Annotated in this window: 102 protein-coding genes (1 of these 102 only partly in view); 73 read left to right on the forward strand and 29 right to left on the reverse strand. The window is 52.2% G+C overall.

The annotated features are described in order from the left end of the window. From murD to ACO0LM_RS04920, 9 genes are all read left to right on the forward strand, one after another. Positions 1-91, forward strand: the 3' end of a protein-coding gene (murD, locus tag ACO0LM_RS04880; protein WP_423034844.1) for a UDP-N-acetylmuramoyl-L-alanine--D-glutamate ligase. Its footprint begins 1,424 nt before the window's first position; 91 of the gene's 1,515 nt are visible here — the last part of the coding sequence; its start codon lies off the left edge, out of view; it ends in the stop codon at positions 89-91. 95 nt (positions 92-186) lie between these two features. Further along, positions 187-1,320 carry a putative lipid II flippase FtsW gene (ftsW, locus tag ACO0LM_RS04885; RefSeq protein WP_423035248.1) on the forward strand — a complete coding sequence of 378 codons (1,134 nt, stop codon included), beginning with the start codon at positions 187-189 and terminating at the stop codon, positions 1,318-1,320. After that, entirely contained in the window at positions 1,317-2,408 is a 1,092-nt protein-coding gene (murG, locus tag ACO0LM_RS04890; protein WP_423034846.1) for an undecaprenyldiphospho-muramoylpentapeptide beta-N-acetylglucosaminyltransferase, read from the forward strand. Before ftsW ends, murG begins: the two co-directional genes overlap by 4 nt. After that, the gene (gene murC / locus ACO0LM_RS04895) at positions 2,405-3,790 is read left to right on the forward strand and encodes a UDP-N-acetylmuramate--L-alanine ligase (protein WP_422982888.1); all 1,386 of its coding nucleotides are present in this window, start codon (positions 2,405-2,407) and stop codon (positions 3,788-3,790) included. The genes murG and murC overlap by 4 nt, the downstream gene beginning before the upstream one ends. Positions 3,791-3,809: 19 nt before the next feature. Then, on the forward strand, positions 3,810-4,775 hold the full coding sequence (locus ACO0LM_RS04900; protein ID WP_423035250.1) for a D-alanine--D-alanine ligase: 966 nt from the start codon (positions 3,810-3,812) through the stop codon (positions 4,773-4,775). 18 nt (positions 4,776-4,793) lie between these two features. After that, the gene (locus tag ACO0LM_RS04905) at positions 4,794-5,621 is read left to right on the forward strand and encodes a cell division protein FtsQ/DivIB (protein WP_423034848.1); all 828 of its coding nucleotides are present in this window, start codon (positions 4,794-4,796) and stop codon (positions 5,619-5,621) included. Then, positions 5,618-6,850 (forward strand): cell division protein FtsA, encoded by a 1,233-nt coding sequence (gene ftsA, locus ACO0LM_RS04910; protein ID WP_423034850.1) that lies wholly within the window; start codon positions 5,618-5,620, stop codon positions 6,848-6,850. Before ACO0LM_RS04905 ends, ftsA begins: the two co-directional genes overlap by 4 nt. Before the next feature lie 123 nt (positions 6,851-6,973). Further along, entirely contained in the window at positions 6,974-8,167 is a 1,194-nt protein-coding gene (ftsZ, locus tag ACO0LM_RS04915; protein WP_423035252.1) for a cell division protein FtsZ, read from the forward strand. Between the two features lie 408 nt (positions 8,168-8,575). After that, on the forward strand, positions 8,576-9,082 hold the full coding sequence (locus ACO0LM_RS04920; RefSeq protein ID WP_422982896.1) for a peroxiredoxin: 507 nt from the start codon (positions 8,576-8,578) through the stop codon (positions 9,080-9,082). Positions 9,083-9,158: 76 nt separating this feature from the next. On the opposite strand, the gene ACO0LM_RS04925 is transcribed toward ACO0LM_RS04920, so the two are convergent. Then, entirely contained in the window at positions 9,159-9,653 is a 495-nt protein-coding gene (locus ACO0LM_RS04925; RefSeq protein WP_423034852.1) for a GNAT family N-acetyltransferase, read from the reverse strand. Between the two features lie 168 nt (positions 9,654-9,821). Between ACO0LM_RS04925 and lpxC the strand changes: the two genes are divergently transcribed. Next, the gene (gene lpxC / locus ACO0LM_RS04930; protein WP_423034854.1) at positions 9,822-10,757 is read left to right on the forward strand and encodes a UDP-3-O-acyl-N-acetylglucosamine deacetylase; all 936 of its coding nucleotides are present in this window, start codon (positions 9,822-9,824) and stop codon (positions 10,755-10,757) included. A gap of 135 nt (positions 10,758-10,892) precedes the next feature. Here the strand turns inward: lpxC and ACO0LM_RS04935 are convergent, their stop codons facing one another. Further along, positions 10,893-11,402, reverse strand: coding sequence for a DciA family protein (locus ACO0LM_RS04935; RefSeq protein ID WP_422982902.1), 510 nt, complete (start codon positions 11,400-11,402; stop codon positions 10,893-10,895). 130 nt (positions 11,403-11,532) lie between these two features. On the opposite strand from ACO0LM_RS04935, the gene ACO0LM_RS04940 reads away from it, so the two are divergent. After that, the gene (locus ACO0LM_RS04940; protein WP_423034856.1) at positions 11,533-12,480 is read left to right on the forward strand and encodes a M23 family metallopeptidase; all 948 of its coding nucleotides are present in this window, start codon (positions 11,533-11,535) and stop codon (positions 12,478-12,480) included. Between the two features lie 193 nt (positions 12,481-12,673). Next, the gene (gene secA / locus ACO0LM_RS04945; protein WP_423034858.1) at positions 12,674-15,433 is read left to right on the forward strand and encodes a preprotein translocase subunit SecA; all 2,760 of its coding nucleotides are present in this window, start codon (positions 12,674-12,676) and stop codon (positions 15,431-15,433) included. 273 nt (positions 15,434-15,706) lie between these two features. Here secA and ACO0LM_RS04950 read toward each other — a convergent pair whose 3' ends face one another. Then, a complete protein-coding gene (locus ACO0LM_RS04950; RefSeq protein ID WP_423034860.1) occupies positions 15,707-16,492 on the reverse strand; it encodes an IclR family transcriptional regulator in 786 nt (261 codons plus the stop codon). A 227-nt stretch (positions 16,493-16,719) separates the two neighbouring features. Here ACO0LM_RS04950 and ACO0LM_RS04955 point away from each other — a divergent pair, with 227 nt between their 5' ends. The 4 genes from ACO0LM_RS04955 (at position 16,720) to ACO0LM_RS04970 (ending at position 20,557) form a co-directional block, all read left to right on the forward strand. Then, complete coding sequence (locus ACO0LM_RS04955) at positions 16,720-17,901, forward strand: acyl-CoA dehydrogenase family protein (protein WP_423034862.1); 1,182 nt, start codon at positions 16,720-16,722, stop codon at positions 17,899-17,901. A gap of 104 nt (positions 17,902-18,005) precedes the next feature. Next, positions 18,006-19,244: a bifunctional glutamate N-acetyltransferase/amino-acid acetyltransferase ArgJ gene (gene argJ, locus ACO0LM_RS04960; RefSeq protein WP_423034864.1), complete on the forward strand. Its 1,239-nt coding sequence runs from the start codon at positions 18,006-18,008 to the stop codon at positions 19,242-19,244. Between the two features lie 22 nt (positions 19,245-19,266). Then, positions 19,267-20,136, forward strand: coding sequence for an ATP-binding protein (locus tag ACO0LM_RS04965; protein WP_423034866.1), 870 nt, complete (start codon positions 19,267-19,269; stop codon positions 20,134-20,136). 1 nt (position 20,137) lies between these two features. Then, entirely contained in the window at positions 20,138-20,557 is a 420-nt protein-coding gene (locus ACO0LM_RS04970) for an NUDIX domain-containing protein (RefSeq protein ID WP_423034868.1), read from the forward strand. A gap of 21 nt (positions 20,558-20,578) precedes the next feature. Here the strand turns inward: ACO0LM_RS04970 and ACO0LM_RS04975 are convergent, their stop codons facing one another. The 4 genes from ACO0LM_RS04975 to ACO0LM_RS04990 are packed head-to-tail and all read right to left on the reverse strand — an operon-like array spanning position 20,579 to position 25,131. After that, positions 20,579-21,205 (reverse strand): hypothetical protein, encoded by a 627-nt coding sequence (locus ACO0LM_RS04975; protein ID WP_423034870.1) that lies wholly within the window; start codon positions 21,203-21,205, stop codon positions 20,579-20,581. Then, the gene (locus ACO0LM_RS04980) at positions 21,205-22,788 is read right to left on the reverse strand and encodes a substrate-binding domain-containing protein (protein WP_423034872.1); all 1,584 of its coding nucleotides are present in this window, start codon (positions 22,786-22,788) and stop codon (positions 21,205-21,207) included. The genes ACO0LM_RS04975 and ACO0LM_RS04980 overlap by 1 nt, the downstream gene beginning before the upstream one ends. Before the next feature lie 9 nt (positions 22,789-22,797). Continuing rightward, entirely contained in the window at positions 22,798-23,997 is a 1,200-nt protein-coding gene (locus tag ACO0LM_RS04985; RefSeq protein WP_423034874.1) for a toxic anion resistance protein, read from the reverse strand. Positions 23,998-24,024: 27 nt separating this feature from the next. Next, on the reverse strand, positions 24,025-25,131 hold the full coding sequence (locus ACO0LM_RS04990) for a hypothetical protein (RefSeq protein ID WP_423034876.1): 1,107 nt from the start codon (positions 25,129-25,131) through the stop codon (positions 24,025-24,027). A gap of 418 nt (positions 25,132-25,549) precedes the next feature. Between ACO0LM_RS04990 and alr the strand changes: the two genes are divergently transcribed. The 4 genes from alr (at position 25,550) to ACO0LM_RS05010 (ending at position 30,213) form a co-directional block, all read left to right on the forward strand. Beyond that, entirely contained in the window at positions 25,550-26,653 is a 1,104-nt protein-coding gene (alr, locus tag ACO0LM_RS04995) for an alanine racemase (protein WP_423034878.1), read from the forward strand. Between the two features lie 81 nt (positions 26,654-26,734). Further along, the gene (locus tag ACO0LM_RS05000; RefSeq protein WP_423034880.1) at positions 26,735-28,027 is read left to right on the forward strand and encodes a D-amino acid dehydrogenase; all 1,293 of its coding nucleotides are present in this window, start codon (positions 26,735-26,737) and stop codon (positions 28,025-28,027) included. Continuing rightward, a complete protein-coding gene (locus tag ACO0LM_RS05005) occupies positions 28,024-28,626 on the forward strand; it encodes a hypothetical protein (RefSeq protein ID WP_423034882.1) in 603 nt (200 codons plus the stop codon). Before ACO0LM_RS05000 ends, ACO0LM_RS05005 begins: the two co-directional genes overlap by 4 nt. 27 nt (positions 28,627-28,653) lie before the next feature. Next, complete coding sequence (locus ACO0LM_RS05010; RefSeq protein ID WP_423034884.1) at positions 28,654-30,213, forward strand: sigma-54-dependent transcriptional regulator; 1,560 nt, start codon at positions 28,654-28,656, stop codon at positions 30,211-30,213. A gap of 47 nt (positions 30,214-30,260) precedes the next feature. Here the strand turns inward: ACO0LM_RS05010 and ACO0LM_RS05015 are convergent, their stop codons facing one another. The 7 genes from ACO0LM_RS05015 to ispB form a co-directional block, all read right to left on the reverse strand. Then, positions 30,261-30,437, reverse strand: coding sequence for a DNA gyrase inhibitor YacG (locus tag ACO0LM_RS05015; protein ID WP_422982926.1), 177 nt, complete (start codon positions 30,435-30,437; stop codon positions 30,261-30,263). 2 nt (positions 30,438-30,439) lie between these two features. Further along, complete coding sequence (zapD, locus tag ACO0LM_RS05020; RefSeq protein WP_423034886.1) at positions 30,440-31,195, reverse strand: cell division protein ZapD; 756 nt, start codon at positions 31,193-31,195, stop codon at positions 30,440-30,442. 138 nt (positions 31,196-31,333) lie between these two features. Next, a complete protein-coding gene (gene coaE, locus ACO0LM_RS05025) occupies positions 31,334-31,948 on the reverse strand; it encodes a dephospho-CoA kinase (RefSeq protein WP_423034888.1) in 615 nt (204 codons plus the stop codon). Next, on the reverse strand, positions 31,948-32,811 hold the full coding sequence (locus ACO0LM_RS05030) for a prepilin peptidase (protein WP_423034890.1): 864 nt from the start codon (positions 32,809-32,811) through the stop codon (positions 31,948-31,950). Before ACO0LM_RS05030 ends, coaE begins: the two co-directional genes overlap by 1 nt. After that, positions 32,811-34,043, reverse strand: coding sequence for a type II secretion system F family protein (locus ACO0LM_RS05035; protein WP_423034891.1), 1,233 nt, complete (start codon positions 34,041-34,043; stop codon positions 32,811-32,813). The genes ACO0LM_RS05030 and ACO0LM_RS05035 overlap by 1 nt, the downstream gene beginning before the upstream one ends. 15 nt (positions 34,044-34,058) lie before the next feature. Continuing rightward, positions 34,059-35,786, reverse strand: a complete 1,728-nt coding sequence (pilB, locus tag ACO0LM_RS05040; RefSeq protein WP_423034893.1) for a type IV-A pilus assembly ATPase PilB — start codon at positions 35,784-35,786, stop codon at positions 34,059-34,061. Positions 35,787-36,110: 324 nt separating this feature from the next. Continuing rightward, entirely contained in the window at positions 36,111-37,139 is a 1,029-nt protein-coding gene (ispB, locus tag ACO0LM_RS05045) for an octaprenyl diphosphate synthase (protein WP_423035254.1), read from the reverse strand. 228 nt (positions 37,140-37,367) lie between these two features. On the opposite strand from ispB, the gene rplU reads away from it, so the two are divergent. From rplU to proB, 4 genes are all read left to right on the forward strand, one after another. Then, positions 37,368-37,679 (forward strand): 50S ribosomal protein L21, encoded by a 312-nt coding sequence (gene rplU, locus ACO0LM_RS05050; RefSeq protein WP_186946995.1) that lies wholly within the window; start codon positions 37,368-37,370, stop codon positions 37,677-37,679. A gap of 43 nt (positions 37,680-37,722) precedes the next feature. Continuing rightward, entirely contained in the window at positions 37,723-37,980 is a 258-nt protein-coding gene (rpmA, locus tag ACO0LM_RS05055) for a 50S ribosomal protein L27 (protein ID WP_186946996.1), read from the forward strand. A 149-nt stretch (positions 37,981-38,129) separates the two neighbouring features. After that, a complete protein-coding gene (gene obgE, locus ACO0LM_RS05060; protein ID WP_422982940.1) occupies positions 38,130-39,242 on the forward strand; it encodes a GTPase ObgE in 1,113 nt (370 codons plus the stop codon). Positions 39,243-39,510: 268 nt separating this feature from the next. Beyond that, positions 39,511-40,629 carry a glutamate 5-kinase gene (proB, locus tag ACO0LM_RS05065; protein WP_423034895.1) on the forward strand — a complete coding sequence of 373 codons (1,119 nt, stop codon included), beginning with the start codon at positions 39,511-39,513 and terminating at the stop codon, positions 40,627-40,629. A 48-nt stretch (positions 40,630-40,677) separates the two neighbouring features. Here proB and ACO0LM_RS05070 read toward each other — a convergent pair whose 3' ends face one another. Both ACO0LM_RS05070 and ACO0LM_RS05075 read right to left on the reverse strand, forming a co-directional pair. Beyond that, on the reverse strand, positions 40,678-41,190 hold the full coding sequence (locus tag ACO0LM_RS05070; protein WP_423034897.1) for a CNP1-like family protein: 513 nt from the start codon (positions 41,188-41,190) through the stop codon (positions 40,678-40,680). Positions 41,191-41,193: 3 nt separating this feature from the next. Beyond that, a complete protein-coding gene (locus ACO0LM_RS05075; RefSeq protein WP_422982946.1) occupies positions 41,194-41,766 on the reverse strand; it encodes an RNA pyrophosphohydrolase in 573 nt (190 codons plus the stop codon). Between the two features lie 224 nt (positions 41,767-41,990). Between ACO0LM_RS05075 and ACO0LM_RS05080 the strand changes: the two genes are divergently transcribed. From ACO0LM_RS05080 to ACO0LM_RS05095, 4 genes are all read left to right on the forward strand, one after another. Continuing rightward, positions 41,991-43,727: a proline--tRNA ligase gene (locus ACO0LM_RS05080; RefSeq protein WP_423034899.1), complete on the forward strand. Its 1,737-nt coding sequence runs from the start codon at positions 41,991-41,993 to the stop codon at positions 43,725-43,727. 101 nt (positions 43,728-43,828) lie between these two features. Further along, complete coding sequence (locus ACO0LM_RS05085; protein ID WP_423034901.1) at positions 43,829-44,455, forward strand: lytic transglycosylase domain-containing protein; 627 nt, start codon at positions 43,829-43,831, stop codon at positions 44,453-44,455. A gap of 193 nt (positions 44,456-44,648) precedes the next feature. Beyond that, a complete protein-coding gene (locus tag ACO0LM_RS05090; RefSeq protein WP_423034903.1) occupies positions 44,649-45,341 on the forward strand; it encodes a hypothetical protein in 693 nt (230 codons plus the stop codon). Positions 45,342-45,579: 238 nt separating this feature from the next. Continuing rightward, a complete protein-coding gene (locus ACO0LM_RS05095) occupies positions 45,580-46,230 on the forward strand; it encodes a hypothetical protein (protein ID WP_423034905.1) in 651 nt (216 codons plus the stop codon). Between the two features lie 155 nt (positions 46,231-46,385). Here ACO0LM_RS05095 and ACO0LM_RS05100 read toward each other — a convergent pair whose 3' ends face one another. Both ACO0LM_RS05100 and ffh read right to left on the reverse strand, forming a co-directional pair. Then, positions 46,386-46,790 carry an SWIB/MDM2 domain-containing protein gene (locus tag ACO0LM_RS05100; protein WP_423034906.1) on the reverse strand — a complete coding sequence of 135 codons (405 nt, stop codon included), beginning with the start codon at positions 46,788-46,790 and terminating at the stop codon, positions 46,386-46,388. 260 nt (positions 46,791-47,050) lie between these two features. After that, the gene (gene ffh, locus ACO0LM_RS05105; protein ID WP_423034908.1) at positions 47,051-48,418 is read right to left on the reverse strand and encodes a signal recognition particle protein; all 1,368 of its coding nucleotides are present in this window, start codon (positions 48,416-48,418) and stop codon (positions 47,051-47,053) included. A gap of 440 nt (positions 48,419-48,858) precedes the next feature. Here ffh and ACO0LM_RS05110 point away from each other — a divergent pair, with 440 nt between their 5' ends. From ACO0LM_RS05110 to ACO0LM_RS05165, 12 genes are all read left to right on the forward strand, one after another. Then, positions 48,859-50,019: an ABC transporter substrate-binding protein gene (locus ACO0LM_RS05110; RefSeq protein ID WP_423034910.1), complete on the forward strand. Its 1,161-nt coding sequence runs from the start codon at positions 48,859-48,861 to the stop codon at positions 50,017-50,019. 232 nt (positions 50,020-50,251) lie between these two features. Further along, positions 50,252-51,223, forward strand: coding sequence for an ABC transporter substrate-binding protein (locus ACO0LM_RS05115; protein WP_423034912.1), 972 nt, complete (start codon positions 50,252-50,254; stop codon positions 51,221-51,223). A 75-nt stretch (positions 51,224-51,298) separates the two neighbouring features. After that, complete coding sequence (locus ACO0LM_RS05120; protein ID WP_423034914.1) at positions 51,299-52,117, forward strand: ABC transporter permease; 819 nt, start codon at positions 51,299-51,301, stop codon at positions 52,115-52,117. Between the two features lies 1 nt (position 52,118). After that, entirely contained in the window at positions 52,119-52,916 is a 798-nt protein-coding gene (locus ACO0LM_RS05125) for an ABC transporter ATP-binding protein (RefSeq protein WP_423034916.1), read from the forward strand. Positions 52,917-53,071: 155 nt separating this feature from the next. Continuing rightward, positions 53,072-54,904, forward strand: coding sequence for an ATP-binding protein (locus tag ACO0LM_RS05130; RefSeq protein ID WP_423034918.1), 1,833 nt, complete (start codon positions 53,072-53,074; stop codon positions 54,902-54,904). A gap of 85 nt (positions 54,905-54,989) precedes the next feature. Then, a complete protein-coding gene (locus ACO0LM_RS05135; RefSeq protein WP_423034920.1) occupies positions 54,990-56,342 on the forward strand; it encodes a sigma-54-dependent transcriptional regulator in 1,353 nt (450 codons plus the stop codon). A 104-nt stretch (positions 56,343-56,446) separates the two neighbouring features. Then, entirely contained in the window at positions 56,447-57,256 is an 810-nt protein-coding gene (locus ACO0LM_RS05140; protein ID WP_422982972.1) for a cytochrome C assembly family protein, read from the forward strand. Beyond that, positions 57,253-57,510, forward strand: coding sequence for a PP0621 family protein (locus ACO0LM_RS05145; RefSeq protein ID WP_423034922.1), 258 nt, complete (start codon positions 57,253-57,255; stop codon positions 57,508-57,510). The genes ACO0LM_RS05140 and ACO0LM_RS05145 overlap by 4 nt, the downstream gene beginning before the upstream one ends. A 20-nt stretch (positions 57,511-57,530) precedes the next feature. Further along, a complete protein-coding gene (locus ACO0LM_RS05150; RefSeq protein ID WP_423034924.1) occupies positions 57,531-59,288 on the forward strand; it encodes a sensor histidine kinase in 1,758 nt (585 codons plus the stop codon). Continuing rightward, complete coding sequence (locus ACO0LM_RS05155) at positions 59,285-60,730, forward strand: sigma-54-dependent transcriptional regulator (protein ID WP_423034926.1); 1,446 nt, start codon at positions 59,285-59,287, stop codon at positions 60,728-60,730. The genes ACO0LM_RS05150 and ACO0LM_RS05155 overlap by 4 nt, the downstream gene beginning before the upstream one ends. A 513-nt stretch (positions 60,731-61,243) precedes the next feature. Next, positions 61,244-64,159 carry a ribonucleoside-diphosphate reductase subunit alpha gene (locus ACO0LM_RS05160; RefSeq protein WP_423034928.1) on the forward strand — a complete coding sequence of 972 codons (2,916 nt, stop codon included), beginning with the start codon at positions 61,244-61,246 and terminating at the stop codon, positions 64,157-64,159. 136 nt (positions 64,160-64,295) lie between these two features. After that, positions 64,296-65,474 (forward strand): ribonucleotide-diphosphate reductase subunit beta, encoded by a 1,179-nt coding sequence (locus ACO0LM_RS05165; RefSeq protein WP_423034930.1) that lies wholly within the window; start codon positions 64,296-64,298, stop codon positions 65,472-65,474. Positions 65,475-66,099: 625 nt separating this feature from the next. On the opposite strand, the gene ACO0LM_RS05170 is transcribed toward ACO0LM_RS05165, so the two are convergent. After that, positions 66,100-66,801, reverse strand: a complete 702-nt coding sequence (locus ACO0LM_RS05170) for a hypothetical protein (RefSeq protein WP_423034932.1) — start codon at positions 66,799-66,801, stop codon at positions 66,100-66,102. Between the two features lie 253 nt (positions 66,802-67,054). Here ACO0LM_RS05170 and ACO0LM_RS05175 point away from each other — a divergent pair, with 253 nt between their 5' ends. Continuing rightward, positions 67,055-67,606 carry a YggT family protein gene (locus ACO0LM_RS05175; RefSeq protein ID WP_423034934.1) on the forward strand — a complete coding sequence of 184 codons (552 nt, stop codon included), beginning with the start codon at positions 67,055-67,057 and terminating at the stop codon, positions 67,604-67,606. Between the two features lie 43 nt (positions 67,607-67,649). Here ACO0LM_RS05175 and ACO0LM_RS05180 read toward each other — a convergent pair whose 3' ends face one another. Continuing rightward, complete coding sequence (locus tag ACO0LM_RS05180) at positions 67,650-68,654, reverse strand: LacI family DNA-binding transcriptional regulator (protein ID WP_423034936.1); 1,005 nt, start codon at positions 68,652-68,654, stop codon at positions 67,650-67,652. 103 nt (positions 68,655-68,757) lie between these two features. On the opposite strand from ACO0LM_RS05180, the gene ACO0LM_RS05185 reads away from it, so the two are divergent. After that, positions 68,758-70,035, forward strand: a complete 1,278-nt coding sequence (locus ACO0LM_RS05185) for an amidohydrolase family protein (protein ID WP_423034938.1) — start codon at positions 68,758-68,760, stop codon at positions 70,033-70,035. 100 nt (positions 70,036-70,135) lie between these two features. Here the strand turns inward: ACO0LM_RS05185 and hemL are convergent, their stop codons facing one another. Together hemL and thiD are read right to left on the reverse strand one after the other, a co-directional pair. Then, positions 70,136-71,416 carry a glutamate-1-semialdehyde 2,1-aminomutase gene (gene hemL, locus ACO0LM_RS05190; protein WP_423034940.1) on the reverse strand — a complete coding sequence of 427 codons (1,281 nt, stop codon included), beginning with the start codon at positions 71,414-71,416 and terminating at the stop codon, positions 70,136-70,138. A gap of 67 nt (positions 71,417-71,483) precedes the next feature. Further along, the gene (gene thiD, locus ACO0LM_RS05195) at positions 71,484-72,299 is read right to left on the reverse strand and encodes a bifunctional hydroxymethylpyrimidine kinase/phosphomethylpyrimidine kinase (protein ID WP_423034942.1); all 816 of its coding nucleotides are present in this window, start codon (positions 72,297-72,299) and stop codon (positions 71,484-71,486) included. Positions 72,300-72,468: 169 nt separating this feature from the next. Between thiD and ACO0LM_RS05200 the strand changes: the two genes are divergently transcribed. The 6 genes from ACO0LM_RS05200 to ACO0LM_RS05225 all read left to right on the forward strand — a co-directional run bounded on the left by ACO0LM_RS05200 (position 72,469) and on the right by ACO0LM_RS05225 (position 83,178). Further along, positions 72,469-72,621 carry a rubredoxin gene (locus ACO0LM_RS05200; protein ID WP_423035256.1) on the forward strand — a complete coding sequence of 51 codons (153 nt, stop codon included), beginning with the start codon at positions 72,469-72,471 and terminating at the stop codon, positions 72,619-72,621. 127 nt (positions 72,622-72,748) lie between these two features. Then, complete coding sequence (locus ACO0LM_RS05205) at positions 72,749-73,141, forward strand: response regulator (RefSeq protein ID WP_422982996.1); 393 nt, start codon at positions 72,749-72,751, stop codon at positions 73,139-73,141. Between the two features lie 37 nt (positions 73,142-73,178). Continuing rightward, positions 73,179-73,544, forward strand: a complete 366-nt coding sequence (locus ACO0LM_RS05210) for a response regulator transcription factor (protein ID WP_186947024.1) — start codon at positions 73,179-73,181, stop codon at positions 73,542-73,544. Between the two features lie 58 nt (positions 73,545-73,602). Next, positions 73,603-74,187, forward strand: a complete 585-nt coding sequence (locus ACO0LM_RS05215; RefSeq protein ID WP_422982999.1) for a chemotaxis protein CheW — start codon at positions 73,603-73,605, stop codon at positions 74,185-74,187. Positions 74,188-74,247: 60 nt separating this feature from the next. Next, a complete protein-coding gene (locus ACO0LM_RS05220) occupies positions 74,248-76,575 on the forward strand; it encodes a methyl-accepting chemotaxis protein (RefSeq protein ID WP_423034944.1) in 2,328 nt (775 codons plus the stop codon). Positions 76,576-76,665: 90 nt separating this feature from the next. Continuing rightward, entirely contained in the window at positions 76,666-83,178 is a 6,513-nt protein-coding gene (locus tag ACO0LM_RS05225) for an Hpt domain-containing protein (RefSeq protein WP_423034946.1), read from the forward strand. Between the two features lie 717 nt (positions 83,179-83,895). Here ACO0LM_RS05225 and ACO0LM_RS05230 read toward each other — a convergent pair. Beyond that, a complete protein-coding gene (locus tag ACO0LM_RS05230) occupies positions 83,896-85,386 on the reverse strand; it encodes a cryptochrome/photolyase family protein (RefSeq protein WP_423034948.1) in 1,491 nt (496 codons plus the stop codon). A gap of 109 nt (positions 85,387-85,495) precedes the next feature. Between ACO0LM_RS05230 and ACO0LM_RS05235 the strand changes: the two genes are divergently transcribed. From ACO0LM_RS05235 to ACO0LM_RS05260, 6 genes are all read left to right on the forward strand, one after another. Next, positions 85,496-86,176: a YqgE/AlgH family protein gene (locus ACO0LM_RS05235; RefSeq protein ID WP_423034950.1), complete on the forward strand. Its 681-nt coding sequence runs from the start codon at positions 85,496-85,498 to the stop codon at positions 86,174-86,176. After that, a complete protein-coding gene (gene ruvX, locus ACO0LM_RS05240; RefSeq protein WP_422983011.1) occupies positions 86,176-86,571 on the forward strand; it encodes a Holliday junction resolvase RuvX in 396 nt (131 codons plus the stop codon). The genes ACO0LM_RS05235 and ruvX overlap by 1 nt, the downstream gene beginning before the upstream one ends. Further along, positions 86,568-87,080, forward strand: coding sequence for a bifunctional pyr operon transcriptional regulator/uracil phosphoribosyltransferase PyrR (pyrR, locus tag ACO0LM_RS05245; protein ID WP_423034952.1), 513 nt, complete (start codon positions 86,568-86,570; stop codon positions 87,078-87,080). Before ruvX ends, pyrR begins: the two co-directional genes overlap by 4 nt. Then, complete coding sequence (locus tag ACO0LM_RS05250) at positions 87,073-88,044, forward strand: aspartate carbamoyltransferase catalytic subunit (protein WP_422983177.1); 972 nt, start codon at positions 87,073-87,075, stop codon at positions 88,042-88,044. The genes pyrR and ACO0LM_RS05250 overlap by 8 nt, the downstream gene beginning before the upstream one ends. Positions 88,045-88,051: 7 nt before the next feature. Then, positions 88,052-89,338, forward strand: coding sequence for a dihydroorotase (locus ACO0LM_RS05255; RefSeq protein ID WP_423034954.1), 1,287 nt, complete (start codon positions 88,052-88,054; stop codon positions 89,336-89,338). A gap of 173 nt (positions 89,339-89,511) precedes the next feature. Then, entirely contained in the window at positions 89,512-90,249 is a 738-nt protein-coding gene (locus ACO0LM_RS05260; protein WP_423034956.1) for a lysophospholipid acyltransferase family protein, read from the forward strand. On the opposite strand, the gene ACO0LM_RS05265 is transcribed toward ACO0LM_RS05260, so the two are convergent. From ACO0LM_RS05265 to ACO0LM_RS05280, 4 genes are all read right to left on the reverse strand, one after another. Beyond that, positions 90,246-91,070, reverse strand: coding sequence for a symmetrical bis(5'-nucleosyl)-tetraphosphatase (locus ACO0LM_RS05265; protein ID WP_423034958.1), 825 nt, complete (start codon positions 91,068-91,070; stop codon positions 90,246-90,248). The two genes, ACO0LM_RS05260 and ACO0LM_RS05265, sit on opposite strands and share 4 nt — an antisense overlap. Positions 91,071-91,077: 7 nt before the next feature. Then, positions 91,078-92,184 carry a ferrochelatase gene (gene hemH, locus ACO0LM_RS05270; protein ID WP_423034960.1) on the reverse strand — a complete coding sequence of 369 codons (1,107 nt, stop codon included), beginning with the start codon at positions 92,182-92,184 and terminating at the stop codon, positions 91,078-91,080. Positions 92,185-92,198: 14 nt separating this feature from the next. Beyond that, entirely contained in the window at positions 92,199-93,845 is a 1,647-nt protein-coding gene (gene recN / locus ACO0LM_RS05275; protein ID WP_423034962.1) for a DNA repair protein RecN, read from the reverse strand. A gap of 142 nt (positions 93,846-93,987) precedes the next feature. Beyond that, positions 93,988-94,881, reverse strand: a complete 894-nt coding sequence (locus ACO0LM_RS05280) for an NAD kinase (protein WP_423035258.1) — start codon at positions 94,879-94,881, stop codon at positions 93,988-93,990. Positions 94,882-94,956: 75 nt separating this feature from the next. Between ACO0LM_RS05280 and ACO0LM_RS05285 the strand changes: the two genes are divergently transcribed. The 3 genes from ACO0LM_RS05285 (at position 94,957) to ACO0LM_RS05295 (ending at position 97,324) form a co-directional block, all read left to right on the forward strand. Next, positions 94,957-95,643, forward strand: a complete 687-nt coding sequence (locus tag ACO0LM_RS05285; RefSeq protein WP_423034964.1) for an HAD family hydrolase — start codon at positions 94,957-94,959, stop codon at positions 95,641-95,643. 153 nt (positions 95,644-95,796) lie between these two features. Further along, positions 95,797-96,816 (forward strand): heat-inducible transcriptional repressor HrcA, encoded by a 1,020-nt coding sequence (gene hrcA, locus ACO0LM_RS05290; RefSeq protein ID WP_422983029.1) that lies wholly within the window; start codon positions 95,797-95,799, stop codon positions 96,814-96,816. Between the two features lie 124 nt (positions 96,817-96,940). Next, positions 96,941-97,324 (forward strand): response regulator, encoded by a 384-nt coding sequence (locus ACO0LM_RS05295; protein ID WP_423034966.1) that lies wholly within the window; start codon positions 96,941-96,943, stop codon positions 97,322-97,324. A 118-nt stretch (positions 97,325-97,442) separates the two neighbouring features. On the opposite strand, the gene fur is transcribed toward ACO0LM_RS05295, so the two are convergent. Further along, complete coding sequence (gene fur, locus ACO0LM_RS05300; RefSeq protein WP_423034968.1) at positions 97,443-97,871, reverse strand: ferric iron uptake transcriptional regulator; 429 nt, start codon at positions 97,869-97,871, stop codon at positions 97,443-97,445. 75 nt (positions 97,872-97,946) lie between these two features. On the opposite strand from fur, the gene ACO0LM_RS05305 reads away from it, so the two are divergent. The 16 genes from ACO0LM_RS05305 to ACO0LM_RS05380 all read left to right on the forward strand — a co-directional run bounded on the left by ACO0LM_RS05305 (position 97,947) and on the right by ACO0LM_RS05380 (position 114,925). Next, the gene (locus ACO0LM_RS05305) at positions 97,947-98,516 is read left to right on the forward strand and encodes an outer membrane protein assembly factor BamE (RefSeq protein ID WP_423034970.1); all 570 of its coding nucleotides are present in this window, start codon (positions 97,947-97,949) and stop codon (positions 98,514-98,516) included. 6 nt (positions 98,517-98,522) lie between these two features. Continuing rightward, on the forward strand, positions 98,523-99,329 hold the full coding sequence (gene dapB / locus ACO0LM_RS05310) for a 4-hydroxy-tetrahydrodipicolinate reductase (protein ID WP_423034972.1): 807 nt from the start codon (positions 98,523-98,525) through the stop codon (positions 99,327-99,329). Between the two features lie 21 nt (positions 99,330-99,350). Then, entirely contained in the window at positions 99,351-99,998 is a 648-nt protein-coding gene (locus tag ACO0LM_RS05315; protein WP_423034974.1) for a MotA/TolQ/ExbB proton channel family protein, read from the forward strand. Between the two features lie 9 nt (positions 99,999-100,007). Continuing rightward, complete coding sequence (locus ACO0LM_RS05320; protein WP_423034976.1) at positions 100,008-100,445, forward strand: ExbD/TolR family protein; 438 nt, start codon at positions 100,008-100,010, stop codon at positions 100,443-100,445. Positions 100,446-100,594: 149 nt separating this feature from the next. Continuing rightward, positions 100,595-103,222 carry a leucine--tRNA ligase gene (gene leuS, locus ACO0LM_RS05325; protein ID WP_423034978.1) on the forward strand — a complete coding sequence of 876 codons (2,628 nt, stop codon included), beginning with the start codon at positions 100,595-100,597 and terminating at the stop codon, positions 103,220-103,222. A gap of 92 nt (positions 103,223-103,314) precedes the next feature. Next, entirely contained in the window at positions 103,315-103,824 is a 510-nt protein-coding gene (lptE, locus tag ACO0LM_RS05330; RefSeq protein WP_422983045.1) for an LPS assembly lipoprotein LptE, read from the forward strand. A gap of 1 nt (position 103,825) precedes the next feature. Beyond that, positions 103,826-104,845 carry a DNA polymerase III subunit delta gene (holA, locus tag ACO0LM_RS05335; protein ID WP_422983047.1) on the forward strand — a complete coding sequence of 340 codons (1,020 nt, stop codon included), beginning with the start codon at positions 103,826-103,828 and terminating at the stop codon, positions 104,843-104,845. Between the two features lie 126 nt (positions 104,846-104,971). After that, positions 104,972-106,237: a glutamate-5-semialdehyde dehydrogenase gene (locus ACO0LM_RS05340; protein WP_423035260.1), complete on the forward strand. Its 1,266-nt coding sequence runs from the start codon at positions 104,972-104,974 to the stop codon at positions 106,235-106,237. A gap of 40 nt (positions 106,238-106,277) precedes the next feature. Further along, positions 106,278-106,700 carry a CopD family protein gene (locus ACO0LM_RS05345; protein ID WP_423034980.1) on the forward strand — a complete coding sequence of 141 codons (423 nt, stop codon included), beginning with the start codon at positions 106,278-106,280 and terminating at the stop codon, positions 106,698-106,700. A 215-nt stretch (positions 106,701-106,915) separates the two neighbouring features. Continuing rightward, positions 106,916-108,130 (forward strand): THUMP domain-containing class I SAM-dependent RNA methyltransferase, encoded by a 1,215-nt coding sequence (locus ACO0LM_RS05350; RefSeq protein WP_423034982.1) that lies wholly within the window; start codon positions 106,916-106,918, stop codon positions 108,128-108,130. 103 nt (positions 108,131-108,233) lie between these two features. Continuing rightward, the gene (locus ACO0LM_RS05355) at positions 108,234-109,715 is read left to right on the forward strand and encodes an NAD-dependent succinate-semialdehyde dehydrogenase (RefSeq protein ID WP_423034984.1); all 1,482 of its coding nucleotides are present in this window, start codon (positions 108,234-108,236) and stop codon (positions 109,713-109,715) included. 72 nt (positions 109,716-109,787) lie between these two features. Next, positions 109,788-111,023 (forward strand): multidrug effflux MFS transporter, encoded by a 1,236-nt coding sequence (locus tag ACO0LM_RS05360; protein ID WP_423034986.1) that lies wholly within the window; start codon positions 109,788-109,790, stop codon positions 111,021-111,023. Positions 111,024-111,403: 380 nt separating this feature from the next. Further along, a complete protein-coding gene (locus ACO0LM_RS05365) occupies positions 111,404-112,480 on the forward strand; it encodes a porin (RefSeq protein WP_423034988.1) in 1,077 nt (358 codons plus the stop codon). A gap of 206 nt (positions 112,481-112,686) precedes the next feature. Continuing rightward, positions 112,687-113,130, forward strand: coding sequence for a hypothetical protein (locus tag ACO0LM_RS05370; RefSeq protein ID WP_423034990.1), 444 nt, complete (start codon positions 112,687-112,689; stop codon positions 113,128-113,130). A gap of 29 nt (positions 113,131-113,159) precedes the next feature. Continuing rightward, entirely contained in the window at positions 113,160-114,122 is a 963-nt protein-coding gene (locus ACO0LM_RS05375; protein WP_423034992.1) for a homoserine kinase, read from the forward strand. Further along, positions 114,119-114,925, forward strand: a complete 807-nt coding sequence (locus tag ACO0LM_RS05380) for a BPSS1780 family membrane protein (RefSeq protein WP_423034994.1) — start codon at positions 114,119-114,121, stop codon at positions 114,923-114,925. The genes ACO0LM_RS05375 and ACO0LM_RS05380 overlap by 4 nt, the downstream gene beginning before the upstream one ends. Positions 114,926-115,022: 97 nt before the next feature. Here ACO0LM_RS05380 and ACO0LM_RS05385 read toward each other — a convergent pair whose 3' ends face one another. After that, positions 115,023-115,271 (reverse strand): hypothetical protein, encoded by a 249-nt coding sequence (locus tag ACO0LM_RS05385; RefSeq protein ID WP_423034996.1) that lies wholly within the window; start codon positions 115,269-115,271, stop codon positions 115,023-115,025. Positions 115,272-115,343 lie beyond the last annotated feature (72 nt).

The raw sequence follows: 115,343 nt of genomic DNA on the forward strand, positions 1-115,343 counted from the left end.
CCTCGACATGTTCCGCAATTATGCGCACCGCGCCCAGGTATTTGTGGATGCAGTACGTGAAATTGCACTGGCACGGGGAGAGGTGTGCTGATGAAACAGCTACTATTGCCCCTGCAAAAATGGTCGTCAAAGTGGTCACCCTTCGGTAGTCCCCCTGTGACTACCAATCTGGCCAGCCGCTCCAAGATGATGGACTATGACCAGCCCCTGGTCTGGGTCACCGTCACCCTCATGCTGTTTGGCATGGTGATGGTGTATTCGGCTTCGATTGCATTGCCAGATTCACCCAAGTATGCAAATTATAAAAACGCGCACTTCCTGCTTCGCCAGGCGCTTTTTGTAGTCATCGCCTTGATTGCCAGCGCATTGGTTTTCCGCATTCCCATGGCGATCTGGCAAAAATATGCGCCTTACCTGTTTGTCGGTACGCTGGTGTTGCTGGTTGCGGTGCTGATACCTGGACTGGGCAAGGGCGTGAATGGTGCCAAGCGCTGGCTGTCATTCAAAGTATTGAATCTGCAGCCATCCGAATTGATGAAGCTGTTCATGGTCTTGTATGCCGCCGACTATACCGTGCGCAAGCAGGAATACATGCACAAACTGACCAAGGGTTTTGTTCCCATGCTGGCGGCGGTGGCTGTGGTGGGCTTGCTCCTGCTGCTGGAGCCTGACCTGGGTGCTTTCGGCGTCATCGTTTGTATTGCCATGGGCATCTTGTTTTTGGGCGGTATCAATGGCGTCTGGTTTGGTGGTATTGCAGCAACCCTGGTCGGTATTTTCACTTCGGTGATTTTGCTGTCACCCTGGCGGCGTGAACGTATTTTTGCCTACCTTAGTCCGTTTGAAGAAGATCATGCACTGGGCAAGGCGTATCAGCTCACGCATTCTTTGATTGCATTTGGCCGCGGTGAATTATTTGGCGTCGGCTTGGGAGCCAGTGTGCAAAAACTGCATTATCTGCCGGAAGCACATACTGATTTTCTGCTGGCTGTCATCGGAGAAGAGCTGGGCTTCGTTGGTGTCATGGCAGTGGTGCTCTTGTTTTACTGGCTGCTCAAGCACGCATTTGAAATCGGCCGTCAGGCCATTGCCCTGGACCAGACTTTTGCCGGGCTGACCGCCAAGGGTATAGGTATATGGATAGGTGTGCAGGCTTTTATCAATATGGGTGTCAACCTGGGTTTGTTGCCGACCAAGGGCTTGACCTTGCCCTTGATGAGTTATGGTGGATCAGGTGTCATGATTAATTGTGTAGGACTGGCGATACTGTTGCGCGTGGATTATGAAAACCGCGTCCTGATGCGAGGGGGCCGCGCATGAGTCAACTTATCCAAAAAATGCCAAAGAAATTGCTGATCATGGCAGCTGGCACCGGTGGACATATTTTCCCTGGTCTGGCGATTGCCGACATCATGCGTGAACGTGGCTGGCAAGTCAGTTGGCTGGGTACGCAAATCGGCATGGAAGGCCAGATTGTGCCCAAACACAATATCGCCATGGACAATATTGACTTTTCCGGCCTGCGTGGCAAGGGCTGGCAACATACTGTCAACGGTGCTTTCAAACTGGTCAAGAGTTTCTTTAGCTGCTTCAGCATCATAGGTCGCCGCCAGCCAGACGTGGTATTGGGTATGGGCGGCTATGTCACAGTACCTGGCGGCATGATGGCAGCCTTGCGCGGCAAACCTGTGGTCTTGATGAATGCCGATGCTGCCTTGTTGTTGTCCAACAAGGCTTTGCGACCTTTCGCCAGCAAGCTATTGTTTGGTCTGCCATCAGCAACCGTGCATGCCGACCAGAAAACCGAAGTGATCGGCAACCCCATACGCAAAGAGATTTGCGAATTGCCGGCACCGACCCGGCGCTATGCAGAACGCAGCGGTTCCTTGCGCATACTGGTGGTTGGTGGCAGCCTGGGTGCCAAAGTATTGAATGATGCCGTACCTTTGGCAGTGGCCTTGTTGCCAGAAGCGCAGCGTCCGCACATTACGCACCAGTCGGGCAAACAGCATATAGACGCACTGCGCCAGAGTTATGCGCAGGCGGGTGTGCAGGCTGAAGTGCTGGATTTTATCGATGATATGCCACGCCGTTATGCTGAAGCAGATCTGGTGATATGCCGTGCCGGTGCGATTACCGTATCTGAATTAACTGCGGCCGGTGTGGCCAGCATACTCGTGCCTTTCATGGCCTCGAGTACCTCACACCAAAAAGAAAACGCTATGTGGATGGCAGGGCAGCAGGCCGCTATCCATCTGCCACAAAGCGAATTAAACCCGGCCTTGCTGGCAGAAAAATTAAAAGCACTGGACAGAGCGCAATGCCTGACGATGGCTGAAACAGCCTATGCCCTGGGGCAGCGCGAAGCCAGTGCAAACATCGCCCACATTCTGGAAACATTAGCATGAAACACAAAGTCAAACACATCCATTTTGTCGGCATAGGCGGCTCAGGCATGAGCGGTATCGCTGAAGTCTTGCTGAATCTTGGCTATACCATTTCCGGTTCTGACCTGGGCAGCAATGCTGCATCAAAACGCCTGGCGCAATTGGGCGCAAAAGTGATGCTGGGTCACACCGCAGAAAATATAGACGGCGCAGATGCCGTGGTTACCTCGACCGCGGTCAAGGGCGACAACCCTGAAGTCATCGCCGCCCGTGCCAAACATATCCCCATCGTGCCACGCGCGATGATGCTGGCCGAGCTCATGCGTTTGAAAAGTGGTATCGCCATCGCCGGTACCCATGGCAAGACCACCACCACCAGCCTGGTTGCCAGCGTATTGGCGCAGGGCGGTCTTGATCCCACCTTCGTGATTGGCGGCTTGCTTAATAGTGCCGGTGCCAATGCCAAACTGGGCAGTGGTGATTTCATCGTTGCAGAAGCAGATGAATCGGATGCCTCTTTCCTGAACCTGCTGCCGGTGATTGAAGTCATCACCAATATCGATGCCGACCATATGGAAACCTATGGCCATGACTTTGCTCGTCTGAAGCAGGCTTTCATCGAATTTACCCAACGCCTGCCATTTTATGGCGTGGCTGTTTTGTGCCTGGATGATGCAAATGTGCGTGAAATCATGCCTTTTGTGTCGAAACCTATCGTCACCTACGGTTTTCATGAAGATGCGGATGTGCGTGCCGTAGATGCCACCGCATCGGGTGGCAAGATGCATTTCACCGTGGTGCAAGATGGCTATGAGAATATGCAGGTCAGCCTGAACCAGCCTGGCATGCACAATGTACAGAATGCCTGCGCCGCGATAGCGATTGCGCGTGAAGTTGGTGTCAGCGATGAAGCCACACAAAAAGCCTTGAGCGACTTCAACGGTGTTGGCCGCCGCTTCACCCGTTATGGCGAAATCGCATTGGCAAATGGCGGCACGTTTGCCCTGGTCGATGATTACGGTCACCATCCGGTGGAAATGGCCGCAACGCTGGCAGCAGCGCGTGGTGCGTATCCGGGCCGCAGATTGGTGCTGGCTTTCCAGCCGCATCGCTATACCCGTACCCGCGACCTGTTTGAAGATTTTGTGCGTGTGATTTCCAGCGCCGATGCAGTGGTGTTGGCAGAAGTGTATGCAGCAGGTGAAGCGCCAATACTGGCGGCAGATGGCCGTTCCCTGTCCCGTGCCCTGCGTGTCATGGGCAAGGTAGAGCCAGTATTTGTCGAAGATATGCAAGAAATGCCTGACAGTATTTTGCGGGTATTGAAAGACGGCGATGTGGTCATCGTCATGGGTGCGGGTTCCATAAACGCTGTGCCAGCAAAACTGGCACAGCCGGTATGAAAAACTAAATGATCAAAATATCATGAGCGAATTGAATTTGAAATCACTGGGAAAAGTAGGCGTGCTGTTTGGTGGCCGTTCGGCTGAGCGCGAAATTTCCATCATGTCCGGCACAGGTGTATTGCAGGCGCTGCGCAGTAAAGGTATCGATGCGCATCCGTTTGATACGGCTGAACGTAGCATTGCTGAACTGGCGGCAGAGAAATTTGATCGCGTATTCATCGCCCTGCATGGCCGTTATGGCGAAGATGGCAGCCTGCAAGGCGTGCTGGAACAATTGAACATCCCCTATACCGGCAGTGGCGTGATGGCATCGGCTATCGCCATGGACAAGATATTTACCAAGCGTATCTGGCAAACCCATGGTCTGGCCACTCCGGCTTATGCGGTACTGACACCAGAAACAGAATTGCGCCGCGTTCCTGATGAACTGGGCCTGCCATTATTCATCAAGCCGCCACATGAAGGCTCTACCCTTGGTATTACCAAGGTCAAAGGCTATTCCGACATGCAGGAAGCCTATACCCTGGCAGCGCAGTTTGATGAAGTGGTGCTGGCAGAAGAATTTGTCGAAGGTCGCGAATTAACCGTGGCGATATTGGGCAAGGGCAAGCAGGCCTATGCGCTGCCGATTACTGAAATCGTGGCACCAGAAGGCAATTACGATTATCAGAACAAGTATTTTACCGATGACACCAAGTACTTCTGCCCGGCACCACTGGACCAGGCATTGACGGACGAGATACGCAAGATGGCGGTGGATGCCTATCTGTCACTGGACTGTGAAGGCTGGGCGCGGGTCGACGTGTTATTGCGCAAGTCGGATAACAAGCCTTTCCTGCTGGAGATCAATACTTCGCCAGGTATGACCGGTCATTCGCTGGTGCCGATGGCAGCAAAGGCAATAGGGATGAGTTACGAAGATTTATGTGTAGAGATTTTGAAAACGGCAAGCCTGAAGATCAGATCTGAAGTAAAAAAATAAAGCGTTTGAAACTGAAAAATGTGGCATGACACCAAATTGATGAATAACACGGCAAACGCATTGTTTGTCCTGGTGTTGCTCGTTCTGGTGATATCCAGTGTGTGGTGGGTGATACAAAGGCCGTTTTTTACCCTGCGCGTGATCAGGGTGGAAGCTGCAAATGTTACTAGTGTTACGAATGATGCGAATGATGCGAAGACAGCCAGTGATGGTGCCTTGCGACATGTGAATGCATTGACGATCAGGAACACAGCCCTGCCTAAAATCAGGGGCAATTTTTTTACAGCCAATCTGGATTCAGTACGTACCGCTTTCGAAGCCGTGCCCTGGGTGCGCAAGGCCAGTGTGCAAAGGGAATGGCCAAACAAGCTGGTGGTAACACTGGAAGAACATATTGCCATGGGCACCTGGGGTGAAGCTGGCCAGTTGATTTCGGTGAAAGGCGATGTATTCACCGCCAATTTGGCAGAAGCAGAAGAAGACGCCGACCTGATCGCCCTGAGCGGGCCGGATGGTAGCGAGAAAGAAGTATTGGCGCAGTATCTGGATTTTAAGAGTTGGTTTGCCAAAGCCAACCTGGAACCAGAGTCAGTGAATTATTCCAGCCGCTATGCCTGGAGCCTGAAGTTGAACAATGGCATGCAGGTACAGTTAGGCCGGGTGCAGGATGGGACGACGCTCAAAAGCAGGGTAGAAAAATTGATGACGATCTATCCGCAATTGATCGCCAGTTTGCAGGACAGTATTGAAAGTGTGGACATGCGTTATCCGAATGGCCTGGCGCTCAAATCGAGTCATAGCAATATCGGATCAAAAAAGCAAACAAAAGCAAGTGGAAAGACATGACAAAAGACGCTAAAAATCTGATCGTTGGTCTCGATATCGGCACCTCAAAAATTGTGGCGGTGGTGGCAGAAGTCATGCCGGATGGTCGCCATGAAATCATAGGTCTTGGGCAACATGAATCCAAGGGCTTGAAAAAAGGGGTGGTCGTCAATATCGAAGCGACGGTGGAATCCATACAGCGGGCGCTGGAAGAAGCTGAACTGATGGCTGACTGCAAGATCCGTCATGTCTATACCGGCATTGCCGGCAGCCATATCCGCAGTTTTAATTCCAGTGGCATGGTGGCCATCAAGGACAAGGAAGTGACCGCAGCCGATGTGTCACGCGTGATCGAAACTGCCAAGGCAGTCAACATCCCGACTGACCAGCAGTTGCTGCATACGCTGCCACAAGAATTTATTGTGGATAGCCAGGACGATGTACGCGAACCGATAGGCATGAGCGGCATCCGACTGGAAGTCAAGGTGCATATCGTCACTGGTGCCGTATCGGCCGTGCAGAACATTGTCAAGTGCGTGCGCCGTTGTGGCCTCGAAGTATCTGACCTGATCCTGCAACCGATGGCATCTGCCGAAGCGGTGCTGACCAAGGATGAAAAAGAACTCGGTGTGGTGCTGATTGATGTCGGCGGTGGTACCACTGATGTCGCGGTATTCAGTGAAGGTGCCATCCGTCATACCGCCGTCATACCGATTGCCGGTGACCAGATCACCAATGATATTGCGATGGCCCTGCGTACACCGACATCCGAAGCAGAAGAAATCAAGGTGCGTTTTGGGGTCGCCAAGCAGGTGTTGGCAGACCCGTCGGACACACTGGAAGTACCTGGTCTGGGGGATCGCGGTCCACGTTCGCTGTCACGTCAGGCATTAGCTGCCGTGATTGAACCGCGCGTCGAAGAATTGTTTGCGCTGGTGCATCAGGTCGTACGTGAATCCGGTTATGAAGATGTGCTGTCTTCAGGCATCGTTTTGACCGGTGGTTCTGCTGCCATGCCGGGCATGGTTGAAATGGCGGAAGATATTTTTTTGAAGCCGACCAGATTAGGTATGCCAGCGTACAGTGGGCAGTTGGCAGATGTGGTACGTAGCCCGCGCTACGCCACAGTTTTGGGGTTGTTGTTGGAAGCAAAGAAGCAGTATTTGCGTGGTCATCTGGTCACCCGGCAGGAAGGTTCTGCCAAAGCGGTCTGGCAACGCATGAAAGAGTGGTTTTTAGGGAATTTTTAACTTGTATTTTGTATCTAAATTGGTGTAGTCATTTTATAATAGTTCGATCTACAGTTATTAGTCGCTAGTCGTCACAATCGGTGATGCCTAGCGACTGATAACTGCCTACCTGGAGGAGTCATGATGGAGTTCGATATGGTTGATAACGCCACACAAGGCACCGTAATTAAGGTTGTCGGCGTGGGCGGTGCAGGCGGCAATGCAGTTCAGCATATGATTAACAAAGGCGTTTGCGGTGTTGAGTTCATCGCTGCCAATACAGATGCACAGGCGCTGTTGCTGTCGAAAGCGCATAACGTCATACAGATCGGCGAAACCGGTTTGGGTGCCGGCATGAAACCTGAAGTCGGTCGCAAGCTGGCGGAAGATTCCCGTGCGCGCATTGAAGACGCATTGCGTGGTGCGCACATGGTCTTCATCGCGGCCGGTATGGGTGGTGGTACAGGTACTGGTGCCGCACCTATCGTTGCTCAGGTTGCCAAGGAATTGGGTGCCTTGACAGTGGCGGTGGTATCCAAGCCTTTTTCTTATGAAGGCAAAAAATGCATGGACATCGCGGACGAAGGTCTGGAAGCGCTGTCCCAGCACGTGGATTCACTAATCATCATTCTCAACGAAAAACTCGAAGAGATTTATGAAGACGACAGCATGATTGAATGGCTGCAGCATGCCGATGATGTACTCAACAATGCCGTTGCCGGTATTGCAGAAATCATCAATGTGCCTGGCCATATCAACGTCGATTTCAATGACGTGAAAACCATCATGGGCGAGCAGGGCAAGGCCATGATGGGTACGGCAACCGCTTCCGGCGTTGACCGTGCACGTATTGCAGCCGAACAGGCAGTTGCTTCACCGCTGCTGGATGGTATCGATCTGTCTGGTGCACGCGGTGTGTTGGTGAATGTGACGGCCAGCCGTGGTCTCAAAGGTAAAGAGATCAAGGAAGTCATGGCAGCAGTACGCGCCTTCGCCGCACCGGATGCATCCATTGCGCAAGGTATTGCGTATGACGACACCATGGGTGACGACATTCGCGTAACGGTCGTGGCAACGGGTCTGGGTCGTGGCAAGAAAAATATCCAGCTGGTACAAACACCGGTATTGCGTACAGGTACCCATAATGAACCAGTGATGTCCAGCCCTGTCATGACATCCGGCACTATTTCCGCCGGCAATGTTGGAACAGGATTTGATGGCCTGAGCAAACCGGCAGTATGGCGTCGTGAATCTGCATCAGAAACAGTGCGTGCGCTGGAAAAAAATGGCATGGAAACATATGACATTCCAGCCTTCTTGCGCAAGCAGGCGGACTGATGTTTTCAGTCTCCAGAACAACGCCAGTTCGAAAGAAACTGGCGTTTTTTGTTGGTAGACCAAAAAACTAGACCAAAAAGCTCACCACAGAGACACAGAGAAAAACAAGAGAAAAAAGAGAAACGAAAGAGAAATGAAAGAGAAAATCTTACCGATATAAAACTCTTCTATCTTTAGCGTCCAAGAAATTCAAATTCATTTTTTTCTCTTGTTTTTCTCTGTGCCTCTGTGTCTCTGTGGTGAGAGGTCTTAAGCATTATCCTTTTAACTTCTGCAAGAAAATCCTAGCTCAGGCATACTGGCGTCCTTCAGTGTCGGTGTTGATGTAGCGCAAATTTCTCTGTTTTACAGAGAAGGCCGCATTCAGCAAGGCATTGAATATCCGAATACTTATCTAGGGAGCATAAAATGACAATCAAGATTGGCGATACCCTGCCTGAAGGCAGTCTGGCAGAATTTATTGAAGTGGAATCCGAAGGATGTTCACTGGGACCGAATACTTTTAATGTGTCAGACCTGACCAAGGGCAAGACTATCGCGATTTTTGGTTTGCCTGGTGCTTACACACCAACTTGTTCCGCCAAGCATGTGCCTGGCTATATCGCCAATGCAGCAGCCTTGCAAGCCAAGGGCGTGGATGAAATCTGGTGTATCTCCGTGAATGACGCATTCGTCATGGGCGCATGGGGCCGCGATCAAAAAGCCACTGGCATCGTACGCATGATGGCTGACGGCAATGCCGCTTTCAGCAAGGTGCTGGGCCTGGATGCTGATTTCACTAAATTCGGCATGGGCACACGTTCACAGCGTTATTCCCTGCTGGCAGTAAATGGCGTGGTCAAGCAGCTCAATATTGAAGAAGGCGGCAAGTTCGAAGTATCGAACGCAGAAACACTGCTGGCACAACTGGGCTAATTTTTATCCAGTCATCTTCAGTATGAAAAAACGGCGCTGCACCTGAGCGCCGTTTTTTTTGGGCCGTACCTATTGCTTAATCCAGTGCTTTGGACATGATATGTGACTGTACGCCATAGCCTTGCGCCCTGTAAAACGACATGGCGTTTTGATTGAAGTCGAATACTTCCAGCCGCACTTCTACTGCCTGATGCGCGCGTCCCCAGGCGGTAGCAGCATCCATCAGCATGCGCCCCACGCCTTTTTGTTGATGCTGGTCCGACACCACGATGGTGCCGATGCGGCAGATGCGTCGGCAATACAGAAAAGGGATAGTCATGTTTTCATGCCAGCTGACGGTAATGAAACCGATCACTTTCTCATCCTGGCAAGCCAGCAGGGCGCAGGTGTGGGCAGCCTGAAAAGATGCCTGCCAGAACAGGCGATCAAGTTCACGCTGGTTGTGCTTCACAAAAATATGCGGCGCATGCGCATGGTGTTGCGCATTGATCTGATCACTCAGCACACACATGGCCTCGACGTCTTCAGACGTGGCTTTGCGGATGGTAACTGTTGTTATTTGTGCATGCATTGATTTTGCTTTTATCCAGTTTTAGAACCTGTTTGCGATCTTAAGCGCGGGCGCAACCGGAGTCCACGCGGGGCTCATGCGCGGATCTTTACCCCACTGACGCTCGCTCGCTACAGATCATAAACACGTTCTTACGTGGGAAATCATACTAACCGATATAATAGCGTGATGTTAAAACAACGAACAATCAAACATCAGGTCAAGACCATAGGTGTCGGTTTGCATTCTGGCACCAAGGTGGAACTGGTCATGCGCCCGGCACCGGTGGATACTGGCATCATCTTTACACGTACTGACCTGGTGCCACCGGTTGTGTTGCCGGCACAGGCGCTGATGGTGGGCGATACCCGCATGGCATCGACGTTGTCGAATGAAAACGGCAAGGTGTCTACGGTAGAGCATTTGTTGTCTGCCTGCGCCGGACTGGGTATCGATAATTTATATATCGATGTCAGTGCCGAAGAAATCCCTATCATGGATGGTTCGGCTTCCTCCTTTGTGTATCTGTTGCAGCAGGCCGGCATGCAGGAACAGGCCGCAGCCAAGAAATTCATACGAGTGCTGAAAACGGTGGAAATCCGTGAAGGTAGTGGCAAATCGGAAAAATGGGCCAGGCTGGAAGCTTTTGATGGTTTCAAGCTGCATTTTTTCATCGAATTCAATCACCCGGCTGTCGATGGAACCGTGCAGACAGCGGAAGTGGATTTTGCCCGCGCCTCCTTCGTACAGGATGTGGCACGCGCACGTACTTTTGGCTTCATGCAGGATGTGGAAATGCTGCGTGGCATCGGTCTGGCGCGTGGTGGCTCGATGGAAAACGCCATCGTCATGGATGAATACCGCATCCTGAATTCAGATGGCCTGCGCTTTGACGATGAATTTGTGCGCCACAAGATACTCGATGCAATCGGCGATCTGTACCTGATCGGTCATCCCTTCCTGGCTAGTTATACCGCACACAAATCCGGTCACGGCCTGAACAACCAGTTGCTGCGCGCCCTGTTGGCGGACCCTGCAGCGTATGAAATTGTCAGCTTTGATGATGCCGGTATGGCACCACCAACCTATGCGACACAAGTGGAACGTGAATGGGCTGTGGTCTGACCAAAATGCGATTGGTCTGTCTTGGTTTGTCAAAAAAAGCCTTTGATCCAGCGTTTACCAGCTTATTGTGCCAACTTATTTTGTAACATTAATTAATAAAATTATTGCTTTTTTGACTTTTCAAATTTAACAGGTTTAACCCTGTCCACCAGTCCGGTGGCGTTGCAGTAAACGCCCCAGCGCCGCTCGTAAATCAGCGTTTTGCGAGGTCTTTTCCAATGTCTGTTCCAACTGACCAAATGCCTGCAAAGCCTTGCCGGAAAAAGCTATTTGCTTTACGGCAACGGGTTTTTCAACGACCCGCTTTACTTGTACTTTGATACGGATTGCGTTAATCTGCCATCCCCGTTCTTGCAAATTTACTTGCAATTTCGGACATTGTTGTTTCAATTTAGTCGCCAGTGCGGCATTGGGAGCAGATAGAGTCAGTTGTCCTTCAGACACCTGCATGACCTCACAAGTCTCGAAGATCGGTGGCAATATTGCCCCGCAATCTTTTTGCAGCGCCAGATTGCGCTGCACCGTGGGTAGTAGCGAGGCAATTCTATCGTTACTGCGCAAAAAGTCGGCGGCACCGCTGGCACCTGGCACTTTGCGGCCACGTTTGATGTTAATTGGGTAAGAGGGACGTGATGATGTTGACATGCGCTATACCTTACCACAAAGACGTCATGCTAATTGTCGCAAAAGCTGTTGCAAAGGCGGTCGCAAAGTCAGTTCCAAAGGCGGCCGCCAGGCGGGTCGCCAATAAAACAGTTTTAAGAGGAGCATATTGATGCAAATCATTTTGATGCACTCCCGTTTTACCCAGGCCAAATCCGTGACACTGTCGTCACGCCATGTCATTTTCGGCCTGTTCAGCTTCCTTCTGATTACAACCTTGTGCGCAGCCGTGATGGCGGCATTGACCCTGCGGCTGGCCAGTGCAGATTTGCCGGTATTGCGTGACCTGGTACCGGTCGCCACCACACAAGTGAGTGACAAAGACAAGTATATGAAAGAAAACCTGGCTGCCATGGCTACCAAACTGGGCGAGATGCAGGCCCAGTTGATACGCCTGGACGCCCTGGGTGAAAGGGTGCAGGGCCTGGCTGGCGTCAAGCCGGAAGAATTCAACTTCAAGGAACTGCCCGGACGCGGTGGTCCTGAAGTGACTTCACAGCCAGCCAAAGAATTGAACATGGAAGAGTTCCAGGCGGCGCTGGATGCCATGTCGCGTGATGTCGAACACCGGTCCGACTACATGAACGTGGTCGAGACAAAATTGATGGGTTTCAAAGTGCAATCCAAGCTCTTGCCCACCATTCAGCCTGTCAACGTTGCGTATAATGCATCCGGTTTCGGCTGGCGGCTTGATCCGTTTTCTGGTCGCAGTGCGTTCCATGAAGGCATCGATTTTTCCAGTCCGACCGGTACACCTATCGTGGCTGCCGCAGGTGGTGTGGTGGTAGCGGCAGAATACCATCCGCAATTTGGAAATATGGTGGAAATTGATCACGGTGGCGAGATCATGACGCGTTATGCCCATTCATCCAAGGTGTACGTCAAACTGGGTGATATCGTGAAGCGTGGTCAGCATATTGCCGATATCGGCTCCACTGGCCGGTCTACCGGTGCACACTTGCATTTTGAGGTGCATGTCAAAGGCGTACCACAAAATCCCCATAAGTTCCTGTCTGCAGGGGCAAATCAGGCGAATCTGGCGGCCTTGAATCAAAAATAAGCTTGAGTTTGCGGGATTTGTCTCCAACTCCAGACTTATGTCTGGCATTCATATATGCTGCCTTGTCAGTTTATCAGGCGGTGTTTGTAGCTATTTGGATGCCGCATGGTAAAATCACAGGTTAGCCTATTGTTGCTGTCGAATTAATCATTTTGCGGCCGCTTTTTTCAGAATTTAACTTTCCGTCCATAGCATGTCATTACTGACCAAGATATTCGGCAGCCGCAATCAGCGGCTTTTGAAGCAATACCAAAAGACTGTGCGTGAGATCAACGCACTGGAACCCCAGTTCGAAGCCTTGTCAGACGAGGCTTTGAAGGCCAAGACCGGCGAGTTCAAGACGCGTGTTGCCAACGGGGAGACGCTGGACAATATCCTGGTTGAAGCCTTTGCCGTCTGCCGCGAGGCCAGCAAACGCGTGTTGAAAATGCGCCACTTTGATGTGCAGATGATAGGTGGCATGGTGCTGCATTACGGCAAAATTGCCGAAATGGGCACTGGAGAGGGTAAAACCCTGATGGCGACTTTGCCTATCTACCTGAATGCACTGTCCGGCAAGGGTGTGCATGTGGTTACCGTCAATGATTACCTGGCGCAGCGCGATGCCGAATGGATGGGCATACTGTACAACTGGCTGGGCCTGAGCACAGGTATCAATCTGTCGCAGCTCGATCATGACGCCAAGCAGCTCGCCTATGCGTCTGATATTACCTACGGCACGAATAATGAATACGGTTTTGATTATCTGCGCGACAACATGGTGTATGAAGCCAAGGATCGTGTACAGCGCAGCCTGAATTTCGCCGTCGTCGATGAAGTCGATTCCATCCTCATTGATGAAGCGCGTACACCGCTGATCATCTCGGGTCAGGCAGAAAACCATACTGAGCTGTATTACAAAATCAATGAAGTACCGAAACTGCTGACCTTGCAGATCGGTGAAGAAACACCGGATGGCAAGGGCAAGATAGAAGTCCCCGGTGACTACACCAAGGATGAAAAAGCCCACCAGGTATTGCTGACCGAAGCGGGTCATGACAAGGCCGAACGCATCCTGACGCAAATGGGCCTGCTGCCGGAAGGCGCTTCCCTGTACGATGCCGCAAACATCACCCTGATCCACCATCTGTACGCTGCTTTGCGCGCACATGCCCTGTATTTCAAAGACCAGCACTACGTGGTGCAGAATGACGAAATCGTCATCGTCGATGAATTTACTGGCCGCATGATGACGGGCCGTCGCTGGTCTGATGGCTTGCATCAGGCGGTCGAAGCCAAGGAAGGCGTGCGCATCCAGAATGAAAACCAGACACTGGCTTCCATCACTTTCCAGAATTATTTCCGCATGTACGCCAAACTGTCAGGCATGACAGGTACGGCAGATACTGAAGCCTATGAATTCCAGGAAATCTATGGCCTGGAAACCGTCGTCATCCCGCCAAATCGCCCATCCCAGCGTAAGGACAGGCAAGATCAGGTGTACAAGTCGGCGCAAGAAAAATACGGTGCCATGCTGATCGACATCAAGGATTGCTATGAACGCGGTCAGCCGGTGTTGGTTGGTACTACCTCGATTGAAAATTCGGAACTGTTGTCCGGCATCCTGACCCAGGCAGATTTGCCACACAATGTGTTGAACGCCAAGCAGCATGCACGTGAAGCGGAAATCATTGCCCAGGCCGGTCGTCCCAAAGCCATCACTATCGCTACCAACATGGCCGGTCGTGGTACCGATATCGTGCTGGGTGGTAATGTTGCCAAGCAGGTGCAACTGATCGAAGCCAATCCCGATTTGTCGGATGCAGACAAGTTTGCGCAATCGCAAAAACTGCGCGATGAATGGCAATCCCTGCATGAACACGTGGTGAATGCTGGCGGCTTGCATATTGTTGGTACCGAACGTCATGAATCCCGTCGCGTCGACAATCAGTTGCGTGGACGTTCTGGTCGTCAGGGTGATCCGGGTTCTTCCCGTTTCTATCTGTCCCTTGATGACACACTCTTGCGCATTTTTGCTGGTGACCGCGTACGTGCCATCATGGACAGGCTGAAAATGCCGGAAGGCGAACCGATAGAGGCAGGTATCGTGTCGCGTTCTATCGAATCAGCACAGCGCAAGGTGGAAGCCCGCAACTTCGATATCCGCAAGCAATTGCTGGAATATGATGACGTCGCCAATGACCAGCGTAAAGTGATTTACCAGCAGCGCAATGAATTGCTGGAAGCGCAAGACATGTCGGAACTGATTTCTTCACTGCGTCACGGCATGTTCCATGACATCGTGCGCGAATATGTACCGGCAGAATCGGTGGAAGAACAGTGGGATATTCCTTCGCTGGAAGCAGTATTGCGCAATGAATGGGCGCTTGATATCCCACTGGCGACAATGCTGGCGGAAGAAGCCAATCTGAATGATGACGACATCATGGAACGCGTACAAAAAGCGGCCAATGATGTGTACCAGGCCAAGCTGGACATCGTCGGTAAAGATTCCTTCGCAGGGTTCGAGCGCAGTGTCATGCTGCAAAGCATAGATTCACACTGGCGTGAACATCTGGCGGCACTGGATCATCTGCGTCAGGGCATACATCTGCGTGGTTACGCCCAGAAAAATCCGAAACAGGAATACAAGCGTGAAGCTTTTGAACTGTTTGGACAGATGCTGGACCAGATCAAGAATGAAGTAGTCAGGACCGTGGTGACCGTGCGCATACAGTCTCGTGAAGAGATAGAAGCAGCGGAAGAACAGTTGGCGCAATCACAGATTGAAAACGTGCATTACCAGCACGCCGATTTTGATGCCGATGCCTCGGCGGAAGAAATAATGGCACCAGGTGTCGTTCCCGATGATGGTCAGGCAGAAGTTGGTTATGCCTTGAAAATTGGCCGCAACGATCCTTGCCCATGCGGTAGCGGCAGGAAATTCAAGCAGTGCCACGGCCGACTTGCCTGATTGTTTGAGTAGTTTGATGGCCTGATCAACCGCATGGAAAGACCAAAGGGACGAAGCGATTCGTCCCTTTTTTGCGGCTGTCGCATTCACAAATTTTGTTGGTAGACAGCTAAGAACATGTTTACGATCTGTAGCGAGCAAGTGTACGTGCATCAGCGGGATGAAGAGCAGCGCAAAAAGCGGAATGTACTTATAGTACATGAGCATTTTGAGCAGCGCATGAGCCCCGCGTGGACTCCGATTGCGCTCGCGCAGTAAGATCGTACACAGGTTCTAAAGCAGATTGCCCTGTAAATCACGCACAAGTTGCAGTAACTTCGGGCGTACTTCATGCAATAGAAATTCCTTGCTCAACAGGAAAGCCGGGCCGCCACAGTTAATCGCCACCGGAGCTTGCCCGGCACCAGGTGAGAAACCGATGGCGATAGCGTTCACATCCGTTTGCCAGTCGCCGAAAGAACTGCAGCAACCAAATTCCGTCACCTCCCGCAGGCTGCGCTGTATGCCAGCTTCCAGCTCTGGCCACAGGTCTGCCTGTGTACTGCGGATTTCTATCAATACAGATTCACGTTCAGGCACCGGCAGGCTGGCCAGCAGCGCACGTCCCATGGCGGTGGTCGCAACCGGGATGCGCGAGCCTACGTCCAGGCTCAGGGTCAGTGCATTCTGGCTGCGGCAGTTTTCTATATAAATCATGCTGAGCCTGTCACGCATACCCAGTGACACCATGCCCCTGGAAAAGTCTGCCAGTTCCTGCATCAATGGGCGTGCCAGTTGGCGCACATCGAGTCGCGCAATCATGGCGCTGCCCAGCGCCAGGGTGGCGGATCCCAGACGATATTGTCCCTGGCTGGCGACGTAATGCAGGTAGCCCAGCTTGGTCAGGGTATAGGTCAAGCGCGATACCGTGGACTTCGGTAACTGGCAACGCTGGGCAATTTCCTGATTACCCAATGCCCTGTCACCGGGGCGAAAGCAGGCCAGTACATCGAGACCACGTGCCAATGCGGTAACGAAGTGGCGGTCTTCCTTCACGGGGCTGGCTGGGGTGTCATCCATGTTTGCTGGTCTTCGCTAAAAATTAATAAGCCATCCATAAGCCAAGCTGTTTATGCAGTCGCCAAAAGGCTTGACCTTGACAAGGCCCGGGCCTACAGTGGAAATGGATGTAATATTTTGGAATATAATTCTGCAGTGCAGAATAGCGTATTTTAAACCCGTTGCTTATGGACGTGCTTAGATTTGCAATTGTCTATCCTGGTATAGCCAGGATAATCAGGATAATCATGGACTTGAATTTCACCTCAGCCGAACTGGAATTTCGCCGCGAAATCCAGGATTTTTTGCAGCAGGCGCTGCCTGCAGATATCCGCCAAAAAGTCAGGCATGGCATGCCGCTGGAAAGGCAAGATTACCAAAGCTGGCAACAAATCCTGCACGCACGTGGGTGGGGCGGCAGTTCCTGGCCGGCTGAATTTGGTGGAACGGGCTGGTCAGCAGTGCAACGCTATATTTTTGAAGAAGAATGCGCGGCGGCCGGTGCACCGCGTCTGCCGCCTTTCGGTATCAAGATGGTGGCACCGGTCTTGATGGAGTTTGGCTCGCCAGCACAGCAGCAGCGCTTCTTGCCCAAAATTCTGGCGGCAGAAGAATGGTGGTGCCAGGGTTATTCAGAGCCGGGCTCAGGCTCTGACCTGGCATCCGTCAACACCACGGCAGAGCGCATGCGCGACGCAGAAGGTGAATATTACCGGGTCAATGGCCAAAAGACCTGGACCACGCTAGCCCAGTATGCAGACTGGATATTTTGCCTGGTGCGCACCGACCGTGAGGTCAAGCCACAACGTGGCATTTCATTCCTGCTGATCGACATGAAGTCACCGGGGGTGACGGTCAGGCCCATCATCACCATGGATGGTGCGCATGAAGTCAATGAAGTCTGGTTTGATGATGTCAGGGTACCGCTGGATAATCTGGTCGGCAAGGAAAATCAGGGCTGGACCTATGCCAAATTCCTGCTGGGACATGAACGCACCAATATCGCTGGCATAGGCATGGCAAAAAGAGAATTGACCCGCCTCAAGCGTGTTGCTGCCCAGGAATGGAAGAGTGGCCGGCCCTTGATAGAAGACGCCCAGTTCGCTGCGCGTCTTGCACAAGTGGAAATTGATTTGATGGCGCTGGAAATAACCAATCTGCGCGTACTCTCGGCTGAAGAACAGCAACGTGCACCGGGACCAGAGGCTTCCATCCTCAAGATCAAGGGTACCGAAATCCAGCAAGCCATTACCGACATGCTGATGCAGGCAGTAGGTGAGCAGGCACTCGCACTCAGGGATAGATCGGATATGTCAGAAGTGGCGAGCTCACTCGCCATCAATTACCTGAATATGCGCAAGTTATCGATTTATGGTGGTTCGAATGAAATACAAAAAAATATTATTGCCCAAATGATCATGGGCCTGTGAACCCGGAATAGATAAGGAACGCGAATTCACATGGCGCAAACATGCTTCGCAGCGCAGCAAAATGCCCTACAATGTCGGCTTGATTTCAACGCAAGGAAACTATCATGGCCGTCAATTCCCCCATTCCTGTTGCTGCTGACCTGAAGCCGGTGGCAGGTATTCGCCTGGGCTATGCCGAAGCAGGCATACGCAAAGCCAACCGCAAAGATGTGCTGGTGATGGAATTGGCTGCGACGGCCACGGTGTCAGGTGTGTTCACCACCAATCGTTTTTGCGCGGCGCCGGTGCAGGTATGCAAGGCCCATCTGGAAGGCTTGCTCATGAGCTCTGCCCCCATTCGTGCGCTGGTCATCAACACAGGCAATGCGAATGCGGGTACGGGTGATGCTGGCCTTGCTGCGGCCAATGCGACCTGTGCGGCCCTGGCAGAATTGCTGAATTGCGAAGCGGCGCAGATTTTGCCATTTTCCACAGGCGTGATCCTGGAACAATTACCCGTCGACAGACTGGTTGCAGGTTTGCCGAAAGCCATAGAAAACCTCAAGCCAGATAACTGGTTCAATGCAGCAGAAGCCATCATGACCACCGACACCCAGCCCAAAGCTGCATCGGCAACCGCCAGCATAGGTGGTAAAACTGTCAGCATGACCGGTATCAGCAAAGGGGCCGGCATGATCAAGCCGAACATGGCGACCATGCTGGGTTACCTGGCACTGGATGCCAAAGTGGCGCAAAACGTGCTGGATCACCTGGTCAAGCAGGCGGCTGACAAATCCTTTAATTGCATCACCATCGACGGCGATACCTCGACCAATGATTCCTTCATGCTGATCGCTACAGGTGCCGGTGAAGTGGAAGTAAATGATATTGATACGCCGGAATATGCCCTGCTGGCAGAAGCCGTGACGGCACTGTCGCAAAAACTCGCCCACATGATCATTCGTGATGGTGAAGGTGCGACCAAGTTCATCACCATTGCCGTGGAAGACGGACGTGATGTCGAAGAATGTCGCAAGATTGCCTATTCCATTGCCCATTCCCCGCTGGTAAAAACGGCATTCTTTGCTTCTGACCCAAATCTCGGACGCATCCTGGCAGCGATAGGCTATGCCGGTGTTGGCGACCTGGATGTCGGCAAACTGAATTTGTACCTGGACGATGTCTGGGTTGCCAAGAATGGCGGTCGCAATCCCGATTACCGTGAAGAAGATGGTCAGCGCATCATGAAGCAAAGTGAAATCGCCATACGCGTCAAACTGGCACGCGGTGACGCACAGGCAACGATATGGACTTGCGACCTGTCGCATGATTATGTGTCGATCAATGCCGATTACCGTTCCTGAACTCTTTCCCGAGTAAGCAGCCATGACCCAGCTGGATCAATTTTTATCCCGTGCAGAGCATTTGCTGACCCGGCTGGAAAGCTTGCTGCCGGTCGCTTCGCCCGTACCTGACTGGCAATTGGGCCATGCGTTTCGCTGGCGCAAGCGCGGCGGGCAAGGCTATCTGCAAGTGGTGCGTCATGTGTCAGATATTGCGCTGGACGACCTGTGTCACGTCGCGATTCAAAAAGCCCAGATAGAACAAAATACGCTCCAGTTTGTACATGGCAAACCGGCCAACAATGTCTTGCTGACAGGTGCACGCGGTACTGGCAAATCTTCTCTGATCAAGGCTTGCCTGAACCAGTTTGCCGACCAGGGCTTGCGTCTGATCGAAGTCGACAAAACTGACCTGGTGGATTTGCATGACATCGTTGACCTGATCGCCGAGCGGCCAGAACGCTTCATCGTATTTTGCGACGATTTGTCGTTTGAAGAAGGCGAGGCCGGTTACAAGGCCCTGAAAGTCGCACTCGATGGCAGTATCGCCGCGCAATCGGACAATGTACTGATTTATGCCACGTCCAACCGCCGCCATCTGCTGCCGGAAAAAATGTCCGACAATGCCAGTTATAAATATAGTGATGACGGTGACTTGCATCCAGGGGAAACGGTAGAAGAAAAAATTTCCCTGTCCGAACGTTTTGGCCTGTGGGTATCGTTTTACCCTTTCAAGCAAGATGATTACCTGGATATCGTCGCCCACTGGTTGAGTACCATGGGTTGCAATGCAGAACAAATCACCGAAGCGCGTGGCGATGCCCTGCGCTGGGCTTTGCAACGTGGTTCACGTTCTGGTCGTGTTGCCTGGCAGTTTGCCCGCGACTATGCCGGTCGCATGGCGGAATCCTGATATGACGGCAAAACCTGTGGATGTCGCCGTCGGCATATTGATGAAAGCCAATGGTGACGTCTTGCTCGGACAACGGCCAGCAGGCAAACCTTATGAAGGTTACTGGGAATTCCCGGGTGGCAAGGTAGAGGCGGACGAATCCATACTGGCCGCGCTGAAACGTGAATTTGTAGAAGAACTGGGCATACAGATTGTATCTGCCGAACCCTGGTGTGGTGTGGAACATATTTATCCGCATGCCCACGTCCGGCTGCATTTTTATATCAGCCGCGAATGGCAGGGCGAGCCACAAAGCCTGGAAGGCCAGGCCTTTGCCTGGCAGGGCAGCGTTGCTGTCTCACCTTTACTGCCCGCCACCATTCCCTTGCTGGAATGGCTGGATCTTTTGCGTCACGATTCACTACAACTGACTGTTATCTAAGTTTGCCCAAACTGCCTGACTTCATTGCACGAAGGTTACGGTATGGAATTTTTCTTTTAAAAACTCACCATTGACGAGCAGTGAATCGGCATTGTTCTTGTAAATGTCGGTGGCGATTTTTGACAGTTGAGTTTCAAGTAAATCCAATTGTTCGAGTAGCAGCTGCTTGCAGGTTTTTCCATTTTCTATGACATGCATGGTGGCAAAGGCGGTGGGCAAGAGCACATAGTTTTTGATTGTTTGCGGAAGATCACGATTGACTGCATTGATGAGCAGGCTGACATAGTTCATGGCGACTTCGCCAGAAAATATCTTGGGCGCCAGTTCCTGCAAGGTGGTTTGTATCCTGTGCAAGCGTTCCACTGCTTCATGCGGCAAACGTGACTTCGATTCCCGTATCAATGCATCGACACTGTCAGTCAGGCTACTTTGTGAATTCTCATTCTTGATTTGCAGTTCCAGTTCTTTATCCGCAGGAATGGCCAGCCAGGCGACGGCGTATAAGCCGACGACGATGGGTAACCACCAGTCTAAAATCACACCTGTGAAATACATGCCCAACCCCAGAATGGCCAGACAACTGCCCAGCAGGTTCTGGGTGCTATACAAAAATAGCAGCGCGCGCATTTTAAAAGTCAGGGCCTGCATTATTGGTATCCGCGAATTTCTTTAAATATGGTTTGCAAGCTTGCCTTGCGGCTGTCAAACATTCTGCCACCAGAAAGGTCTGCCAGGTTTTTCAATTCATCTGGTTCGGCTTCACCAAACAGGACTGTGAAAATCTTGATGTCTTTTTCATTGTCTGGCAGGGCTTTATACCACTGAGCAAACTGCTTGTAATCCATACCGTCATTGTTGATACCGTCGGTCATTACGATGATGGAATAAAAGCGCGCCGGGTCATTGCGTTTGCGCTCCACGGCTTCGGTATAGGCCAGTTGGGTTGCCGAAAAGATAGCCGTTCCACCGTCAGCGCGCAATTGTTGTATGCGTGCCGCGACGGCAGCCAGCGTTGCCTGATTGGCTTTATCCTCGCTACCCATATCAAAACGCTGTGAGCTTTCCACGCTGTTATTGAATGGCAGGATGATGATACGTTCCCGGTTGCGGAATCTTGAAAAACGGCCACTGATGGATGTGTCAGCACCCGACAATCCCTGCATGGCAGCTTTCAGGTCTCTGATCCTGTCACCCTTCATCGATCCACTGGTGTCAAGCACGAATGTGCTGTCGGTAGGCAAACGCAAATGATTGTCGAAGGCAGTCAGTATGGCGTCGACGACCGCCAGCTTGGCAGGGAAAGATAACTCGGCCAAGGCTTGTTTTGGTGCATCGGTAACGGCGACATCGGGATTGACAGGGTGTCGCAAGGTTGAGCTGTACATTGCCTGCTGGAACTCGGTGCCACGCAAATAACTCACCACTTTGTCATACGCTTCCCGTTTGGCCGGGTTGATCAGCATGATGGGATAGTCGGCAGTCACTATCCCATCCTGTGGATAAACCAGCACCAGTTTTTCTTTCAACGCGGTATTGCGGTTCAAGGTTTGCAAAGTGGATGCATAGTTGATGATACCATCGACCTTGTCCTGTTCACGTAAATACGCTTCCGCCAGCCAGCCTGAACTGCCGGCTGTCAGTCTTTGCGCCTGAAAAAAAGCACTCAGGCGTTTTGCATTGATATCTTTTTCTTCCAGCGCATCGCCCTGGCCAGACAAGGCGGCGGCAAGCCCAAGCAAACCTGAGAAGCCGGTGTTGGAAGATGAAGGACTGGTCATGCCGAAGGTGAATTTCCCTTGTTTTGCTGCCTCGGCGATATCTTTCCAGGTGACCTGGGAATTGTCCTTCCAGCCCAGTGCTTTAGCCTTGCTCTCTTTTAAACCCAATACCACGGGCGTCAGCATGGTTCTTTCTGATGCCAGTATTCTGGCCCTGGCTGCGGGCACCAGCATTGCATATTTATTGCTGGCCAGCCAGGCCAGATCGATTTGTTCGCCAGACTGTAATTTTTCTACTGCCTCCAGCGTACCTGTGTACTGTAACTGCAATTGAATGCCGGTTGCCTTGCTGATAGATGGCAGTAAAGGTTCGATGTCTTTGAGTTCGGAGCCAGCCATGACAGTCAGGGTAGTAGCGGCTAGTGCTGCGTCTGGCTGATTATGTTTGGCATCCTTGCAGGCGGCCAGGGAGAATATCAACAGTAAAGTGAGCCATTTCGCCAAGAGTCTCATGCCTGTTCCTTAGAGTTTGACCGGACCTTCGGGTGCGGTTGATACCATGGCCGTGCGGGCTTGTTCTGCTCTGGTCTTGTCCAGATATTGCTCGGTGCGGGCAATTTGTTCTTTCAGCATGGCGTTGTTTTTGCCCATGTTGTCGACGGCAAGGGAACGGAAATTATCCATCGCATCCATGGCTTTGAATGTGTTATCAAACATTTCCTGTATTTTTTGTATGCCTATCAAAGGATTGGCGGCAAATTCGCCGGTTTTTTCCACATGCCGCCCCAATTGTCTTGATGTTTCCGTCACCAGGTCACCTATGGTTTCACTGACGCCACTCAGCATTTCCATTACCTGTATCTGATTGCCGGTGGCGCGAGCGACTGTTTGCGCGGTTGCCATTGCTGACATGCCGGTAGTGGCAACGCGATTACAGCCATTGACCATTTCACGCGCGGTTTTTTTTAGCAGGTCCATGGACAGATAGCCATTGACGTTGACCGCCATCTGCGTCTGCATGTCTTGCAGGTTTTGGCGTGCGTAAAACAAGACTTCCTGTTCCAGTGCTTTGGCCCGCAAGGGATCGCTGTCTTTGATCGCTTCAACATGATCGGCGATATGTTTGTCTAGCTGCTCGGCGAAATAGATGGCACCCTTGAGTTTTTGCATTGCTTCCCAGAGCTTGGTCTTCACCAATTCAATTTCTGTGGCATCCCGCTGCATATCGTCACGTGCCGCATAGATTTGTGTCATCAGGGTTTGCAACTGCGAACTGGCAGTCTGGAACTTACGAAAATAGGCTTGCAATTTGTTGCCAAACGGAATGAGTCCCAGGATTTTGTTCTGACTTAACAAATCGCCCTGCTTGCCAGGATTTAACTCATCGAGCATGCCACGCATGTCTTGTATGGATTTGAATGCCGCCGAATTTTCTATGCCGACAAAATTGCGCTCCATGAAGCGTCCTGTCATCAGAGAGGCCGCGTTGGAAATTTCCTCTTTGCCGAGTCGAAATGCCGAATCCAGTTTGGTCTGAAAGTCTGCACTTTGGACATCGTCTTTTAATATGCTGTTTATGTACGCAGTCACCTGCGCATCAATCTTTTCCTGAACTTCGGCTTTCAACGGCACCATATCAGGTGCTTTTTTTTCTGCAACGGGAGTCAATACTTCTGGTGGTGTCAACGTCATGCTGCTTTCTTGGGCTTGTATGTCAGTCATTTCTTGTCCTCGGTCGGGAAAGGCAGATTACTGGAATTTCTTTTCTATGGTCTGGATCATGCGTTCCAGGATTTCAAAACTGGGTGGGTCGATGACATCCACCAATGACGTGGGCGCCTGCAATTTTTTGTTCTGCAAAAACTCGCTAAATTGATCTGCGTTGGCGGTGCGATATCCATATTCGGTCGCCAGTTTTTGTAGCGCAGGATCCGTTGCCAGTGCCTCGCCAACGCGGCGGCCATTTTCATTGAAAGGCACGACGATATGTTTGGTGTAGATAGTCGGTTGTGGATACAACAAGACCATGTCAGCGTTCGGTTTGGGGCGTTTGGACTGATATTCGAGGAACTGGCTTTCATAGATCATGACCAGTGGTGCTTTGCCCATACCCATGGTCGTGTAGTCTTCAAAGGGCCCGGAGCTGCTGGATTCTTGCAGGCCCTGACGCAAGAACAGGGAAGAGACAAATGGCAATACTTTGTTGGCTTGCTCGTTATCGTCTACGACATTGTTATCGTTGGCGACATAGCTGGCCAGTGACAGGTACATCGCTGCCGAATTGGATTTCCTGACATCGGTAGAGCTGATCAGTATGCTTTTGCCGGTGTTGTAAGCCGTATTGTCTTTCAGCTCGCGCCAGCGGGTACCTTTCTCGCTTAAATTCAACAATTTCTTCATGTCGACGATGTAGTAAGCATCGTTGATTTTTTTGACCAGACCTTCTTTTTCCAGCACGGGCACCAATTGCACCCACGAGGCAATCGCCATGGGGGTAAAAAAAGTGGGGTAGACCTGTTTTGCCCGTGCTTTGTTTTGCAAGGCCAGTGCAGCCGGTGCACCAGCGGGAAATGCGAAGTCATAGGTGCTGAAGTCGCGCGAGATAATTTCGCGTGAACCCACTTTTTCGACTTTGACGCGCAATCCCTTGCTGGCCAGAATTTCTATCACCCTGGGATCCGAGAAGTAGGATTCCTTTTCGGAGCCGACCATGCCCTTCACTTCGACCACGGCGGCCGAGACTAATTTTGCTGCTTCAATTGCATGATTTCTTTGATAAGAAGTATATGTTGCAGCACCTATACCGATAAGTAATACCACGGCAAGGAGTGGTCCGAGTACACGTTTAATTTCCATTAGGCAATAATCCCGGCATATTAATTCATTACATCCAGAATTATGCGCATACATTTATGACAGCTTCAAAACATGGAAGCTAATTTCCAGAGTAATCAACTGTTTTCTATTGCGTAGTTTCCACAATTGCCCATGGAAGTAGAGACGTGAATCATGCGTTTCTATTTCGTAAATGAGTTGGTGTATTTGTTTTGATACAGTGTATTTAAATGAATACATTGTGTCATTTTGTGTACATTATCTGGGCTCGAATCTAAACTTAAGGTATCTGAAAATTTATTACTGTCTTGATTTCGATACAGTTTTAAATCTTTTTTCTAATCGCACACAGTAAGTTATTGAATTTATTCAATATTTTTTCTGGGCACAGGGTTTGCTTCAACGAATCACGGTAGATAACGTGATGGAGTGGTGAAATATGATGCAAGTAGCTGGAAAAGCAGGTGCAGTACTTCGTATTGATCTTGCGGCAATACAGGATAACTATCGCTTTTTATGTGGCAAATTGGGCTCAGTACCATGCGGTGCAGCGGTCAAGGCTGATGCATATGGTCTGGGTGTATTGCCTGTTGCGCAGGCATTGCTGGCAGCATCGTGCCGGCATTTCTTTGTGGCACATCTTGAAGAGGCTATTTTCCTGCGCCCACATTTACCGGCAGACGCCCAGCTTTATGTCATGCATGGTTCACCACCGGGATATGAAACTGAATTCCTTGAAAATCAGTGCATACCGGTACTAAATAGTGTGGACCAAATAAGATCCTGGCGGCAACTCGTTGTGAAGTTGCAACGCTCATTGCCGGCTATCGTGCAATTTGACACGGGAATGGCACGTATGGGCTTATCGCCTTCCGAATGCGACCAGGTATTTGCTGACAAGCAATCATTGGACGGTATCGATGTGCAATACATCATGAGCCACTTGGCCAGTGCGGAAGACCAGTCCAATCCCATGAATCAGCGCCAGCTGGCCAGTTTTAATTCCTTACGCGCACGCTTACCCGGTTGCAAGGCCAGTCTGGCCAATTCGTCCGGCATTTTCCTGGGTAAAGATTTCCATTTCGATTTGGCGCGCCCAGGTGCGGCTTTGTATGGGGTTGCACCGATAGCAGGCCAGCCCAACCCATTAAAGCCGGTTGCGCATTTGCAGGGCCGCATCATACAAACCCGTGAAATTCCGGCTGACACTGGCGTTGGCTATGGATCAAGCTGGCGCAGCAGCCAGACCACTCGCATTGCGACCGTCGCTGTCGGTTACGCCGATGGCTGGATGCGCAGCCTCAGTAATCGTGGCATTGCCCATATTGCCGGCCAGGCAGTACCTATGGTCGGCAATGTCTCGATGGATACCATTACCCTGGATGTGACCACGGTGGCCGCCGAACACCTGCTGCCAGGTACGCTGGTCGACCTGATATCCGCCGACAATACGGTGGATCAGGTGGCCGCCAGGGCCGGCACCATAGGCTACGAGATATTGACCAGTCTGGGGGCTCGCTATGAACGCACTTACAGCAATTAAGCCTGCGGCAGCGCCGGCAACAAAAACCGAGAGCAGAATAAATAAGAGAATACACAACAGAATCAGAATGGGAGAGGCAGCATGAAGGTAGTCATATTGGGTGCAGGTGTCATAGGAACGGCATCAGCCTATTACCTGGCCAGGGCCGGGCATGAAGTGACCGTGATAGAACGCCAGCCGGCAGCAGGCTTGGAAACCAGTTATGCGAATGCTGGCGAGGTGTCGCCCGGCTATTCTGCTCCCTGGGCTGGTCCGGGTGTCCCCCTGAAGGCCATCAAATGGCTGTTGATGCAGCACAGTCCGTTGGCGATACGCCCCAGCTTTGATCCCAACATGTGGCGCTGGGTAACGCAAATGTTGATGAACTGCACGACCAGGCGCTACGAGATCAATAAGGGCCGCATGCTGCGCATGGCCGAATACAGCCGCGATGTCTTGCAGCAATTGCGCAGCGATACCGGCATCAGCTATGACGAACGCACCCAGGGTACCTTGCAGTTGTTCCGCAACCAGCAGCAACTCGACGGCTCCGAGGCAGATATCGCCATCCTCAAACGCTATGACGTTCCGTATGAAAAACTCGACAAGGCCGGTTGCCTGAAAGTTGAACCGGCGCTGGCGAACGTACAGGAAAAATTTGTGGGTGCCTTGCGCTTGCCGGGTGATGAAACCGGGGACTGCTTCAAGTTCACCCAAAATCTATCGAAACTGGCGCAAGAACTTGGTGCGCAATTCAAATATGGCGTCAGCATACAAAGATTGGTCAAGAACGGCGATACCATCAGCTCTGTCATTACCTCGGAAGGTGAAATCAAGGCTGATTGTTTCGTACTGGCCCTGGGCAGTTATTCACCGATACTGTTGAAAGAACTGGACATCAGGATTCCGGTTTACCCCATCAAGGGTTATTCGATCACTGTGCCGATCACCGACGCGCATAAAGCGCCGGAATCCACCGTCATGGATGAAACCTACAAAGTGGCGATCACCCGCCTGGGTGACCGCATACGGGTGGGCGGCACCGCAGAAATCACAGGCTATAACCTCGATCTGCGTGCCGAGCGTCGCGCCACGCTGGAACATTCCGTGACTGACCTGTTCCCCGGTGGCGGTGATGTTGCCAAGGCGGAATTCTGGACCGGCCTGCGCCCCATGACACCGGACGGTACGCCGGTGATAGGGCCGACACCGTATCGCAATCTGTATCTGAACACCGGGCATGGCACCCTGGGCTGGACCATGGCCTGCGGTTCCGGTCAGTTTATTGCAGACATCGTTTCCGGCAAACGACCTGCCATTTCGACCGAAGGCTTGTTCATGGATCGTTATGGCAGCGCGAATCGCCCTATTTTTGTTACCAAGGAGTTGGCATGAATCAATTTGAAGAATTACTTTCATCGACCCAGGTTTTTTCTGATGCCAACCTGAACGCGCGCTTTTATACGGCGATAGAATTGCTGGCGCAAATCATGATGGTGATGCCGCGCACCGCGAATATCACCACACTGGCTCAGGCTACGGGTAAAACCCCGCGCCTGATACGTTCCATCCTGGCGACATTGAGCAAGGATGATCTGGTCAGCCGCGATGCCAAGGAAAAAGATGCCTGGCATTGTCGGGATTGCAATGGCATTATTACCCTGGCCGATGTGTATCGCTGTTTTGTCATGGCAGAAGAAAAGGCGGCTGCCAAGGCAATAGAAAAACAGGCGCAGGACCAGAATCAGGAGCAGGAACGGGGGCGGGCACAACAGTTCCAGGATGCGGAAATGCAGCAGGAAAGACGCGCTACCCGTACTTCCAGCCAGCAAAGTGTGGATCTGCTGATGATGCAAGTTAAAATGACACTCAACCGTGCAGTCTTGCAGCAACTGGAACAATTTGACCTGGGACGCTTGCGCGGCCTGGCCTCAAACAGCGCATTCCGTCGCCAGCATGCGCGTCCACGTGGATATATTCCAGAACCCTTTTAAACCGATACCGAGCCCCATTCATCCAGCATGCGCATCAATATCCAGTTCAAGGACCGTGTCGGTATCGCCCATGAAATCCTGGCGGTGCTGGCGCGCCGTGGCCTGAATGTGGTGGCGGTGGAAGTGGACCCGCCGCATATTTATATCGACAGTCCGGAATTGCTGGATTTCATGCTGCCATCCCTGCAGGCAGACTGCCAGCAGGTACGTGGTGTCGGTGACATCAAGGTACTGGACGTCTTGCCCGGCATACGGCGTCGCCTGAATCTCGATACCATGATGGCTGTCATGGAAGACCCAGTGCTGGCCATCGATGCCGGTGGCCATATCGTGATTGCGAATGGTGCCGCTGCCACGGCAGTCTGCATGACAGAAACCGAGCTGTGCCAGCGCAAGCTGGATCAGGTGCTGGACGAGGCAGGTATCCTGGAAGAACTGCTGACCAGCGGTTTTCGCCTGCCCAGCCGTGAAGTCATACTCAACGGCGAACCGTATTTCATGGATGTCACGCCGGTATCCGAACCCCAGGGCTTGGATATTGCCCAGCATGGCCGCTCAGTCGGTGCCGTGCTGACCTTTCATGCACCGACCCGCATCGGTGGTCGTCTGCATGCCCTGCAACATTCTGAAGGCAGCGGCTTTCATTTCATTATCGGTGAATCCGAGCAGATACGTGCCTTGAAGACCCGTGCCGCCAGGGTTGCGGTAGTCGATGCTCCCTTGCTGATCACTGGCGAGACCGGCACCGGCAAGGAATTGCTGGCGCAGGCCTGCCACGGTATCAGTGGCCGTAGTAATGCCCCTTTCCTGGAACTGAATTGTGCTGCCTTGCCAGAAAGCCTGGCAGAAAGTGAATTGTTTGGGTATACCTCGGGCGCCTTTACCGGTGCCCAGCGTGGTGGTAAACCCGGCCTGTTTGAAATGGCAGATGGCGGCACCGTGTTCCTGGATGAAATTGGCGAAATGTCGCTATATTTGCAAGCCAAATTGCTGCGTTTCCTCAATGATGGCAAATTCCGTCGCATAGGCAGTGACAAGGAAGTCCGCGTGAATGTGCGCATCATCAGCGCGACCCACCGTAACCTGCGCAAGATGGTACAGGAAGCTAGTTTCCGCGAAGACCTGTTTTACCGGCTGAATGTATTGCATCTGGAAATGCCAGCCCTGCGCGAGCGTCCTGACGATATTTTGCCCCTGGCCAGGCATTTTATCGAACGTGCCTGTACCCAGGCACAAAAGCCCGTTTGCCGGCTCAACTCGGCAGCCTGTGCCGCCCTGGTGTCTAACCACTGGCCAGGTAATGTCAGGCAATTGCAGAATGTCGTGTTCAGGGCGATTACCATGTCGGATCAGCGTGTGCTGGATGCCGCCGACCTGGATTGGGCAGAAGGCAGCATTACTGCCGATGTGGTGAAAGCCGATGTGACCGAGAGCTGGGAAGATTCGGTGAATGCATTTGAGCGCAGTTTGCTGGAATCGATGTATCCGCACTACCCATCCAGTCGTAAGCTGGCTATGCGCCTGGCAACCTCGCATTCCATGATCGCCACCAAGTTACGCAAATACGGCATCCCGCAAAAGCGCTAGTGCAACACTGCACTAGCCATATCTTGCACTATCGGGCACAGACGGCCTTATTCTGCCAGTTCAGGGTCTTCGGGCAGATTGACGGCAGGTATCGTATATTTCTCTTCAGCCCAGGCACCCAGATCGATTTGTTTGCAGCGTTCAGAACAAAATGGACGCCAGCGGTTCGCTTCTATCCATTCCACCTTGTTTTTGCAGGTGGGACAGTCAACAAAAGTGGCCATAGTTAAAAATTACAGAGAGTCAGGTCAAATGGGATATCGTTTTCAAAAGCCTTGGGTTTCATGTCGCCATCTTGCGACATATAACGTATCCACAACATATATTTATTGGCAGAAATTTCAGGGATAGCCCCCAGTTCCTGGGCGACACTGACGCGCAACAGCTGGTACACCTTGCCCTGTAACATTTGCTGGTAACTGCCGGCCTGGGCAATCACTTTTGCAGTGGAACCAGATTCGCGCAACAGGCGCAGGACCACATTGATGGCACCAAACAAGGGCGCAATCGGGGCAAACCAGGCACTGATGTCGGAATAGCGTTTTTCGGCGGAATTTTTTTGCCATGCATGGTAGCTGGGCAAATCGAACTCGCAGGCACCACCCGGGATAATAGTGCGCCCACGTATACTCATCAGCCATTCATTGTCGCGCACATTCTGGCCCGTCTTGCCAGTGCTGCCCGCCAGGGCGGTGCTGGCACGGTCGACGTCATCCAGTATCTGGTCGAGCATGTCGGCCTGTACATTCGGATTGGATCTGAAACTGATGAGTGTGTGTTTTTGTCTGTCGAGTTCTTGCAAGAGATCGGATTTCAGGTCGGCACGACCGGCAACTTCCAGCATTTCGAAAATGGTGGCAAGGGCAACGTGATGCTGCATGGGATCAGACTGATGTAGGAAAAATGTAAATTTTTCGTATAAGTCTTCCAGCCGCAATAACGTGCGAATACGCTCGTTAAAAGGGTATTCGTAAACAATCAAAATAGTTTCCCTGTCAAAATTAGTGCTAATTCAAGCTGCACATGATTTTGAACCATACTGTGTGAAATTACAAACATCGTGTGCAGATTCCTTCAAAAAAATTTTATGCATCAACGTGTATTACTTCACACAGTACACCTATTTTTTCATCTCTGCATACGCCAGGTATTGTTGATGCAGTTGTACTACCTGCGTACGGATAATTTCCAGCGGCCCCTGGTTCGCGATGACGTCGTCTGCCGCCGCCAGTCTTTGCTGCCGGCTGGCCTGATTATGCATGATGGCGAGCACCTGTTCCCGGTTCAGGCTGTTGCGTGACATGACGCGCCGGATTTGTGTTTCTTCGTCACAATCAACCACCAGGACGCGATCTACCCGGCTTTTCCAGTTACCCGATTCCACCAGCAGGGGCACGACAAAAATCAGGTAACTGCCGGTGGCAGTACTGGCAGCTTTCTCGGTTTCCTGGCGGATGAGTGGATGCAGTATGTTTTCCAGCTTGTGTTTCTGCGCCGGGTCAGAAAATACCAATTCGCGCATGGCCGACCTGTCCATGGCACCGTCCGCAGTCAGCAAGTTATCGCCAAATTGCGTCAGAATGGACGGTATGGCCAGCCCGCCAGATACGGTGAGCTGATGGGCTATGACATCGGTATCAATCAGGGCCGCACCCAGTTCACCGAGGATATTGGCAATGGTGGTTTTTCCACTGCCTATGCCACCGGTCAGACCAAGCGCAAAGCGGGCAGGCATTACATGATGCCCAGGTAATAGTCGATGATCTGATGTCCCCAGACCAGGGCAATCAAGCCTGCTCCCGCCAGGTAAGGGCCAAACGGGATTTGTGATTCCCAACCCAGTTTGCTCAGTATCATCTGGGTAATACCGATAAAGGCACCTACAAATGAAGAAAATAATATGATGACCGGCAACATGCTCCAACCCATCCAGGCCCCAAAGGCTGCCAGCAGTTTGAAGTCACCGCCGCCAAAGCCATCACGCTTTCTCAGCAGTTTATAGATTTCATTGACTATCCACAGGGCCAGATAGCCGGCAGCAGCGCCAATCACGGCATCTTTGAGTGTAGCGAAATAGCCATTGATATTCAGTAGCAAACCTATCCACATCAAGCCCAGGGTCAGGTCGTCTGGCAGCAACTGGGTGTCAATATCGATGAAGGTCAGGGTGATCAGTATCCAGACGAAAACCACCGCCGCCATGCCATTCACACCGCTGCCAAAATGCCAGACCATCCCTGCCGACAACAGGGCGGTGAATAGTTCTATCAGCGGGTAGCGTGGTGAAATGCGGGCCTTGCACCCCTTGCATTTGCCACCCAGCACCAGATAGCTGACCACCGGGATGTTTTCCAGGGCGCTGATCTTGTGTCCGCAGTGTGGGCAGGCCGAACGTGGCACGACCAGATTGTAACTATCGGTATGGGGTTTGGGCTGATCGCGGGTTTCGGCGAAATAATTGTCTTCAAACCTTTGCATCATCTTCGGCAAGCGATGGATGACGACGTTCAGGAAACTCCCGATCAGCAGGCCGAGCAGGCCAAAAAACAGCGTGCTCAGCCAAAACCCAGGGGCCGCAAACAAAAGCAATTCCAGCATCAGACCACCGAACCCAGTTTGAAAATAGGCAAGTACATCGCGACCACCAGGCCGCCAATGACCACACCCAGAATGGCCATGATCATCGGTTCCATCAGACTGGACAGGGAAGCAACGGCTTCATCCACTTCATCTTCGTAAAAATCGGCAACCTTGCTCAGCATGGAATCCAGCGCACCCGATTCTTCACCAATCGCCACCATCTGCGTGACCATATTCGGGAAAACGTTCGAGTTTTGCATGGCGACGGTCAGGCTGACACCGGTACTGACTTCAGTCTGGATTTTGATGGTGGCATCCAGGTAAACGGCATTACCGGCGGCACCGCCAACAGAATCCAGCGATTCAACCAGCGGCACACCGGCGGCAAACATGGTGGCCAGCGTACGTGTCCAGCGCGCAATTGTGGCTTTACGAATCACATCACCAAAGATGGGGGCCTGCAACAGCAATCTGTCCATGGTCTGCTGCATTTTCAAAGAGCGCTTCCAGGACTGCATAAAGAAGTACACGCTGCCGAATAAGCCACCAAAGATCAGGTACCAGTATTTGACAAAGAAATCGGAAATCGCCATGACAAACAGGGTAGGTGCCGGCAAATCCGCACCAAAGCTTTTGAATACCTCTTTAAATGCCGGTACCACCCAGATCATGATGACGGCGGTCACAATGAAGGCAATCCCCAGAATGGCGATAGGGTAAGTCAGGGCAGATTTGATCTTGGCCTTGATGGCCAGGGTTTTTTCCTTGTAGATGGCAAGGCGATTCAGCAACTCTTCCAGAATACCGGCCTGTTCACCAGCACCGACCAGATTACAGAACAGCGGGTCAAAATACAGGGGGAACTTACGAAAAGCCTGGTTCAGGCTGGTACCGGTCTCGACGTCGCCACGGATATCCTGCAACAACTTGGAGACGGAGGGATTGGAGTGGCCTTTGGATACGATATCAAAAGACTGCAGCAAAGGCACACCGGCTTTCATCATGGTTGCCAACTGTCGTGTGAACAGGGAGATGTCTTTCTCAGTAATTTTTTTGCCGGTACTATAGCTTTTCTTTTTCAGCTTGGTAACCAGGATACCCTGGCGGCGCAAGGTGGCGTTGACGATGGCTTCGCCGCCGGCGCGTAATTCACCCCGTACGGATTTACCAAACTTGTCTTTTCCTTCCCACGCATACAAATGTTCTTTGACTTGTGATGATCTGACGGACTTTGCCGGATTAGTTGCCATATGACTGTTCTCTTATTATTCGTTGGTACATCCGAGCACTTCTTCTAGACTGGTCAGACCCTGCCTTACTTTCAACAGTCCTGACTGACGCAAATTCCTGATGCCTTCGCGTTGGGCTTGTTCTTCAATTTCCATTGCACTGCCACTGGCCAAAATGATGCGTTCTATCGATTCGGAGATAGGCATCAACTGGTAAATACCGACGCGACCCTTGTAACCACCACCACTGCAGCGGTCACAGCCAACCGGGCCATAGGGTTTCCAGGTACCGTCCAGATCGTCATCCTTGAAACCGGCCTGCAGCAAGACTTCATCCAGTACATCGACTGGTTTTTTGCAGGTGCAGAGGCGGCGCGCCAGCCTTTGGGCGGTGATCAGGATGACCGAAGACGCGATATTGAACGGGGCCACGCCCATATTCATCAGACGTGTCAGGGTAGCTGGCGCATCATTGGTATGCAGGGTGGAAAATACCATGTGACCGGTTTGCGCAGCCTTGATGGCAATATCGGCAGTTTCCAGATCACGAATCTCACCCACCATGATGACGTCAGGATCTTGACGCAGGAAAGACTTCAGGGCAACCGCAAAGGTAAGACCGGCTCTGTCATTGACGTTGACCTGGTTAACCCCGGGCAAGTTGATCTCGGCCGGATCTTCAGCGGTCGAGATGTTGATGCCGGGTTTATTGATGACATTAAGGCAGGTATACAACGACACCGTTTTACCAGAACCGGTTGGGCCAGTTACCAGCACCATGCCATAGGGACGCTGAATCGCATCCATCAGGATGGCTTTGTGATCCGGATCGTAGCCCAAGGCATCAATACCCATCTGCGCCTGGGAACCGTCCAGAATACGCATAACGATCTTTTCGCCAAACAGGGTGGGCAGTGTGCTCACACGAAAGTCGATGGACTTGATGGCGGACAGCTGCAGTTTCATGCGGCCATCTTGCGGGATCCGTTTTTCAGAAATATCCAGCTTGGAGATAACCTTGATACGTGAAGCCAGTTTTTCCTTGATGGCCAGCGGCGGCTGGGCAATTTCCTTCAGTTCGCCATCAACGCGGAAGCGGATGCGATAGAATTTTTCAAAGGGTTCAAAATGCAGATCGGAAGCGCCCATGTTGATCGCATCAATCAGCATCTTTTGCAGGAATTTAACGACCGGGGCATCATCAATTTCTATTGCCTGGTTGTCAGCGGCAGCCTGAGTAAGGTCGTCTTCCTTGAATTCGAGTTCAAAGTCATCGCCGGCGATGTCAATCAGGGTCTGCTCTGAGGTTTTACCCAGTCTTTCCAGCAGTTTGACCAAGGCATCATGCTGCACGATGATGATGTCAACGCCCAGGCCGGTCTGAAACTTGACCTGATCCAGTGCCGAGTTATTGGTCGGGTCAGAAAGCGCGAGCGATACCTTGTTGCCTTTTTTTGCGATCGCAATCATGCGCTGTGCCTGCATGAGCTTGGGGTCTACCAGCTTTTCCGGTATCAGTGACTCATTGACCAGCGATAAATCCAGCAATGGATAACCAAACACATCCGAGCAAAATGTCGCCAGGTTGCGTGCATTGATAAACCCGCTTTGCAGCAAGCCATCAATGAAGGTAGTTTTGTCGAGCTGGGCCTTTTTGCTGACGACGTCAACCTGGGCCGCAGTCAATAAATTGGCCTGCGTCAGTGCGCGCGCCAAACCAGAGGTCGGGGTGAGAGAAGCTGAATTTGGTTGGACTGCGGACATAGGGTCTTTTGAGTAAAATTTACCAATACAATCAGTTGCCTTAGGATAATGCAACTAAGCCCGTTATTTGTAAAGGCGTTCAGGGGAAAACCCGGTATCTAAGCAGCAAATACGCGGCAAAACGATCTAGATTGTAACTTTCGTAGCATGTTGCCTGCTGTTCGTTACACTCGTGTTACAAATTCTGCTCAGTTGTCAGCGGCGTTAGCAGTTGCATTATCAGATCAGTCCTTAGTTCTGCTGCCCACCTCAAATTTGTTCCGGGTCATCCCTGAATTGACGGCATTTTGCAGGATTGCGTAGGACGACGGTGCCTGCAAAAAATTAATGGTTGCGACCTACCGCAAAAGCGCATAACTGCACCATGGCCTGTTTGTACTTGCTTTCTGGCAGGGTGGCGATGGCGGTGGCAGCGCGATCGGCTGCTTTTACCGCTTCATTCTGTGTATAGGCCAAGGCACCGGAACTGGTAATGGCACTCAAAATGGCATCAAATTTAGATTCGTCGCCATGTTCTATGCAGGCTCGCACCAGTTCTTGTTCGGCAGCATTGCCGTTCTTCATCAGGTAAATCAGGGGCAGGGTAGGTTTGCCTTCGCGCAAATCATCGCCTACATTCTTGCCTATATCCTCGGCATTGCCGGAATAATCCAGTACGTCATCTATCAATTGAAATGCAGTACCCAGTGAACGTCCGTATTCGCCGGCGGCTTCAATTTCCTGCTCACCGGCACCGGCAATCAGGGCACCGATCTGGGCGGCGGCTTCGAACAGCTTGGCTGTTTTGGAGCGTATTACCTGCAAGTAGCGTTCTTCCGTCACGTCTGGGTCATGCATATTCAACAACTGCAAGACTTCGCCTTCGGCAATCACATTGGTGGCGTCTGCCAATATTTGCATGATTTGCATGTTATTGATGGATACCATCATCTGGAAGGCGCGTGAGTACAGAAAGTCACCGACCAGCACCGATGCGGCATTGCCAAACAAGGCATTCGCTGTCTTGCGCCCGCGCCGCAGTGAGGATTCATCCACCACGTCATCATGCAGCAGGGTGGCGGTGTGGATAAATTCGACTATCGCCGCCAGCTCGTGATGATGCTTGCCCTGATACTGGTAGGCATTTGCCACCAGCAAGACCAGTACCGGTCGTATCCTTTTTCCGCCTGCGCTGATGATGTATTCGGCAATCTGATTCACCAGCGGTACTTCAGAATGCAGTTTGTTGCGTATGACCTGGTTGACTTCCGACATGTCGGAAGCAATAAGTTCGGTGATGGGATTGGGGTTGTTTGTGGCAGACAAGGGGGAACCTGCAAAAAATCCAGAATGGCCAAGATTATACGACGCCATGCCATTGTTTTGCTTGAATTGCACCAGGGCTTCCGGCTTTATTATACTTTCTGGTCATTAACGCCCCGGCTTTTTGCCGCGGCGAGGCCTGCGCTGCTGAAAAAATATGCAAATAGTCTTTGACGCTTATTCGGGAATTATGTACAATTTGTGGTTTTCCCGATTTCCCAGATGGTTTTTTCAGTCCGGCGGGAGAAAATTCCTAATTTTTATTCGATGAGGTTTCACATGTACGCGGTCATAAAAACCGGAGGCAAGCAATACAAAGTTGTCGCTGGTGAAAAACTTAAAGTAGAACAGATACCTGCAGACATTGGCTCCGAAATCACCATAGATCAAGTGCTCGCATTGGGCGCTGGCGAGACCATTAAATTTGGTGCTCCACTGGTCACAGGTGCTACGGTGCTGGCTAAGGTTATAGATCACGGTCGTCACGACAAAGTGCGCATTTTCAAAATGCGTCGTCGTAAGCATTATCAGAAACGTCAAGGCCATCGCCAAAACTACACTGAATTGCAAATCGTATCTATCAACGGCTAATCCGTAGATAAGTTAATTTACCTGAACTTAAGGAGCTAATTAAATGGCACACAAAAAAGGCGGCGGCACCACGCGCAACGGCCGTGACTCAGAATCGAAACGCCTGGGCGTTAAAGTTTACGGCGGCCAAGCTATCAATGCTGGCGGTATCATCATTCGTCAACGCGGTACACGTGTACACGCTGGTGAAAATGTTGGTATGGGCAAAGATCACACTTTGTTCGCTCTGGTTAATGGCAAAGTACAATTCGCGATCAAAGGTGCAGCACGTCACCAGTTCGCAATTGTCGTTCCAGCGTAATGCATTGAAGTAATTCAAAGCAGGGCGCAAGCCGGTATGTAGAAAAGGCTCTGCCATTGGTGGAGCCTTTTTAGTTTCAAGAAATCCTGTATAAATCGGTTGCTACAAGTGGTAGCAAAGATTTATACAAGCTTTTTTAGGTGGTAAAAATGAAATTTATTGATGAAGCCAGGATAGAAGTGATCGCCGGCGATGGTGGCAATGGCGTTGCATCCTTCTGTCGTGAAAAATTCCGTCCTTTTGGTGGACCGGATGGTGGTGATGGCGGTCGTGGTGGCAGTATCTGGGCAGTAGCAGATCGTAATATCAACACCCTGGTTGATTATCGTTATTCCAAATTGCATAAAGCCAAAGACGGTGAAAATGGTCGTGGTGCAGACTGCTATGGCAAAGGTGCGGATGACATCTTCCTGCGCATGCCGGTTGGTACCCAGATTTGCGACAGGAATACCGATGAAGTCATTGCAGATCTGACTGAACATGGCCAGCAAGTTGAACTGGTTAAAGGTGGCGAGGGCGGCTGGGGTAATATCCACTTCAAGACTTCCACCAACCGTGCGCCACGTCAGCGCTCTGATGGTAAAGAAGGTGAGCGTCGCGAATTACGCCTGGAATTGAAAGTCCTGGCCGACGTAGGTCTGTTGGGTTTGCCAAATGCCGGTAAATCCACTTTCATTACTGCGGTATCAAATGCACGCCCCAAAATCGCTGATTATCCTTTCACGACCCTGCACCCGAACTTGGGTATGGTGCGTGTCAGTCATGAAAAAAGCTTCGTCATCGCCGACATTCCTGGTCTGATCGAAGGTGCTGCTGATGGTGCCGGTCTTGGCATACAATTCTTGAAGCATTTGCAACGCACAGGCTTGCTCTTGCATATTGTTGATCTGGCACCGTTTGATGAAGCTGTTGACCCAGTCAAGGAAGCCAAGGCCCTGATCAAGGAATTGCGCAAATACGACGAAAGCCTGTATGAAAAGCCGCGCTGGCTGGTGCTCAACAAGCTTGATGTCCTGACTGCAGATGAACGCAAGAAAAAGGTCAAAGATTTCGTCAAGCGTTTTGCCTGGAAAGGCCCGGTCTTTGAAATTTCCGCCTTGAATCGCGAAGGCTGCGAAGAACTGGTGACTGAGATTTACAAGTACCTGGAAGAAAAGCGTACGCATGAGCAGCGTTCGCAAGAAACCACGATGAAAGAAGAAGCGCAGGGTATCTTGTCCATTGATCCGGATGATCCGCGTTTTAAAGTACTGGAAGACTAATAAAAAACCTGGTGAAAGCCAGGTTTTTTTACGTCTGCCATCAACTGCTCATCAAATGCCTCGTACCCGCTAAGGATTGAATATCAATGACTACTTTGATATTGGAATAATTTCTTTTTAATAATGGAAATCCCATAAAAAATAGAATATGTCGTTTAAATCTGAATTAAATTTAGATTGCAACGATACTATCCATATAAAGTATAATTTTGATTTACTGCGAGCTGGTAGCGCAGTGACATTACCAAATTCACATTCGTATTCATTTATGCAATCTGTCATTCAGCAAGCAAAACGTCTGATTATCAAAGTAGGTTCATCACTGGTGACCAATGATGGCAAGGGTCTGGACAAGCAGGCCATTGCCAGGTGGGCTGCCCAAATTGCCGGTCTGCGCGCCATGGGCAAGGAAGTGGTGCTGGTTAGTTCTGGCGCGATAGCCGAAGGGCGGCAACGCCTGGGTTTTGAAAAACGGCCGACTGCCATTCATGAACTGCAGGCTTGTGCTGCCGTCGGCCAAATGGGTCTGGCACAGATTTATGAAAGCAGCTTTCGTGAACACCAGATAGGGACGGCGCAGATTTTATTGACGCATGCTGACCTGGCTGACCGCGAGCGCTACCTGAATGCACGTTCTACCCTGTTTACTTTGCTGCGCTTTGGCATTGTCCCCATCATTAATGAAAATGATACGGTGGTCACCGATGAAATCAAATTTGGTGATAACGACACCCTGGGTGCACTGGTGGCAAACCTGATCGAAGGCGATGCGCTGATCATCCTGACTGATCAAAAAGGCTTGTACACAGCCGACCCGCGCAAGGACCCGAATGCCACTTTTGTGCATGAAGCCAGGGCGGGTGACCCTGCACTGGAAGCCATGGCGGGTGGTGCCGGCTCCAGCCTGGGTAGCGGCGGTATGCTGACCAAGATACTGGCAGCCAAACGCGGTGCCAGCTCGGGTACCCATACCGTCATTGCCTGGGGCCGCGAAGACAATGTCTTGCTGCGCCTGGCGCAGGGTGAGAACATAGGCACGCAACTGATTTCGCAAATGGCACCTCTGGCAGCACGCAAGCAATGGATGCTGGACCATTTGCAAACCCTGGGTCAAATTGTGCTGGATGCCGGGGCAGTGCAAAAATTGACGCGTGAAGGTAAGTCCCTGCTGCCTATCGGTGTGTTGGATGTGCGCGGCGAATTCAGCCGCGGTGCGGTGGTGACTTGTTGTGATGAGGCGGGCAAATCAATTGCCAGAGGGCTTAGCAATTATTCAAGCGCCGACGCCCGCCGCATCAAGCGCCATGCCTCGGCAGAAATTGCATCCATACTTGGTTTTGTGGAAGAGCCGGAGTTGATACACCGCGACAATCTTGTTTTGTTATGAAAAATGGGCGCTGAATTCAGCGCCCATGTTCATCCCGGCTATATCATTTTAATAATATGACATTTTCTTACCGCGCAATTTATCCAGCAAGACATTGACCTTGCCCGCTATTGTCCGGCCTTCGCAAAAATATTCCGAAAACAGGGTGCTATGCTGCTTGTTGGCACCGGTGCTGGAGATGGTGTCCCATTGGTTGCGGCGCGAGCGTGACCAAGTGCCGTCCGGGCGTCCAAAGGCATACAGTTTGACTTCATATGACTGGCAACGCAGACCTTCGTAGCTGACGTTTTTGGCACCGCCGGTGCTGGTGGCTACCAGGGTATAGCGGATGGTGCCATCGCTTGCCACCAGCAGGGACTTGGTATCAATCGCAAAAGACTGGCTGCCGCTTTTGTAAAAATTCAGCAGGTTTTCAGCTTTTGGTGCTTCTGGCAATTGCAGGGCAACTTCGCGCCATTCCTTGTCATCTTCATCAGGTTCTTGCGCGTGGGCCAGAGAGGATGACAACAGCACAGTGCAAAACAGGCTGCTTGCCAGGTGGCGTAATGATAGTGTTGGCATAAATTATTTAGATTCTTCCGGCTCGGTTTTCTTGGTGTCGCGATTCGGTTGCGCTTGTTGCTGATTACGCAAATACCTGTTGCGGTTGGAATTCGGGTGCTCGGCCCGGTGTACGTAGCGTGATAATTCTTGCAAGGCCAGTTGATACACGCCTCGCTTGAATTCGATCACCACGTCCAGCGGTACCCAGTAGTCATGCCAGCGCCAGGCATCAAATTCCGGGTGCGTGCTGGCGCGCAGATTGACATCGCAATCACGGCCTATCATACGCAACAGGAACCAGATCTGCTTTTGTCCACGGTAATGCCCGCGGATTTCACGCTTGATAAAATGGTCTGGCACCTCATAGCGCAGCCAGTCGCGGGTGCGACCGATGACTTTGACGTGCTCTGGAAGCAGTCCGGTTTCCTCTTCCAGTTCCCGGTACATGGCCTGTTCCGGCGATTCACCATATTTGATACCACCTTGGGGGAATTGCCAGGAATGCTCGCGCACCCGCTTTCCCCACCAGACTTCATTGTTGGCGTTAAGCAAAATTATGCCAACGTTTGGGCGGAAGCCTTCACGATCCAGCATGTTCAACCTCAAAACTTTCTGTGGCTAAACGGCTTGCTCCTGCAATAGACAGCGTAGAGAGCGTTTGTTTCGTCGAAAAACACCGCATTTTTCAGCGGGCAACGTCAAGCGAGGCGAACAAATCGCAGTTTCCTTCATCAAATGTGCAAAGAGTGGGCGCATTAGCCAGCTAATCCTTTAAAATTGAGTTGATTATAACCCTCCATTTAAAAAGAATCACTGTCATGCGTGCTACACGATTTTTTATTTCCACACTGAAAGAAGCGCCTGCCGATGCCGAGATCGTCAGCCATAAACTGATGATGCGTGCAGGCATGATCAAACGCCTGGGTTCTGGCATTTATAACTACATGCCCATGGGCCTGCGTATTATTCGTAAAGTTGAAAACATTGTTCGTGAGGAAATGAATCGCGCTGGTGCGGTTGAAATGCTGATGCCGGTGATACAGCCTGCTGAATACTGGCAGGAAACCGGTCGCTGGGACAAATTCGGCCCGTTGATGATGCGCGTGAAAGATCGCCATGGCCGTGACTATGTGATACAGCCTACATCGGAAGAAGTCATGACCGATGTCGCACGTACCGAAATTCGCTCCTACCGTCAGTTGCCGGTGAATTTTTATCATATCCAAACCAAGTTCCGTGATGAACGTCGTCCGCGCTTTGGTCTGATGCGCAGTCGTGAATTCACCATGAAGGATGCGTATTCCTTTGATCGTGATCCGGCGGGCATGCAGCAGTCCTATCAATTGATGTATGACGCCTACACCCGCATTTTTCAGCGTCTGGGCCTGCAGTTCCGTGCCGTGGCGGCGGACAATGGCGATATCGGTGGTTCTGGCTCGCATGAATTCCACGTGATTGCCGAAACCGGCGAAGATGCGCTGGTGTATTGCCCAAGCTCTGATTACGCCGCCAATATGGAAGCCGCCGAAGGCGTGCCACTGACAAATGAACGTGCAGCAGCCAAGGCTGAACTGAGCAAAACCGCCACACCCGGCAAGGCCAAATGCGAAGATGTGGCCGCCTTGCTCAATATCCCTTTACAGCACACCGTGAAATCCATCGTCCTGACCGTTGAAGATGAAGAAAAAGGCGAGGCCGGCAAACAACTGTGGCTGCTGCTGCTGCGTGGCGATCATGAATTGAATGAAGTCAAAACCGGCAAGATACCTGGCCTGGCGAATTATCGCTTCGCCAGTGAATCGGAAATCCTTGAATGGTTTGGTACGCCACCAGGTTATCTGGGCCCGATCAACACCAAAAAACCGGTCAGGATCGTGGCGGATCGTACGGTTGCCAACATGGCCGACTTTGTCTGCGGCGCGAATGAGGCTGACTTCCACTTTACCGGTGCCAACTGGGGCCGTGACATTCCTGAGCCGCTGGTTGCCGACATCCGCAATGTGGTGGCTGGCGATCCTTCACCCGATGGCAAGGGTGTGCTGGCGATACAGCGCGGCATTGAAGTTGGCCATGTATTCCAGCTTGGCACTAGTTATTCGCAAGCGATGAAGGCGACGTTCCTGGATGAAAACGGCAAACCGCAATTGCTGCAAATGGGTTGCTATGGCATAGGCGTCACCCGCATCCTGGGGGCGGCAATAGAACAGAATTTCGACGACAAGGGCATAGTCTGGCCTGCTTCGATTGCACCATTTGAAGTGGTCATCTGTCCTATGGGAATGGACCGCAGCGAAGCCGTCAAAACTGAAACAGAAACCCTGTACCAGGCTTTGCTGGCGGCAGGTGTGGATGTCATTCTGGATGACCGTGGTGAACGTCCAGGTGCCATGTTTGCAGACTGGGAACTGATAGGCGTGCCGCATCGCGTGGTTATCGGTGATCGTGGCCTGAAAGAAGGCAAGCTCGAATATCTGGGACGTCGTGATACCGAAGCCAGCAATGTAGCGGTAACTGAAATGCTGAGCTTCATCCAGTCAAAATTGGCGGGAAATTAAGTCACAGGATGAAGTATTTTTTCTTGCGCTTTTGCGTGTGGCGCGAAGGAAGTCCTGGCGATAGCCATCAGCCTGAACTGCAAGGCCAGCGGGGACGATGGATGCAATCCATCGTCTGCCTGGCGATCTGCCTGTTCGCCTTTTCTGGATTGCCGGCCCAAGCCGGTAATCAAAAAGAAGAAGCGATGGCAGATGCCGTGCGGCTGGCGCTGGCCAAAGCCATTTCTGATTCGACGCCACCCAAACCCACCTTCAGTAATATCGAAGAACGTATCAAATACATCAACTGGCTGGGCGAAATGTCTTCGCGTCTGAAGCGGCGTATTCCCGACATGCAGACCCGCCGTGAGTTACTCGAAGCGATCTGGTATGAATCCAAACGCGCTGGTCTTGACACTGCCATGGTCATGGGCCTGATACAGGTGGAGTCTGCTTTCCGCAAATATGCCACCTCGGTGGTCGGCGCGCGAGGCTATATGCAGGTCATGCCTTTCTGGTCGCGTGTGATTGGCGATGGCGATGCAAAAAAGCTGTTTCAGATGCAAGCCAACCTGCGTTATGGCTGCTCCATCCTGCGCATGTATATAGACATGGAAAAGGGCGACCTGTACCTGGCCCTGGGTCGCTACAATGGCAGCCGAGGTCGTCCTGAATATCCTAAAGCCGTGTTGGCCAACTGGAAAAACTGGGAATTCAGCGGTGACAGCGCATCGCAACTTCGCAAGTAGCGTGCTGCGCGACGTCGGGGCCAGTTAAACAATCCCTTGAAAAATTGGCGGGCCAAGCATGGCCTGTCATTTCAAAATACTGAGTCAGCGCGAATCGCCTCCAGATTTGCCCTGTCGCCGGCGGCTCCGGTTACCGGCATTTGCTGGTGCCTGCGCAGTGCAGGCTGTTTATTCAGATGAACCAGGGACCCGCATGCAGGCACTTTACTACCGCAAAGAAATTGGCAGTGCAGACTGGCTGAAAATCCTGCAATCACGCTGGCAAATGCTGGCAGTGGTAACGCTAGCCCATCTCTTGTTATTCGTGTTGTGGCCCACGACCCGCCTGCATAAAAGCGATAGTTTCCTATCCCGGGCTTTGTGGGTGAGAATGCTGGAAATACCGGCACCGCCCAAGCCCGGACAGGCTGTGCCGCTTGTCAAACAATCGCTGCCGGTCAGGCCGCCGACGGTGGTGAAGACCCCTGCTACTACCGCTACTACCACCACTAACGCTGCGGTTGCAGGCAGCACAGAAGTCAGTCCGACTACCTCTCAAACTACGGAGCCGGTCAGTCAAACCACCGCACCTGACATGGCTATAGAGAATCCCGTCACCCTGCAACGCGATATCCGCAGCATCATCAAAGGAGTGGAGCGTGAAATGCCGAACCGCATACTGACCGCTATCCGGCCAGAAAAATCTTCCATGGTCGCATTTGCCATCAATGTCGAAGCTGCAGCCCGCCCGCGTGGCACAAGCTATAAAAACATAGTCATGTCAGACGGCACAGCGATGACCAAGGTCACGACATCTGCCGGTTCATATTGCGTAATAGGAGCCAAACCAGGAGCCGATATCACCAGGGCACCAGGTATACGAACAGTCAGTTGCGGCAGTTATTGAATATTATTCAGGACTTACGAAAAATTGGCCGAGCAAGGCGTGGCGACGAAGGCAGTACTTTAGTACACGGCTCCTAGGAGAGGAGCCGCAACGCAGCTGGGGCGGTTTTGCGTAAGTCCTATTATTGAATATTTCAGGATCGGGGGGCGGATGTGCAAATGCCCGGCCTGGCAAAGGCCAGTGTTTGTCCTGTCGCTGCAATCTGGATAGACGGTTCACTGTAAATCGGAGAATAAGAATGCTGGTACTCGACTACCGCAGCAAGGCAAAGCGCACTGACTGGCAGATATTGGCGGCAGTGCTCTTGTTTCATGCCGGCCTGTATGGCTTGTGGCCAGTATTGAAGGCAGGTATGAATGAAGAGAAAATCAGGGCGGGAAACCTGATTTTTCTGGATTTGCCGGCACCGGCCAAACCATCAATGCAACAGCCGGAAAAAAAAGAAGCAGTAAAGTTGGCCACAACCCAGTCTTCATCCTCACCACTGCCGGTCAATGAGCGCCCCGGGTCTGCTACAGCAAGCACGCCAGAGCCTGTAACACCAGACATCCGTATAGAGATGGAAGCCCAATCCAGTCCTCAGCCCAGTGCGGGCATCAATCGTGATGTAGGGGAAATTTTTAAAGGACTGAAAAAGGATTTTCAGGAGCGTGAGCGCTTCGCCAGCAAAGCAGTCGTCGATCCCATTACAAAGATGGGAGAGCGCATAGGCTTGTCAGGCACGGTCAATCGCGTGGGCGTCAAGCATGAGGTGCATATACTGGGCGATGGTCGCCCGGTATCAAAAGTCATTACCCCCTTCGGCACCTATTGCATACTGCACCGCAAGCCGGGTGAGATCATCGGCAACGAACTGGCGACTGTGCCAGTCACCTGTGGGAATTTGTGATTACCACAAAGAAGACTGGGAGCCGATCCAGGGAAAGTAACAAGAAACAAGCAAGAAACAAAAATGCCCGCGCGATGCGGGCATTTTCGTTTGGGACAGGACTGGATGCTTCCCTTTAAGTCTCCCAAAGCAACTTCGGAATCTGCTACTAAAAATCAGGACAGATGACCGGAAATGAGTTTAGTCATTTCAAACATGGACACTTGTTTCTTGCCACCGAAGACGGCTTTCAACTTGTCATCCGCGTTGATGTTGCGTTTGTTTGCTTCATCTTGCAGTTTGTGTTTCTTGATGTATTCCCATACTTTTTTAGTGACTTCAGTACGAGGAATTGCTGCTGCACCGATGACTGCTGCCAGAACTGGAGAGATCGTCATTGGTTTCATGAACGCTGCATTTGGCTTGCGTGCTGCTGCTGGCTTGGCTGCTGCGGCCTTTTTAGGAGCGGCTGCTTTTGCTGCTGGTTTAGCAGCTGCTTTTGGAGCGGCTGCTTTCGCTGCCGGTTTAGCCGCTGGTTTGGCTGCCGGTTTTGCTGCTGTTTTCTTTGGTGCTGTTGCCATAAATAGCCTCCTTCACAAATTTCGTGGACGGAGCTTTGATCGTTTTGAAAAGCTCCTGCATTGCGTCACTTCACGCATCGCTAATAGTGGTGCGGTTTTTACAGGGATGCAAGTGTTTTTTGCTGGTTTTTGTCGAAAAAGTGCAGGAATTTGCCTGTCGTTGGATTTACGCCTAAAAAAAAGCCGGATAAGCGGCCATTCTGGCTGCTATCCGGCTTCTTTCCTCAGAGGGAAACGCAGAGGGAAATTTGCGCTTTCCTTCAGCGCTTTCCTGGCATCATTCCCTTCATGCCGCGCAACATTTTCATCATGCCGCCGCCGCGCAATTTCTTCATCATGGATTGCATCTGGTCAAACTGGGTCAACATGCGATTGACCTCCTGTATCTGTACACCGGCACCGGCAGCGATACGGCGCTTGCGCGAAGCCTTGATCAATTCCGGCTTTGCCCGCTCCTGCGGGGTCATGGAATTGATCATGCCTTCCATGCGGCGCACCTGTTTTTCGGCCTGGTCCATATTCGCGCCACTGGCGGCTTGCTGCATCTGCGCTGGCAGTTTGTCCATCAGATTGGACAATCCGCCCATATTCTTCATCTGCGAAATTTGCAGTTTGAAGTCGTTCATGTCGAATTTGCCGCCATCCTTGAGCTTGTGCGCCAGATTCTGGGCAGCTGCCACATCCATGCCTTTTTGGGCGGATTCGACCAGCGCCAGGATGTCGCCCATGCCCAGGATGCGATTTGCCATACGGGTGGCATCGAAAGATTCCAGGCCGTCGAGTTTTTCAGCTACGCCGACAAACTTGATCGGCTTGCCGGTGATATAACGTACCGACAGCGCCGCACCACCACGCGCATCACCGTCCAGCTTGGTCAATACCACGCCCGTCAAAGGCAGGGCATCGTTAAAGGCCTTGGCGGTATTGACGGCGTCCTGACCCAGCATGGCATCGACCACAAACAGGGTTTCTATAGGATTGACGGCGGCGTGAACGGCAGCAATCTCTTGCATCATCGCTTCGTCTATACCCAGGCGACCAGCGGTATCGATGATCAGTACATCGTGGTAATGTTTTTTGGCGTAGTCGAGGGCGGCCAGAGCTATATCAACCGGGTTATCCGTTGGCAGGGACGGGAAGAAATCGGCCCCAACCTGTTGAGTGACTGTTTGCAACTGACCTATCGCCGCCGGGCGATAGACGTCGGCGGAAACAGTTAATACCTTTTTCTTTTTTTGCTCGCGCAAATATTTAGCCAATTTACCGACGGTCGTGGTTTTACCGGCACCCTGCAAACCGGCCATCAGGATAATCGCTGGCGGCTGGCAGGCAAAACTCAGTTGCGAAGCATCTTCACCCAGATCTGCCCCCATCAGTGTCGCCAGTTCTTTCTGGACGACGCCAACCAGGGCCTGACCCGGGGTCAGGGAAGAAATCACTTCTTCGCCCATGGCCTTTTCTTTGACGCGGGCGATCAGTTCACGTACGGCGGGCAGGGCAACGTCGGCTTCCAGTAAGGCCATGCGTACTTCACGCAGCATGTCGGCGGTATTGGATTCGGTCAGGCGGGCTTCGCCGCGCATGGTCTTGACGACCTTGGCAAGGCGCTGGGTAAGGTTATCGAGCATGTTTGCTTAAAAAATCTTGAGTAAAAATCAATGGAATGCAATGACCTGCTTCAGTTTACTTATATTTTTAATAATATAAGAAGCTGGCTATCACCATACAGAGTAGCTTTTGTCAGCACAAAGTGCTGCAGTGGCTATGTCGTTCAGTGATAGTCTGCAAGACAGGCAAGAATAAACCGGCATTTTACCTGATCATCAAGACCCACTCAGGCATTTCGCTTTTTGGCAGGGACGGCAGAATTTTGAATTCTGGATTTTCAGAATGTGTCTATGTAATTTGTGTGATTTTCCGCACGCATGCGGGAAACTACGGATGCATTTCCATGTAGACGGGAGTTAAATCCCGTAGACAGACTTCATTTCTATACGTGGTATGAAGTCTGCTAATAAGAGCATAGACAGCATATAAAAAATAGCTGCTCATCAATCAGGAGACAAACATGAAACGACTTCAACGTGCGTGGCGTTTGCCGCGTGCTCTCGGCTTTTGCGCCCTTGTTCTCATCCCCGGCTTGTTCCCTGCCGTGTCCCAGGCGGAAGAGGGGGTGACTGATACTACTATATTGATAGGGCAGACCGTCGGCCTGACTGGCCAGATCGCCGGCCCCGTCAAGGAAATGAATGCCGGAGCCGCCGCCTATATTTCACAGGTGAATAAAGCGGGTGGTGTCAATGGCCGCAAAATTGAGTTACGCATCCTGGATGACAAGTTTGACCCCGCCATTGCTGCAGCCAATGCCGAAACCCTGGTCAAGAAAGAGCATGTCTTTGCCCTGTTTCAAAGTCGCGGCACGCCGCATACCCAGGCTATCCTGCCGGTCCTTGTTGCCAATAAAATCCCGCTGATCGCGCCAAGCACCGGTGCGGCCGTGTTTCACGCCCCGGTGAATCACTACCTGTTCAATGTGCGGGCAAAATACCAGGATGAAGTCAAAAAAGCGGTGGAACAGTTTTCTACCATAGGCTTGAAAGACATCGGCATCGTCCATGTGGATGACACGTTTGGCGGTGATGGCCTGGCTGGTTTCACCGCCGCCATGGGCACTTTCAAATTGCAGCCCTCGATCATCGCCAAGTATGACAGGGCCAAGCCGGATGTCGCCAAGGCCGTGGATGAGGTAATGAAATCACCAGCCACGGCGCTGGTCATTGTCGGTTCTGCCACCACCGTGTCGGAAATCATACGCAGCCTGCGCGCCAAAGGCAGTGCCATACAAATCATGACCTTGTCGAACAATGCCTCGCAATCATTTATTGATTCACTGGGGCCGGCGGCCATCGGTATCATGGTGTCGCAGATTATGCCGGCACCACACCTGGTGTCGAGCATACTGGGGCAGGAATTCAAAGCCATCGCCAAAGAGCATGGCGTGACGGCCTCTTATGCCGCGATGGAGGGCTTTGTCTCAGCCAAAGTGCTGGTGGAGGGCTTACGTCGTAGTGGCAAGACGCTGACGCGAGAGGGCATGGTGCGTGCGCTGGAATCCATGCACAAGATAGACCTGGGTGGTGTGACGGTCACTTATAGTGAACGCGACCATAGCGGCAGCGAATTTGTTGAATTGACGATGATAGGACGGGATGGCAAGTTTGTGCGCTAGGCAAGTCGTTGATGCTTGCACCAGCATGCATCCTTTTGCGGTGGCAGAAAGTGCGAAAACACCGACAAGTGCCGTCTGCTTATCCGGGACTTCGCGTTGGCGTTCGGCATGGGGCAGCGAAAAGTGAATAAAATCAATGATTTATCAGATGATATAAGCTGGCACAATATCTGCTATTCATCCTGAGTAAGTAAAAATCAAATCAGAAATTCACCATTTCAAGGAGACAAAGATGTTCAAAAAGATTTTACTCGCCAGTGTTGTTGCTTCCAGTTTGTTAGCCGCTACTGGCCAGGCTCAGGAAGTCGTCAGACTGGGTAACCTGAAATTCGCCCATTATGGTGCCGTGTCCTACATCAAGGAAATCGCACCCAAATGCGGTATCAAGGTTGAAGAACGGGTGTTCGCCAAGGGCCTCGATGCCATGCAGGCGGTGATCGCGGGTGAGCTGGATGTCGGTGCGGTTTCTTCCGAGGCAGTGATTTCTGCACGTGCCAGTGGTACGCCGATTTACCTGGTTGCCGGTTTTGCCAAGGGCGGTGCGCGCCTGGTGGGACGTACTGATCTGGGCCTGAAAACCGTGAAAGACCTGAAGGGCAAAAAAGTCGGCGTAACACGCGGCGGTATCCAGGATATTTTGCTGGCAGCCGAACTGTCGCAAAATGGCCTGACGTATTCTGATCAGCCTGGCAAAGATGTGCAAATCATCTATCTTGGTTTCCCTGACCTGAACCAGGCTTTGCTGGGCAAAAACATTGATGCCATCATGCAGTCCGAACCTTACTCTTCACAAGCCATAGGCAAGGGCTATGGCAATGAAATCATCAAGCCGTACGACACACCGATAGGTGAGCCGGTACGCACCATGGTCATGACCGAGAAGTTCTATAAAGAACGTCGCCCGGTAGCAGAAAAATTCATGCGCTGTTTTGTTGAAGCCACCAAAACCTTTATCGAGAACAAGGAGCTGGCTGAGAAATATGTGCGTGAAACCATGTTCAAAGGCCAGGTCAGCCATGAAGATTTTGTGAATGCCATAGAAAACTCGCCTTACACATATGACGTCACGGCAGAGCATATACAGATCACCACCGATCTGATGCAGAAATATGGCGTAGGCAAAATGGCCAAACCACCAGTAGCCAAGGATTGGGTGAAAACCGATCTTCTGGAACAAGCGAAGAAGAGCTTGAACATCAAGTAAGTCACCAGTTTGAGTCCGGGCGGGAATCATGTATATGAACGCTTCCCCGGCTCATCAACTCTTGAAGGAAAAATCATGAAATTCAAATGGCGTGAAATGGGCGCGGGACTGATTGTGCCTGTCATTCTGATTGCGATCTGGCAATTGGTGACCAGCATGGGCTGGGTCAATGCACAGGTATTGCCTTCGCCTGTGGCGGTGGTCAAGAAATGGATAGAGTATGCGTCACCCTATGAAGCGCGTGATGCGGCCACCACCAGTTGGCTGGCCTGGGCGTTTTCTGGTGAACTGATACGTGACACCATGGGCAGCATGTACCGCGTGCTGGTGGGATTCGTCGTCGGGGCTGGCCTGGCTTTGCCGTTGGGATTGGCCATGGGTTCCAGTCAACGCGCCTATGCATGGATGAACCCGTTGCTGCAGGTATTGCGGCCGATACCGCCGATAGCCTATATTCCTCTTTCCATCCTGTGGTTTGGCCTGGGCAATCCGCCAGCCATTTTCCTGATCGCCATCGGTGCTTTCTTCCCGGTGCTGATGAATACCATCGCCGGTGTGCGTCATGTCGATGGCATTTATATCAGGGCAGCCCGTAATCTGGGTGCCAGCCAGTCCACCATGTTCCTGCGTGTGATGTTACCAGCGGCTGTGCCTTACATCCTGTCAGGCGTCAGGATAGGTATAGGTACGGCTTTCATCGTAGTGATCGTATCGGAAATGATTGCCGTGAATAATGGCCTGGGCTTCCGCATTCTGGAAGCACGTGAATATTTCTGGTCAGACAAAATTATCGCTGGCATGATCAGCATAGGCATGCTGGGGCTGGGGATCGATCTGGCGATGAACAAATTGAATAATTATTTGCTACGCTGGCACCGTGGACTGGAGAACTGAGATGAACAAAACCCATATCAAAATTCAAGGCGTGAATAAAATCTTCAAGACCGTCGACAAGGAAGTCGTGGCTTTGCGTGATATCAACCTGGAGATACCAGAGGGGCAGTTTGTTTGCCTGCTCGGCCCTTCTGGCTGCGGCAAATCGACACTGCTGAATGCCATCGCCGGTTTTTCCCTGCCGACATCCGGCAGCATTACCGCCAATGAAATGATAGTCAAAGCCCCCGGCCCTGATCGTGGCATGGTGTTCCAGGAATATGCCTTGTTCCCCTGGATGACGGTGGAACAGAATATTGCTTTCGGCCTGGAAATCAAGGGCATGGGCAAGGCAGAAATCCAGCAGCGTGTCGCCAGTTTATTGGGCATGCTGGGTTTGAGTGATTTCAGGGCGCGCTTCCCCAAGGACTTGTCCGGCGGCATGCGGCAAAGGGTGGCAATCGCCCGTGTGCTGGCGCTGGATTCACCCATCATGCTGATGGATGAACCTTTCGGCGCACTGGATGCGCTGACGCGTCGCAATCTGCAGGATGAGTTGTTGCGGATCTGGTCAGAACTGAAAAAGACCATCATCTTCGTGACGCACAGTATAGAAGAAGCCATTTACCTGGCCGACCGGATTGTCGTCATGACTTACCGGCCAGGCACGGTGAAAAAGGATTTATTGATAGACTTGCCCCGTCTGCGTGATCCTTCTGACCCCGCCTTCAATGCGCTCAAGCGGGAACTGGGACAACTGGTCATGGAAGAGCAGCAAAGACATCACAATGATGAATTGAAGATGGCGGCGGTAGATTAGGCGAGCAGGGCTGGCACAAGGCGAGATTGCCTGCCTGGTGCCAGCTCTTATAATAAGGGATGCAGAATGATTACCTGTTGGCCTGAGTGTAGAATTTCCCATTCAATACACCCTCATTTGCAGACATGGCACCTGAGCCTTGCATGGATGAATAAGTGCACCTGACATCCAGCTATCCAAACAGCATGACTATCCGCCAGCGCCGCCTGGTGATGCTGGGTATCGCGCTGCTGGCAGTCTTGCTGGTGGTGGTCAGCTATCTGCTTGCTGCCAGGGCAGCCAAGGAAAACATCCAACTCGCCGGTGACCGCCAGTTGCAGATCATCGCGCTGGATATCGAATCGGTGCTCGAACGTTACGAAACCCTGCCTTTCGCTATCTCTTATCTGCCGCTGACTACCCAGGCTTTGCTGAATAGCAAGGATGCTGCCCTTATCCAGACCCTGAATCAGAACTTGCAAGAACTGGCAGAGCAGGCCAAGGTGGCAGCCATCTACCTGATGGACGTGAAGGGAAATACGATAGCTGCCAGCAACTGGACCACCAGCCAAAGTTATATGGGCCAGAATTTTGGCTTCCGGCCTTATTTTTCCGAGGCGATACGTGCTGCCCGGCCTGGACATTTTTATGCGATAGGCAATACTACGAATATACCTGGCTATTTTATTTCCCAGCCCGTCTATCCGCCTGGCAGCAAGCGCGGCAGCTTGCCACCCCTGGGCGTGATCGCTGTCAAGATCAGCCTGGATGAATTTGAACAAGCCTGGCACAGTAGCGAAGAGCCGATTGCGCTGAGCGACAACCAGGGTGTGGTGTTCCTGAGCAACCGGCAAGCATGGAAATACCATAGCCTCAAAGCCCTGACGACGACGGTACAGCAAAACCTGAAAGATACCCTGCAATATGGTGGCAAAAGCATAGCGCCGATAGCGCAGTTGCCGCTTGCCGAGCAAAAAGGTTTTGATGATTATCTGCTGCGTCCCATAGGACGACTTCAATGGCAGTTGATGCTGTTTCCGGATCAGGGCAAGGTATTGCGGGCAGGCTTGCAGACGGCATTGCTGGTAACCCTGATACTGGTCATTGCACTGGCTTTTGCGGCTTTTTATGACCAGCGTCAGCGCCGTCTGGAAGAAGGGCGCCTGGCACAGCGGGCGCTGAAACAGGCCGCCGATGAACTGGAATTGAATATCGCTCAACGCACCCGGCAACTGACACAGGCCAATGAAGAACTGGAAGCCAAATACCGCAAGCTGAAACAGACCGAGAATTTGTTGCGATCTACACAAAATGAAATGGTGCAAGCCGGTAAACTGGCGATGCTGGGGCAGATGGCGACCGGCATCACCCATGAACTGAACCAGCCATTGACTGCGATACGGGCTTTTGCCGACAATGCCATTACCTTCATGAGCCGTGGCAGGCATGAACAGGCGCTGGCCAATCTTGGTCATATCAGTCACGCCAGTGAGCGTATGGGCAGTATCATTGCCCAGTTAAAAGGCTTTGCCAGGAAAAGCCCGAATGCGATTGCCGTGGTCGATGTGCCGCTAGCCATCAAGTCAGCTGTGTCCTTGCTGCAGAGTGAAATTGAGCGGCGTGGGGTTCATTTGCAGATACAGGCTGAACAACCAGCCACGGTGCTGGGTGATACTGTCAGGATAGAGCAGGTTTTGATCAACCTGATACGCAATGCCCTGGATGCAGTGGAGGCCAGCCCGGTCAGGGAAGTATATGTGCGACTGGAAATTGACCAGCATATGGTGAGGATTATCATCAGCGACAGCGGCACGGGCATTCCGCAGCATGTGGCAGAACATTTATTTGAACCTTTTTTTACTACCAAGGAAGTGGGGCAGGGCCTGGGGTTGGGCTTGGCTATTTCTTCCTCCATCGTGCAGGCGATGAATGGCAGTCTGAGCGCCGGTAACCGCGAACAGGGTGGGGCAGAGTTTGTTGTCTGTATTCCTGTCTATCTGTCATCCTGACCGGTGTTGCCTCTCAACGCTCAACGCTAAACACAAAACACTAAACGCTTTCCAACCCACTTCATTTGCCCAAGGAAAAATCGCCATGACAGGTTTGCTGGCTATATTAATAGAGGATGAGCAGGCGGTACGCCTGGCAACCACGCAGACGCTGGAGCTTGGTGGTTTCGAAGTGACTGCCTGTGCCAGTGCCGAATTGGCCGATACCCATCTGAAGGCGGACTTCGCCGGCATCATCGTCACCGATGTGCGCCTGCCGGGAAAATCCGGTCTGGATGTGCTGGAAAAAGTCAGGGCCATCGATCATGAATTGCCTGTCATTATTATTACCGGCCATGGCGATGTCAGCATGGCGGTGGATGCGATGCGGCATGGTGCCTATGATTTCCTGGAAAAGCCGTTTGCGGCTGAACGTCTGCTGGATGCCTGCCTGCGTGCCCAGGAAAAACGCCGCCTGGTCATGGAAAACCGCAAGCTGAAATCGTCCTGGCTCAGTCACGCAAGCACACCCGACCTGATAGGCAAGAGTGCCCAGATGGAACGGGTGCGCAGGTTCATCCACAGCATAGGTCCAGCCCAGGTGGATGTCTTGATCAACGGGGCCACCGGTTCCGGCAAGGAAGTGGTGGCGCGACAATTGCATCTGGCCAGTGGTCGCAAGGGGGAATTTGTCGCCATCAATTGCGGTGCCTTGCCAGAGGCTGTATTCGAAAGTGAAATCTTTGGTCATGAAGCCGGCGCTTTTACCAGCGCCCAGAAACGTCGCATAGGTAAGCTGGAATATGCGCATGGAGGCACGGTATTTCTTGATGAAATTGAAAGTATGCCGCTGAATCTGCAAATAAAATTGCTGCGTGTTTTGCAAGAACGCAGCCTGGAAAGGCTGGGTGGCAATCAATCGGTGGCACTGGATTGCCGTGTGATTGCGGCCAGCAAGACAGATTTGCTGAAGCTCAGTGCACAAGGGCAATTCCGCGAAGACTTGTATTTTCGCCTGAGTGTCATCAGCATCAATCTGCCCAGGCTGAATGAAAGACGCGAAGACATTCCCTCGTTGCTGTCGTATTTTGTACAAAGGGCGGCACAGCGTTATCAAAAACCGGTACCCGGCTGGTCACCGGCCCAGATGCAACACTGGATGCAGGCCGACTGGCAGGGCAATGTGCGTGAATTGCGCAATTTTGCCGACCAGTTAGTGCTGGGTGTGGCCGAATTTGCCGACCAGCGCTTTCATCTGGAAAGCAGCCCGGATAGTGCTACCACCAGCCTGCCGGAAAAAATCGATGCCTATGAAGCCAGCCTGATACAGGCGGCGCTGGAAAGCAGCGGCAATAATGTGGCAAGTGCCGCCGAGGCATTGGGCATACCCAAAAAGACCCTGTATGACAAGATGAAAAAATACCAAAAATCCTTGTCTAATCTGGCTTCTGCGGAATAGGCAATCGGACGGATTTGCTTGCCGGGTTTGCTCTTGCGCAGGAAATAATCATGCTTTACTGTGCTTAATCCGACTTTTGGCAAGACATAGTGTAAACTTGTTCCATGCAAATCTATCTATCCTTTCTTGCTGCTGCCTTATATATACTGAGCATTTTGCTGCCCGGACGCTTGCGTTTGCTGATCAGTACAGCCACGACCCTGGGCTGGCTGGTGCATGGCGCGGCATTGTGGCTGACCATTTTTTCCGACCATGCGCTGCGGGTGGGGTTTGCCGTCATGCTGTCTGCGGCATTGTGGGTATCGGTATTTGTCTGCTGGCTGGAAAACCGCAATTTCGCTTTGGAAGGGCTGCGCTTCCTGTTGATGCCGAATGCTGCCCTGATGGCAATCTTGCCGGGATTTTTCCCTGGCAGCCTGATCGCGCTGACTGGTAAAACCACCATGTTCCCCTGGCATGTGATTGTGGCCATGCTGGCCTATAGCACGTTGACCATCGCCGCCTTTCACGCTGTAGTCATGACGGTGCAGGATAAACATTTACATAAATTGCGCGGTATCAGGCAGCGCCAGTGGTTGCAGACTCTGATAGAGCGCCTGCCAGCCTTGATGACCATGGAAAAAATCCTGTTCCGTTTCATCATCTTTGGCTTTGTGTTGCTGACCCTGACGGTGTTGTCGGGCGTGATTTTTTCTGAACAGGTACTGGGCGTGGCGTTCAAATGGGATCATAAGACCTTGCTGTCACTGTTATCGTGGCTGCTGTTTGCCATTTTATTGGCGGGCCGTTACTGGAAAGGCTGGCGTGGCAAAACCGTTCTCAGTTTCACCCTGTCAGGTTTCGTCACTTTGCTGCTGGCCTATGTAGGTAGCCGTTTTGTGCTGGAAGTCTTGCTGCACAGGAGCCTGACATGAATCTCCTGATGTGGCTGGTGCTGGTGATCCTGGTTGTACTGGCCCTGAAGAAAAAAGCCCGCTCGACGCTGGACCAGGCACAGACCAGGCAAAATCCCCCACCGGAACAACCAGACAGCAGGCCTGCCGCGAAAGCAGAAACCATGGTGTGCTGTGCCCATTGCCAGATGTATCTGCCGGCATCCGAGGCAGTCTATGGTGGTGAGCGTGGTGAGCAGGTGTATTGCTCGCAGGCGCATGCCGACCATGCATGAACGGTACCGTAGGCTGAGTCATGCCTGACACCTATATCCCGGAAGGCGAAGCCAGCTATTCATTCTGGCGCTCATTGCAGACCCTGAACGGGTCGCGCATCGTGGTGGCCGCCAGTCTGCTGGTATTGCTCAGCCTGCGCAGTGGCAGGGATATCTGGGTGGCCGAGCACTTGCTGGTGCGTGATATTTGCCTGCTGTATTTCGGGGCTTCGGTCGCGTTTGTCATTTTGAAACTCTTGTACCGGCATCGCTTCATGTGGCAACTGACGCTACAGATACTGGTCGATATTACCGTTATTTCCATTCTCTATTTTGCCAGCGGCGGCAGTAAAAGTGGCCTTGGCATCCTGTATTTGTTTCCGCTGGCAGGTGCTGCCATACTCAGCCCGCTGGTGTGGGCCTTCTTTTTTACCTCCATCGCTGTGCTGTTCTTGTTGTCGGAAAGTGTATACCACCTCTTGCAACTGGAAGAAGGAACCGCCCTGTCGCAGGCAGGTTTATATGGTGCCGCCTATTTTGCCGTGGTGTACGTGGTCAGCCGCCTGGCGAATAACCTGATACGCCAGGAACACCTGGCGACACAGCGCGGGAATGCCCTGGCCATGCAGCAGGCCATCAACCAGTTGGTGATTGCCGATATGGGTGACGGCATTCTGGTGTTGAATCAATCCGGCTGCATGTTTGAAATCAACCCGGCGGCGGTGCGCATGCTGGGCGGTAACCTGACCAAGGAAATGGTGGGCGCAGAACTGGCCCATATCTCAGCCTTGCGTCCCATCGTCGAGATTTTAAATTCCATGCAGAGCCGCAATGTGCTGCAAGACCGCAAGAAGGATGAAGAAATTTCCTTTGTGTCTATCCGCTGCTATCTCGATGATGTGCGACCCGAAGTCAAGGCTGCTGCGACAGAACCCGAATTGCACGAACGTAGTGAGAGCCCGCATTTCATTACTCACCTGAAGCTGCGCTTTGTGGCAGTGAAGGGCGTCAATGTGGGCGGCATATCCGGGCAGGCCGGGACTTATACGATCATTTTCATGCAAGATGTATCGGATATCGAAAACCAGGCGCAGCAATTGAAACTGGCTTCCATGGGCCGCCTGACCGCCAGTATTGCCCATGAGGTGCGCAATCCGCTGTCGTCCATCTCGTATGCGGCATCGCTGCTGAATGAAGACCTGGATAATCTGGGCGGCGACAAACCGCAGGCTGCACGCCTGCTGAAAATCGTTGATGACAATGTGTCACGCCTGAATCAGCTGATCGAAGACATCTTGAAGCTGTCACGCAAGGCCCAGCCTGACGTTGAACCTTATTCCCTGATCAATACACTACGTGTGATGGTGCAGGATTTTGCCGAAACCAAGGGCTTGGCTGCGGATTTGATCGCGGTTGAGGACGAGAGAAATTTCCAGGTCAGCTTTGATCCCAGTCATTTGCGTGAAGTTGTTTTGAATTTATTATCGAATGCGATACGCTATGCCAGCGGGCAACCGGGTAGCATACGTTTATATGCGCACGTCAATCCCACCGGCAGGCAGGAACTGCATATACAGGATGATGGCCCGGCCATTCCCTATGATGTCAGGGCCCATTTGTTTGAACCTTTTTACACGACCTCACGCATGGGTACCGGGCTGGGCTTATATATGGCAAGGGAATTGTGCCTGAACAACCATGCCCTGCTGGATTATGAATACCGCGTTGAAGAAACGGGTGATGGCAAGAACGAGCCCAGCGGGCGCTTTGTGATTAATTTCTCTGGATATAGTGCATGAGTATGAACGACGCTGCGAGTTGCCCCCGCATCCTGGTGGTGGATGATGAGGCGCATCTGCGTGAACTGCTGGAAATTACGCTCATCAAAATGGGCCTGGATGTGGACAGTGCCGAAAACCTCGCCATCGCCCGGCAGCAACTGCTCAAACACAGTTATGCCCTGGTTCTGACCGACATGCGCCTGCCCGATGGATCGGGTATGGAACTGGTGCAGGAAGTCAGTACACTATATAAGAACACACCGATTGCCGTGATTACCGCTTTTGGCAGTGCCGACAACGCCGTGGTTGCCCTCAAAGCCGGCGCTTTTGACTATGTGTCGAAGCCGGTGGCGCTTGATCAGTTGCGCAAACTGGTCCGATCCGCCTTGCAAACCAATGAAGTGCAGAAAGAACAGCAGGCGGCACCGGCCAAGCTTGCCAGCACCTTCAATTCTTTCCTGATCGGCCAGTCACAGAGCATGCGGGAAGTCCGCTTGCAGATCAGTCGTCTGGCGCGCAGCATGGCTCCGGTCATCATTACCGGCGAATCCGGCAGCGGCAAGGAACTGGCAGCCAGGGAAATCCATACCATCAGCGCACGCGCGGGCAAACCCTTTGTTGCCGTGAACTGCGGCGCAATACCAGAAAATCTGATGGAAGCCGAATTTTTCGGTTATCGCAAGGGTGCTTTCACCGGCGCTGCTGATGATCGCGACGGTTTCTTCCAGGCCGCCAGTGGCGGCACCCTGATGCTGGATGAAGTGGCCGACCTGCCTTTACCCATGCAAGTCAAGTTGTTAAGGGCCATACAGGAACGTCGCGTGCGCAAGGTGGGCGCTACCGTGGAAGAAGCGGTAGACGTGCGCATCATCAGTGCCACCCACCAGAATCTGGCGATATGTGTAGAAGAAGGGCGCTTCCGTCAGGATCTGTATTACCGCCTGAATGTCATTGAGCTGCATTTGCCACCTTTGCGTGAGCGTCTGGAAGATATTGTTGAACTGTCATCCAGCATTTTGAAGAAGCTCACTGGCGCAGACATCAATATGTCGTCACTGGCGATTGATGCCCTGATCAGCTATGACTTTCCTGGTAACGTACGCGAGCTGGAAAACATACTCGAACGCGCCATTGCCTTTGCCAATGATGGCTGTATCGAGGTGGCCGACCTGGCGCTGCGTGGTACCAGAAAACTGGCCGAGCCATTTTTGCTGCCTGCCGTCGATGCCGATGTAGTGGTGCCCAGCCGCCCCATCATGGAGTCCGGTTTTCCGGCCGATGTATTTACTGCGCCGGATTTACCCTGCTCGCTTCCCGAGTATCTGGAAAACGTGGAACGCGAAATGATCAAGCGCGCCTTGAACCAGACCAAAAACAACCGCACCCAGGCCGCTGAATTGCTGGGTGTCAGTTTTAGGCAACTACGTTATCAGATACAAAAATTGAAAATCCAGGAATAACAAATCCCTGCATTGATCTGAATACCTGTGCTCCTGCCCGCCAGCTTTTGTGCTGACGGGCCCGTTCTCCGTTCTCTCTTGCTCGTGCCACTTGATCATGCCACTTGCATCAGCATCCCACGTTAGTACCCACTTGCATATCAGCCGCCAATTCTGCGGGCTTTTCGCCTGTGTCAATCACTTATCCCGCAATTGCGTAAAAAAATAATTCAATTATTTACATGTAAAGCGGTTGCATATGCTGGGATGCGGCACTAGAATTAGGGCAAATAAAAATTTGTACACTATATGTAGTGGTTTTCGTGATTTTGTTTGTTTTCTTGCTCTGGTTCAATTTTCCTTCTTGATTTGCAATTGATTTAGTAAATGATATGAACAAAATGGTCGGATAAGACGAGTCGACTGTCTGCCATGAACTGTAATGCGCAATACCTGTTTTAACCCATAAACCATCCGCGAGCCTGTCAAGCAGCGTCGCTGATGGAAAAAAATAACACTGCATCCGGAGGATCAATGCACTCTTCTATTGAAATATCCACTTTGTCCAAGCCAGATCTGGGATCGGTTTTGAATGCGACGACAGCACCTGCTGCTGCCAGTCTGAACAGTTACAGCGAATATCGCATCATCCGCCGTAATGGTTCCGTGGTCGGTTTCGAGCCATCCAAAATCGCTATCGCCATGACCAAGGCTTTTCTGGCGGTCAACGGTGGACACGGTGCCGAGTCCGCCAGGGTTCGTGAACTGGTGGAACAGATGACGGCCAGTGTGGTCGCTGCCCTGATGCGCAGACAGCCTGCTGGCGGTACCTTTCATATAGAAGATGTGCAAGATCAGGTTGAACTGGCCCTGATGCGTTCCGGCGAACATGATGTCGCCCGCTCTTATGTGTTGTACCGTGCCAAGCGTATGGAAGAACGCCGTCGCGTGCATGGTGTTCCTGGCCAGGCTGTGCCTGCCGCGCCACAATTGAATGTCATCGTTGATGGCCAGGCGCGTCCACTGGATGTGGCAGAAGTACGCAAGATGATTGCTGCTGCCTGCCTGGGTCTGGACAAGCTGGCAGATCCGGATGCGATTCTGGCCGAGACACTGAAAAACCTGTACGACGGCGTGCCGGTAGAAGAATTGTATAAATCCGCCATCCTGGCTGCCCGTGCCCTGATGGAAAAAGAACCTGCGTATAGTCAGGTGACAGCACGTTTGCTGTTGCATACAGTCCGCAAAGAAGTGTTCGGCAAGGAAGTGGCGCAACAGGATGCGGCGGAAGAATACATAGAGTACTTCCCGAAATTCATCAAGAAAGGTATCGAAGCCGATCTGCTGGATGCCAAACTTGCCCAGTTTGATTTAAAGAAACTGGCGAATGCCCTGGTCGCCGACCGCGATCTGCAGTTTGGTTATATCGGTCTGCAAACTTTGTATGACCGCTACTTCCTGCATATCCGTGGTACCCGTGTTGAAATGCCGCAAGCTTTTTATATGCGTGTGGCGATGGGCCTGTCCTTGAATGAAATTGATCGCGAAGCCCGTGCAATAGAATTTTACAATCTGCTGTCCAGTTTCGATTTCATGAGCTCGACACCGACCCTGTTCAATTCCGGTACCCAGCGTTCACAACTATCGTCCTGCTACCTGACGACCGTGGCGGATGATCTGGATGGCATCTATGAAGCCATCAAGGAAAACGCCTTGCTGGCAAAATATGCCGGTGGTCTGGGGAATGACTGGACACCGGTACGCTCACTTGGTGCGCATATCAAAGGCACCAATGGCAAATCCCAGGGCGTCGTACCTTTCCTGAAAGTGGTTAACGACACGGCCGTGGCGGTGAACCAGGGCGGTAAACGTAAAGGTGCAGTTTGCGCCTATCTGGAAACCTGGCACATGGATATCGAGGAATTCCTCGACCTGCGTAAGAACACTGGCGATGACCGCCGTCGTACGCATGACATGAATACCGCGAACTGGATTCCTGATCTGTTCATGAAACGCGTCATGGAAAAAGGTGACTGGACACTGTTCTCACCTTCCGATGTCCCTGACCTGCATGATAAATATGGCAAGGCGTTTGAACAGGCATATACCGCGTATGAGGCAAAAGCAGCCAGCGGTGAACTGAGTCTGTCGAAAAAAATCCCGGCACTGGACCTGTGGCGCAAGATGCTGTCCATGCTGTTTGAAACTGGCCATCCATGGATCACTTTCAAAGACCCATGCAATATCCGTTCACCACAACAGCATGTCGGCGTCGTTCATAGCTCTAACTTGTGTACAGAAATTACCCTGAACACCAACGACAGCGAGATCGCCGTATGTAATCTGGGTTCGGTCAACATGCCTGCTCACATGAAAGATGGCAAGCTGGATCACGTTAAATTGAAAAAAACTGTAAGCACAGCCATGCGCATGCTGGATAACGTGATCGACATCAACTATTATGCAGTCAAGAAGGCACGTGACTCCAACCTGCGTCACCGTCCTGTCGGTCTGGGTATCATGGGTTTCCAGGATTGCCTGCACATGATGCGCATTCCTTATGCATCGCTGGACGCTGTACAGTTTGCTGACACGTCCATGGAAGCCGTTTGCTATTACGCTTACCTGGCATCCACCGAATTGGCAGAAGAGCGTGGCCGTTACAGTTCTTATCGTGGTTCGCTGTGGGACCGTGGCATCTTGCCGCAAGATTCCCTGAAACTGCTGGCTGAAGAACGTGGCGGTTACCTGGAAGCCGATTTCTCGGAAAGCATGGACTGGACAGTGGTACGTGATCGCATCAAGCAATTTGGCATGCGCAATTCGAATTGCGTGGCCATTGCACCGACAGCGACCATTTCCAACATCATCGGTGTGTCCGCCTGTATCGAGCCGACTTACCAGAACCTGTATGTGAAGTCGAATCTGTCTGGCGAATTTACAGAAATCAACGAGCATCTGGTGCGTGATCTGAAAGACCGTGGCCTGTGGGATGAAGTCATGATTGCCGATCTTAAATACTTTGACGGCAGCCTGGCACGTATAGACCGTATCCCGGAAGACCTGCGCGCCCTGTATGCAACCGCATTTGAAGTCAGCCCATCCTGGTTGGTGGAAGCGGCTTCACGTCGTCAAAAATGGATAGATCAGGCGCAGTCCCTGAACATCTATATGGCTGGCGCATCCGGTAAGAAACTGGACGAAACCTACAAGCTGGCTTGGTTGCGTGGTTTGAAAACCACGTATTACCTGCGTACGATTGGTGCAACGCACACTGAAAAATCCACCAGCAAGACGGGTGCATTGAATGCGGTGTCGGTGGATGGCAATAGCGGCGGCTATGCTGCCGCAGCAGCCGGTGCAACAGCGGGCGCGCAAGAGACGGATGGCCCGGCCTGCATGTTGCGTCCTGGTGACGCTGGCTTTGAAGAGTGCGAGGCTTGCCAGTAAGCTGCAAATACGCTGCCGCCAATAAGTTGGCAATAAGCTGCGGGCGAATGGCAAGACCAGAAGGTTGCGGGAAGAAGTGCGGGCCAGGCTTCTTCCCATAAAAATACAAGCTGTTACAAAAGTAAGGAAATAAATAATGTTATCTTGGGATGATGAAGTCACGCCGGCAGCTCCGGCAGCGCGAGGCCCGCGTCATGTGGGCGGTATGGATTTGCAGCAGCGTTTGCAAACGCAGGATATTGCCCTGAATCCGGCGCTGGTCAGCAAACCGGTCGTGGTTTCCCCCGAAGTTGTGGCACGCCGTGTCAATGCTGCCGACAAGCGCATCATCAATGGCACCACCGACGTCAACCAACTGGTTCCCTTCAAATATAAATGGGCCTGGGACAAATACCTGGCAGGTTGCGCCAACCACTGGATGCCGCAAGAGATCAATATGCAGCGTGATATTGAACTCTGGAAAAACCCGAATGGCCTGACGGAAGATGAACGCCGCCTGGTGAAACGCAATCTGGGCTTCTTTGTGACGGCTGATTCCCTGGCTGCCAACAATATCGTGCTGGGTACCTACCGTCACATCACGGCACCAGAATGCCGTCAGTATCTGCTGCGCCAGGCATTTGAAGAGGCCATCCACACCCACGCCTATCAATACATCGTTGAATCGCTGGGCCTGGATGAGGCAGAAATCTTCAATGCCTACAACGAAGTCGACTCTATCCGCGACAAGGATCAGTTCCTGATTCCTTTCATCGACGTGCTGACCAACCCTGAATTCAAGACCGGCACCACAGAGGCAGATCAGACCTTGCTCAAGTCCCTGATCGTATTTGCCTGCCTGATGGAAGGTCTGTTTTTCTATGTCGGCTTCACACAGATTCTGGCACTTGGCCGTCAAAATAAAATGATGGGCGCGGCTGAACAATACCAATACATCTTGCGCGACGAATCGATGCACTGCAATTTCGGGATCGATTTGATCAATACAATTAAGATGGAAAATCCACATTTGTGGACTCCGGCATTTCGCGATGAAATTAAATCGTTGTTTTTGCGTGCTGTAGAGTTGGAATATCGTTACGCAGAGGATACAATGCCGCGTGGAGTGCTCGGTTTGAATGCGCCAATGTTCAAAGGTTATTTACGCTTCATTGCAAATCGCCGCGCACAACAAATTGGTCTCGAAGCGCTGTTCCCTCAGGAAGAAAATCCTTTCCCTTGGATGAGTGAAATGATAGACCTGAAAAAAGAGCGCAACTTTTTTGAGACACGTGTAATTGAGTACCAAACTGGTGGAGCCCTTAATTGGGAGTAGGTGGAGAAAGCGCTGTTGAACAGCGACCACCGGAAACCGGTGCAGGTAAGTTCTGATGTGATGTAAAGCCAGTCTTGATTAAATGAAGTTTTGCTTCATATGCGCAGTACGAAGGTAATGCGACATTTCTGGCAGCCGGACAAAAAACCGGGCAGGACCGAGTTAATCAGTCAATGATTATCTAAGTTGATCAGAACAAACCTGTGGGATGACTCATAAGTTTGCACAAGATGTAAAACGCGAGAGGCCTCACCAAACTGAATGGACAGTCATAGATTAAATTGCTTTGAACTGTTAGTGCCGCAATACCTGGCGAATCTGGGTATTGTGGCTATTGGTCTTTGTATTTCGCAAAAGAATACCGACGTCGGCAGTTAAGCAAGCAAATAAGCAAGCAATTAAGCAGGCTTAATCGCTGAATGCCGACGGTTTTTAGGTTTGCGCCATGACGGGAGCGTCTGGCATTTGGCAAACCATGATGGCTGAAGTGCTACATCAATAGAGGGGATGCAGCAGTTCGGCCGGTGCAGAATTCATTAGCGCAAACAGCGATCTTGTTTGTGCCGATGAATAATCCGCTTGAATGGATCGAGCGGATTTAATTTTTATCTGATTTTTTCCATCTCTACCGAAGGAGAAACAAAATGGCAACAGCACCACAACCGTCACCAGACGAACCAGTAGCAGCCAAGAAGCCGGCCGCGAAAAAAGCTGCAGCAAAAAAACCTGCTGCAAAGAAAGTCGCCGCTAAGCCTGCAGCAAAAGCTGCAGCTAAACCGGCAGCTAAAAAAGCCGCAGCTAAACCAGCAGCTAAAAAAGCAGCCGCCAAGCCAGCAGCAAAAGCCGCAGCTAAAAAAGCCGTTGCTAAACCAGCAGCTAAAAAAGCTGCCGCCAAGCCAGCAGCTAAACCAGCAGCCAAAGCAGCTAAGCCAGTAGCTAAAAAAGCCGCAGCTAAACCAGTAGCCAAAAAAGCCGCCGCCAAGCCAGTAGCTAAAAAAGCCGCAGCTAAACCAGCAGCCAAAAAAGCCGCCGCCAAGCCAGCAGCAAAAGCTGCAGCTAAACCAGCAGCCAAGGCAGCTAAGCCAGTAGCTAAAAAAGCCGCAGCCAAACCTGCAGCCAAAAAGGCCGCAGCTAAGCCAGCAGCTAAAAAAGCCGCAGCCAAGCCAGCAGCAAAAGCTGCAGCTAAGCCAGCAGCCAAAAAAGCCGCAGCTAAGCCAGCAGCTAAAAAAGCCGCAGCTAAACCAGCAGCCAAAAAAGCTGCCGCCAAGCCAGCAGCAAAAGCTGCAGCTAAACCGGCCGCAAAAGCAGCAGCTAAACCTGCCGCCAAACCGGCTGTAAAAAAAGCAGCAGCAAAGCCAGCCGCAAAAAAAGCCGCGGCTAAGCCAGCCGCAAAAAAGGCCGCTCCAGCAAAACCAGCGACACCTGATGCAAAAACCGTTGTTAGTCCAAACGCAGCTTGGCCTTTCCCAACTGGTAATCGCCCGGCATAATCTTTGATATGCTTGGTTGCCTGGTCTTATTCAGGCACAATACCCACTGTTTGATTCGTCATGCAGTGGGTTTTTTTTTGAGGATGCATCGTGTTATATGAAATTTTCACTTTTGTCATTGATACGGTGACAGGCTTGTTTGCAGGGTTTTTGCTGTTGCGTTTCTGGATGCAGGTGCAGCGGGTTCGCCCACCAATGGGGCTGGCCCAGGCTATTTTCCAGTTGACGGACTGGCTGGTGCACCCCATACGGCGGGTAGTGCCAGGGTTTCGGGGCTATGACTGGGCGACACTGATAGCGGCATTTCTGGTGTCGCTACTGGCCATGGTGCTGGATGTCTGGCTGATATCGCATTTTTCTTTGAATACCATCCTGCTGCTGGCGGTTTTTCGCATGGTGCAGTGGATATTGTATGGCTTGATGGCCTTGCTGGTGCTGGAAGCCATTTTTAGCTGGGTCAACCCACAGGCACCTTTTGCGCCATTTATCCGGGCCCTGAATGAGCCCCTGCTATCGCCTTTGCGCAAATTGATCCCGCCTTTGGGTGGCCTGGATTTCTCGCCGCTGGTTGCCCTGATCATCTTGCAAATACTAAACAAGGTGTTGAGCGAAGGGTTCCCCAAGCTACTGGCGCTGCTGTAAATAGTTTCCGTGTGGTGGGCTGCTATGGCTGGCGCCAGCCTGCTTATTGATCTGGCTTCGAGGTAGACTGGCGAATGACCAGTTGCGGCATCAGCATTTCACGCCTTAACGGTGCTTCCGGGTCAACGATGCGGTTCACCAGAATCTGCGCCGTCAGGTTACCGATATCCTTTTTCGGTTGGGCAATGGTGGTCAGTGGTGGTGTGCTGAACGAAGCCAGGGCGATATCATCATAGCCAATGACGGACAGGGAGCCAGGTATCCTGACACCGGCTTCGTTGGCGGCACAAATGCCGCCTATCGCCATCAAGTCATTACTGGCAAAGATGGCTGTTGGCCGCTGCGGCAAGCCCAGTAATTGCTGAAAGGCGTTGAACCCGCCCTGGCTGGTAAAGTCGGCATGCACCAGGTATTCCGGTTTGAAGGCCAGCCCCGCTTCGCTGAGGGCGCGTCGGTAACCGGTCACGCGGTCGCCACTGGGTAGCAAAATATCCGGTCCGGCAACGCAGGCAATCTGCGTGTGACCCAGGCCGATGAGATAACGGGTTGCCTCATAGCCGCCCTGTTCATGGTCGGCTTCGATAAAATCTGCCACCACGCCTGATACTTCGCGATCCACCAATACCTTGGGAATGCCTTCGTCGGCCAGCAACTGAGTCAGTTCTTCATCCGACCCCGATGACACCAGGATCAAGCCATCGATACGTTTTTCCATCAATACGCGAATATAGGCCGCCTGTTTTTTGGGATCATCGTAGGAATTGCACAGGATGATGTTATAGCCCAGCTTGAATGACGCATCTTCTATACCCTGTATGATTTCTGCAAAATAGGGATTGGAATTATTCGGTATCATCATACCCAGAGTGTGGGTGCGGTCATTTTTCAGGCTGCGGGCGACGGCGCTGGGGATGTAGCGCAATTCCTGAATGACAGCCAGCACACGCTCACGTGCATCTTCACTGACGACACGGGTATTATTGATGACGTGAGAAACCGTGGTTGTGGAAACCCGGGCTTTCTCTGCGACTTGCTTCATTGTTGCCATAAGATTCCTGCCTTTCTGTGTCAAGATTATGACGCAGGATGCGGTTCGCGGCGTAAATTTTATGTAATAACTATTGTGTAATAACTATATAGAGAGATTTCTGATGAACGATCTTGTTATTCGTAACGCCAGTTTGCCGGATGGTCGCAAGGGACTGGATATTGCCATTCAGGATGGACGTATCAGTGCAGTGGCAGTGGCGCTGGCGGTCAAGGGGGCAGAAGAGATTGATGCACGTGGCAATCTGGTTACGCCCCCCTTTGTCGATGCCCATTTTCATATGGATGCGGTACTCAGCTATGGTTTGCCGCGGGTTAACCAGTCCGGCACTTTGCTGGAAGGCATCGCCCTGTGGGGAGAATTGAAACCCATGCTGACGCAAGAAGCATTGGTGGAAAGAGCCATGCGCTATTGTGACTGGGCTGTTGGTCGTGGCTTGCTGGCAATCCGATCACATGTGGATATTTGCGATGACCGTTTGCTGGCTGTCGAAGCCTTGCTGGAAGTGAAGCGTCGGGTCGCGCCGTATCTGGATTTGCAACTGGTGGCATTTCCACAGGATGGTATTTTGCGCAGCGCCACTGCCATGGATAATCTGAAACGCGCGATTGCCATGGGTGTTGATGTGGTCGGCGGCATCCCGCATTTCGAGCGCACCATGGCCGATGGCGCAGAATCCGTGCGCCTGCTGTGCGAGTTTGCTGCTGAAAAAGGCTTGCGGGTGGATATGCATTGCGATGAATCGGATGACCCACTGTCGCGCCATATTGAAACCCTGGCCTACCATACGCACAGACTGGGCATGCAGGGCCGGGTCGCTGGCTCGCACCTGACTTCCATGCATTCCATGGACAATTACTATGTCAGCAAGTTGCTGCCACTGATACGCGAAGCCGGAGTGGCTGCCATCGCCAACCCTCTGATTAATATCACCTTGCAGGGCCGGCATGATACCTATCCCAAACGTCGTGGCATGACCCGGGTGCCGGAAATGCTGGCGGCCGGGATAGAAGTGGCCTTTGGCCACGACTGTGTGATGGACCCCTGGTATAGCCTGGGGTCGGGCGATATGCTGGATGTGGCGCAGATGGGTTTGCATGTCGCCCAGATGACGGGGCAGGATGCCATGCGCCAGTGCTTCCAGGCAGTGACTGCGACACCAGCGCGCATACTGGGGCTGGAAGGCTATGGGCTGGAAGTGGGCTGCAATGCTGACCTGGTGATATTGGATGCCAGCGATCCGGTTGAGGCGATACGCTTGCGCGCCGCCCGTACCCATGTGCTGCGCCGTGGCAAAGTCATCAGCCAGACACCCGTGCCGCATGCGAATTTGAATTTGCCGGGACGGCCAGGGCAGGTGGATTTCCGGACGAAAAACTGAATGTACTAATATAGAGAGCTAGAGCGGAGATATAAGCAGAGACATAAGCAGAAACAGAGATACAGGCAGCGTGTCACGGCACGCTGCTTTACTATATAGATCAGAGTTGCGCGAAAGCTTTTTCTGCTGCTGCAATCGTGTCGGCAATGATGGCATCATCATGTTGTGCAGAAACGAAGCCTGCTTCAAAGGCGGATGGCGCCAGGTAGACACCCTGGTCCAGCATCAGGTGGAAGAAACGGTTGAACCGGTCTTTGTCACTGGCCATCATGGCAGCATAAGAACCCGGTACTTCATTGGCAAAATACAGGCCAAACATGCCACCCACGGCATCGGCACAGAAGGCGACATGGGCTGCTTTGGCGGCGGCACTTAAGCCGTCCACCAGCTTGCGGGTTTGCGTAGTCAGGTTTTCATAAAAGCCGGCTTGCTGGATAATTTTCAGGGTTGTCATGCCCGCTGCCACGGCGACCGGGTTGCCCGATAAGGTGCCGGCCTGATACACGCCACCCAAGGGGGCCATATGTCCCATCAGATCGGCGCGACCACCAAAGGCAGCCACCGGCAAACCACCGCCGATGACCTTGCCCAGGCAAGTCAGATCAGCTGGCACGCCATATAAAGCTTGCGCACCATGCAGGCCCACGCGGAAACCACACATCACTTCATCAAAAATCAGGACGCTGCCATGTTGGGTACACAGCTTGCGCATGGTATCGATGAATTCTTGCGTGGCGCGGATCAGGTTCATATTGCCGGCCACCGGTTCGACGATGACGCAGGCGATCTGAGCACCGATGGAAGCGAACACTTCTTCCAACTGCTGGCTATTATTATAGTCAAGCACCAGCGTGTGTTTGCTGAAGTCTTCCGGCACCCCGGCAGAGGTCGGGTTGCCAAAGGTCAGCAGGCCACTGCCTGCCTTGACTAATAAAGAGTCGGCATGGCCGTGGTAGCAGCCTTCAAACTTGATGATCTTGTCGCGTTTGGTGGCACCACGGGCCAGACGCAGGGCGCTCATGGTGGCTTCGGTGCCGCTGGAGACCAGACGCACCTGTTCGATGCTGGGCACGAGTTTGCAGATTTCTTCTGCCATCTCGATTTCGCCTTCGGTCGGCGCACCAAAACTCAGGCCGCGGGCAGCAGCAGCCTGTACCGCACTGATGACTTCCGGGTGGGCGTGACCGACGATGGCCGGACCCCAGGAGCCAATGTAATCAATATAGCGCCGGTCTTCTGCATCCCAGAAGTAAGGGCCTTGTGCACGCGTGATGAAGCGGGGCGTGCCACCTACGGAGCGAAATGCACGCACAGGGGAATTCACGCCGCCGGGAGTGGTTTTCTGGGCGCGTGCAAACAGGATATCGTTTTTATCGGTCATGATGGAGCTTCAATGTGGTGTGGCAATTCAGGTTCAAAAGGGGCGCTATGTATAAGCAGAATGGGGCTCAGCCGGGTTCTCTGGCCCAGAAGTAACGGTCTGGTATCAGTCTGCCCATGCCCAGCCTTTGTGCGTGGCTAAGTGCGGCATGGGTAAATTCTTGTGCTTCCAGCACCGCATCAGGAATGTCCAGGCCATTCGCCACCAGCGCGGCAATGGCGGCTGACAAGGTGGAGCCGGCACCCGCATGCGAGCCGGGCAGTCTTTGCCACAGATCATGTCGGACCACGCCAGATTCATCATATAAAGTATTGGCGAATTCATTACTGTCGCTGGCGGTGCCGGTCACTAATATATATTCGCAACCGGATTCTATGAGTGTCATGGCATCGGCTGCCAGGTCTTCGCTTTCACCGCCTTCTTTCCAGGTTTCCGCCAGACGCGACAGTTCGACTGCAGAAATCATCAGCAGGCTGGCCTGGGGTATCAGCAATTCGCGTATGGCCAGTACCAGATCCTCGGCTTCCGGTCCCTGTTCAATGATGACGGCATTGAATGGGTCCAGTATCATGGGCAGCTCAGGGTAGTCGGAAACGATTTCGGCAATGACGGTCACATTTTCCACGCTGCCAACCTGACCGACCTTGAAGGCCAGTACCGGCATGTCTTCCAGCACGCTGCGGGCTTGTTCATCGACCAGATCGGCTTCCAGTGGATGTAAATCATCGATTTGTGCCGTGTCACCAGTTAAAATGGCAGTCATCACGGGTAGTCCGTAACAACCCATCGCCGCAAATGAGGCGAGATCGGCCGGGATGCCGGTTGCTGCCACTGGATCGGAGGCGCCAAAGCTAAGTATTAGTGGAGAAATTTGGTTTTGCACGTTGGGTAGATTAATATAGCTGACTTCGTGGGGACTTAAATTACTCGCGCAAATGCCATTAATAACACAATGCAAACAGAATATTTGCAGCAGTTTCAATATTTTACTTGATTGAAGGGTTTTAGTCGTGACTGATACGGTAACGGAAAAGGGTGGTTTCAAGGCGTGGATGTGTTTGATTTGTGGTTGGGTGTATGACGAAGAGCAAGGCTCGCCCGAAGATGGTATACCGGCCGGCACCCGTTGGGACGATGTACCGATGAATTGGACCTGTCCGGAGTGCGGCGCACGCAAAGAAGATTTCGAAATGGTCGCAATTTGATAATAATCTGAACTATTTGACGATTTTGATGTTGCTTAGTATGTTTATTCAAGGAAAAAAAGCGCAAAACTACTATTTTTTGTTACAGTGATATGTGACCTTAATACTGCAGAGAAGAGATGATTTTATGTCAACGTTGACAGGCAACGAAAACTTGAAAATCATGGTGATCGACGATAGCAGCACCATCCGCCGTTCTGCCGAGATTTTTCTTGGTCAGGCTGGATACAAGATAGTTTTGGCCGAAGATGGATTTGATGCGCTGGCCAAGATAAATGATTCTCGTCCAGACCTGATTTTTTGCGATATCCTCATGCCTAGACTGGATGGATATCAAACTTGTGCTTTAATAAAAAAAAGCGCGAAATTCCGGGATACACCGGTAATTATGTTGTCTTCCAAAGACGGTTTATTTGACCGTGCTCGTGGTGCCATGGTCGGATCAGATGAGTATCTGACCAAGCCATTTACAAAAGATAGCCTGCTGAAAACGGTGAGAAATTACACGACAGCGACCTAGTTATATATGAAGTTAGTTAATGTGAGGTAAAAACAAGATGGCCATTCAAAAAATTCTGGTAGTAGACGATTCTCCGACAGAACGCTATTTCCTGACCGATGTACTGGTGAAAAATGGTTTTTCAGTGTCCACTGCTGAAAACGGTGAAGAAGCCCTGACAAAAATCAAGGCGGACAAGCCGCAACTGATTTTGATGGATGTAGTCATGCCAGGTCAAAATGGTTTCCAGATTACGCGTGCGATTGCAAAAGACCCGGACACACAAGACGTGCCGGTCATCATTTGCACTAGTAAAAATCAGGAAACCGACCGTATCTGGGGCTTGCGTCAGGGTGCGCGTGATTACCTGGTCAAGCCGATTGATCCTGTTGAGCTGCTGGCAAAGATTTCTGCCCTCGGCTAATCGGGATCTGGAATTCCATTTCTAGTACTTACAATAAAAGATATCTTCGGATTGCCTCATGAATCAGACTGTGCGTGACCCTGCTGCAGCAAATCTGGAAATTGTCAAAACTGATAAGGGCGTGCGTCGTACCCGCTTGCGTGAATTTCAGGCGCAGTTGTTGGAACGGATGCAGGCCGCGCAGCGTGGCGGCTATACCAAACTCAGTCAATTGGGCATTATGATAGGACAGGGCCGCTATCTTCTGGATTTGCGTGAGGCCGGAGAGATCGTCACCGCGGGGGCCCTGACCAGAGTGCCGCTGACGCGTGACTGGTATATAGGATTGTCAAATATCCGCGGTAATTTGACTGGTGTCGTTGATCTGCCACGTTTCCAGGGTAAGGATGCAACCAAGCTGGATAGTTCATGCCGGATTGTGGCGTTTGCACCGGGCATGGCATTCAATAGCGGTTTGTTGGTATCCCAGGTTCTCGGTTTGCGTGCCGTTTCCGAAATGGAAGAACTACCGCTGGAAACAGAGCATCTTGAAAACAAAGTCTGGCTGAAGAAAAAGTATCGTGACCGTGACGGCAATATATGGTTCGAACTCAGCCTGGCGATGTTGGTACAGGATCAGGATTTTTTGCAAATAGGCTTATAGTCAGCATGCATCATTTAGCAGCAAGGCTGATTGCTTTTCAATCGTTTAGGAGACTTAGTAATGGCATTTAATCTACCGTTCTCTTCCAAGGGAAAAGAAGATCCGGAAATTGACGGAGCAGAAGGCACGGCAAGGTCGTTCGGAAATGCTGATTCGATTGAAATTGAAGAAGCAAGCAACGTCAAAATGCTGTCACCTGAAGCACCGCATGCAGCGGCGGCAGAGTCCGTGGCACTGAAGCAGGACGCGCCTGCGGATGCGACCTTCATTGGTGATGCGCTTGAAAAAGGCGGCGATATTCGCCTGCCTATCATTGGCCGCATGTCCCTGCAGCAGCAGATGCGTATCCTGTCTATCATCATGGCGCTGGCCTTGCTGATGGGTGCGATATTCGTTTGGATGAATGCCAATCAGTCTGCCCTGATCTCCACTCAGGCACAGATCGCTGGTGAGGCGCTGATGCACTCGCAGCGTATCGGTAAAGCGGCACCGAATGCGATTCAGGGTAACGTCGAAGCCTTTAAACAGCTGAAAGACAGCCGTAGTGAGATGAACACCGATTTGACGATACTGTTGAACGGCGGTAATTATCAGGGTCGTATCGTTGACCGTGCCGATTCCAACCTTGAGCCAGTAGTCAAGGAAGCACAAAAAGCCTGGGGTAATTCCAACAAGGCAGCCGAAACGATTTTGAATCGTCAGAAAGAATTGACCGGTTTCGGTCAGACTCTGCAAAAAATGAATGCGCTGTCACCTTTGCTGCTGGAACTGACAGAGCAGATTTCCACCCTGAAAGTACAGGGCGGTGGTTCTGCACGTGAAATCAATGCTGCCGGTCAGTTGGTCATGTTGACCCAGCGTCTGGGTCGTAGTGCGAATGAATTCCTGACTTCCGAGGGTGTTAATCCTGAAACGGCGTTCTTGCTGGGTAAGGATACCAATACCTTCCGTGATCTGGTGGATGGCTTCCTGAAAGGCAGCGATGTATTGCGCCTGACAGCAACCAAAGATGCCGATACGCGCGACAAGCTCACCGAGCTGCAAAAAACTTTCGGCGAATACCAGGTCTTTGTATCCAGTATTCTGGGTAACCTGCAAAACTTCATTGCTGCCAAACAGTCGGAACAATTGCTGTTTAATGAAAATGAAGATTTGAAAAACAAGCTCAATAAACTGCAGAAGAACTATACCGCCCAACAGGATTCCACCAACATCTCTTTCTGGCTGATGCTGGTCAGCGCTGTCATTGCCTTGCTAGCTGCGGTCGGTGTTGCCCTGGTACTGTTGCAGGATAGCCGTAACCGTGCGAAAGAGGCGAATGAACGCCGCCTGGAAGCCGGTGCACAGATGATGCAGGCGCAAAAGCAAGAAGAAGAAGCGAAAGCTGCCAACGATCAGAACCAGGCTGCGATTTTGCGACTGATGAATGAATTGCAAGAGGTTGCGGATGGTGACTTGACGGTGCAAGCGACGGTTTCCGAAGATATCACGGGCGCGATTGCCGACTCGGTTAACTATACGGTGGAAGAGTTGCGCGGTCTGGTAGGCCGGGTAACGACCACAGCGGAACAGGTTACTTCAGCGTCCAATCAGGCGCAGAATATTTCTACCGATTTGTTGAACGCTTCTGAACAGCAATCACGTGAGATCAGTGATGCTGGTCAGGTGGTGTTGACGATGGCGGCAGATATTACCGACGTGTCCCGCTCTGCGAATGAATCTGCTCTGGTTGCGCGTCAATCGGTTGCTGCGGCGGAACAAGGTGCCCATGCGGTGGAAAACGCGATCAAGGGTATGAACGAGATTCGCGAACAGATCCAGGAAACTTCCAAACGTATTAAACGACTGGGTGAATCTTCCCAGGAGATTGGTGAGATCACTGAACTGATTTCCGACATTACTGAACAAACCAACGTTCTGGCGCTGAATGCGGCGATTCAGGCAGCGTCAGCGGGTGAAGCGGGTCGAGGCTTCTCGGTGGTTGCGGAAGAGGTTCAGCGTCTGGCGGAACGTTCGGCTGAAGCGACCAAGCAGATTGGTGCGCTGGTGCGTACGATTCAAACGGATACCCATGACGCGGTTGCCGCGATGGAAAAATCCACTCAGGGTGTGGTTGAGGGAGCGAAACTGTCAGATGCGGCGGGTACCGCCTTGTCTGAAATCCGTAGCGTTTCCAACCGTCTGGCGGAACTGATTCAAGGCATCTCGCTGGCGACGGAACAACAGGCGACATCAGCTAACGGCGTGGCACAAAATATTCAGCACATTTTGACCATCACCGAGCAAACCCAGCATGGTACGCAGCAAACTGCGGTTTCCATTAAGGAATTGTCCATGTTGGCTGAAGAACTCAAGAACTCAGTGTCACGGTTCCGGGTTGCTGCCTGATTTTCACGCCCCGGTTGTACTAGCTGCAACCCTATCATATTTGCACGGCAATGAACTGCGGTTCATTGCCCTTGAGTTTGCGGAGTACGCATGACATCCGATTTATCAAAATCGCCAGATCTTCCACAGGAACAGTTCGACATCGGACCGCTTTCCTGGGTGATGGGAGAAGTGCGGGAAGCCATCACGAACGCTGGGAAGATGCTCAAAGATGCGCTTACCCAAGATGCTGAAACCCGCCCAACCACCATTTTGCATGCGAAAAGTTATCTGCATCAGGCCCATGGCGCCTTGCAGATTGTTGATATCGATGGTGTATCCGTCGTTACAGAAACCATAGAGGAATTACTCGGACGTTTGCAAAGCGGTCAGCTGGAAATGACGCCAGCGCATGTTGACGTGATCGTTGATGCTTTTCATGCAGTCTTGCGTTATCTGGAAGATTTGTTGTCCGGCTCGCCACATCAGCCGGTACGCTTGTTCCCTTACTATCGCGGTTTGCTGGAATTAAAGGGCGCTGAAAGAATACATCCGGCCGATCTGTTTTTCCCTTCGTTGTATGCAAAGGAACAGATACCCGAACTGGCTGTCAGCAGCAAACCCTCTGCCATCAATGTTGCGACCTTGCGTCAACGCTTTGAAAAATTGTTGTTGACCGTATTGACCAGTAAAGACAAGACACAACAGAGCATTGCTGCACAATCCATGCATGATCTGTTGGCTGAAATTGAACAGGGCCAAAGCAACTCCCAGGCGAAAGCATTCTGGGTGGTCATGCGGGCTTTTGTTGACTCAGTCAGCCATGGCGGTTTTGAAAGCAATCAGCAACATGCGAAGCAGATATTTGGCCGCATCAATTTGCAGATTCGTCGCCTGGTGGAAGGCGCTACTGCCATTCCTGAACGTTTGTTGTGCGATACCCTGTTTTTCCTGGCGCAGGTCGACACCCCATCGTCATTTGTAGCCCGTATACGCAAGGCCTACCAGTTAGACAATACAGTGCCTGCTGATTATGATCAAAAGAACTATGGTCAGATCACAGCTGGTGCGCAAACAACTGCAAAAGAACAACTGTCTGCCGCCAAGAATCTGTGGGGCAGGATTGCCAATGGCGAAAATGGCCTGGCAGATAAATTCTCCCACAAAATGAGTGACCTGGCAGAGACAGGCACTGGTTTGAATGCGCCAGCTTTGTCGAAATTATTGCGTGAACTGAATGGAATTGCCCGCAGTGTGGCACATTCGCCAGATGGCAGCAAAATGGGCCTGGAACTGGCAACCAGCCTGCTGTTTGTTGAACATGCGCTGGATAATGTGACGCGTTTGCCGGCTCATTTTGCCGAGCGTGCTGAAGAAATCACCAAGCGCTTGCTGGCGGTGGTATCTGGCCAGGTACCACAAACCCAGTCCAGCTGGATGGGTGAAATTTCACGCGAGGCACAGCAACGCCAGACCATGGGCGTGCTGGTGGGAGAGATGCAATCGAGCCTGCGTCATATAGAAAAAATTCTGGACGAATATTTCCGTACGCCTGCCAATAAAGATACCCTGAAACCGATTGACGGCGTCTTGCATCAGGTTGGCGGCGCACTTGCCATCCTCGATCAGGATGATGCCATGGCCGCAGTGGAACATACGCGTCAACTGATTGCGCAGTTTGCCAATCAGGAAGAAGGCGCTGCGACTGCCCAGGGTGATGCACAGGTTGCCGCCCATCAGAACGTGGCGCAAAACATCGGTGCCCTGTCATTCTTCATCGAAACCTTGCAGTCGCAGCCGGATACCGTCAAGAAAAAATTCAGCTTCGACCACGAAGCCGGCGTGTTCCGCTCCAATTTGCTGGAAGCGCAGGCAGCCAAAGAATTGCTGCCTAGTACTGACATCCATCTGCCTGAAGAAGAGCATGTGTTCGAGGCGCAAGCTGCAGCGCATGCTGCAGAACTGGAACTGGCGCATGCGCAAGAAGTTGAGAATCTGGCAGCGGCCACAGAAGTCAGCGCGGCAGAAGCTTTGCCAGACCTGGTCGCTACCACCATACAAGTGGCACCAGCAGCAGTTGCTGCACCGGTAGAAGACACGGCAGCAGCAGATCAGGCAATCGATGCCGAATTGCTGGAAATCTTCCTGATGGAAGCAGATGAAGTGTTGGCCTTTGTCCAGGACACTTTACCGTTGTCCAGAAAAGATCCGGACAATCAGGAATACCTGACCAGCCTGCGCCGCTCTTTCCATACACTCAAGGGCAGTGGCCGCATGGTTGGCCTGAATGTGTTTGGCGAAGCTGCGTGGAACATAGAACAAGTCATGAATCTCTGGTTGTCAGAGTCACGTGACGGTGAAGAAAGTTTATATTCCCTGCTTGAGCATACTTCCAGCGAGATGCTGGTATGGGTCGATGAGCTGAAACAGAACGGTACATCACCACGCACTGGTGCCCGTATTATTGCTGCGGCTGAACGCGTCAAGGCAGGCCTGGATTATGTCGACGAGCCAGAAGTACCACAAGTGGTGGCAGTGGCTCCGGCGGAACCCGTGGCAGTTGCGGAACCGGTAGCCGAATTGCTAGTGGCAGAAGTGCCTGTGCCAGAATTGTCACTCACTCCGGAAGAGCCGATTGTTATCGAAGCACTGGCTCTGCCGGTCGTGGAAGAAATCATCAGCGCTACCCCACTGGAACTGGCTGCATTCGACGAATTGCCGATCGCAGACCTGGGAACGACTGTCAGCGAGGCAGTCAGTGCAGAAATTCCTGCACTGCTTGAGCCTGTCGACGCCATACAGATACCTGATCTGCATGTGGAAGCGACATTGCCTGAAACAGCTTTTGTTGAAGCGCTGTCTGCAGATGTGCCAGTAAAGGCAGAAGAATTGCTGGCCTTGCCGGTTGCAGAAACACTGACACTGGATGTATTGCCGGTCGAAGAGGAATTGCCAGCGCTGGCGGATACGGTCGCGGCCGAATCGCTGGTGGCAGAAGATATCCTCAGCACGCCCGACACTCTGGTTCCGGAAGAAATTACTGCCCTGGCTGATGTCGCCCCTGTCGAGGTCACTGAGTTGGCTGAAGTGCCTGTTGTTGAAATACCTGTCGTGGTTGAGGACGAGCCAGCTATCCTGCAAACACCGGTTGAAGTTGCTACTGCGCAAATCATAGAATTCCCTGATTTGTCTGCACCGATATCCGATGTGGATGACAACGTCAAGCGCATCGGCGATATCGAAATCAGCTTGCCGCTGTACTCTATCTACATGGCAGAAACCGATGAAATCGTGCGCTTCCTGGTGCAGGATTTTGCTGAATGGCGGCATGAACCGCATCGTCACGTTTCCACCCATGCGATCCACGCCAGCCACTCGCTGGCAGGTAGTTCTGCGACGGTAGGATTGAAGCCATTGCAAGAATTGGCACATAGCCTGGAATTCGTTCTGCAACGCCTGGAACGTCATCCGGTCGTCCTGTTCGACAATGAATATGACGTGCTTGATCACTCCGTGGAATCGGCCAAACGCATGCTGCAGAAGTTTGCCTTGTCCGAAATGGCAGCGTCTGCTCCTGCCGATATTCGTGAGCTTGACCGCCTGTTGCAGGTTGTCATCGAGCGTTCGAATATCGGTGCGGATGAAGAATACCTGACCTCGGCCAATGATAGATTGGACCTGGATAGCCTGTCTCATGCGGAAGAAGTTGCACCACTGGAAGAAGCAACTGAAGAATTGCTTGCCGCGGCGCTGCCGGAAGAAGCAGAGCTGGTAGAAACATTGCCTGTTCTGGATGAACCAGCGCTGGCATTACCTGAAGAACTGGTTCTGGCCACACCGGTCATGGAACCAGAAATCCTGGTGCCGGACCTGGTATTTACTGACGTAACCGAAGCCTTACCAGAAGAAATTCATGTTGAAGCGCTGGCATTGCCTGAAGTAACTGAAGCGTTTGACATTCCTGTCTTGCACGACGCGCCAGAATTGCCTGTGCTTGTGGAAGTTGAGCATGCTGCGCTTATCGAAGAAGTCTTGCCAGAACCTGAAGTTGTTGCTGTCGCCGCCGTTGCAGAACCAGAACCTGTTGTAGAACAACATGCACCGGCAACGCCAGTTGCTCCGGTAATACCGGCGATAGTCCACCCAGTCGTGCCAGAAGCTGTTGCTGTCAATGACTACGTACCTGCAGTGGCAGATCAGGGCACCCAGATCAAGGATGATCTGGATATGGATCTGTTACCGGTCTTCATAGAAGAAGGTAATGATCTCTTGCCTATGGTGGGGCAACTGCTGCGCTCGTGGCAACAACAGCCGGACGACAGTGCCATTCCACAGTCGATAGCCCGTCTGATGCATACCATCAAAGGCAGTGCACGGATGGCTGGTGCGATGGGCCTGGGTCAACATATCCATGACATGGAATCGCGTATCGAAAGTCTGATGCATGGTGGCAGCGCCGTACGCGCTTCCTTGCTGGACGACCTGATGGCCCGTCACGATTACAGCATGCACATGTTTGACCGCCTGATACATCCGGGCGCCTATGCTGCACCGGCAGCGTTTGATGCTGCCATGACTACCGCGCAGGAACTCGATCAGTTCCAGGAGCAACTGGCGGCAAACACCTTAGAACAGCCTGTTGTTAAAAATGAGCTGGTCAATCTGACACCAGCCGTGCCGACGATGACGCGTTCTTTGCCGGCAGCAGTGGCACCAGCAGCCAATACACCGGCAGCAGCAGTCACGCTGGTGCGTGTCCGTGCCGATATCCTGGATCGCCTGGTCAACCAGGCCGGTGAGGTGTCGATCTCGCGTTCACGCCTGGAAAATGAAGTCAGCACCCTGCGCTCGTCCCTCAGTGAATTGACGGAAAACGTCACTCGTCTGCGCGATCAGTTGCGTGAAGTCGAGATTCAGGCAGAAACCCAGATCACCTCACGCATGGCACACTCTGCCGACCGTGAGTTTGATCCGCTGGAATTTGACCGCTTCACGCGTCTGCAAGAGTTGACACGCATGATGGCCGAAAGCGTTAGCGACGTGGCCACCGTACAGACCAACCTGACTCGCACCATTGATGGCGCATCGAATGACTTGTTGGTACAGGCACGTTTGACACGTGATCTGCAACAAGATCTGATGCGTGTGCGTATGATCCCATTCGCCAGTATTTCCGAACGCCTATATCGGGTGACACGCCAAACTTCGAAAGAAATCGATAAACGCGTGAACCTGGATATTCGCGGTGCGACGGTGGAAATGGATAGGGGTGTTCTGGAAAAAATGGCTGGTCCATTTGAGCACTTGTTGCGTAACGCCATTGTCCACGGTATTGAAACCCGTGAGCAACGACGCAACAGCGGCAAGGAAGAAACCGGTGAATTGCTGATCGAAATCCGTCAGGAAGGTAATGAAGTCGTGATCCGCTTCAGCGATGACGGCCAGGGCCTGAACCTGAAACGCATACGTGAAAAAGCGCTGTCGGTTGGCCTGATCACGAATGACGACAATCCAGGTGAACTGGAAACAGCCAACATGATTTTCGAACCCGGCTTCTCGACGGCGGCGGAAATTACTGAACTTGCCGGTCGCGGCGTCGGTATGGACGTGGTCCGTTCCGAAGCAGCCTCGCTGGGTGGCCGTGTAGAAGTCACCACCAATGAAGGCAAGGGTGCAGAATTCACCATCCGCCTGCCTTTGACACTGGCCGTAACCCAGGTTGTGCTGTTGAGCTCCGGTGGCCGTACTTTTGCCGTGCCATCGGTACTGGTTGAACAGGTACAGCAATTGAAATCGCCTGCACTTGCCAATGCCTACAACGAAGGTGCTGTCATGTGGCAGGGCCAGCGTGTGACCTTGTATTACCTGTCTTCCATGCTTGGTCAGGATGATGCAACACCGATTACACAGCAATACACACCTTTGCTGATCATGAAGAGTGGTGGTGAACGGGTTGCCATCCATGTCGATGATATCGTTGGTAACCGCGAGGTGGTGGTTAAAAACATTGGCCCGCAACTGGCACGTATGACCGGTATTGCCGGTGCCACGGTACTGGGTTCCGGTGAAATCGTGTTGATTCTGAATCCGGTCCCGCTGGCACACAGGATGGAACACGAGCACGCCCGTCTGCAACACCTGGGTGCAGAAGCCGCACCTGAAATGGGTGCCGTCGCCACCCTGCATACGGCAACTGAAGTGGCGCCGACCAAGTCCGAACCGGTACAGGGCCTGCGTACCCAGCACACTGTCATGGTGGTCGATGATTCGCTGACAGTGCGTCGCGTGACCCAGCGTTTGCTGACACGTGAGGGGTATCAGGTCATCCTGGCGAAAGATGGCATCGATGCGCTGGAACAACTGCAATCGGTCACGCCTGACGTCATGCTGGTGGATATTGAAATGCCGCGCATGGATGGTTTCGATCTGACACGCAACGTACGCAGCGATTCTCGTACCAGCCATATCCCTATCATCATGATTACCTCGCGTACTGCGGATAAGCATCGCAATTATGCAAAAGAACTCGGTGTGAATGAGTACTTTGGTAAGCCGTATCAAGAGGATGATCTGTTGGGGGCTATCATGGGGTTTGTGGGTAAGGATGCGTCGGTGATCGTATAATTGCACGGTAGCTGATGTACTAAAAAAGCAGAGAGCGATTTCTGCTTTTTTGTTTTTGTCTTGCTTTCGTTTTCGCTTGTGTTTGTGTTTTTTTGCTTTTATGCGGTTGGCAGCGCGCATCGATTGATTACCGTGAACTTAGTAACGTCGCTCCAGCGAGTTTTTGGCTGGAGTCCAGCGGCGTTCATAGCAGGTCGTAAAGTGATTTTTCCGATGCCCATTTTCAATGTGGACATGTGTTGAATTGCGATCGCAGGCCGGTGGTAGACCGGCGGCTACATACCTTTTTGCTTCGCCAAAAAGGTATGCCAAAAAGGCGACCCAGGCGTCGTCGCCCCAGCGGCGTTCGCTGAATACTTTCGTCGTTAATTAAAGCGATTGCCCTTCGTAGAACCAGGCCGGGTCTCGGCCCGGCGGCCGAGATACTTTCTTTTGCGTCGCCAAAAGCAAGTATCCAAAGAAAAGGCGACCGCAGACTTGCCCTTCGGGTGCTTACGCTACGCTTCAGCACAATTTGTGCATCACAAAAAATGGGAAAGCTTCGAAACTCGCCCTTGGCTCAAACACGAAGCTTTCTGATCCATTTTCTGTGAAGCACAAATTGCTACGTCCCAAGCGGTTGAAAGTCAAAAGCAACTTCAAAATCAACAACAACCCCAAGGTCAAAACCAACAACTGCAAATTACTACAGATATAGGTTGGACAGGTCTCTAGCTTTTATTCACTCTCATCATGCGTAGCCACCTTCTTCACAACAGCATACCGCGTCAAAGTCTGCTTGCGCGCCATGTCATGTTCAACGATTGGAAATGGATAATCCTTGCCTATCTTGATACCAGCCTGTTCCAGCAATAGCGGTGCGGCTTTCCATGGTGCGTGGATGCTGCGCTTGTCGAGCTTGGCCAGTTGTGGCAGATAGCGCTTGATGAACTTGCCTTCGGCGTCGAATTTTTCTGATTGGGTGATGGGGTTGAAAATGCGGAAGTAGGGTTGGGCGTCGCAGCCGGACGAGGATGCCCATTGCCAGCCGCCGTTGTTGGCGGACAGGTCAAAGTCGTTCAACTGTTCGGCGAAATAGGCTTCGCCGCGACGCCAGTCTATGCCCAGGTCCTTGATCAGGAAGCAGGCAGTGACCATGCGCAGGCGGTTGTGCATGTAGCCGGTCTGGTTCAGTTGCAGCATGGCGGCATCGACTAGCGGGTAGCCGGTGCGACCTTCGCACCAGGCGGTGAAATGGGTGTCGGCCTGGGGGCCGGTTTCCCAGCGTATGGCATCGTAATCGGGTTTGAAGGAACGGCTGGCTACATGGGGGTGGTGATGTAAAATCATGAAATAAAAATCACGCCATATCAGTTCGGACAGCCAGACCTCGGCACCGCGATTGGCGGCAATGCGCATTTGCTGTATGGCTTCCTGTACCAGGTGGCGGATGGATACGGTACCAAAGCGCAAATGTACTGACAGGTAAGACGGTCCCTTGATGGCCGGGAAGTCGCGCGACTGGTCATACAGTTTTATGCGTCCCAGAAAGTCATCCAGCAATTGGCTGGCACCTGCCATGCCGGCGGCGACCGGCATGCGTCTTTCTGCGGCGGCAGGAAAGCCCAGTTCTGCCAGACTGGGTATGCCGCTTGCGGTGGGCCTGGCCAGCTTATGGGCATACTTTTCTATGGGGTAGGCACGGGAATAGAAATCGCTGGTATCAGCGTGAAATTTTTTCAGCCAGGCATTTTTATACGGCGTGAAGACCGAGAATGGCGTGCCCGCCAGGGACAAGACTTCTGCTTTTTCAAAGATGACCTGATCCTTGTAACTGAAGAAGGCGCAGTTGCTTGCCGATAAGCTTTGCTGGACGGCAGCATCACGCAGTTTTGCCTGTGGTTCATAGTCATGATTGACAAACACGGCATCAATGCCCAGTTCACGCGCCAGTCGCGGTATTTCTTCCTCTGCCAGGGCATGGCGCACAATCAGGCCGCCACCCATCTGTTCCAGTGCCTTTGCCAGTTCGCTCAGGCTTTCATGGATGAAGGCGACGCGTCTGTCATTGTCTGGTAAATCATTTAATATTTTTTCATCGAAAATGAAGGCGCAGAAGACGCTCTCGCTGTGGCGCAGGGCATGGTGCAGTGCTGCATGGTCAACATTGCGCAAATCCCGCCTGAACCAGACCAGGGAACGTTGAAAACGAAGTTTATTTTCTTGCATGAAAGAAATCAGCTGAACTAAATGGCAGGGCTTACAAAGTGTGACTAAAACGCTATGCGGCACCTTAGCACATATCGAAAAAGCACGCTAAAAATGCTAAAATGCGAATATGGCGAAGCAAACAAAATCCTTACATACCAATCTGCACGATGAGGCAACGCAGTCTGCATCACTGACTGCCAAACACAAGTTCAAAGTGAAAACTGAAGACGATGCCAATTTGGAATTGAATCTGACGAATCATTTCCTGATCGCAATGCCCTCCATGCTCGACCCCATTTTTGGCGGCACGGTCATTTACCTGTGCGAGCATAGTGCACGCGGTGCCATGGGTATGGTCATCAACCGCCCTACCGATTTGACGGTGGCTGGCCTGTTTGATCGTATAGACCTGAAGCTGGAAATCATTCCCGATTCGCACCCCATAGGCAAACGCCCAGTCATGTTTGGTGGCCCGGTGCAGGATGACCGCGGTTTTGTGCTGCATATGCCACCTGGCAAGTATTCATCTTCCCTCAAGGTAACGGACGACATCGCCTTTACCACCTCAAGAGACGTGCTGGAAGCCGTGGCTGCCGGTGACGGCCCCGAACAGGTGCTGATCAGTGTCGGTTATGCCGGCTGGAGTGCCGGTCAACTGGAGCAGGAAATACTGGCCAATGGCTGGCTGACTGTGGCCGCTGACGCCAGCATCATGTTTGATCTGCCTATGGAAGAGCGCTTCGCCGCTGCCATCAAACTGCTGGGCATCGACCCCATGATGCTCGCCGCCGATGCGGGACACGCCTGATGGCTGCGAGCGACGGTACCGTCCTTGCATTTGATTTTGGTTTGAAACGCATAGGCGTTGCCGTTGGAAATACTTTTCTGCGCCAGGCAGAAGCCTTAAGCATTATTCACGCCCCCACCAATGATGGCAAATTTGCCGAAATCAGCCGCTTGATGGAACAGTGGCAGCCTGTCCTCTGTGTGGTCGGCCTGCCCATGCATTCCGATGGCGCGGATAATGAAATGACACAACGCTGCAAGCGTTTTGCCAATCAGCTCAATGGTCGCTTCAATGTGCCTGCGGTACTGGTGGATGAACGTTATTCTTCCGCCGTGCTGGATGCGCGACGTGGCGAATTTATCGACGATGACGCGGCTGCCCTTATCCTGCAACAATATTTTGATGAAACGCCATGACTTCTCCACACCTCAGCCTGGATGCAGAAGCACTGTACCAGCAACTACTGAATCAGATACGGCCCCATGCAGCAGTACAGGAACATCTTGCGATTGTCGGCATTTATTCTGGCGGTGCCTGGATAGCCGAACGCCTGGTGACTGACCTGGGCCTGAAAGACAAGGCCGGCTTCATCGACGTTTCCTTTTATCGCGATGACTATGCCGCCAAAGGCCTGCATGCCGAAGTCAAGCCCACGCACATTCCCTTTGATGTGAATGGTGCCCACATCATCCTGGTGGATGATGTGCTGTACACCGGCCGTACCACCCGTGCCGCCATCAATGAATTATTTGATTATGGCCGTCCGGCCCGCATCATGCTGGCAACCCTGGTCGATCGTGGTGGCCGCGAATTGCCGGTTGCAGCCGATTTTGTTGCTCACACCGCCTCATTTGAACCCGCCGTCTCTGTCAATCTGCAGCGTGCAGATGATGGCACTTTCAGCATCTCTGTCGACCATGCATAATCCCCAGCTCAATAAACACGGCGAACTCCAGCATTTACTGACGATAGATGGTTTACCGAAAGCCATCGTCAACCATATCCTGGATACCGCTTCCTCCTTCGTCAGCGTCAGCGACAGGGAAGTCAAGAAAGTGCCGCTGATGCGTGGCAAAAGTGTATTCAATCTGTTCTTTGAAAACTCTACCCGTACCCGTACCACGTTTGAAATTGCTTCCAAGCGTTTGTCGGCTGATGTCATCAATTTGAATATCGCCGCTTCCAGCACCAGCAAGGGGGAATCACTGCTCGATACCATAGACAACCTGGCGGCCATGCATGCCGACATGTTTGTGGTACGCCACGCGACTTCCGGTGCGCCTTTCCTGATCGCCAAACATCTGAATGACACCAAACAGCATCATGTGCATGTGGTGAATGCGGGTGATGGCCGGCATGCCCACCCCACCCAGGGTTTGCTGGACATGTACACCATACGTCATTACAAAAAAGACTTCACCAACCTGACGGTCGCGATCGTTGGTGACGTCTTGCACAGCCGCGTGGCCCGTTCCGACATCCATGCCCTGACCACCCTGGGCGTGCCGGAAGTACGCGTCATCGGCCCACGTACCCTGTTGCCCGGTGGCCTGGAGCAAATGGGCGTGCGGGTGTTCAACAACATGAACGAAGGCTTGAAAGGCGTCGATGTCATCATCATGCTGCGCCTGCAAAATGAACGCATGAGCGGTGCATTGCTACCCTCGGCGCAGGAATATTTCAAGAGCTATGGCCTGACGCCTGAACGTCTGGCGCTGGCCAGGCCAGGGGCCATCGTCATGCATCCGGGGCCAATGAACCGTGGTGTGGAAATTGATTCTGCCGTGGCCGATGGTCCGCAGGCAGTTATCCTGCCCCAAGTCACGTTTGGTATTGCCGTGCGCATGGCAGTCATGAGTATCGTGGCTGGTAACAGCGGCGGGGTATGAGGGAACTATGAAAATACATATCAAGAATGGCCGCGTGATTGATCCGGCAAGTGGCACAGATGCCGTACAGGATGTATTTATCGCGGCCGGCAAGATCGTCGCCATCGGCCAGGCACCGGCAGATTTTGTCGCCAATAAAGTTGTCGATGCCACTGGCCTGGTGGTCGCACCCGGTCTGGTTGATCTGAGTGCCCGCTTGCGTGAACCCGGCTTTGAATACAAGGCTACGCTGGAATCCGAATTGCAGGCCGCCATGCGTGGTGGCGTCACCAGCCTGGTCTGCCCGCCGGATACGGACCCGGTGCTGGATGAATCCGGCCTGGTGGAAATGTTGAAGCAAAGAGCGCGCATGCAAAACAAGGCGCATGTGTATCCGCTCGGTGCACTGACAGTCGGCTTGAAGGGCGAAGCCCTGACCGAGATGGCAGAGCTGACACAGGCCGGTTGCATCGGTTTTTCACAGGCAGAAGAAACCATTGCCAATACCAATACTTTGCAAAGAGCGCTGGAATACGCCAGTACCTTTGGTTTCACAGTCTGGCTGCGCCCGCAAGATGCCTACATAGGCAAGGGTGGTGTGGCGCATAGTGGACCCTTGGCGTCACGTCTGGGTTTGTCCGGCGTGCCTGTCATGGCAGAAACCATTGCCCTGCACACCCTGTTTGAACTCATGCGCGCGACCAATGCCAAAGTGCATTTGTGTCGTATCTCTTCCGCTGCCGGTTTGGAGTTGATACGCAAGGCCAAGAAAGAAGGCTTGTCTTTGACCTGTGACGTTGGTGCCCACCATGTGCACCTGACCGATGCAGATATCGGTTTCTTCGATTCGAATGCACGCCTGACACCACCCTTACGCAGCCAGCGTGACCGCGATGCCATCAGCGCGGCATTGAAGGATGGCACTATAGATGCGATCTGTTCCGACCACACGCCGGTCGATGATGACGAAAAATTGCTGCCCTTTGCCGAAGCTTCACCCGGCGCAACCGGTCTGGAATTATTGCTGTCGCTGGTACTGAAATGGGTAGAAGACAGCCGTGGCGAAGTCAGCCTGATACTGGCCCTGTCCAAAATCAGCCACCATGCAGCCAGGGTCGCAGGTGTACCTGCCGGACAAATCGCCGTTGGGCATGCTGCCGATATCTGCATCTTTGATCCGGCTACGCGCTGGAAGGTAGAAGCAAAAGCCCTCGCCAGCCAGGGCAAACATACCCCTTTCCTGGGGTATGAATTACCGGGCATGGTGAAAGCAACCATCGTGTCGGGGCATGTGGCGTTTGATACTCTGCATTGATTGAGCTTTACTACATTGAGCTTTATTGTGCAGGCAGTTTCTGAGGATGTAGGTTGAGCTGCATCATTTGGGTAATAAGATACATGCTGGGAGTATGGTTCACCGTACTCCCGTTTGTTTTATTGTGATTTAAAATTTTATTCTTACCCCTTGTGGGTATGGGCGAGTTGGGCATGATCGTTTGGCATTTTTTTCGGGTATTCATTCATCTCATTGCGGGTCTGCTGACGTGCGCAGTGGTCTTTCCATTTGCCCATGATGCCAGGCGTGATTATCTGGTGCGTCGCTGGTCGGTCAAATTGTTGGCCATCTGCACCGTCGATGTTGCTTTCAAAGATAAAAGCGAAGGCGCGGTGAACGCGTCTGCGATGATCGTTTCCAATCATATTTCCTGGCTGGACATTTTTGTCATCAACACCTTGCACCCTTGCCATTTTGTTGCCAAGTCAGATATCCGTAACTGGCCTTTGCTGGGCTGGTTATGTGAGAAAGCGGGCACCATTTTCCTGGTGCGTGGCAGGCAGCGTGATGTACGTCGTATTTATGAAGGACTGGTACATCAGATCGAAGCGGGTAAACGCATTGCGTTTTTCCCCGAAGGCACGACAGCATCACAAGGGAATGTGCTGTCTTTTCATGCCAATCTGTTTGAAGCAGCGATAGAAGCCCGCGTGCCGGTGCAGCCATTCGTGCTTCGCTATCTGGATGCACAAGGCCAGTTCCATACGGCGGCTGATTTTATTGGCGACATGACTTTTGCAGAAAGTATGCGCATCATCTTGCTGGCACCGCGCATGACGGCAGAACTGGTGCGCTTGCCCACCATCCCTACCGACGGTGCGCACAGGCGCGATGTCGCCAGGCTGGCGCGCGCAGCCGTGATGCAGGAATTGGGTGTGGTCGAAATTTAACCTGGCTGTTGCTGTTGCGGACAATCTATCTGCACCACGTCACGGTCTTCCAGCGCAACCGCCGTCAATTTTCCACCCCAGACACAACCGGTGTCCAGGCTGATCAGATTGGGGCGCAATACCAGGCCCAGTGTTGACCAGTGGCCAAAAACCATGGTGTTGTCCTCTGTGGCCCTGGGCAAATCAAACCATGGTGCAAATCCTTCAGGTGCAGCACCCGCGCCATCCTTGGTAGCAAAATCCATCTTGCCGTCGGCGCTGCAAAAACGCATGCGCGTCAGTGCATTGATGATGCAGCGGTAACGTGAATGACCCTGTAAATCATCCTGCCATTGATCGGGTGTGTTGCCATACATATTCTGCAGCAGGTCCAGCCAGTCATGGGCGCGCAAGCGGGTTTCCACTTCCTTTGCCAGGCTCAGCGTCTGCGCTGCCGACCATTGCGGAAAGACGCCAGCATGTACCAGCACATGCTGGTTCTTGAAAATTGCCAAAGGGCGTTGTCGCAACCAGTACAGTAGCTCATCGCGGTCAGGGGCTTGCAGGATGTCGTCCAGGGTGTCGTTGTGGTGGGCAGGGCGTATGCCATGGGCGACAGCCAGCAAATGCAGGTCGTGGTTGCCTAATACGCTTTCGGCACGTCCGCTTTGTTGCAGGCTGCGTATCAAACGCAGGCTTGCCAGTGAATGCGGACCACGATTTACCAGATCACCGGCGAACAGATAGTAAGCGTGCGGTGAGCGCGCTTCTATCTTGTCAAGCAGGGTCTGCAACTGTTCGGCACAGCCTTGTATATCGCCGATGAAATAGGTTTTGCTCATTGCATTATCAGTGATCCGCACCCAGTCGTTTCGATTCGGAGCGACTGATCAGGGCTTGCTGTTTTTGTTGCTCACGCACGCTGGCAGTGATCATGGTTGGCCAGCCTATCAGGTGTTGCTCGGCAATCTCTGCCAGGCCACGCATCCATACCGGCGATTCATTCAGGCAGGGGATGTAGTTGAATTCCTTGCCACCGGCCCGCAGGAAATCGGTCTTTACTTCCATGGCGATTTCTTCCAGGGTTTCCAGGCAGTCGGCGATAAAGCCGGGGCAGATAACATCGATGCGTTTGACACCGTCTTTTGCCAATTTTTGTACCGTCGGTGCAGTATAGGGTTGCAACCACTCGGCACGACCCAGGCGCGACTGGAAAGTGACAATATAATCGTCCTTGCCCAAGCCCAGTTTGTCAGCCAGCAGGCGGGCGGTTTTATAGCATTCGCAATGATAGGCGTCGCCCCGCAGTAAAAAAGCTTTCGGCAAGCCGTGAAAACTCATGACCAGTTTCTGAGGCCGGCCATGGCTTTGCCAGTGCTCCATGACAGATACTTTCAATGCCTGAATATAGCCGTCATGATCATGATAGTTCTTGATGAAGCGCAGCTCAGGCATGTTCCTGACTTGTTGATAATGCTGGACCACCGCATCAAAATTTGATGCGGTGGTGGTGCCAGAATATTGCGGATAGGCGGGCAAAATCAATATGCGCTCGCAACCTTCTTTTTTGAGTTTTTGCAAGACCTCAGGGATGGATGGCGAACCGTAGCGCATGGCATAGGCAACTTGAACTTCGTGTCCGCGTTCACCCAGGTAACCCTTCAGCAGGGCGGCCTGTTTTTCTGTATGAATTTTCAGTGGTGAACCATCTTTGGTCCAGATGGAGGCGTATTTTTTTGCAGACTGGCCAGAACGAAATGGCAGGATGATGCCGTGCAAGATCAGCCACCAGATTGGGCGCGGCACTTCCACTACACGCCGGTCCCATAAAAATTGTTTCAGGTAAGGGCGCACTGCCGATGCCGTAGGGGCTTCCGGTGTGCCCAGGTTGATCAGTACGACGGCAGTTTTAGCTATCTTGCCGTGGGAATATTCGGGTTCTTTGAGGAAGCGCATGATGTTGTATCTTCTTAAGATGCCAGTAATTCTCTGGCGTGTTTGCGCGTGGTTGCTGTGATTTCTATGCCGCCCAGCATGCGGGCGATTTCTTCGACACGTTGTTTGTTATCCAGTGCTTCAATCTGTGATGTGGTCTTGCCTTTGTGGCTGGCCTTGCTGACCTGGAAGTGCTGATTGGCCTGGCTGGCGACTTGTGGCAAATGGGTGACGCACAGAACTTGCCGGTCTTGCCCCAGTCGTTTCAACAAACGCCCGACCACTTCGGCCACACCACCGCCGATGCCGCTATCGACTTCATCGAAAATAAGGGTAGGGGTGGCAGTGGCACCGGAAGTGATGACCGAGATAGCTAGCGAGATACGTGCCAACTCACCACCGGATGCCACTTTGGCCAGTGGGCGCGCCTGTACACCGGCATGGCCGGCTACCAGGAATTCGATTTGTTCCAGCCCATAGGTGGCCGGTTCGGAAGCATGCAGGGCAATGGAAAAACTGCCGCCGCCCATGCTCAGGTCTTGCATCGCGGCGGTGACTGCCGACCCCAGTTCTTTCGCCACTTTGGTGCGTGCCTTGCTGAGCTTTTGTGCCACCTGCAGATAACTTAAACGGGATTTTTCTTCTTGCGCTTTCAGGGCATCCATATCGCTGGCATTGGATAGCTGCTGCAACTGTGCCGATAAAATGGCAAATTCTTCATGCAGTTTTTCTGGTGCGACGTGGAAGCGACGTGCCGTAGTGTGAATTGCTTCGACGCGGCTTTCGACTTTGCGCAGGCGCGCCGGGTCCAGCTCGGTGCGGCTCAGGTAATCATTCAGGGCATAGGTGGTTTCCTGCAGGTTGATGCAGGCAGAATCCAGTGCCTCGATGACAGGTTTGAGGGCAGCGTCATAGTCCAGCAGCTTTTGCAACTTGTGCTGGACTGCCGTCAGTTGTGACAGTACAGGATGGTCCGATTCGGAAATCAGGGTGCTGGCTTCCTGCGCCCCTTCCAGCAAGCTGGCAGCGTGCGCCAGACGGCTATGTTCCTGGGTGATGTCTTCCCACTCACCGGGCTTGATCTGCAATTTGTCGAGTTCACCGACTTGCCATTCCAGCCTTTCGCGTTCTTGCAAGACATTCTTGGCATTGGTTTCAAATTCCTCACGCTGCTTGCTCAGATTGCGCCAGGCCTTGTAGCGCAGGCCGACTTCGCGTACCTGTTCTTCCAGTCCGCCCTGCATGTCGAGCAGGGAACGCTGGGCCTCGGTTTTCAGCAAGGATTGATGGGCATGCTGGCCATGGATATCCACCAGCAAATCACCGATCTCGCGCAACTGGCTGGCGGTGGCGGTGATACCGTTGATCCAGGCTTTCGAGCGTCCGGCATTGTCTATCGTACGGCGCAGTATCAGTTGCTGGTCGGGGTCGCTGAAATCATTCGCTTCCAGCCAGTCTGCCAGGTTGGCATTGATGGCAAATTCGGCGCTGACATCGGCTTTGGCAGCCGATTCGCGCACCATGCTGGCATCACCCCGGCCACCCAGTGCCAGGGTCAGGGCATCAATCAGGATGGATTTACCGGCTCCGGTTTCACCGGTCAGTACGCTGAAGCCGGATGAGAATTCGAGTTCCAGTGTGTCGACAATGACAAAGTCACGAATGGCAAGCGTGCGCAGCATAATGAACAGACGTAATGGTATGAAATGGATGTGGGTAAGGATGTATGTAGTACAGCGGCCAAACAGTGCCAGCCGCTATTTTAGCAATACCCGCTATATAGGTGTTTCAGTTGAGGTTTCAGTGAATGGTTCAGTAGATGGTTCAATTAAGTGCACCTTCGACCGAGGGATATTCGTTCCAGTGCAGTTTTTCGCGCAGGGTATTGTAATAATTCCAGCCATGTGGATGCAGGAAGGTCACCGTATGGGCAGAGCGGTTCACGATTATCCTGTCCTGATACAGCAGGCTGGCAAAGTTCTGCATGTCAAAGTTAAGGCTGATGTCGCGTCCGGCCACGATCTCGATCACGATTTCACTACTGTCCGGCAAGACGATCGGGCGGTTGGACAAGGCATGTGGTGCAATCGGCACCATGGCAATGCCAGACAGACTGGGGTGTAGCAAAGGGCCGCCTGCCGACAGGGCATAGGCGGTGGAACCGGTAGGGGTAGAAACGATCAGGCCGTCAGAACGCTGGTTGTACATGAAATGACCATCGACTTCGACCCGCAGTTCCACCATGCCGGAACCGGCACCGCGTGATACCACGATATCATTGAAGGCGACACCGCTGAAAATCTGGTCACCGTCACGTACCACGATGGCCTGCAGCAGACTACGGCGTTCGGATGCATATTTGCCGTCCAGTATGTCGGTAATCGCCGGTATCATGCGATCAAGTGCTATATCGGTAATAAAGCCCAGCCGGCCCTGGTTGACGCCTATCAGCGGTACGTTATAGGGAGCCAGTTGACGCGCGATGCCCAGCATGGTGCCATCCCCGCCGATGACGATGGCGGCATCGGCAGATTTGCCGATCTCAGGAACAGTCATGGTGCTGAACTGCACCAGTTGCGGGTATTGCGCTGTTTCTGCCTCGATAACGACGTGATGCCCTGCGTGCTCCAGGAAGTTTGCCAGTTCCGTCATGGAATCCGCGATACCGGCAGCATTATATTTCCCAACAAGTGCAATGGTTTTGGCCTGGACTGTCATAAACAAGGGGGAGGTGACATGATGCCTCAGATTAGACCATAATTAAGCCAGGAATGAATGAATTGAGTGCACTTTATGACATTAAAAGCTGTTTTGCTGGATCTGGATGATACCTTGTGGCCGGTGGTGCCGGTGATACGCCGTGCCGAGGCGGTGTTGCAGCAATGGATGCATGAACACGTACCCGTGGTCGCCCAAAATTACAGTGTGGAAAAATTGCGTGAACGCAGGAATAGTCTGGTATCGGCCGACCCGCGTTTCCAATATGATTTGTGGGCGCTGCGCCATACCTTGCTCCGTGAGGTATTCCAGGAGCATGGCGTAGCGGTGGAAAAAGCCGATCATGCCATGGCCGTATTCGCCGATGCCAGGAACAAGGTGGATTTGTACGAAGACGTCAGGTCAGGCTTGCTGGCGCTGGAAAAAAAGATAGTGCTGGGGACGGTCTCGAATGGTTTTGCCGATTTGTCGGCCATTGGTATTGCCGGGCATTTCAAGGTATCGATTGCGGCGTACCGTTTTGGCTGTGCCAAGCCCGACCCGCGCATTTTCCTGGCGGCTTGCGACGCGCTGGAGTTGGCACCCTCTGAAGTTTTGTATGTAGGTGACGATTTGTTGCTGGATGTGCAAGGTGCACAACAAGCTGGCCTGAAAGGTGGCTGGATGAATCGCAAGGGGTTGAAAATTGAGGATGAACGCCATATGCATATCAGGCCCGATGCAGAATTTGCTACCCTGTATGATCTGGTACAGTGGATATGAAACTTTTAGGACTTACGCAAAACCGCCCCAGCTGCGTTGTAGCTCCTAGTCGTACTATTCGTACTGTCTTCGTCGCTACGCCTTGCTGGGACAATTTTGCGTAAGTCCTAACTTTCTATGTTCATTGCTGGCATGAACGCATAAAATGAAGCTATGCAACTCGATATTCGCGCACAAACCTTATTAAAAGCACTGGTCGAACGGTATATCGCCGATGGCCAGCCTGTGGGCTCCCGCGCCCTGTCGAAAATTTCTGGCCTGGAATTGTCGCCTGCGACCATACGCAATGTCATGGCTGACCTCGAAGAGATGGGTTTTGTTGCCAGTCCGCACACATCAGCCGGGCGTATACCCACGCCGCGCGGGTATAGGGTGTTTGTGGATAAATTGCTTACCGTGCAAGAGATCAATGAAGTCGGCCTGGAGTCGCGTCTACAGGCAGGCATGTTGTCGCAACCGCCACAAAAATTGATCGCCAACGCCGCACAGATTTTGTCTTCGCTGTCGCAGTTTGCCGGCGTCGTCATGACACCGCGTACCGAATCGATATTCCAGCAAGTTGAATTTCTGCGCTTGTCGGAAAAACGTATTCTGCTGGTCGTGGTGTCGCCTACCGGTGATGTGCACAACCGTCTGTTGCTGACCGACGTAGACTATAACCAGGGACAACTGGTGCATGCGGCCAATTACCTGAACCAGAATTTTGGCGGTTTAAGTTTTTCCGATGCGCGTACCCGCATCAACAGCGAATTACGGCAACTGCAAAATGACATGACCCGGTTGATGCAGGCTGCGGTGGAAGCAGGCAGCAACGCCATGGATGAGCAAAATGACGAGGTTGTCATTTCAGGTGAGCGCAATTTACTGAATGTGCAGGACCTGTCTTCCAACATGAGTTCCCTGCGTAAATTGTTTGACATGTTCGAGCAAAAAAGCAGTTTGATGCAATTGCTGGATGTGTCCAGCAAGGCGACCGGTGTGCAGATCTTTATCGGTGGTGAATCGCAGCTGGTTCCCATGGAAGAAATGAGCATAGTGACCGCACCCTATGAAGTTAACGGTAAGATAGTTGGTACACTGGGAGTCATAGGTCCGACCCGCATGGCCTATGAAAGAGTGATACCGATCGTGGATATTACCGCAAAGTTATTGTCGAATGCGCTGAGCCAGTAGCCGGTGAATTAATCGATATAGTTGACGTCATGCGCCTTGCTGAAACAGGTTTGGCGAGCAACCATGTCCAGTCATCTGGGTCGTGCAAGCAATTCTCTTACACTTGTGACTGATAATTATTGATATGGACAATAAAAACGTAACAATACTATTGGTGGACGATAACGACGTCACCAGGGAAGTGTTGAGGGTCATCTTGCGCAGCGAGGGCTATGATGTCGTGGGTGAGGCAGCCGATGGCAGCACCGGGCTGGAAATGGCAGTCAAGCTCAAACCGCAACTGATCATGCTGGACGTGGTCATGCCCAAGATTAGTGGTATCGAGATTTTGCCGCGTCTGAAAGAACTGGTTCCCAATGCCAGTGTACTGATGGTCACCGCCAACAAGGATCAGGCGACCATTGCAGAAGCCATCAAGTCGGGCATTCATGGCTATATTTTCAAGCCATTCAATGCCCAAAAAGTGATAGACACGGTTGCGGCTGTCGTTGCCAAAATCAGCAAGTAAGGCCAGACCGCCAGAAGACTCAGGCAGGCTTGCCTGAGTTCTATTTGACTGCCTGCTTGTGTGTTGATATGTGTAGAGTTATATGCAGAGATTTGTCCGCAGGATGGATGAACGGTTTTTAAGTCTTGTGTTCGCAGTTGGTTTTTGTGCAGTTACCGTAAATGGCCAGCGCATGTTCGGCAATTTTAAAGCCACGGTCCAGCGCTACCTTTTGCTGGCGTTGCTCGATTTCTTCATCAAAAAATTCTTCCACCCTGCCACAATCGAGGCAGACCAGATGGTCATGGTGTGAACCCTCGTTCAGCTCGAAAATAGCCTTGCCGGTTTCGAAGTGATTGCGATTGAGCAGGCCAGCCTGTTCGAATTGCGTCAAAACACGATACACTGTTGCTAAACCGACATCCATATTTTCATTCAGCAGGATCTTATACACGTCTTCTGCTGTCAGATGGCGAACCCGGCTGTTCTGGAAAATTTCCAGTATCTTCAGTCGTGGAAGGGTAGCTTTCAGGCCGCTGGCCTTCAGGTTTGGAGTGCTGTTTGTCATGTTTTCGATCAAAAATTTGCTATCTGCTTTATGATATCGGGTTTTAGGGCTTGTTGCTCAATAATGAGGTTACCTATGCGTTTGTTGTTTTCAGCTTCAAAACGGACCACACTGGGCCGTGCCGCAGGTCTGGCACTGATTGCCTGCCTGACTGCATGTTCGTCAGCTTTGCCTTTCTTGTCCAGTGCAGACAAAACTGCGGTGTATGCCACTCCGACAAATACTGGTGACACCAGCGGAGCCCAGGTGGTCGCTCCTACCGGTTTTGCTAAATTGCTCAGCTATATCTCGCCTTACCGCGTACCTATCCAGCAAGGTAACTTCGTATCACAGGAAATGATTTCCCAATTGAAAGAAGGCATGACCCGTGAGCAAGTGCGTTTTTTGCTGGGTACGGCTTTGCTGACTGACATGTTCCACGAAGACCGCTGGGATTATCCCTTCCGTTTGACCAAGGGCAATGGCGAACAAATCTCCAGCCGCGTATCAGTGTATTTCAAAAATAACACTGTTGCCAAGTTTGAAGGCGGTAACCTGCCGACTGAAAAAGATTATCTGGCCCGTATTACCGAATCCGCCCTGGGTGTGAATCGCGTACAGTCTGTCATCGATACTGATGGTCCGGCCAAGAAAAAAGAGAAATAAGACACTATGACAGCCTTGAAAATTGCCGTAGCGGGTGCTTCTGGCCGTATGGGGAAGATGTTGGTTGAGGCAATCAGCGCTGCGGATGACCTGGTGCTGGCCGGGGCGCTGGATGTGCCTGGTTCGCCGGCACTGGGTACGGACGCCGGCCTCAGCCTGGGCAAGCCGACAGGGGTGTTGATCGAGTCGGATCTGGCCAAGGGTTTGGCAGATGCCGCTTACCTGATCGACTTCACCCGCCCCGAAGGTACGCTCAAGCACCTTGCGTATTGTGCTGCGCATGGCATCAAGATGATCATAGGTACCACCGGTTTTGACGAAGCAGGCAAGGCAGCCATTGCTGCCGCCGCGCAAAAGACTGCCATCATGTTTGCGCCAAATATGAGTGTGGGCGTGAATGTCACGATGAAGTTGCTGGAAATGGCCGCCAAAAGTTTTTCTCATGGTTATGATATTGAGATCATTGAGGCACATCACCGTCATAAAGTGGATGCGCCATCAGGCACGGCACTGAAAATGGGTGAAGTGATTGCTGACACACTGGGGCGCGATCTGAATGAAGTCGGGGTATTTTCCCGCGAAGGCGTGACCGGCGAGCGTGATCCATCTTCCATCGGTTTTGCCACTATCCGTGGTGGCGATATCGTCGGTGATCATACAGTCCTGTTTGCCGGCATCGGTGAACGCGTTGAAATAACCCATAAGTCATCCAGTCGCGTCACCTATGCGCATGGCAGTTTGCGTGCAGCCCGTTTTCTGCAGGATAAATCCACTGGCCTGTTCGACATGTATGACGTATTGGGTTTGCGCTAGGCGAAACGCCGACCCGGCCCTATGAATTCTGCGATTGCACATTATTGGGAACAGGCAGATTTGCTGGGGCACATGGTCGGCTGGTTTTTGCTGGCGATGTCGGTACTCAGTTGGACCCTGATCTTGTTGAAGGCCTGGACTTTCTGGCGTATCCGCCAGGCGGCACCAGCCTTGCGGGTCTTCTGGCAATCACCCAGCCTGGCGGATGCCATGGCCATGCTGCGACAGGCCGATAAAGCACATATCTTTATGGCCCTGGCAGATGCCGCAGAGCAGGCAGACAGACGTGCCGGCACCTTGTCTGAACACACCGCATTCAGCGAAGTCCTCACCCGCAGCCTGCGCCAGCAATTGCAGACGCTGACCACCAGGCTGGAAGCAGGATTGACCATGCTGGCGTCGATAGGCGCAACGGCCCCCTTTGTCGGCTTATTGGGCACGGTGTGGGGTATCTATCATGCGCTGACGGCCATTTCGGCATCAGGTGCCGTGCAGATAGACCAACTGGCTGGCCCGGTTGGCGAAGCCCTGATCATGACCGCGTTGGGATTGATGGTTGCCATCCCTGCAGTACTGGCCTATAACGGTTTTAACCGCATCAACCGCATTACCCTGGCCGAGCTGGATGGCTTTGCCTTCGACCTGCATGCGCACTGGTGCAAAACCTGAGGCTGACGCATGTCATTCGGTCAATTCCAACAATCTGATTCTGCTGCCTCCCGTTCACAGGGAGCGATGGCGGATATCAATGTCACACCCATGGTGGATGTGATGCTGGTCTTGCTGGTGATTTTCATTATCGCTGCCCCTTTCATGACGCATGCCATCAAGCTGGATTTGCCCCAGGCACAATCTGCTGCCGTGCCGGAACCAGCGAGCACCATCCCTATTGCATTTGATGCAGCAGGACGTCTGTACTGGGACAAGGACCTGTTGTCCATGGCTGAACTGGAACCCAGGCTGGCTATACTCGCACGCAGCAACCCACAGGCAGAAATACAATTGCGCGCCGACAAGGCCACCCGCTATGAAATCATTGCCCAGGTCATGGCTGCCGCCCAGGCACAAGGCTTGAGCCGGATTTCTTTCATTACCGACAAGAAAGCTGCCCGCTAAACCTGGCAGGCCTGTCACGGGCAATGCACATTATTCCTTTCCACGACGCCATTATTCGGGGCTCGCCCAGAGGCTTTACTCAATAATACGGTGTAAGCAGTTATAATCTAAGGTTCTGAGTCATTTCCGCACCTACTTCTGCTTACGCCATGCAAGAAAAATATACACCTTCCGACGTCGAACAATCGGCGCAGTCCCACTGGAAAAAGATCGATGCCTATACGGTAGTAGAAAACAATCCACGTTTCCCCAAAGGCAAGTATTACGCCTGCTCCATGCTGCCTTACCCTTCCGGCAAGCTGCATATGGGCCATGTACGTAATTACACGATCAATGACATGCTGGCACGCCAGTTGCGCATGAAGGGCTATAACGTCCTCATGCCTATGGGTTGGGATGCGTTTGGCTTGCCAGCAGAGAATGCTGCGATTGCATATAAAAAATCGCCGGCAGAATGGACTTACGCCAACATCGAAGACATGAAGTCACAAATGCAACCTCTGGGTCTGGCATTTGACTGGACACGCGAAGTCGCGACTTGTGACCCGGACTACTATCGCTGGAACCAGTGGCTGTTCCTGAAGATGCTGGAAAAAGGCGTTGCCTACAAAAAGACCCAGGTCGTCAACTGGGACCCGGTCGATCAAACCGTGCTGGCGAACGAGCAGGTGATCGATGGTCGCGGCTGGCGCTCTGGTGCACTGGTCGAAAAGCGTGAAATCCCTGGCTATTATTTTGGCATCACCCAATATGCAGACGAACTGCTGAACAGCATTGATGATCTGGATGGCTGGCCTGAGCAAGTGCGTACCATGCAGCGCAACTGGATAGGCAAAAGCGAAGGCGTGCGCTTTGCTTTCCCGCATGGTATCAAGGATGACAGCGGTGCGCTGGTACAAGACGGCAAGATGTATGTCTTTACGACCCGCCCTGACACCATCATGGGTGTGACTTTCTGCGCAGTAGCGGCAGAACATCCTATTGCCACGCTGGCAGCAAAAAACAATACCGCACTGGCAGCCTTCATCGAAGTCTGCAAAGCAGGCGGTACCACGGAAGCCGAAATGGCGACCAAAGAAAAAGAGGGCATGCCTACCGGCCTGTTCGTCACCCATCCTTTGACAGGTGAGCAGGTCGAAGTCTGGGTTGGCAATTATGTCTTGATGACCTATGGTGATGGTGCTGTCATGGGCGTGCCTGCGCATGATGAACGCGATTTCGCTTTTGCGAAAAAATACCATATCGCCATCAAGCAAGTGGTGGCGATTGAAGGCGAAAGTTTCAGTACTGATGCCTGGGCAGAATATTATGGCGACAAGCAGCGTGGCGTTACCGTCAATTCCGGCAAGTATGATGGTCTGAGCTTTAAAGCTACGGTGGATGCCGTTGCGAATGATCTGGTAGCCAAGGGCCTGGGCGAAAAGAAAACCACCTGGCGCTTGCGTGACTGGGGCATTTCTCGCCAGCGCTACTGGGGTACACCTATCCCTATCATCCATTGCGCCAGCTGTGGTGATGTGCCTGTGCCATATGAAGATTTGCCGGTGGTATTGCCTACCGATTGCATCCCGGATGGTTCTGGCAATCCATTGAAGCACCGTGAAGATTTCCTGAATGTGCCTTGCCCTAAATGCGGCAGCCCGGCACACCGTGAAACCGACACCATGGATACCTTCGTTGATTCCAGCTGGTATTTCATGCGTTATACCTGCCCGGATGCGACCACCATGGTGGATGAGCGCAATGATTACTGGATGGCGATGGACCAGTACATCGGCGGTGTCGAACATGCGGTTTTGCATTTGCTGTATGCGCGTTTCTGGACCAAGGCTATGCGTGACCTGGGCCTGGTCAAGATAGACGAACCTTTCAAGAACCTGTTCACCCAGGGCATGTTGCTGAACGAGTCTTACTATCGTGAAGATGCCACAGGCAAGAAAATCTGGTTCTACCCGAATGAAATTGAAGTCCAGCATGATGACAAGGGCCGTCCTATTGCCGCCGTGTTGAAGTCGGATGGGCAGCCTGTGCAAATGGGCGGCATCGAAAAGATGTCCAAGTCCAAAAACAATGTGGTTGAGCCGAAAGACATTATCGAGCAGTTTGGTGCTGATACAGCACGCCTGTTCACCATGTTTGCCGGCCCTCCAGATCAAAGTGCGGCCTGGAGTAATAGCGGGGTAGAAGGTGCATCGCGTTACTTGCGTCGTCTGTGGGCATCGGCGTTGAAATTGTCTGGCACGATTGCCTCTGGTACGGTCGTGCCCCTTGCTTACGCCAATGATGTCAAGGCCTTGCGCCGCGAAGTGCATCTGACGCTGAAGCAGATCGATGCCGATTATGATCGCCTGCAATACAACACCGTGGTCTCCGGTGCGATGAAGTTGTTGAACACGATAGAGTCCTTCAAGTCAGAAGCCGAAGGTAGTGCAGCAGCCTTGCGCGAAGCTTTCGGCATCTTGCTGCGTGGCCTGTATCCGGTGTGCCCGCACATTGCCCATGTGCTGTGGCAGGAACTGGGGCTGGCTGCTGACCTGGGTGAAATCATTGATGCGCCATGGCCGCTGGTGGATGAAGCGGCATTGGTGCAGGATGAAATCGAGCTGATGGTGCAAGTCAATGGCAAACTGCGTGGCAGCATCAAGGTCGCCAAGGATGCCGACAAGGCCACCATAGAAGCGACTGCCCTGGCCAATGAAAGCGTACAGAAATTCATGGAAGGTGCCGCCAAGAAAATTATTATCGTGCCTGGCAAACTGGTGAATATCGTTGCCTGATGTATGGTAAAAGCGATGAAAAAAACGGTGACAAAAGCGGTGGCAAAAGCGTGGTGTTGAACAATAGTCTGATTTGTAACAAAGGAAACTGCATGCAAGCAATGTATTTCAAGCGTCTGCAATGGCTGGCAGCCATCCTGTCTGTGATGCTACTGTCTGCTTGTGGTTTTGCCTTGCGCGGCCCGGTGGCTTTGCCGTTCAAGAATATATACATAGGCATGCCGGAAAGCTCGGCACTGGGTGGTGAATTGCGTCGCCAGATACGCGCCAACGGGCAGACCCAGATCATGTCCAGCGCCAAGGATGCGCAGGTCATACTCGAAGTCATGAGTGAAACCAGGGATAAGCAGATTCTGTCTCTGAACAGCCAGGGTCGTGTGCGTGAATACAATTTGATCTACAACTTCCGTTTCCGCCTGCGCAATAACGAAGGCAAGGAATATCTGGAGCCGGTAGATATACAACTGAAGCGCAACATCAGTTTCAATGAAACCCAGGTGTTGGCGAAAGAGGCCGAAGAAGTCTTGCTGTACCGTGACATGCAAAACGACCTGGTGCAGCAGATCATGCGCCGCCTGGCCGTTGTAAAGATGGACGATTAAGATGCTGCTACGCTTCGATGCCCTTGATGGCCATCTGGCGAAAACACTGGCGCCACTGTATGTGATCACCAGTGATGAGCATTTGCTGGCGCTGGAAGCTGCAGACAAGATACGCCGCACGGCAAAGGCACAGGGTTTTTACGAGCGTGACATCCTGACGGTGGAACGCAGTTTCAAATGGGGTGCTTTGCTGGCAGCGAATCAGTCGCAATCCCTGTTTGGCGATAAAAAACTGATCGACTTGCGCATTCCCACCGGCAAGCCCGGCAAGGATGGTGGCCAGGCCTTGCAGGAATATGTGGCGAATCTGTCGCCAGATAACCTGACCCTGATCACCTTGCCCAAGCTCGACTGGGCGACGCAAAAAGCCGCCTGGGTGACCAGTCTGCAGCAGGCTGCGGTGTATATCGATATCCCGCTGGTGGAACGTAATCAGTTGCCTAACTGGATCAGCCTGCGCTTATCGATGCAACAGCAAAACGCTGACAGGCAAAGCCTGGATTTTATTGCTGACAGGGTAGAGGGCAATTTGCTGGCTGCGCATCAGGAAATCCAGAAACTGGCATTGCTGCATCCACCTGGCAAACTGAGTTTTGAACAAATCCATGATGCCGTACTGAATGTGGCGCGCTATGATGTCTTCAAGCTCAATGAAGCCATGCTGTCTGGCGATGTGGCAAGACTGGTACGTATGCTGAATGGTTTGAAGGGCGAGGGCGAAGCACTGCCACTGGTCTTGTGGGCCATGGCAGAAGAAATTCGTACCTTGCTGAAATTGAAGTCCGGCATGGCGCAGGGTAGACCCTTGTCAGCCTTGCTGAAAGAATACCGCATCTGGGGCCCGCGTGAAAAGCTCATGGACCCGGCCTTGCGGCGCGTCAGTTTGACAACACTGCGAGCGGCCCTGCAAGAAGCTTCACAAGTCGATAAGATGGTAAAAGGTTTACGCGCCAAGGCGTTTGCAGGCGATCCCTGGGATGCCTTGTTGCAATTGGGTTTGAAAGTGGCCAAGGCAGCGTAGCTGTAGTTTGGTCTGCACCTGATACTGATAGCACGGTTTATCAAACCGGAAATTGAATTCTCTTGCCATCTTTCTGGTGGCTGATCAACGAATATGAGGATGCTCAGACGTTCTCTGAATGACGATATGGATATCAAGCACTACATGAACGACCTCGGCACCCGTGCCCGCGCAGCGTCGCGCGCCATGGCCAAAGCCGACACTGCCGCCAAGAACAAGGCCCTGTCACTGATCGCCGCAGCCATCAGGCGTGAAGCTGCGGCCTTGCGTGCAGCCAATGAACTTGACCTGGCAGCAGCAAAAGCAGCAGGCATGGAAGCCGCCATGCTGGACCGGCTGACCCTGTCCGACAAGGCGATTGCCACCATGGCCGAAGGGCTGGAACAGATCGTCAGTCTGGCTGACCCTATCGGTGAAATATCGAACATGAAATACCGTCCTACCGGCATACAGGTAGGGCAGATGCGCGTACCGCTGGGTGTCATTGGCATTATTTACGAAGCGCGCCCGAATGTGACCGTGGATGCGGCCGGCCTGTGCATCAAAAGTGGTAATGCCACCATCTTGCGCGGTGGCTCGGAAGCCATACACTGCAACCAGGCCCTGGCGAAACTGGTCAAGGAAGGCCTGGCCGGTGCCGGCTTGCCGGCTGATGCAGTACAGATTGTAGAAACTACTGACCGTGCTGCCGTTGGTGAACTGATCACCATGCCGCAATATGTCGACGTGATTGTCCCGCGTGGCGGCAAGGGCCTGATCGCGCGCCTGATGCAGGAAGCCACCGTGCCGATGATCAAGCATCTGGACGGTATCTGTCATGTGTATATCGATGACAAGGCTGACCTGAAAAAAGCAGTCGATGTGGCCTTCAACGCCAAATGCCATCGCTACGGCACTTGCAACACCATGGAAACCTTACTGGTCGCGCAAGGCATTGCAGCGCAGGTCTTGCCTGCACTGGCTGACCTGTATGCCGGCAAGCAGGTGGAATTGCGTTGCGATGATGCCGCCGCTGCGATCCTGGCAGGCTATCCGTATCTGGCCAAAGCCACAGAAGAAGACTGGAGCACGGAATACCTGGCAGCGATCCTGGCAGTCAAGGTAGTGGCCGACATGGATGAAGCCATTACGCATATTAATGATTATTCATCCAAGCATACCGAATCCATCATCACTGAAGACTATAGCCGTGCCCTGCGCTTCTTGCGTGAAGTCGATTCGGCATCGGTGATAGTGAATGCCTCTACCCGTTTTGCCGATGGGTTTGAATATGGTCTGGGTGCAGAGATTGGTATCTCGAACGACAAGCTGCATGCGCGTGGACCGGTAGGGCTGGAAGGCTTGACTTCGATGAAGTATGTGGTCTTTGGTCACGGCGAAGTGCGTCAATAATAAAGTAAAAATAAATACTGCAAATTAAAGAAGGTACATCATGCTTTGGGTAAAAGCTTTTCACATCCTGTTCGTCACGTCCTGGTTTGCTGGCCTGTTTTATTTGCCGCGGATCCTGGTTAACCTGGCGATGGAAAGCCATGTGACGACCACGGAACGGCTGTTGTTGATGGCGCGCAAACTGTATCGCTTCATGACGATATTGGCCGTGTTGGCCCTGGTGCTTGGCCTGTGCTTATGGCTGGGGTATGGCATAGGCAAGGGGCCGGGTAATGGCTGGCTGCATGCCAAGCTGGCTTTCGTGATCTTACTGATAGGTTATCACCACGCCTGCGGCAGCTTGTTGAAAAAATTTGAGAAGGGGATGAACAAACGCAGCCATATGTGGTTTCGGTGGTTCAATGAAGTGCCGGTGATTTTGTTGCTGGCGATATTGATTTTGGTCGTGGTCAAACCTTTTTAGGGAGCTTAATTTTGTAGGAGCGGCTTTAGCCGCGAACATGTTGCTTACATCGGCTATTCGCGGCTGAAGCCGCTCCTACGCGAATCAGAACTTCCCTGGGTTTGACGGGCTTTGACAGATTTTGAAAATACGGTCGGTCTGGAGTGCAGAACTCCAGGTCAGCAATTGGCGGTGAAAATTCACCATTGTTTTTTTAACGGATAAAGGGTACTCCTATGACGCGTTATTCTTATTTTTGTCCATGCCCACGCGGCCTGGAAATAGCCCTGGCTGAAGAGCTGGGTGAAATTGCAGCCATGGATAAAACCATGTCTGTGCACAATCAGGTGCCTGGCGGTGTGCACTGCTCCGGCAGTCTGCATGATGGCTGGCGTATCAACCTGCATTCGCGCATTGCTTCACGCGTGCTGATGCGCATGGCGCATTCCGGCTATGCCAATGAAAACGATATTTATGACCTGGTGCTGGATCAGCCCTGGGAAGACTGGTTTGGCTACCACCACACGATACGGGTTGATGTCACGGCAGTGAAGTCACCTTTGAAGAGTCTGGATTTCGCCACCCTGAAAATCAAGGATGCGATCTGCGACCGTTTCCGCGACCAGTTCACCCAGCGTCCATCGGTCAACACCAAGAACCCGGACATGCGCATCGTTGGTTTTCTGGATGCGCGCAATTTCACGATTTACCTGGATATCTCGGGCGAACCATTGTTCAAACGCGGCTGGCGCCTGGAAACGGGCGATGCGCCTTTGCGCGAAAACCTGGCAGCAGGTTTGTTGCGTACCGCTGGCTGGAAACCGGGCACACCCTTGTTTGATCCTATGTGTGGTTCCGGCACTATTTTGATTGAAGCAGCGCAAATCCTGGCAGGTATTCCACCAGGCCTGAAGCGTGAATTTGCTTTTGAAAAAATGCATCAGTTTGATGCCGATGCCTGGGCACAGATCAAGGCCAGCGCCAAGCCACAGCCTTTGCCAACCGAGCCAACTATTTTTGGCAGCGATATTTCCGGTGACATGATAGTCATGACACGCAATAACCTGAACAAGGCTGGTATCCGTTTTGACGTGCCCCTGAAGCAGATCGAAGCGCAGGAGATCAAGGCACCGACAACAACGCCGGGCGTCTTGCTGACCAATCCACCTTACGGTGAACGTATTGGTGTGCGTGGTGACAGCACGATGGAAGATGATGATATGGCCAAAGATTTTTTCAGTGCTTTCAGTACCACATTGAAGCAGCGCTTTGCTGGTTGGAGCGTGTTCCTGTTCACTGCTGATTTGAGCTTGCCGAAAATGTTGCGCCTGAAAGAATCGCGCAAGACGCCTTTCTATAACGGCGCGCTGGAATGCCGTTTGTTCCGCTTTGATATGGTGGCTGGCTTTAATCGCAGGGAAGAAGCCAAGCCCAAAGATATCGCTGAATAATTTTCATCATGTCGTTACAAAACGGCCAGGCCTCAGCAGACCTGGCCATTTTGCTTTAGGCTTACAGGTATTCCTGTCGTTTGCAAAAAGTGGAGATACTCTGATGTCACAAGAAGCAATAGCAAAGCAATTGAATTTGAAAGATCCATCCTTATTGCGTGACCGCGCCTATATTAATGGTGAGTGGGTCACAGGTTCAGCCAATTTTGAAGTGAACAACCCTTCCACATTGGCAATATTGGGTACAGTGCCGAATCTGGATGCCAGCCATACTGAAGTCGCCATCAAGGCCGCACAAGTCGCCTTCCCGCTGTGGGCTGCAAAAACCGGTAAAGAGCGCGCCAATCTGATGCGCAAATGGTTTGACCTGATGATAGAGAATGCCGATGACCTGGCCGCCATCATGACGGCAGAGCAGGGTAAGCCTTTGGCTGAAGCCAAGGGCGAGGTCATCTACGGTGCCAGTTTCATAGAATGGTTTGCCGAAGAAGCCAAACGGGTATCCGGCGATGTCATGGCATCGACCTGGAGCGACAAGCGTATGGTGGTATTGAAGCAGCCGATTGGTGTCTGTGCTTCCATTACGCCATGGAACTTCCCTATCGCCATGATTACGCGCAAGGTGGCACCTGCCGTTGCGGCCGGTTGTTCCATCGTCATCAAACCTGCAGAACAGACACCCTTGTCGGCACTGGCCATGGCTGAACTGGCGCACAGAGCTGGCATACCAGCAGGTATCATCAATATCATCACGGCTGATTCTGAACAATCCATCGTTGTCGGCAAGGTTTTATGTGACAGCCCTGTGGTACGTCATTTGTCCTTCACCGGTTCAACACCGGTTGGTCGTATCCTGATGCGGCAGTCAGCACAGACAGTGAAAAAAATGGCGCTGGAGCTTGGCGGGCATGCCCCGTTTATCGTGTTTGAAGATGCAGACCTGGATGCTGCAGTGGAAGGCGCATTGCAGTCGAAATTCCGCAATTCTGGCCAGACCTGTGTCTGTACCAACCGGTTTTATGCGCATGAATCGATTTACGATGCCTTTGTAGAAAAACTGGCAGCCGGTGCCAAGAGAATCAAGGTCGGTGATGGCTTTGCGACTGGCATCAACCAGGGGCCGATGATCGATGCGCAGGCCGTAGCCAAGGTCGAAGAACATGTCGCCGACGCCCTGAAACAGGGGGCAAGTTTGCAGGCAGGTGGTAAATTGCTTGAATCCGGGAAACTTTTTTATGAACCAACGGTGCTGTCGAATGTCACATCTGGCATGTTGATCATGAATGAAGAAACTTTTGGCCCGGTGGCTGCCGTGGTCAAGTTCAAGACTGAGGATGAAGCCGTTGCTGCTGCCAACAACACGGATTTTGGCCTGGCCTCGTATTTTTATTCACGTGACATAGGACGCGTCTGGCGGGTTGCTGAAAAACTTGAATATGGCATGGTCGGTATCAATACTGGCCTGATCTCGAACGAAGTGGCACCGTTTGGCGGCGTCAAACAATCCGGCCTGGGGCGTGAAGGCTCCAAATATGGCATGGATGAATACCTGGAAATGAAGTACCTGTGCATGGGCGGAATATAAATCCCGTCATGCAGTACCCAAGACGACCACGCGGGTTTCTTGCCTGCGTGGCGTGTAACCTGAATAGTAACCATGTCTTCTGCTACCAAAGTCAGTAATGCTGGCCTGGCGACCTTATTGGCTGCCCTGGCCATGTTGGGCCCATTTTCGATTGATACCTATTTACCGGCATTCCCGAATATCCAGGCAACCCTGCACGCCAGCGCGCTGGAGGTACAGCAAACCCTGACGGCTTATATGCTGTCGTTTGCTGTCATGACCTTATGGCATGGGGCCTTGTCTGATGCCTTTGGCCGACGTAACGTGATTCTGGTGGCACTGGCGGTCTTTGCGGTGGCCAGTTTTGGCTGCGCTTCCGTACACAGTATCCATTATCTGTGGGGTTTTCGTATTCTGCAGGGCGTGTCAGCCGGTGCCGGCATGGTGGTTGGGCGAGCCATCATACGTGATTTGTATGCGGGCGCGCCGGCAGAGCGCCTGTTATCCCTGGTGACCATGATTTTTTCGATTGCCCCCGCAATCGCCCCTATTTTGGGGGGCTGGGTGGTAAGTTTTGCGAGTTGGCGTGCCATTTTTCTATTATTGTTCGGCTACACCATCGTATTGTGGTGGGCCAGCTACAAGTACCTGCCAGAATCGCTGCCACTAGATAAACGACAGCCTTTCAGCGCAGAATTTTTGTGGGAAAGTTATAAAAAAGTCTTCAAATCACCGCTATTCCATTTGAAGGCAGGCACCATCGCCTTTAATTTTGCTGGTCTGTTTTTGTATGTGTCTGCCGCGCCCGCGTTTATCACCCAGCATTTGCATCTGGGACCAGACCAGTTTGGCTGGCAGTTCGTACCGTCGGTGGGTGGTATTTTCTTTGGTGCCCTGGCAGCTAACCGCCTGGCTGGAAAAATGACGGTCTGGAAACAGGTCAGCATCGGTTTTTGCTTCTTGCTGGGGGCGGCGGTATTCAATGTCGTCTTCCATTTTTTCTCAGCTCCCGTATTGCTGTGGTCAGTAACGCCTTTGTTTTTTTATACTTTTGGCATGTCTTTGGTTGCTCCTGGTGCAACTTTGCTAGTTTTGGATCTGTTTCCTAACATAAGGGGCATAGTCGCTTCCTGCCAATCAGCGACAGTGACCATGCTGGGGGCTGTGATTGCCGGTGTTGTGGCCCCGGCACTGGATCATTCAGTGTTGACGCTGGCACTGGGGCAGTTGGGATGCACCGCAATTGCAGCCGTGATGTGGTACACGGGACGTGCTTATTGGCGTGCCATGACCGCACAAAACCAGAATGCATGGGAAACGGTAGAATAAATGCAAAATAGTATTGATTGAGTAAGTAATAAATAAATTTTGAGTCAGTTACTTGAAATATCTTTTGCTGACCATATATAATTGGTGCTTTGCAGCAAATTGTTAAATTTCATCCTGTAACATTTGATTTACATGAGATTTACTTCAATTTTTTTTGCATATGCAAATAAGATATCCATCGTGTTCTTTTAAAGCGGACTTATATAGAGTGTAGCTTTTTAGACACGCCGAATTCATCAAGTTGTCACTTTTCGCAGGTATCGTGCCGCTTGTCATTGGATCTCTTACCGATTCAAGGCTGTAAAACACCTGTCATTCTGTTTTTACCGCGCTTGAAATCAATTGGTGAAAACTTAACATTCATTTTTGGAAACTAGATAATGAAAAAATCCTTCCTTGCACTTGCTCTGATGAGTGCTTTCTCCGGTGCAGCGTTTGCTCAATCTTCCGTTACTATCTACGGTATTGTTGACGCTGGCTTCCAAAGTCTGGATAACGGTACAGTTGCTGGCCGTTTCAACAAACTCCAGAGTGGTCAGGAAAACGGTTCCCGTCTGGGCTTCAAAGGTACTGAAGACCTCGGTGGCGGCCTGAAAGCCAACTTCGTTCTGGAAATGGGTCTGAACGTTGATGATGGTAGCTCTGCACAAGGCCGTACATTTGGCCGTCGCTCCACAGTTGGTTTGTCTGGCGATTTCGGTTCCGTAGATCTGGGCCGTGACAAGACTCCAACTTTCAAATTCTTCGACAACTTTGATCCGTTTGCATCCGGCTACATCAACAGCGGCAGTGGTTTGTCCAGCCTGTACTTCATCGGTGGCACTGCAACCGTTGCTGGTGCTAACGCCAACTCATCAGGTCGCGCAAGCAATGCCATCTATTACTACACACCAGGCAACCTGAACGGTTTCTCTGCTGTTGGTCAATATGGCTTCGGCGAAGCCGCTGGTGACAATTCTGCTGGCCGTTCCCTGGGTCTGAACCTGCGTTACACAGCCAATGGCCTGGATGTTGGTTACTCTTTCGTCAAAGACAATGGTCAAGCTGCAGTTGGTGGCCCAGTCAATGCACGTAAAGGTAATACACTGGCTGCTTCCTACGACTTCGGCGTAGCGAAACCAGTTTTGATCTATCAAAAAGTGAGCGATGACGCTGTTCTGGCTGTTGATCAAAAGATCTTCACTGTGGGTGTGACAGTTCCTTTTGATGCAACAAACAAAGTTCTGGCTACTTACTCCAAGATCAAAGACTCCACACGTCTGTCTGCTGCTACAACAGACACAGTTGGCGATGCCAAGCAATTCGCTGTCGGTTATCAGTACACATTCTCCAAGCGTACTGACCTGTATGCTGCTTTCGCAAGTACATCACAAGATGCCAATTCCCAAAAAGTGGGCGCAGCAATTAAAGGCGCTGACGTAAAAGAATTGACATTCGGTGTACGTCACCAGTTCTAATATCCTTGTCAGTCGGGTTGCGACCTGACTGGTACTGATACTAAAAGAGGCGCTGTCTTTTGAGACAGCGCCTCTTTTTTTCTGCGTTGCCAGGATGCTGGCAATCACCGCTTTGATGCATTGATACAGACCCGTGGCCGATATTTCTGTCAGTCCATGCCGGGTTTGTTACAATGTCCATATACTTAGTTGAACAGGGCTGTATCATGAAAACAACATCGAACATCGTCGCTGGTGCGCTGGCCAACCTGGCTGCTTTACTGGTGAGTATGGCTGCGATGGCACAAACGCCATCCAAAGTGGACCCGGTGCCCCCGAAGCTGGAAAAACTCGAAGAAATCAGCAATGAGCCAGGCGTGACTGTCGCCAAGCCTGAACCAAAAAACAAAGTAGTAGAAAAGCGCAGTAGCGGCGGTAAAGTCACTGAAGCCCAAGTCAAGGCTGGCAAAAGCAACTATACCGTGAAGGCCAACCCTGAATACGGTAATGCACCCAAGGGAACCGTCCAGGGTGACTCGAACCGCGCTGCGCAATGGACCATCCTGGAATTTGGTGGCAAGAAAGAAGCCAAGGAAGGCAATCCACCTGATGTGCTGCCACCAGCAGCACCGGCCAAGCCGGCTCCTGCCAGTTCTGCGGTCAGCAAATAAATTTTTATTCGTCCTTCATTTTAAATAACATGGCAGTTTTTACACCGGTAAGTCTGGAAGACCTTGGCCCCTGGATGAAACAATACCCGCTTGGCAAAGCGCTGGGCATCAAGGGTATCGCTTCAGGAATTGAAAACAGCAATTTCTTCATCACAACTGAAGCGGGTGAGTTTGTCCTGACGATTTTCGAAAATCTGAATTTCGAACAACTGCCGTTTTATTTGAAGTTGATGCGTCACCTGGCTGACCATGGCGTATTGGTGCCAGCACCGATTGCCAATGATCAGGGTGAACTGGTGGTGGCACTGCATGGCAAGCCCGCAGCAATCGTCAGCAAACTCGAAGGCCGCTCGCAGATGGAGCCACAGGCGCAACACTGTGCAGAAGTCGGCAGCATGCTGGCGCGTATGCATCTGGCAGGGCAGGATTTCAGCATACAGCAGCCCAATTTACGGTCGCTGGACTGGTGGCATGAAACTACACCCAAGGTCTTGCCTTTCCTGTCCGATGAATTGCAGCATCTGTTGCGTGCCGAAGTGCATTTCCAGGATGCCTTTGACAGCACAGCCATCTATCGTGCCTTGCCACGTGGCCCGATTCATGCCGACCTGTTCCGCAACAATGTGATGTTTGATGGCGATCGCCTGACCGGCTTCTTTGATTTTTATTTTGCCGGTTGCGACACCTGGATATTTGATGTGGCAGTGACTGTCAATGACTGGTGTATTGATGTGACCACCGGTGTACTGGATGAAAAGCGTGTGCTGGCGCTGTTGAACGCCTATCATGCAGTAAGGCCGTTCACGCAGGAAGAAGGTATTGCGTGGCAGCCTATGTTGCGTGCAGCCGCACTGCGTTTCTGGCTGTCGCGCCTGTATGATTTTTACCAACCACGGGATGCAGAAATGCTGACGCCGCATGATCCTGGTCATTTTGAACGCATACTTCGTTTAAGAGAGTCCGCCAGCGTGTCCCCTTTACCGGTTCAATGATGAATGCAGTTGATGCCGCGTCCGGATGGGGATGGGTGAAACAAGGTTTCACGCTGTTTGGCAAACAGCCAGCCGAAATGCTGACACTGTTTTTTGCCTACATGTTTTTAAGCCTGGTGATAGGTTTCATTCCTTTTGCCGGTCGGTTCCTGCCCTTGATGCTGGTGCCAGTATTTGCCATGAGCTTCATGCAAGCCTGTAGTCAAATCGAGGATGATAAGCGGGTGTATCCCGATCTGTTGTTGACGGGATTCCGGTCCGAAGGATTGCTGCGCCTGTTGAGCCTGGGTGTGCTGTATGTGCTGGCGGCAATGTTGGCAATCGGCCTGTCCAGCCTGGCGGATGACGGTATATTCTTGAATTTTATTTTTGCAATGACGCCAGAAGACCCCGAAACCCTACCCAAGGGTAAATTGTTTTTGGGTATGCTGGTAGCAGGTCTGGTCTATCTTCCGGCCATGATGGCATTCTGGTTTGCCGCGCCCCTGATCACCTGGGGCAGAATGTCGGTGGGCAAAGCCGTGTTTTACAGTTTCTTTGCTGTCCAGCGTACCGGTCTGGCATTCACGGTGTATGGACTGGCATGGCTGTTGATCGGCGTTTTTGGGCCGACTTTATTGGGCATGATAACGGCTGCCGTCGTGGGGCAGGTCGCCATCGGTTTGCTGGTGATGATACCGGTGTCGCTGGTGCTGACGGTGGTGATGTATTGCTCGTTTTATCCGACCTACACAACTATTTTTGGCAGGCCGGATAAACCGCAGTCAGAAACCCCACAAAATCCGGAAATGCCGCCAGGATAGATCAGCCTGACACAGATTTTTGGGTGAGCGTATTTCGTACAGGATTGACGCTCACAACTTTAGCGACACCAGGCGTTAAAGTTAGCGGAATCTCTTGTCAAGGAAACGGATTAATTTCGATGGTATCCAGTGGAGACGCGTCCTGAGCGGAAATGCCTACTACCGTGGCAACGACTACCCTGTTGCCAGACAATAAGGCGACTTGCTCTACCTGGTTCAAACCAAAATTAGCCATTGTACTGACAGGGTCATTTTTGTGAGATTCCAACATAATTACGCTTGAATCTATCGCATTCAAGTACTCGATCAGACCATTTTTTAATGGAAGTTCAATCAAATTAGCCATTTGAATCACCTTTTAATTAACTTTATTGCACCGTTTCCAATTTATTCATTAGATCAGTCTTAATTTGGCTGT

Origin of the sequence: Undibacterium sp. Di26W, assembly GCF_049340265.1 — a bacterium.
In the GTDB taxonomy this organism is placed as follows: Bacteria; Pseudomonadota; Gammaproteobacteria; order Burkholderiales; family Burkholderiaceae_D; genus Undibacterium.

Excerpts from the sequence above, each read along its gene's own strand:
- ftsW (WP_423035248.1), top strand. The coding sequence starts at position 187 with ATGATGGACTATGACCAGCCCCTGGTCTGGGTCACCGTCACCCTCATG.
- murG (WP_423034846.1), top strand. The coding sequence starts at position 1,317 with ATGAGTCAACTTATCCAAAAAATGCCAAAGAAATTGCTGATCATGGCA.
- murC (WP_422982888.1), top strand. The coding sequence starts at position 2,405 with ATGAAACACAAAGTCAAACACATCCATTTTGTCGGCATAGGCGGCTCA.
- ACO0LM_RS04905 (WP_423034848.1), top strand. The coding sequence starts at position 4,794 with ATGTGGCATGACACCAAATTGATGAATAACACGGCAAACGCATTGTTT.
- ftsA (WP_423034850.1), top strand. The coding sequence starts at position 5,618 with ATGACAAAAGACGCTAAAAATCTGATCGTTGGTCTCGATATCGGCACC.
- ftsZ (WP_423035252.1), top strand. The coding sequence starts at position 6,974 with ATGGAGTTCGATATGGTTGATAACGCCACACAAGGCACCGTAATTAAG.
- ACO0LM_RS04920 (WP_422982896.1), top strand. The coding sequence starts at position 8,576 with ATGACAATCAAGATTGGCGATACCCTGCCTGAAGGCAGTCTGGCAGAA.
- ACO0LM_RS04925 (WP_423034852.1), bottom strand. The coding sequence starts at position 9,653 with ATGCATGCACAAATAACAACAGTTACCATCCGCAAAGCCACGTCTGAA.
- lpxC (WP_423034854.1), top strand. The coding sequence starts at position 9,822 with ATGTTAAAACAACGAACAATCAAACATCAGGTCAAGACCATAGGTGTC.
- ACO0LM_RS04935 (WP_422982902.1), bottom strand. The coding sequence starts at position 11,402 with ATGTCAACATCATCACGTCCCTCTTACCCAATTAACATCAAACGTGGC.
- ACO0LM_RS04940 (WP_423034856.1), top strand. The coding sequence starts at position 11,533 with ATGCAAATCATTTTGATGCACTCCCGTTTTACCCAGGCCAAATCCGTG.
- secA (WP_423034858.1), top strand. The coding sequence starts at position 12,674 with ATGTCATTACTGACCAAGATATTCGGCAGCCGCAATCAGCGGCTTTTG.
- ACO0LM_RS04950 (WP_423034860.1), bottom strand. The coding sequence starts at position 16,492 with ATGGATGACACCCCAGCCAGCCCCGTGAAGGAAGACCGCCACTTCGTT.
- ACO0LM_RS04955 (WP_423034862.1), top strand. The coding sequence starts at position 16,720 with ATGGACTTGAATTTCACCTCAGCCGAACTGGAATTTCGCCGCGAAATC.
- argJ (WP_423034864.1), top strand. The coding sequence starts at position 18,006 with ATGGCCGTCAATTCCCCCATTCCTGTTGCTGCTGACCTGAAGCCGGTG.
- ACO0LM_RS04965 (WP_423034866.1), top strand. The coding sequence starts at position 19,267 with ATGACCCAGCTGGATCAATTTTTATCCCGTGCAGAGCATTTGCTGACC.
- ACO0LM_RS04970 (WP_423034868.1), top strand. The coding sequence starts at position 20,138 with ATGACGGCAAAACCTGTGGATGTCGCCGTCGGCATATTGATGAAAGCC.
- ACO0LM_RS04975 (WP_423034870.1), bottom strand. The coding sequence starts at position 21,205 with ATGCAGGCCCTGACTTTTAAAATGCGCGCGCTGCTATTTTTGTATAGC.
- ACO0LM_RS04980 (WP_423034872.1), bottom strand. The coding sequence starts at position 22,788 with ATGAGACTCTTGGCGAAATGGCTCACTTTACTGTTGATATTCTCCCTG.
- ACO0LM_RS04985 (WP_423034874.1), bottom strand. The coding sequence starts at position 23,997 with ATGACTGACATACAAGCCCAAGAAAGCAGCATGACGTTGACACCACCA.
- ACO0LM_RS04990 (WP_423034876.1), bottom strand. The coding sequence starts at position 25,131 with ATGGAAATTAAACGTGTACTCGGACCACTCCTTGCCGTGGTATTACTT.
- alr (WP_423034878.1), top strand. The coding sequence starts at position 25,550 with ATGATGCAAGTAGCTGGAAAAGCAGGTGCAGTACTTCGTATTGATCTT.
- ACO0LM_RS05000 (WP_423034880.1), top strand. The coding sequence starts at position 26,735 with ATGAAGGTAGTCATATTGGGTGCAGGTGTCATAGGAACGGCATCAGCC.
- ACO0LM_RS05005 (WP_423034882.1), top strand. The coding sequence starts at position 28,024 with ATGAATCAATTTGAAGAATTACTTTCATCGACCCAGGTTTTTTCTGAT.
- ACO0LM_RS05010 (WP_423034884.1), top strand. The coding sequence starts at position 28,654 with ATGCGCATCAATATCCAGTTCAAGGACCGTGTCGGTATCGCCCATGAA.
- ACO0LM_RS05015 (WP_422982926.1), bottom strand. The coding sequence starts at position 30,437 with ATGGCCACTTTTGTTGACTGTCCCACCTGCAAAAACAAGGTGGAATGG.
- coaE (WP_423034888.1), bottom strand. The coding sequence starts at position 31,948 with ATGCCTGCCCGCTTTGCGCTTGGTCTGACCGGTGGCATAGGCAGTGGA.
- ACO0LM_RS05030 (WP_423034890.1), bottom strand. The coding sequence starts at position 32,811 with ATGCTGGAATTGCTTTTGTTTGCGGCCCCTGGGTTTTGGCTGAGCACG.
- ACO0LM_RS05035 (WP_423034891.1), bottom strand. The coding sequence starts at position 34,043 with ATGGCAACTAATCCGGCAAAGTCCGTCAGATCATCACAAGTCAAAGAA.
- pilB (WP_423034893.1), bottom strand. The coding sequence starts at position 35,786 with ATGTCCGCAGTCCAACCAAATTCAGCTTCTCTCACCCCGACCTCTGGT.
- ispB (WP_423035254.1), bottom strand. The coding sequence starts at position 37,139 with ATGGCGTCGTATAATCTTGGCCATTCTGGATTTTTTGCAGGTTCCCCC.
- rplU (WP_186946995.1), top strand. The coding sequence starts at position 37,368 with ATGTACGCGGTCATAAAAACCGGAGGCAAGCAATACAAAGTTGTCGCT.
- rpmA (WP_186946996.1), top strand. The coding sequence starts at position 37,723 with ATGGCACACAAAAAAGGCGGCGGCACCACGCGCAACGGCCGTGACTCA.
- obgE (WP_422982940.1), top strand. The coding sequence starts at position 38,130 with ATGAAATTTATTGATGAAGCCAGGATAGAAGTGATCGCCGGCGATGGT.
- proB (WP_423034895.1), top strand. The coding sequence starts at position 39,511 with ATGCAATCTGTCATTCAGCAAGCAAAACGTCTGATTATCAAAGTAGGT.
- ACO0LM_RS05070 (WP_423034897.1), bottom strand. The coding sequence starts at position 41,190 with ATGCCAACACTATCATTACGCCACCTGGCAAGCAGCCTGTTTTGCACT.
- ACO0LM_RS05075 (WP_422982946.1), bottom strand. The coding sequence starts at position 41,766 with ATGCTGGATCGTGAAGGCTTCCGCCCAAACGTTGGCATAATTTTGCTT.
- ACO0LM_RS05080 (WP_423034899.1), top strand. The coding sequence starts at position 41,991 with ATGCGTGCTACACGATTTTTTATTTCCACACTGAAAGAAGCGCCTGCC.
- ACO0LM_RS05085 (WP_423034901.1), top strand. The coding sequence starts at position 43,829 with ATGCAATCCATCGTCTGCCTGGCGATCTGCCTGTTCGCCTTTTCTGGA.
- ACO0LM_RS05090 (WP_423034903.1), top strand. The coding sequence starts at position 44,649 with ATGCAGGCACTTTACTACCGCAAAGAAATTGGCAGTGCAGACTGGCTG.
- ACO0LM_RS05095 (WP_423034905.1), top strand. The coding sequence starts at position 45,580 with ATGCTGGTACTCGACTACCGCAGCAAGGCAAAGCGCACTGACTGGCAG.
- ACO0LM_RS05100 (WP_423034906.1), bottom strand. The coding sequence starts at position 46,790 with ATGGCAACAGCACCAAAGAAAACAGCAGCAAAACCGGCAGCCAAACCA.
- ffh (WP_423034908.1), bottom strand. The coding sequence starts at position 48,418 with ATGCTCGATAACCTTACCCAGCGCCTTGCCAAGGTCGTCAAGACCATG.
- ACO0LM_RS05110 (WP_423034910.1), top strand. The coding sequence starts at position 48,859 with ATGAAACGACTTCAACGTGCGTGGCGTTTGCCGCGTGCTCTCGGCTTT.
- ACO0LM_RS05115 (WP_423034912.1), top strand. The coding sequence starts at position 50,252 with ATGTTCAAAAAGATTTTACTCGCCAGTGTTGTTGCTTCCAGTTTGTTA.
- ACO0LM_RS05120 (WP_423034914.1), top strand. The coding sequence starts at position 51,299 with ATGAAATTCAAATGGCGTGAAATGGGCGCGGGACTGATTGTGCCTGTC.
- ACO0LM_RS05125 (WP_423034916.1), top strand. The coding sequence starts at position 52,119 with ATGAACAAAACCCATATCAAAATTCAAGGCGTGAATAAAATCTTCAAG.
- ACO0LM_RS05135 (WP_423034920.1), top strand. The coding sequence starts at position 54,990 with ATGACAGGTTTGCTGGCTATATTAATAGAGGATGAGCAGGCGGTACGC.
- ACO0LM_RS05140 (WP_422982972.1), top strand. The coding sequence starts at position 56,447 with ATGCAAATCTATCTATCCTTTCTTGCTGCTGCCTTATATATACTGAGC.
- ACO0LM_RS05145 (WP_423034922.1), top strand. The coding sequence starts at position 57,253 with ATGAATCTCCTGATGTGGCTGGTGCTGGTGATCCTGGTTGTACTGGCC.
- ACO0LM_RS05150 (WP_423034924.1), top strand. The coding sequence starts at position 57,531 with ATGCCTGACACCTATATCCCGGAAGGCGAAGCCAGCTATTCATTCTGG.
- ACO0LM_RS05155 (WP_423034926.1), top strand. The coding sequence starts at position 59,285 with ATGAGTATGAACGACGCTGCGAGTTGCCCCCGCATCCTGGTGGTGGAT.
- ACO0LM_RS05160 (WP_423034928.1), top strand. The coding sequence starts at position 61,244 with ATGCACTCTTCTATTGAAATATCCACTTTGTCCAAGCCAGATCTGGGA.
- ACO0LM_RS05165 (WP_423034930.1), top strand. The coding sequence starts at position 64,296 with ATGTTATCTTGGGATGATGAAGTCACGCCGGCAGCTCCGGCAGCGCGA.
- ACO0LM_RS05180 (WP_423034936.1), bottom strand. The coding sequence starts at position 68,654 with ATGGCAACAATGAAGCAAGTCGCAGAGAAAGCCCGGGTTTCCACAACC.
- ACO0LM_RS05185 (WP_423034938.1), top strand. The coding sequence starts at position 68,758 with ATGAACGATCTTGTTATTCGTAACGCCAGTTTGCCGGATGGTCGCAAG.
- hemL (WP_423034940.1), bottom strand. The coding sequence starts at position 71,416 with ATGACCGATAAAAACGATATCCTGTTTGCACGCGCCCAGAAAACCACT.
- ACO0LM_RS05200 (WP_423035256.1), top strand. The coding sequence starts at position 72,469 with ATGTGTTTGATTTGTGGTTGGGTGTATGACGAAGAGCAAGGCTCGCCC.
- ACO0LM_RS05205 (WP_422982996.1), top strand. The coding sequence starts at position 72,749 with ATGTCAACGTTGACAGGCAACGAAAACTTGAAAATCATGGTGATCGAC.
- ACO0LM_RS05210 (WP_186947024.1), top strand. The coding sequence starts at position 73,179 with ATGGCCATTCAAAAAATTCTGGTAGTAGACGATTCTCCGACAGAACGC.
- ACO0LM_RS05215 (WP_422982999.1), top strand. The coding sequence starts at position 73,603 with ATGAATCAGACTGTGCGTGACCCTGCTGCAGCAAATCTGGAAATTGTC.
- ACO0LM_RS05220 (WP_423034944.1), top strand. The coding sequence starts at position 74,248 with ATGGCATTTAATCTACCGTTCTCTTCCAAGGGAAAAGAAGATCCGGAA.
- ACO0LM_RS05225 (WP_423034946.1), top strand. The coding sequence starts at position 76,666 with ATGACATCCGATTTATCAAAATCGCCAGATCTTCCACAGGAACAGTTC.
- ACO0LM_RS05230 (WP_423034948.1), bottom strand. The coding sequence starts at position 85,386 with ATGCAAGAAAATAAACTTCGTTTTCAACGTTCCCTGGTCTGGTTCAGG.
- ACO0LM_RS05235 (WP_423034950.1), top strand. The coding sequence starts at position 85,496 with ATGGCGAAGCAAACAAAATCCTTACATACCAATCTGCACGATGAGGCA.
- ruvX (WP_422983011.1), top strand. The coding sequence starts at position 86,176 with ATGGCTGCGAGCGACGGTACCGTCCTTGCATTTGATTTTGGTTTGAAA.
- pyrR (WP_423034952.1), top strand. The coding sequence starts at position 86,568 with ATGACTTCTCCACACCTCAGCCTGGATGCAGAAGCACTGTACCAGCAA.
- ACO0LM_RS05250 (WP_422983177.1), top strand. The coding sequence starts at position 87,073 with ATGCATAATCCCCAGCTCAATAAACACGGCGAACTCCAGCATTTACTG.
- ACO0LM_RS05255 (WP_423034954.1), top strand. The coding sequence starts at position 88,052 with ATGAAAATACATATCAAGAATGGCCGCGTGATTGATCCGGCAAGTGGC.
- ACO0LM_RS05260 (WP_423034956.1), top strand. The coding sequence starts at position 89,512 with ATGATCGTTTGGCATTTTTTTCGGGTATTCATTCATCTCATTGCGGGT.
- ACO0LM_RS05265 (WP_423034958.1), bottom strand. The coding sequence starts at position 91,070 with ATGAGCAAAACCTATTTCATCGGCGATATACAAGGCTGTGCCGAACAG.
- hemH (WP_423034960.1), bottom strand. The coding sequence starts at position 92,184 with ATGCGCTTCCTCAAAGAACCCGAATATTCCCACGGCAAGATAGCTAAA.
- recN (WP_423034962.1), bottom strand. The coding sequence starts at position 93,845 with ATGCTGCGCACGCTTGCCATTCGTGACTTTGTCATTGTCGACACACTG.
- ACO0LM_RS05280 (WP_423035258.1), bottom strand. The coding sequence starts at position 94,881 with ATGACAGTCCAGGCCAAAACCATTGCACTTGTTGGGAAATATAATGCT.
- ACO0LM_RS05285 (WP_423034964.1), top strand. The coding sequence starts at position 94,957 with ATGACATTAAAAGCTGTTTTGCTGGATCTGGATGATACCTTGTGGCCG.
- hrcA (WP_422983029.1), top strand. The coding sequence starts at position 95,797 with ATGCAACTCGATATTCGCGCACAAACCTTATTAAAAGCACTGGTCGAA.
- ACO0LM_RS05295 (WP_423034966.1), top strand. The coding sequence starts at position 96,941 with ATGGACAATAAAAACGTAACAATACTATTGGTGGACGATAACGACGTC.
- fur (WP_423034968.1), bottom strand. The coding sequence starts at position 97,871 with ATGACAAACAGCACTCCAAACCTGAAGGCCAGCGGCCTGAAAGCTACC.
- ACO0LM_RS05305 (WP_423034970.1), top strand. The coding sequence starts at position 97,947 with ATGCGTTTGTTGTTTTCAGCTTCAAAACGGACCACACTGGGCCGTGCC.
- dapB (WP_423034972.1), top strand. The coding sequence starts at position 98,523 with ATGACAGCCTTGAAAATTGCCGTAGCGGGTGCTTCTGGCCGTATGGGG.
- ACO0LM_RS05315 (WP_423034974.1), top strand. The coding sequence starts at position 99,351 with ATGAATTCTGCGATTGCACATTATTGGGAACAGGCAGATTTGCTGGGG.
- ACO0LM_RS05320 (WP_423034976.1), top strand. The coding sequence starts at position 100,008 with ATGTCATTCGGTCAATTCCAACAATCTGATTCTGCTGCCTCCCGTTCA.
- leuS (WP_423034978.1), top strand. The coding sequence starts at position 100,595 with ATGCAAGAAAAATATACACCTTCCGACGTCGAACAATCGGCGCAGTCC.
- lptE (WP_422983045.1), top strand. The coding sequence starts at position 103,315 with ATGCAAGCAATGTATTTCAAGCGTCTGCAATGGCTGGCAGCCATCCTG.
- holA (WP_422983047.1), top strand. The coding sequence starts at position 103,826 with ATGCTGCTACGCTTCGATGCCCTTGATGGCCATCTGGCGAAAACACTG.
- ACO0LM_RS05340 (WP_423035260.1), top strand. The coding sequence starts at position 104,972 with ATGGATATCAAGCACTACATGAACGACCTCGGCACCCGTGCCCGCGCA.
- ACO0LM_RS05345 (WP_423034980.1), top strand. The coding sequence starts at position 106,278 with ATGCTTTGGGTAAAAGCTTTTCACATCCTGTTCGTCACGTCCTGGTTT.
- ACO0LM_RS05350 (WP_423034982.1), top strand. The coding sequence starts at position 106,916 with ATGACGCGTTATTCTTATTTTTGTCCATGCCCACGCGGCCTGGAAATA.
- ACO0LM_RS05355 (WP_423034984.1), top strand. The coding sequence starts at position 108,234 with ATGTCACAAGAAGCAATAGCAAAGCAATTGAATTTGAAAGATCCATCC.
- ACO0LM_RS05360 (WP_423034986.1), top strand. The coding sequence starts at position 109,788 with ATGTCTTCTGCTACCAAAGTCAGTAATGCTGGCCTGGCGACCTTATTG.
- ACO0LM_RS05365 (WP_423034988.1), top strand. The coding sequence starts at position 111,404 with ATGAAAAAATCCTTCCTTGCACTTGCTCTGATGAGTGCTTTCTCCGGT.
- ACO0LM_RS05370 (WP_423034990.1), top strand. The coding sequence starts at position 112,687 with ATGAAAACAACATCGAACATCGTCGCTGGTGCGCTGGCCAACCTGGCT.
- ACO0LM_RS05375 (WP_423034992.1), top strand. The coding sequence starts at position 113,160 with ATGGCAGTTTTTACACCGGTAAGTCTGGAAGACCTTGGCCCCTGGATG.
- ACO0LM_RS05380 (WP_423034994.1), top strand. The coding sequence starts at position 114,119 with ATGATGAATGCAGTTGATGCCGCGTCCGGATGGGGATGGGTGAAACAA.
- ACO0LM_RS05385 (WP_423034996.1), bottom strand. The coding sequence starts at position 115,271 with ATGGCTAATTTGATTGAACTTCCATTAAAAAATGGTCTGATCGAGTAC.